This window comes from Leucogemmata humicola, assembly GCF_055379415.1.
Map to the genome: position 1 here is coordinate 3,391,822 of NZ_AP040875.1, position 115,343 is coordinate 3,507,164.

The 115,343-nt window shown below is 63.3% G+C and carries 106 protein-coding genes and 1 tRNA gene (2 of these 107 only partly in view); 19 read left to right on the forward strand and 88 right to left on the reverse strand.

Going from position 1 to position 115,343, the window contains the following annotated elements; genetic code table 11:
• The 5 genes from cobO (AC6H4Z_RS14335) to AC6H4Z_RS14355 form a co-directional block, all read left to right on the forward strand.
• Positions 1-228, forward strand: partial view of a cob(I)yrinic acid a,c-diamide adenosyltransferase gene (gene cobO, locus AC6H4Z_RS14335; RefSeq protein WP_497542637.1) — the final stretch only. 423 nt of this gene lie to the left of the window's left edge; 228 of the gene's 651 nt are visible here — the last part of the coding sequence; its start codon lies off the left edge, out of view; its stop codon occupies positions 226-228.
• The gene (cobO, locus tag AC6H4Z_RS14340) at positions 225-791 is read left to right on the forward strand and encodes a cob(I)yrinic acid a,c-diamide adenosyltransferase (protein ID WP_497542638.1); all 567 of its coding nucleotides are present in this window, start codon (positions 225-227) and stop codon (positions 789-791) included. The genes cobO (AC6H4Z_RS14335) and cobO (AC6H4Z_RS14340) overlap by 4 nt, the downstream gene beginning before the upstream one ends.
• Before the next feature lie 94 nt (positions 792-885).
• Positions 886-2,034 (forward strand): nicotinate-nucleotide--dimethylbenzimidazole phosphoribosyltransferase, encoded by a 1,149-nt coding sequence (gene cobT / locus AC6H4Z_RS14345; RefSeq protein WP_497542639.1) that lies wholly within the window; start codon positions 886-888, stop codon positions 2,032-2,034.
• A gap of 4 nt (positions 2,035-2,038) precedes the next feature.
• Positions 2,039-2,896 carry an adenosylcobinamide-GDP ribazoletransferase gene (locus tag AC6H4Z_RS14350; RefSeq protein WP_497542640.1) on the forward strand — a complete coding sequence of 286 codons (858 nt, stop codon included), beginning with the start codon at positions 2,039-2,041 and terminating at the stop codon, positions 2,894-2,896.
• A gap of 3 nt (positions 2,897-2,899) precedes the next feature.
• On the forward strand, positions 2,900-3,523 hold the full coding sequence (locus AC6H4Z_RS14355; protein ID WP_497542641.1) for a histidine phosphatase family protein: 624 nt from the start codon (positions 2,900-2,902) through the stop codon (positions 3,521-3,523).
• A gap of 22 nt (positions 3,524-3,545) precedes the next feature.
• Here AC6H4Z_RS14355 and AC6H4Z_RS14360 read toward each other — a convergent pair whose 3' ends face one another.
• Genes AC6H4Z_RS14360 through AC6H4Z_RS14465 form a run of 22 tightly spaced genes read right to left on the reverse strand, consistent with a single transcriptional unit; the run spans position 3,546 to position 23,457 of the window.
• Entirely contained in the window at positions 3,546-4,691 is a 1,146-nt protein-coding gene (locus AC6H4Z_RS14360; protein WP_497542642.1) for a hypothetical protein, read from the reverse strand.
• Positions 4,688-5,218: a bifunctional nuclease family protein gene (locus tag AC6H4Z_RS14365; RefSeq protein WP_497542643.1), complete on the reverse strand. Its 531-nt coding sequence runs from the start codon at positions 5,216-5,218 to the stop codon at positions 4,688-4,690. Before AC6H4Z_RS14365 ends, AC6H4Z_RS14360 begins: the two co-directional genes overlap by 4 nt.
• A gap of 12 nt (positions 5,219-5,230) precedes the next feature.
• Positions 5,231-6,403, reverse strand: a complete 1,173-nt coding sequence (gene metK / locus AC6H4Z_RS14370) for a methionine adenosyltransferase (protein WP_497542644.1) — start codon at positions 6,401-6,403, stop codon at positions 5,231-5,233.
• Between the two features lie 57 nt (positions 6,404-6,460).
• Positions 6,461-8,227, reverse strand: a complete 1,767-nt coding sequence (ptsP, locus tag AC6H4Z_RS14375) for a phosphoenolpyruvate--protein phosphotransferase (RefSeq protein ID WP_497542645.1) — start codon at positions 8,225-8,227, stop codon at positions 6,461-6,463.
• On the reverse strand, positions 8,228-8,494 hold the full coding sequence (locus AC6H4Z_RS14380) for an HPr family phosphocarrier protein (protein ID WP_497542646.1): 267 nt from the start codon (positions 8,492-8,494) through the stop codon (positions 8,228-8,230).
• On the reverse strand, positions 8,494-9,267 hold the full coding sequence (locus AC6H4Z_RS14385) for a PTS system mannose/fructose/sorbose family transporter subunit IID (RefSeq protein WP_497542647.1): 774 nt from the start codon (positions 9,265-9,267) through the stop codon (positions 8,494-8,496). The genes AC6H4Z_RS14380 and AC6H4Z_RS14385 overlap by 1 nt, the downstream gene beginning before the upstream one ends.
• Positions 9,264-9,947 carry a PTS sugar transporter subunit IIC gene (locus tag AC6H4Z_RS14390; protein ID WP_497542648.1) on the reverse strand — a complete coding sequence of 228 codons (684 nt, stop codon included), beginning with the start codon at positions 9,945-9,947 and terminating at the stop codon, positions 9,264-9,266. Before AC6H4Z_RS14390 ends, AC6H4Z_RS14385 begins: the two co-directional genes overlap by 4 nt.
• Entirely contained in the window at positions 9,944-10,429 is a 486-nt protein-coding gene (locus AC6H4Z_RS14395; protein ID WP_497542649.1) for a PTS sugar transporter subunit IIB, read from the reverse strand. The genes AC6H4Z_RS14390 and AC6H4Z_RS14395 overlap by 4 nt, the downstream gene beginning before the upstream one ends.
• On the reverse strand, positions 10,426-10,851 hold the full coding sequence (locus AC6H4Z_RS14400; protein WP_497542650.1) for a PTS sugar transporter subunit IIA: 426 nt from the start codon (positions 10,849-10,851) through the stop codon (positions 10,426-10,428). Before AC6H4Z_RS14400 ends, AC6H4Z_RS14395 begins: the two co-directional genes overlap by 4 nt.
• Positions 10,844-11,815, reverse strand: a complete 972-nt coding sequence (gene hprK / locus AC6H4Z_RS14405) for an HPr(Ser) kinase/phosphatase (protein WP_497542651.1) — start codon at positions 11,813-11,815, stop codon at positions 10,844-10,846. The genes AC6H4Z_RS14400 and hprK overlap by 8 nt, the downstream gene beginning before the upstream one ends.
• Positions 11,812-12,903, reverse strand: a complete 1,092-nt coding sequence (locus AC6H4Z_RS14410; RefSeq protein ID WP_497542652.1) for a glycosyltransferase family 4 protein — start codon at positions 12,901-12,903, stop codon at positions 11,812-11,814. Before AC6H4Z_RS14410 ends, hprK begins: the two co-directional genes overlap by 4 nt.
• Positions 12,904-12,917: 14 nt before the next feature.
• Positions 12,918-13,337 (reverse strand): transcription antitermination factor NusB, encoded by a 420-nt coding sequence (gene nusB / locus AC6H4Z_RS14415; protein ID WP_497542653.1) that lies wholly within the window; start codon positions 13,335-13,337, stop codon positions 12,918-12,920.
• Complete coding sequence (ribH, locus tag AC6H4Z_RS14420; RefSeq protein ID WP_497542654.1) at positions 13,318-13,797, reverse strand: 6,7-dimethyl-8-ribityllumazine synthase; 480 nt, start codon at positions 13,795-13,797, stop codon at positions 13,318-13,320. Before ribH ends, nusB begins: the two co-directional genes overlap by 20 nt.
• Positions 13,797-15,005 carry a bifunctional 3,4-dihydroxy-2-butanone-4-phosphate synthase/GTP cyclohydrolase II gene (locus AC6H4Z_RS14425; RefSeq protein ID WP_497547052.1) on the reverse strand — a complete coding sequence of 403 codons (1,209 nt, stop codon included), beginning with the start codon at positions 15,003-15,005 and terminating at the stop codon, positions 13,797-13,799. Before AC6H4Z_RS14425 ends, ribH begins: the two co-directional genes overlap by 1 nt.
• The gene (locus AC6H4Z_RS14430; RefSeq protein WP_497542655.1) at positions 14,984-15,553 is read right to left on the reverse strand and encodes a riboflavin synthase; all 570 of its coding nucleotides are present in this window, start codon (positions 15,551-15,553) and stop codon (positions 14,984-14,986) included. Before AC6H4Z_RS14430 ends, AC6H4Z_RS14425 begins: the two co-directional genes overlap by 22 nt.
• Before the next feature lie 20 nt (positions 15,554-15,573).
• Positions 15,574-16,710, reverse strand: a complete 1,137-nt coding sequence (gene ribD, locus AC6H4Z_RS14435) for a bifunctional diaminohydroxyphosphoribosylaminopyrimidine deaminase/5-amino-6-(5-phosphoribosylamino)uracil reductase RibD (RefSeq protein ID WP_497542656.1) — start codon at positions 16,708-16,710, stop codon at positions 15,574-15,576.
• Between the two features lie 4 nt (positions 16,711-16,714).
• Positions 16,715-17,749, reverse strand: coding sequence for a hypothetical protein (locus tag AC6H4Z_RS14440; protein WP_497542657.1), 1,035 nt, complete (start codon positions 17,747-17,749; stop codon positions 16,715-16,717).
• Positions 17,750-17,761: 12 nt separating this feature from the next.
• Positions 17,762-18,787 carry a phosphoribosylformylglycinamidine cyclo-ligase gene (gene purM / locus AC6H4Z_RS14445; RefSeq protein WP_497542658.1) on the reverse strand — a complete coding sequence of 342 codons (1,026 nt, stop codon included), beginning with the start codon at positions 18,785-18,787 and terminating at the stop codon, positions 17,762-17,764.
• A complete protein-coding gene (locus AC6H4Z_RS14450) occupies positions 18,784-19,701 on the reverse strand; it encodes a PfkB family carbohydrate kinase (protein WP_497542659.1) in 918 nt (305 codons plus the stop codon). Before AC6H4Z_RS14450 ends, purM begins: the two co-directional genes overlap by 4 nt.
• Positions 19,702-19,732: 31 nt before the next feature.
• On the reverse strand, positions 19,733-21,385 hold the full coding sequence (gene argS / locus AC6H4Z_RS14455; RefSeq protein ID WP_497542660.1) for an arginine--tRNA ligase: 1,653 nt from the start codon (positions 21,383-21,385) through the stop codon (positions 19,733-19,735).
• Positions 21,385-21,801 (reverse strand): FmdB family zinc ribbon protein, encoded by a 417-nt coding sequence (locus AC6H4Z_RS14460; RefSeq protein WP_497542661.1) that lies wholly within the window; start codon positions 21,799-21,801, stop codon positions 21,385-21,387. Before AC6H4Z_RS14460 ends, argS begins: the two co-directional genes overlap by 1 nt.
• A 60-nt stretch (positions 21,802-21,861) precedes the next feature.
• A complete protein-coding gene (locus tag AC6H4Z_RS14465) occupies positions 21,862-23,457 on the reverse strand; it encodes an acyl-CoA mutase large subunit family protein (RefSeq protein ID WP_497542662.1) in 1,596 nt (531 codons plus the stop codon).
• A gap of 134 nt (positions 23,458-23,591) precedes the next feature.
• On the opposite strand from AC6H4Z_RS14465, the gene AC6H4Z_RS14470 reads away from it, so the two are divergent.
• Positions 23,592-25,661, forward strand: coding sequence for a S9 family peptidase (locus AC6H4Z_RS14470; protein WP_497542663.1), 2,070 nt, complete (start codon positions 23,592-23,594; stop codon positions 25,659-25,661).
• A 48-nt stretch (positions 25,662-25,709) separates the two neighbouring features.
• Here the strand turns inward: AC6H4Z_RS14470 and fbp are convergent, their stop codons facing one another.
• The 11 genes from fbp to alr all read right to left on the reverse strand — a co-directional run bounded on the left by fbp (position 25,710) and on the right by alr (position 38,361).
• Complete coding sequence (fbp, locus tag AC6H4Z_RS14475; RefSeq protein WP_497542664.1) at positions 25,710-26,747, reverse strand: class 1 fructose-bisphosphatase; 1,038 nt, start codon at positions 26,745-26,747, stop codon at positions 25,710-25,712.
• Between the two features lie 3 nt (positions 26,748-26,750).
• Entirely contained in the window at positions 26,751-26,915 is a 165-nt protein-coding gene (locus AC6H4Z_RS14480) for a hypothetical protein (protein WP_497542665.1), read from the reverse strand.
• Positions 26,916-27,127: 212 nt separating this feature from the next.
• Positions 27,128-29,341, reverse strand: a complete 2,214-nt coding sequence (locus tag AC6H4Z_RS14485) for a DNA internalization-related competence protein ComEC/Rec2 (RefSeq protein ID WP_497542666.1) — start codon at positions 29,339-29,341, stop codon at positions 27,128-27,130.
• A gap of 70 nt (positions 29,342-29,411) precedes the next feature.
• Complete coding sequence (gene miaB, locus AC6H4Z_RS14490) at positions 29,412-30,752, reverse strand: tRNA (N6-isopentenyl adenosine(37)-C2)-methylthiotransferase MiaB (RefSeq protein WP_497542667.1); 1,341 nt, start codon at positions 30,750-30,752, stop codon at positions 29,412-29,414.
• Between the two features lies 1 nt (position 30,753).
• A complete protein-coding gene (locus AC6H4Z_RS14495; RefSeq protein WP_497542668.1) occupies positions 30,754-32,001 on the reverse strand; it encodes a MiaB/RimO family radical SAM methylthiotransferase in 1,248 nt (415 codons plus the stop codon).
• On the reverse strand, positions 31,998-33,200 hold the full coding sequence (locus AC6H4Z_RS14500) for a sensor histidine kinase (RefSeq protein ID WP_497542669.1): 1,203 nt from the start codon (positions 33,198-33,200) through the stop codon (positions 31,998-32,000). Before AC6H4Z_RS14500 ends, AC6H4Z_RS14495 begins: the two co-directional genes overlap by 4 nt.
• Positions 33,201-33,207: 7 nt before the next feature.
• On the reverse strand, positions 33,208-34,329 hold the full coding sequence (locus AC6H4Z_RS14505) for a hypothetical protein (RefSeq protein WP_497542670.1): 1,122 nt from the start codon (positions 34,327-34,329) through the stop codon (positions 33,208-33,210).
• Positions 34,330-34,385: 56 nt separating this feature from the next.
• The gene (locus AC6H4Z_RS14510) at positions 34,386-35,534 is read right to left on the reverse strand and encodes a hypothetical protein (protein WP_497542671.1); all 1,149 of its coding nucleotides are present in this window, start codon (positions 35,532-35,534) and stop codon (positions 34,386-34,388) included.
• Between the two features lie 138 nt (positions 35,535-35,672).
• Positions 35,673-36,116 (reverse strand): cytidine deaminase, encoded by a 444-nt coding sequence (locus AC6H4Z_RS14515; RefSeq protein WP_497542672.1) that lies wholly within the window; start codon positions 36,114-36,116, stop codon positions 35,673-35,675.
• Entirely contained in the window at positions 36,116-37,285 is a 1,170-nt protein-coding gene (locus AC6H4Z_RS14520) for a phosphopentomutase (protein ID WP_497542673.1), read from the reverse strand. Before AC6H4Z_RS14520 ends, AC6H4Z_RS14515 begins: the two co-directional genes overlap by 1 nt.
• A complete protein-coding gene (alr, locus tag AC6H4Z_RS14525; protein WP_497542674.1) occupies positions 37,282-38,361 on the reverse strand; it encodes an alanine racemase in 1,080 nt (359 codons plus the stop codon). The genes AC6H4Z_RS14520 and alr overlap by 4 nt, the downstream gene beginning before the upstream one ends.
• A gap of 47 nt (positions 38,362-38,408) precedes the next feature.
• Here alr and mazG point away from each other — a divergent pair, with 47 nt between their 5' ends.
• Entirely contained in the window at positions 38,409-39,188 is a 780-nt protein-coding gene (gene mazG, locus AC6H4Z_RS14530) for a nucleoside triphosphate pyrophosphohydrolase (protein ID WP_497542675.1), read from the forward strand.
• Here mazG and asnS read toward each other — a convergent pair.
• Positions 39,185-40,486, reverse strand: coding sequence for an asparagine--tRNA ligase (gene asnS / locus AC6H4Z_RS14535; protein WP_497542676.1), 1,302 nt, complete (start codon positions 40,484-40,486; stop codon positions 39,185-39,187). The two genes, mazG and asnS, sit on opposite strands and share 4 nt — an antisense overlap.
• 139 nt (positions 40,487-40,625) lie before the next feature.
• On the opposite strand from asnS, the gene AC6H4Z_RS14540 reads away from it, so the two are divergent.
• Both AC6H4Z_RS14540 and AC6H4Z_RS14545 read left to right on the forward strand, forming a co-directional pair.
• Entirely contained in the window at positions 40,626-42,113 is a 1,488-nt protein-coding gene (locus AC6H4Z_RS14540; RefSeq protein WP_497542677.1) for a sensor histidine kinase, read from the forward strand.
• Positions 42,114-42,120: 7 nt separating this feature from the next.
• The gene (locus tag AC6H4Z_RS14545) at positions 42,121-42,747 is read left to right on the forward strand and encodes a hypothetical protein (RefSeq protein ID WP_497542678.1); all 627 of its coding nucleotides are present in this window, start codon (positions 42,121-42,123) and stop codon (positions 42,745-42,747) included.
• 12 nt (positions 42,748-42,759) lie between these two features.
• Here AC6H4Z_RS14545 and recG read toward each other — a convergent pair whose 3' ends face one another.
• The 17 genes from recG to rsmH form a co-directional block, all read right to left on the reverse strand.
• Complete coding sequence (gene recG / locus AC6H4Z_RS14550; RefSeq protein WP_497542679.1) at positions 42,760-44,847, reverse strand: ATP-dependent DNA helicase RecG; 2,088 nt, start codon at positions 44,845-44,847, stop codon at positions 42,760-42,762.
• Positions 44,844-45,776 (reverse strand): signal recognition particle-docking protein FtsY, encoded by a 933-nt coding sequence (ftsY, locus tag AC6H4Z_RS14555; RefSeq protein ID WP_497542680.1) that lies wholly within the window; start codon positions 45,774-45,776, stop codon positions 44,844-44,846. The genes recG and ftsY overlap by 4 nt, the downstream gene beginning before the upstream one ends.
• A gap of 21 nt (positions 45,777-45,797) precedes the next feature.
• Positions 45,798-47,594 (reverse strand): hypothetical protein, encoded by a 1,797-nt coding sequence (locus AC6H4Z_RS14560; RefSeq protein WP_497542681.1) that lies wholly within the window; start codon positions 47,592-47,594, stop codon positions 45,798-45,800.
• A gap of 18 nt (positions 47,595-47,612) precedes the next feature.
• Positions 47,613-48,878, reverse strand: a complete 1,266-nt coding sequence (locus AC6H4Z_RS14565) for a M23 family metallopeptidase (protein ID WP_497542682.1) — start codon at positions 48,876-48,878, stop codon at positions 47,613-47,615.
• Positions 48,875-50,074, reverse strand: coding sequence for a cell division protein FtsZ (gene ftsZ, locus AC6H4Z_RS14570; protein WP_497542683.1), 1,200 nt, complete (start codon positions 50,072-50,074; stop codon positions 48,875-48,877). Before ftsZ ends, AC6H4Z_RS14565 begins: the two co-directional genes overlap by 4 nt.
• A 260-nt stretch (positions 50,075-50,334) precedes the next feature.
• Positions 50,335-51,597, reverse strand: coding sequence for a cell division protein FtsA (gene ftsA / locus AC6H4Z_RS14575; RefSeq protein ID WP_497542684.1), 1,263 nt, complete (start codon positions 51,595-51,597; stop codon positions 50,335-50,337).
• 58 nt (positions 51,598-51,655) lie between these two features.
• Positions 51,656-52,408, reverse strand: a complete 753-nt coding sequence (locus AC6H4Z_RS14580) for a cell division protein FtsQ/DivIB (RefSeq protein ID WP_497542685.1) — start codon at positions 52,406-52,408, stop codon at positions 51,656-51,658.
• Positions 52,401-53,798 carry a UDP-N-acetylmuramate--L-alanine ligase gene (gene murC / locus AC6H4Z_RS14585; protein ID WP_497542686.1) on the reverse strand — a complete coding sequence of 466 codons (1,398 nt, stop codon included), beginning with the start codon at positions 53,796-53,798 and terminating at the stop codon, positions 52,401-52,403. The genes AC6H4Z_RS14580 and murC overlap by 8 nt, the downstream gene beginning before the upstream one ends.
• Before the next feature lie 52 nt (positions 53,799-53,850).
• Positions 53,851-54,951, reverse strand: a complete 1,101-nt coding sequence (locus AC6H4Z_RS14590) for a UDP-N-acetylglucosamine--N-acetylmuramyl-(pentapeptide) pyrophosphoryl-undecaprenol N-acetylglucosamine transferase (RefSeq protein WP_497542687.1) — start codon at positions 54,949-54,951, stop codon at positions 53,851-53,853.
• 21 nt (positions 54,952-54,972) lie between these two features.
• On the reverse strand, positions 54,973-56,181 hold the full coding sequence (locus AC6H4Z_RS14595; protein WP_497542688.1) for an FtsW/RodA/SpoVE family cell cycle protein: 1,209 nt from the start codon (positions 56,179-56,181) through the stop codon (positions 54,973-54,975).
• Positions 56,178-57,554 carry a UDP-N-acetylmuramoyl-L-alanine--D-glutamate ligase gene (gene murD / locus AC6H4Z_RS14600; RefSeq protein ID WP_497542689.1) on the reverse strand — a complete coding sequence of 459 codons (1,377 nt, stop codon included), beginning with the start codon at positions 57,552-57,554 and terminating at the stop codon, positions 56,178-56,180. Before murD ends, AC6H4Z_RS14595 begins: the two co-directional genes overlap by 4 nt.
• 28 nt (positions 57,555-57,582) lie before the next feature.
• On the reverse strand, positions 57,583-58,731 hold the full coding sequence (mraY, locus tag AC6H4Z_RS14605; RefSeq protein WP_497542690.1) for a phospho-N-acetylmuramoyl-pentapeptide-transferase: 1,149 nt from the start codon (positions 58,729-58,731) through the stop codon (positions 57,583-57,585).
• Positions 58,732-58,743: 12 nt separating this feature from the next.
• The gene (locus AC6H4Z_RS14610) at positions 58,744-60,144 is read right to left on the reverse strand and encodes a UDP-N-acetylmuramoyl-tripeptide--D-alanyl-D-alanine ligase (protein ID WP_497542691.1); all 1,401 of its coding nucleotides are present in this window, start codon (positions 60,142-60,144) and stop codon (positions 58,744-58,746) included.
• Positions 60,141-61,628, reverse strand: a complete 1,488-nt coding sequence (locus tag AC6H4Z_RS14615; RefSeq protein WP_497542692.1) for a UDP-N-acetylmuramoyl-L-alanyl-D-glutamate--2,6-diaminopimelate ligase — start codon at positions 61,626-61,628, stop codon at positions 60,141-60,143. Before AC6H4Z_RS14615 ends, AC6H4Z_RS14610 begins: the two co-directional genes overlap by 4 nt.
• Positions 61,628-63,625: a penicillin-binding transpeptidase domain-containing protein gene (locus AC6H4Z_RS14620; RefSeq protein ID WP_497542693.1), complete on the reverse strand. Its 1,998-nt coding sequence runs from the start codon at positions 63,623-63,625 to the stop codon at positions 61,628-61,630. The genes AC6H4Z_RS14615 and AC6H4Z_RS14620 overlap by 1 nt, the downstream gene beginning before the upstream one ends.
• On the reverse strand, positions 63,612-63,941 hold the full coding sequence (locus AC6H4Z_RS14625) for an FtsB/FtsL family cell division protein (protein ID WP_497542694.1): 330 nt from the start codon (positions 63,939-63,941) through the stop codon (positions 63,612-63,614). The genes AC6H4Z_RS14620 and AC6H4Z_RS14625 overlap by 14 nt, the downstream gene beginning before the upstream one ends.
• Positions 63,923-64,879 carry a 16S rRNA (cytosine(1402)-N(4))-methyltransferase RsmH gene (rsmH, locus tag AC6H4Z_RS14630; protein ID WP_497542695.1) on the reverse strand — a complete coding sequence of 319 codons (957 nt, stop codon included), beginning with the start codon at positions 64,877-64,879 and terminating at the stop codon, positions 63,923-63,925. The genes AC6H4Z_RS14625 and rsmH overlap by 19 nt, the downstream gene beginning before the upstream one ends.
• On the opposite strand from rsmH, the gene AC6H4Z_RS14635 reads away from it, so the two are divergent.
• Positions 64,851-65,744, forward strand: a complete 894-nt coding sequence (locus AC6H4Z_RS14635) for a diacylglycerol/lipid kinase family protein (RefSeq protein ID WP_497542696.1) — start codon at positions 64,851-64,853, stop codon at positions 65,742-65,744. The two genes, rsmH and AC6H4Z_RS14635, sit on opposite strands and share 29 nt — an antisense overlap.
• A 62-nt stretch (positions 65,745-65,806) precedes the next feature.
• Here AC6H4Z_RS14635 and AC6H4Z_RS14640 read toward each other — a convergent pair whose 3' ends face one another.
• The 35 genes from AC6H4Z_RS14640 to tilS all read right to left on the reverse strand — a co-directional run bounded on the left by AC6H4Z_RS14640 (position 65,807) and on the right by tilS (position 101,706).
• Positions 65,807-67,513 (reverse strand): tetratricopeptide repeat protein, encoded by a 1,707-nt coding sequence (locus AC6H4Z_RS14640; RefSeq protein ID WP_497542697.1) that lies wholly within the window; start codon positions 67,511-67,513, stop codon positions 65,807-65,809.
• 128 nt (positions 67,514-67,641) lie between these two features.
• Positions 67,642-67,715: transfer RNA gene (locus AC6H4Z_RS14645), tRNA-Val, on the reverse strand.
• A 302-nt stretch (positions 67,716-68,017) separates the two neighbouring features.
• The gene (locus AC6H4Z_RS14650; protein WP_497542698.1) at positions 68,018-68,968 is read right to left on the reverse strand and encodes a peptidase MA family metallohydrolase; all 951 of its coding nucleotides are present in this window, start codon (positions 68,966-68,968) and stop codon (positions 68,018-68,020) included.
• Positions 68,969-69,027: 59 nt separating this feature from the next.
• The gene (locus AC6H4Z_RS14655; RefSeq protein ID WP_497542699.1) at positions 69,028-69,879 is read right to left on the reverse strand and encodes a tetratricopeptide repeat protein; all 852 of its coding nucleotides are present in this window, start codon (positions 69,877-69,879) and stop codon (positions 69,028-69,030) included.
• Positions 69,872-70,357 (reverse strand): chemotaxis protein CheW, encoded by a 486-nt coding sequence (locus tag AC6H4Z_RS14660; protein ID WP_497542700.1) that lies wholly within the window; start codon positions 70,355-70,357, stop codon positions 69,872-69,874. Before AC6H4Z_RS14660 ends, AC6H4Z_RS14655 begins: the two co-directional genes overlap by 8 nt.
• Positions 70,354-70,848: a chemotaxis protein CheW gene (locus AC6H4Z_RS14665; RefSeq protein WP_497542701.1), complete on the reverse strand. Its 495-nt coding sequence runs from the start codon at positions 70,846-70,848 to the stop codon at positions 70,354-70,356. The genes AC6H4Z_RS14660 and AC6H4Z_RS14665 overlap by 4 nt, the downstream gene beginning before the upstream one ends.
• Entirely contained in the window at positions 70,838-71,905 is a 1,068-nt protein-coding gene (locus AC6H4Z_RS14670; protein WP_497542702.1) for a protein-glutamate methylesterase/protein-glutamine glutaminase, read from the reverse strand. The genes AC6H4Z_RS14665 and AC6H4Z_RS14670 overlap by 11 nt, the downstream gene beginning before the upstream one ends.
• On the reverse strand, positions 71,895-72,386 hold the full coding sequence (locus tag AC6H4Z_RS14675) for a chemotaxis protein CheD (RefSeq protein WP_497542703.1): 492 nt from the start codon (positions 72,384-72,386) through the stop codon (positions 71,895-71,897). The genes AC6H4Z_RS14670 and AC6H4Z_RS14675 overlap by 11 nt, the downstream gene beginning before the upstream one ends.
• Positions 72,383-73,204 (reverse strand): CheR family methyltransferase, encoded by an 822-nt coding sequence (locus tag AC6H4Z_RS14680; RefSeq protein ID WP_497542704.1) that lies wholly within the window; start codon positions 73,202-73,204, stop codon positions 72,383-72,385. The genes AC6H4Z_RS14675 and AC6H4Z_RS14680 overlap by 4 nt, the downstream gene beginning before the upstream one ends.
• A complete protein-coding gene (locus AC6H4Z_RS14685; RefSeq protein WP_497542705.1) occupies positions 73,204-74,826 on the reverse strand; it encodes a DUF4388 domain-containing protein in 1,623 nt (540 codons plus the stop codon). Before AC6H4Z_RS14685 ends, AC6H4Z_RS14680 begins: the two co-directional genes overlap by 1 nt.
• Positions 74,826-76,754 carry a DnaA ATPase domain-containing protein gene (locus tag AC6H4Z_RS14690; protein ID WP_497542706.1) on the reverse strand — a complete coding sequence of 643 codons (1,929 nt, stop codon included), beginning with the start codon at positions 76,752-76,754 and terminating at the stop codon, positions 74,826-74,828. The genes AC6H4Z_RS14685 and AC6H4Z_RS14690 overlap by 1 nt, the downstream gene beginning before the upstream one ends.
• Before the next feature lie 2 nt (positions 76,755-76,756).
• On the reverse strand, positions 76,757-77,356 hold the full coding sequence (locus tag AC6H4Z_RS14695; RefSeq protein WP_497542707.1) for a GTP-binding protein: 600 nt from the start codon (positions 77,354-77,356) through the stop codon (positions 76,757-76,759).
• A gap of 122 nt (positions 77,357-77,478) precedes the next feature.
• A complete protein-coding gene (locus AC6H4Z_RS14700) occupies positions 77,479-77,991 on the reverse strand; it encodes a roadblock/LC7 domain-containing protein (RefSeq protein WP_497542708.1) in 513 nt (170 codons plus the stop codon).
• Positions 77,988-78,338, reverse strand: a complete 351-nt coding sequence (locus tag AC6H4Z_RS14705; protein WP_497542709.1) for a roadblock/LC7 domain-containing protein — start codon at positions 78,336-78,338, stop codon at positions 77,988-77,990. Before AC6H4Z_RS14705 ends, AC6H4Z_RS14700 begins: the two co-directional genes overlap by 4 nt.
• A complete protein-coding gene (locus tag AC6H4Z_RS14710; protein ID WP_497542710.1) occupies positions 78,335-79,183 on the reverse strand; it encodes a tetratricopeptide repeat protein in 849 nt (282 codons plus the stop codon). Before AC6H4Z_RS14710 ends, AC6H4Z_RS14705 begins: the two co-directional genes overlap by 4 nt.
• Positions 79,176-80,237 carry a DUF4388 domain-containing protein gene (locus tag AC6H4Z_RS14715; RefSeq protein WP_497542711.1) on the reverse strand — a complete coding sequence of 354 codons (1,062 nt, stop codon included), beginning with the start codon at positions 80,235-80,237 and terminating at the stop codon, positions 79,176-79,178. The genes AC6H4Z_RS14710 and AC6H4Z_RS14715 overlap by 8 nt, the downstream gene beginning before the upstream one ends.
• A gap of 3 nt (positions 80,238-80,240) precedes the next feature.
• Positions 80,241-82,964, reverse strand: a complete 2,724-nt coding sequence (locus AC6H4Z_RS14720) for a tetratricopeptide repeat protein (protein WP_497542712.1) — start codon at positions 82,962-82,964, stop codon at positions 80,241-80,243.
• Between the two features lie 17 nt (positions 82,965-82,981).
• Positions 82,982-83,599 (reverse strand): chemotaxis protein CheC, encoded by a 618-nt coding sequence (locus AC6H4Z_RS14725; protein ID WP_497542713.1) that lies wholly within the window; start codon positions 83,597-83,599, stop codon positions 82,982-82,984.
• A gap of 8 nt (positions 83,600-83,607) precedes the next feature.
• Complete coding sequence (locus tag AC6H4Z_RS14730; RefSeq protein ID WP_497542714.1) at positions 83,608-85,536, reverse strand: chemotaxis protein CheW; 1,929 nt, start codon at positions 85,534-85,536, stop codon at positions 83,608-83,610.
• 21 nt (positions 85,537-85,557) lie between these two features.
• Positions 85,558-85,920: a response regulator gene (locus AC6H4Z_RS14735; protein ID WP_497542715.1), complete on the reverse strand. Its 363-nt coding sequence runs from the start codon at positions 85,918-85,920 to the stop codon at positions 85,558-85,560.
• 12 nt (positions 85,921-85,932) lie between these two features.
• Positions 85,933-86,379: a chemotaxis protein CheW gene (locus AC6H4Z_RS14740; protein WP_497542716.1), complete on the reverse strand. Its 447-nt coding sequence runs from the start codon at positions 86,377-86,379 to the stop codon at positions 85,933-85,935.
• A complete protein-coding gene (locus tag AC6H4Z_RS14745; RefSeq protein WP_497542717.1) occupies positions 86,354-87,328 on the reverse strand; it encodes an RluA family pseudouridine synthase in 975 nt (324 codons plus the stop codon). Before AC6H4Z_RS14745 ends, AC6H4Z_RS14740 begins: the two co-directional genes overlap by 26 nt.
• A gap of 29 nt (positions 87,329-87,357) precedes the next feature.
• Positions 87,358-87,891 (reverse strand): signal peptidase II, encoded by a 534-nt coding sequence (gene lspA / locus AC6H4Z_RS14750; RefSeq protein WP_497542718.1) that lies wholly within the window; start codon positions 87,889-87,891, stop codon positions 87,358-87,360.
• A gap of 13 nt (positions 87,892-87,904) precedes the next feature.
• A complete protein-coding gene (gene lspA / locus AC6H4Z_RS14755; protein WP_497542719.1) occupies positions 87,905-88,423 on the reverse strand; it encodes a signal peptidase II in 519 nt (172 codons plus the stop codon).
• 19 nt (positions 88,424-88,442) lie between these two features.
• Entirely contained in the window at positions 88,443-88,859 is a 417-nt protein-coding gene (locus AC6H4Z_RS14760) for a TraR/DksA family transcriptional regulator (protein ID WP_497542720.1), read from the reverse strand.
• 2 nt (positions 88,860-88,861) lie between these two features.
• Positions 88,862-92,107: an isoleucine--tRNA ligase gene (gene ileS, locus AC6H4Z_RS14765; RefSeq protein WP_497542721.1), complete on the reverse strand. Its 3,246-nt coding sequence runs from the start codon at positions 92,105-92,107 to the stop codon at positions 88,862-88,864.
• A complete protein-coding gene (locus AC6H4Z_RS14770) occupies positions 92,104-92,976 on the reverse strand; it encodes a purine-nucleoside phosphorylase (RefSeq protein WP_497542722.1) in 873 nt (290 codons plus the stop codon). The genes ileS and AC6H4Z_RS14770 overlap by 4 nt, the downstream gene beginning before the upstream one ends.
• Complete coding sequence (locus AC6H4Z_RS14775) at positions 92,973-93,509, reverse strand: DivIVA domain-containing protein (RefSeq protein WP_497542723.1); 537 nt, start codon at positions 93,507-93,509, stop codon at positions 92,973-92,975. The genes AC6H4Z_RS14770 and AC6H4Z_RS14775 overlap by 4 nt, the downstream gene beginning before the upstream one ends.
• Positions 93,506-94,189 (reverse strand): YggS family pyridoxal phosphate-dependent enzyme, encoded by a 684-nt coding sequence (locus tag AC6H4Z_RS14780; protein ID WP_497542724.1) that lies wholly within the window; start codon positions 94,187-94,189, stop codon positions 93,506-93,508. Before AC6H4Z_RS14780 ends, AC6H4Z_RS14775 begins: the two co-directional genes overlap by 4 nt.
• A gap of 11 nt (positions 94,190-94,200) precedes the next feature.
• Positions 94,201-96,153, reverse strand: a complete 1,953-nt coding sequence (locus AC6H4Z_RS14785) for a protein O-mannosyl-transferase family (RefSeq protein WP_497542725.1) — start codon at positions 96,151-96,153, stop codon at positions 94,201-94,203.
• Complete coding sequence (gene cdaA, locus AC6H4Z_RS14790; RefSeq protein WP_497542726.1) at positions 96,150-96,950, reverse strand: diadenylate cyclase CdaA; 801 nt, start codon at positions 96,948-96,950, stop codon at positions 96,150-96,152. Before cdaA ends, AC6H4Z_RS14785 begins: the two co-directional genes overlap by 4 nt.
• Positions 96,947-97,801 carry a dihydropteroate synthase gene (gene folP, locus AC6H4Z_RS14795; protein WP_497542727.1) on the reverse strand — a complete coding sequence of 285 codons (855 nt, stop codon included), beginning with the start codon at positions 97,799-97,801 and terminating at the stop codon, positions 96,947-96,949. The genes cdaA and folP overlap by 4 nt, the downstream gene beginning before the upstream one ends.
• Before the next feature lie 86 nt (positions 97,802-97,887).
• Entirely contained in the window at positions 97,888-99,861 is a 1,974-nt protein-coding gene (gene ftsH / locus AC6H4Z_RS14800) for an ATP-dependent zinc metalloprotease FtsH (RefSeq protein ID WP_497542728.1), read from the reverse strand.
• Between the two features lie 11 nt (positions 99,862-99,872).
• On the reverse strand, positions 99,873-100,424 hold the full coding sequence (gene hpt, locus AC6H4Z_RS14805) for a hypoxanthine phosphoribosyltransferase (protein ID WP_497542729.1): 552 nt from the start codon (positions 100,422-100,424) through the stop codon (positions 99,873-99,875).
• Positions 100,405-101,706, reverse strand: coding sequence for a tRNA lysidine(34) synthetase TilS (tilS, locus tag AC6H4Z_RS14810; protein WP_497542730.1), 1,302 nt, complete (start codon positions 101,704-101,706; stop codon positions 100,405-100,407). Before tilS ends, hpt begins: the two co-directional genes overlap by 20 nt.
• Positions 101,707-101,819: 113 nt before the next feature.
• Here tilS and AC6H4Z_RS14815 point away from each other — a divergent pair, with 113 nt between their 5' ends.
• Together AC6H4Z_RS14815 and AC6H4Z_RS14820 are read left to right on the forward strand one after the other, a co-directional pair.
• The gene (locus tag AC6H4Z_RS14815) at positions 101,820-102,002 is read left to right on the forward strand and encodes a hypothetical protein (protein ID WP_497542731.1); all 183 of its coding nucleotides are present in this window, start codon (positions 101,820-101,822) and stop codon (positions 102,000-102,002) included.
• Positions 102,003-102,024: 22 nt separating this feature from the next.
• Positions 102,025-104,964 carry a TolB family protein gene (locus AC6H4Z_RS14820; protein ID WP_497542732.1) on the forward strand — a complete coding sequence of 980 codons (2,940 nt, stop codon included), beginning with the start codon at positions 102,025-102,027 and terminating at the stop codon, positions 104,962-104,964.
• Between the two features lie 3 nt (positions 104,965-104,967).
• Here the strand turns inward: AC6H4Z_RS14820 and aceA are convergent, their stop codons facing one another.
• Together aceA and aceB are read right to left on the reverse strand one after the other, a co-directional pair.
• Positions 104,968-106,359, reverse strand: coding sequence for an isocitrate lyase (gene aceA / locus AC6H4Z_RS14825; RefSeq protein ID WP_497542733.1), 1,392 nt, complete (start codon positions 106,357-106,359; stop codon positions 104,968-104,970).
• 46 nt (positions 106,360-106,405) lie between these two features.
• Positions 106,406-107,992, reverse strand: coding sequence for a malate synthase A (gene aceB, locus AC6H4Z_RS14830; RefSeq protein WP_497542734.1), 1,587 nt, complete (start codon positions 107,990-107,992; stop codon positions 106,406-106,408).
• Between the two features lie 127 nt (positions 107,993-108,119).
• On the opposite strand from aceB, the gene AC6H4Z_RS14835 reads away from it, so the two are divergent.
• The 7 genes from AC6H4Z_RS14835 to AC6H4Z_RS14865 all read left to right on the forward strand — a co-directional run.
• The gene (locus tag AC6H4Z_RS14835; protein ID WP_497542735.1) at positions 108,120-109,520 is read left to right on the forward strand and encodes an OmpP1/FadL family transporter; all 1,401 of its coding nucleotides are present in this window, start codon (positions 108,120-108,122) and stop codon (positions 109,518-109,520) included.
• An 18-nt stretch (positions 109,521-109,538) separates the two neighbouring features.
• Entirely contained in the window at positions 109,539-110,756 is a 1,218-nt protein-coding gene (locus AC6H4Z_RS14840; RefSeq protein WP_497542736.1) for an SGNH/GDSL hydrolase family protein, read from the forward strand.
• A 289-nt stretch (positions 110,757-111,045) separates the two neighbouring features.
• Positions 111,046-112,026: an NAD(P)H-dependent flavin oxidoreductase gene (locus AC6H4Z_RS14845; RefSeq protein WP_497542737.1), complete on the forward strand. Its 981-nt coding sequence runs from the start codon at positions 111,046-111,048 to the stop codon at positions 112,024-112,026.
• Between the two features lie 122 nt (positions 112,027-112,148).
• Complete coding sequence (locus AC6H4Z_RS14850; RefSeq protein ID WP_497542738.1) at positions 112,149-112,673, forward strand: RNA polymerase sigma factor; 525 nt, start codon at positions 112,149-112,151, stop codon at positions 112,671-112,673.
• A complete protein-coding gene (locus tag AC6H4Z_RS14855; protein WP_497542739.1) occupies positions 112,670-113,479 on the forward strand; it encodes a hypothetical protein in 810 nt (269 codons plus the stop codon). The genes AC6H4Z_RS14850 and AC6H4Z_RS14855 overlap by 4 nt, the downstream gene beginning before the upstream one ends.
• 9 nt (positions 113,480-113,488) lie before the next feature.
• The gene (locus tag AC6H4Z_RS14860; protein ID WP_497542740.1) at positions 113,489-114,865 is read left to right on the forward strand and encodes a HEAT repeat domain-containing protein; all 1,377 of its coding nucleotides are present in this window, start codon (positions 113,489-113,491) and stop codon (positions 114,863-114,865) included.
• On the forward strand, positions 114,862-115,343 hold the 5' portion of the coding sequence (locus AC6H4Z_RS14865; protein ID WP_497542741.1) for a HEAT repeat domain-containing protein. It continues 259 nt past the right edge of the window; 482 of the gene's 741 nt are visible here — the first part of the coding sequence; the start codon lies at positions 114,862-114,864; its stop codon lies beyond the right edge, outside the window. Before AC6H4Z_RS14860 ends, AC6H4Z_RS14865 begins: the two co-directional genes overlap by 4 nt.

A 115,343-nucleotide genomic window follows, 5' to 3' on the forward strand; every position in this document is an offset into this window, starting at 1 on the left:
GTGCTCATCCTGGACGAACTCACGCTGCCACTCGCGTGGGGCTGGCTGGGCACTACGGAGGTAATTCACGCTTTGACCAATCGCCCTCGCGGAACGCACGTCGTGGTTACGGGTCGGTACGCGCCTCAGGCACTGATCGATGCAGCCGATCTAGTCACGGATATGAAGGTTATTAAGCATCCACTCCGGGAGCAGGGCATCCTCGCTCAAGCGGGCATCGACGTATGACCAAGACATCGCCAAGGTCCTACGCGGTCATTCCGAGAGAAGAGCGCCGCGGTTTATTGCTCGTCCACACCGGCAACGGAAAGGGCAAGACAACAGCCGCACTCGGGCTTCTCGTTCGCGCATCCGGTTACGGAATGTCCGTCGGGATGTTCCAGTTCATCAAGAGCGCGGAGACGCGATACGGAGAACACATCGCAGCAGCGTCGCTCGATGTCGAGATCGTGCCGCTGGGAGATGGCTTCACCTGGCTGTCGGACAACATCGACGAAGATCGAGCGCTCGCCGCGCGCGGCTGGTCGCTCGTTCGCGGCGCGCTGCTCGACGGCGCGTTCGACGTACTGATTCTCGACGAGCTGACCTATTGCGTAACCTATGGTTGGCTCGATGAAGCGGATGTCATCGCGACGCTCAAGGCGCGCCCGCGGTGGATGCATGTGGTCGTCACCGGCCGCAATGCGTCGGCGGCACTCATGGATGCCGCCGATCTCGTCACCGAAATGAACGTCGTTAAGCATCCTTATCGCGATCGAGGGATTGCCGCACAACCCGGGATCGAGTTATGAGTAAATACTCGCTACAATACCCAGATTGCTCGAGCGGCGCCGCCAGTGCCGCTGTTGCCCACCGCCAACCCTTGACCGCCGAGCCTCCGCAGCAATGACGCGCCCCTCAACTCCATCACCTGCTACGCCGACCGCTTTCACGCCAACCGTCGAGGTCGACTGGACCTCGGCGCGACGCGCCATCGCGGCAAAGACGAAGCCGTTGGGTGCGCTCGGACGACTCGAGGATGCTGCCGCTCGTCTCGCCGTGTTGCAGGGCACGCTGCGTCCACACGTGGACAAGGCGCGTGTGTGTGTATTCGCGGCCGATCATGGCGTTGCTGAAGAAGGCGTGAGTGCCTATCCGCGCTCCGTCACCGGCGAAATGATGCGCAACTTCGATCGCGGCGGTGCGGCAATCAACGTGATTGCCGCCGCGAATGGCGTGGAAGTCGAGGTCATCGATGTCGGCGTCGATGCCGATTTGAGTGAGCTCACGCATATTCGCCACGAAAAGGTTCGCCGTTCGTCACGCAACTTCGTGCGCGAGCCGGCAATGAGCGTGGCTGAATTCAATGCTGCACTCGATGTGGGCAAAGCAGCCGCGCAACGCGCCGCGGATGACGGCGTTCAAGCACTCGGCCTGGGCGAGATGGGTATCGGAAACACCACGGCGGCAGCGGCGATTCTCAGCGCATTCACCGGAGAATCGTCGGCAGTCACGGTGGGTCGTGGAACCGGTGTCGATGGAAATGCGTTCGCTCGCAAACGCGTCGTCGTCGATCGCGCAGTGCGGTTGCACCTTGGCGCGGTTGACGGACTGGGACGCGGTGAAGAACTGCTCCGTCGCGTCGGCGGTCTCGAGTTGGCGGCAATGGCCGGGGCAGCTCGAGCGGCAGCGTCTCACGGTATCGCAGTCGTGGCCGACGGCTTCATTTCGACGGTCGCGATTCTCTGCGCCCTGAACATGTTCGGCGAAGCAGACAGGACGGGAACGTGTCCGCTGCGTACGGCGTTGTTCTTCTCTCACCGCTCGTCAGAGCGCGGCCATCGGCTCGCGCTGGAGATGTGCGGCGCATTGGGAGAGGTCGACCATCGTCCGCTGCTCGACCTCGAGATGCGGCTCGGTGAGGGGACTGGCGCAGCACTCGCGATGCCCATGCTCCGCGCCGCCGCCGCGATCATGCGTGACATGGCTACCTTTGCCTCCGCCGGCGTGTCGGCCGGTCCTCAGGCGGCCGAGCACTCCATGCGTCCGTCGTGATCGAATGACGACAGCCTCGGAAGCGCGCCCAGCGACAGCCAGCCCCTTGTACGCCGAATGGCGCGCGTGCGTCGCGGCGTTCACGTTCCTGACGCGCATTCCGGCGTATCACCTGGCGAAACACGACGCCTCTGATCTTCCGGCGTCGTCGGCGTATTTCCCGCTGGTCGGCGTCGTCGTAGCGGCACTGGGCGGGATCGCGTATCTCGCGGCCGCTGCACTCTGGACGCCGATGCTCGCGATCGTTTTGTCGGTCGCAACGACAGTGTGGATCACTGGTGCCTTTCATGAGGATGCCGTCGCCGATTCGTTCGACGGTTTCGGCGGAGGTTGGACGCGCGAGCAGATCCTCGGCATCATGAAGGACAGCCGGGTGGGGTCGTACGCCCTCGTCGGTGTCGCACTATTACTGTTTGCGAAAGTTGCCGCGCTGTCGGCAATCGCCTCGAGTGTCGGCGACCGTGGCTATGCCGGAGCCAGCGCCATCATACGTGCGCTCATCGCCGGGCATGTGCTTGGACGTTGGTCCGGTCTTCCGCTGATCCGGCGTTACTCGTACGCACGACCGGCCGAAGACGGCGGTCGTCCGAGCGCGGGAAAGCCATTCGTCGCAGGCGTGACCGTCACGAGGGTGCTCGTCGCAACGGTTGTGACGTTCGCCATCGTGGGAGCGGCAATTGGCTGGAAGGCACCTATCGTCATCGCCGTCGCAGCTGTGATCATGACCATCGGCGGCAGATACGCGGAGCGACGTATCGGCGGAATCACCGGTGACGTTCTTGGTGCAGTGAATCAATTCGTTGAGCTCGCAACGTATCTCGTGCTCGCGGCCCATCCAGTCGCCGAGCTGACCCGCACATAGAGTATGAATCTCGTCTTCGTTCGACACGGCCAAACGGTCGCCGACGCCGGCCGCTGCATCGGTTCCACCGACGTCGAGCTCTCCGCTGAGGGAATGACATCGATTCGCGCGCTCGCGACCGCGTGGCACACGGCCGGTCCGCGGAGTTTCGTCGGCGAGCCAACGCGCGTCATTGCCAGCGATCTTCGGCGCGCCACCGACTCGGCGCGCGTGTTCGGACTATTGTGGAATCGGGACGTCGAGCTCGATCGGCGTGTCCGCGAGATGGATTTCGGCGTGTGGGACGGCCAGCCCTGGTCCAGGATCGAAGCGAGCGATGCGCACCGCTTTCGCGAGTGGAGCGATCGGTGGGCCGAGCTTGCGCCGCCAGGCGGTGAACCGGTGAGCGCAGTCGCCGATCGAGCGAGCGATTGGCTCAGAGAGATGAAAGCGTCCAACGTGTCGGAATCTCAGACCGTCGTCGCGGTCACTCACGCCGGATGGATTCGCGTCGCCGTGGCGCAGCTACTCGGCCGATCGCTCACGAAGATGTTCGACATTCCGGTCGACTACGGCCACGCTACCGTGGTTCGTTTGGATTCGCGACGCAATCAGCTCATCGCGCTCAATACGTCGGCGATTCCGTAGACGACCGAGACCGATGGCGACGCTACGCGCGCTGTCGGTCTGCTTCGAGTGCGTCGGCTAGTTGGCGTTTGATGCGAGTTCGTTCGTGCTCATAGCGCTGGCGCGTTGCATCGTCGGCAGTTGAAGCGCGTTCGAACTCCTCGTCGAGCGACGCGAGCTCGCGAACCAGACCCTGCGTACGCGATTCGACGGGTGCCGGTGTTGGAACGACCGGCGGTCTGGATCGACGCGCAGCGAAGATGAGCGCACCAATCATCGACAACAGCACCACGCCGCCGACGGCAAAGTACACCTTGGTGCGCTGCGTTGTCGCAACCTCGGGAACGTCGATCGTCAGAACGACGTTCGCCGGAACGTCCTGCGCGAGAAAACGACGGAAGACGCGCCCCTCGGCGGTCTGTGGCGGCACCTCGCGAAGAGCGATTCCGCGTGCGCTCGCCGTCGGCTCCTGCACGAGCACTTCGAACACGCCAGCGTCCGTCTCCATGGGAATGCGCAGCGGGAAAGCATTTGCCGGAAGCTCGTACGTGAATGCGAGCTGGCGAATGCCCGGGCTGAGCGGGGCGAAGAGGCCGACCGAGGTTCCATTCCGCGCGATCGCTCCCGCGGCGAGGTCGCCGTTCGTATTGATCTGGAACGAGACCGCTGACGCCGGAATGTGCGCCGTCCACACCGGCGACACGCTGTCCTTTGCGATCGCCGTGACCGTGCTGTCGTTTTCGAGATCGAATACTTCGCCAATCGGACGACGGCCGTTCGCGTTCGGTGCGCCGACGATGATGTGCCGACCACCGAGCTTGATCTTCACCGGGCCGGAGGTCGTATCGAACACCGTGATCATCGCGTCGTCGCCAGAGACGATCGGCGCGCGGAACGGTGACGTCGGATATACGATGCCACCGAATTGCGTCGTCGCGAAGTAGATCGCGGCGGTGTCACCCGATGTGTGATAGCGAAAGCTGAATCGGCCATTCGCTCCGGTTCGCACGGAGTCGAGAGGCCCCGAACGATCGCGGCCGACGCGATGCAGCAAGACCCATTGCCCAACGAGCGGTTGCTGCGCCGTACGAAGTCCACGAATGACGCGGCCATCCACGCGACGCGCCGCGCCGGCTGAATCGGTCGTCTGCCCCAACAGTGCGAGAAGAAGGGAGAACGCCGCGATCACAGGTTGAATTTGCCGAAGTCCTCTGGACGCAAATGCTCGAGGTACGCCTTCAACTCCTCAGCGGACAGTTCGGCGCTCTCGTCGGCTACCGTCGGCGGCGTGAACGACGCTGTTTCGGTGTCATCCTCATCTGCATCGGCATCGGGCGTCGTGAGCAGAGCTTCTGCAGCGAAGATCGGCGCATCGAGGCGAACGGCGATCGCGATCGCGTCAGACGGACGCGAATCCACGCGAACCACTTCTCCGTCGCGCACGAGGTGCAACTCGGCGATGTAGGTGTTGTTCTCTACGTGCGTGATCTCGACGCGGCGAAGCGTCGCGCCAGTCGCCGAGATGATGCTCTTACAGAGATCGTGAGTGATCGGTCGTTCGCGCTTCACATTGTGCATGTGACGCACGATCGACTCGGCCTCGACCTGGCCGATCCAGATGGGCAGCAGACGTTCACCGCCCTTTTCTTGGAGCACGACCACGTACGATTGCGTGGCCGGATCCATTCCCAAACGAAACACAGCGACTTCGATCATGCGCTCCTTCCGTCAACGCACGGCGCGCTTGAGCGCCGCGGCGCGATCTGTTCGCTCCCACGAGAACTCGGTCATCGCGGAGCGGCCCTTCCCTACTTTCTTCGGCTCGCGGCCAAAGTGCCCGTACGCCGACGTCGCGCTGTAGATCGGCTTGCGCAGATCAAGCGCTTCGATGATGCCGCGCGGCGTGAGATCAAACTCCTCCGCCACCGCCTTCATGATCGCCGCCTCGGGTACGACGGACGTCCCGAACGTATCGACCATCACCGACACTGGTTCCGCGACGCCAATGGCGTACGCGAGCTGTACTTCGCATCGCCGAGCCAGCTTCGCAGCGACGATGTTCTTCGCGACCCAGCGGGCCGCGTAGCACGCCGAGCGATCGACCTTGGACGGATCCTTGCCGCTGAACGCACCACCACCGTGCCGACCCATCCCGCCGTATGTGTCGACGATGATTTTGCGACCCGTGAGTCCCGCATCGCCCTGAGGACCGCCGACGACGAATCGGCCGGTCGGGTTGATGTGATACTTGACCTTGCCCTTGCGCAGCTCAGCGGGAATGACCGCCTCGATCACCTCACCGATGATCGTGTCGCGGATCTTCTTGGCCGATGCATCTGGCGCGTGCTGCGTCGAAATGACGACCGTGTCGACCGCGACGGGCTGCTTGTCCTCGTACACCACAGTGACCTGCGCTTTCCCATCCGGACGCAGCCATTTGATGCTCCCGCTCTTTCGCTTCTGCGCGAGCATCTCCGTAAGGCGATGCGCCAACAGGATGGGCATAGGCATGAGCTCGCTCGTCTCGTCGGTCGCGTAGCCGAACATCATGCCCTGGTCGCCGGCGCCACCGGTATCCACGCCCATTGCGATGTCCGGCGACTGGCGGTCGATCGTGCTGATCACCGCGCATGTCTTGCTGTCGAAGCCGAACGACGGGTCGGTGTAGCCAATGCGCTCGATTGTCGCCCGAACGAGATCGGGAAAGGGCACGTACGTCGACGTCGTGATCTCGCCCGCAACGCATGCGAGGCCCGTCGTAACGAGCGTTTCGCAGGCGACGCGCGCCTTGGGATCGTCGGCAATGATCGCATCGAGAATGGCATCGGAGATCGCGTCGGCGACCTTGTCGGGATGCCCTTCGGTGACAGACTCGGACGTGAAGAGATGACGATCGTACATGAAATCGGAGAAAGAGGAGAGAGACGGTTCGCGCTGAAAGGTACAGGGCACTCGGCCCTAGTCTACAATTCCTTCACCAAAGAGCGATTCGCTTCCTAGCATTCCAGCAAGGCGGCGGCGCAGTGCGGCCTCCGCCTCGCCCGCCGTTGCCGCGGCCAGTGCAGCACTCGCAGCTTCTTCTGCCGCCGCTACCGAAATGCCGCGCACGATGCGCTTCACGAGCGGCACCGACCGCGGCGCAACGCTCAGCTGGCGCACCCCAAGACCAATCAGCGCGAACGCCATCAGTGGTTGCGACGCCATTTCACCGCACACTGCGACGTCGAGGTCATATTCGTTCGCCGTGTCCACAGTGCGGCGAATGAGCTTGAGGACCGCCGGATGCAGCGGCGTAAAACGCGTCGCCAGGTTTGCGTTGCCACGATCGACCGCGAGCGTGTACTGCACCAGATCGTTCGTCCCGATGCTGAAGAACGCAACGTCGTTGACGAAGGTATCGCACGACACCGCAGCGGCGGGCGTCTCGATCATCACGCCAAGCGGAACGTCGCGCCGAAATTCAGCGCCGCGCGCCTGTAGAACGCGAGCCGCCTCGTCGAGCATTTCACGCGCGAGCCTTACCTCGTCGAGCGTGACGACCAACGGCAGCATGATCCGAACATCGCCGTGCACCGCTGCGCGAAGCAGCGCGCGGAGCTGCACGCCGAAAAGTTCGGGCTGATCGAGGCACATTCGGATCGCGCGCCAACCAAGGAACGGATTGGCTTCGGTAGGAAACCCGCCGACCGGCAGCTTGTCGCCGCCGACATCGAACGTACGAATCACGACTGGTCGCTCGCCGAACGCCTTCACAACTCTCGTATACGCCTTGTACTGCTCTTCTTCGTCCGGCATGGAGGCGCGCCCGACGACAAGAAACTCCGTCCGCATGAGTCCGACCCCCTCGGCACCACTATGCGCCGCGAGCTCGGCCTCTTCGGGTAGATCGACGTTCGCGCGTAGCGTGACTCGAATGCCATCGGTCGTCACGGCATCGAGTGTCGCGAGGTGTTTGAGTTCCACCTCGGCCAGTTCTTCCTGGCGCGCGCGCTCGCGATACGATTCGATGTCGGAATGCGACGGATTGATCGCCAGCAGTCCCGTAGAACCGTCAAGGATCGCTGTCTCACGACCGGTAAGTTCCAGCGTCGCCGTGCGAAGTCCAACCACCGCTGGCAGACCGAGCGAACGTGCGAGAATCGCGACGTGCGACGTGCGCGTACCAGCGTCCGTCGCAATCGCCGCGATCGTGCTGCGATCGAGTTGCACGGTGAGGCTTGGCGTCAGGTCGTGCGTGACGAGAATCGCGTTCGCACCTGTGGGCAGATCGACCGGATCGTGATCCGGAAGATCGAGGAGTAGCGTGAGCACGCGAATCTCGACGTCCTTGAGATCGCCGACCTTCTCACGCAGCATGGGATTGGCCGCGCGACCAAAGCGCTGGCTCCACTCGAACATCACGATCTCGAATGCTTTTTCCGCACCGAGGTTCTGGCGAATCAGATCTTCGACGGCCTTGGTGAGCTCCGAATCGTCCAGGATCGATCGCTGCACGTCGAAAATAGCGGCTTCCTGGGGGCCGGCCGACTGTTCGACGCGATCGCGAATGTGGGCGAGTCGTTCCTGCGCGCGCTGGAGTGCTGAGTGAAAGCGTTCGATTTCCCCCGGCACGGCGTCATCGGAAATGATGCGATGACGCACCTCCGGCACTTCCCAGCGCAGCAGGTGCACGGGGCCAACAGCAATGCCAGGCGACGCGGGAATACCGATCAGCTTTCGATCCACTCAGCGCTCTCCAAATTTGTTGCTGACGAGTGTCGCGAGCGCGTCGAGCGCCGCGTCTGCGTCGGGGCCATCGGCGCGAAGCAAGATCGTCGACCCGTGTTCCGCGGCGAGCATCATGACACCCATGATACTCTTGCCGTTCACGTCGAGATCGTCCTTCACGATCGTGATCTCGCTCTGAAACTTCGCGGCGAGTTTGACGATCTCTGCCGCGGGGCGCGCGTGCAGGCCGTTCTTGTTTACAATCTGGACGGCTCGTTCGGGCATTAGCGAATCACCGAGAAAAGGACGAGGACGGCCAACACGATGAGGGACAGCCGCCACCCTTCGATGCGACTCTTCAGGCGGACGATGAGGAATGATCCGAGCGCAATGGCGACGAGCACACCGCCCAGGAGATTGCGTCCGGGTCCAATGATGCGGCCCAGCGCCAGCGGAATCGCAATTCCGGTCGCGAGTGCAGCCAGGCGACCGATCTGCTGCGGACCGCGTCGAAGCACCGGATTCCCCAGTGCCGACGCGACCCGCAGTCCGTGATTCCATCCTGTGTTCAGGCCCCAAATCCGGAGCCCGAAGTGTCCAATGTTGTACAGGATGAGAAAAAGCAAAACAACAAATGCAGGGCTCGCGCCCCATCCGAACACGGCCAGCGAGGCGAGTGAACAGAACGGGAGCCATCCCGCCCACACCAACCGGTCGCCCACGCTGCCGAGGGGTCCGCACAGCGCTGTACGAAAACGCTCAATTCGCACCGGATCTTCGCCGTCGAGCTCGGCCCGTGCGAGGGCGCCAACCGCCACTGACGCGAGATACGGATGCGCATTGAAGTACCGGCTCTCGCGCGCCAACGCCTGATGAAACGCCGGCGAATGAACCCCGCCAGGCAACAGGTGGAGCGCTGGCTCGATGCAAAAACCAATACCGTTGCCGAGCAGGATCTCGTAGTTCCACGATCCCTGAATCGCGAGGAGGCGAATGAAGATCGCCATGCGCGTTCTGAAGGGCAGCTGCACGCGTGGCGGCGTCGCGACTGCGGTCATCGGAGGAAGAGGAAGAAGAGTCCCGCCGCCAAGCCACCGACGAAAAACCACCGAGCGCCGGCCGTCGAGTGAAATAGCTTCCACGCCGCTCCGCCAGCAACGCTCGCCGCTGCCGCAACCACCGTCGCACGCGAAAGCCGCGCGTCCATCGACCAATGTCTGATGCACCAGTCGGCGAGCGGTGACAACGTCGCATACGCAATCGCGGTGAGCACCGTTCCGCGCAGCAAATCGGCCGTCATGCCCAAGAGCTGCAACGAAATCACGGTTCCGCGCGCACCGGCTTCGAGCCCTTCGCGTCGCTCGCCAGCCCACACCGCGTTTCGCTGTCGCAACTTCACCATCGTCCAGCCGCCCACCCACGTCGTCGCGAGGGCCGCGAGAACCGCGAGACTCATCGCGCCTGCGGGATGCGCCGGGTGCGACGCGAAAATGGCGCCGCCAACGACTGACGCAGAACCCCATTCTGGATAGCGCGACGCGCCGAAGGGCAGCGTCTCCAGCGCGATGAGCTCGAGCGCAGCACCAAGCAGCACGCCGCTCGCTCCCTCGCCAATCAGTGCACCAGCGAGCGTCGCGGCAACGAGCGGACGTGACACCATCGCCTGCGGAAAGCTCACGACGTCGAGACCGAGCACGCCGCCGAGCAGGGCGATTGGAATCAGATCCAGGAAACTCATGGCTCGTGACCGGCCAGCAAATCGGCCAGCGATACCGGGCGCGCGCCGGGCACATCCTGCGCGGTCACCGTAACGCCCTTGGCCGCGAGATCGCGGAGCGCTTGCTCTTCGTCGGGCGAGAGAAACACGTATCGCATGCGTTGGATGCGACCGGTGCGCGAATGAATGCCACCGACGTTGACGTCAGTCACGCGCGCGCCATCGGTCAACTGACGCATGGTCGCGATGTCGCCAGTCAGCAGAATCCCACGACGAATATCGGAGCGATACTTCGGAATCGCCGCGATCGCATCCTGCGCCGTGTGGAAGTAGACATCCATCTCGGGCGGAACGCCCATCCGATAGAGTTCTTGCTCCCAGTCGCTCGCGGCGACAGTGTCGTCCACGAGCACGATGAAATCGATGTCCAGCGGCTGCCCCCAACCGACAACGACCTGACCGTGAATCAGGCGATCGTCGATGCGATACAGCTCCAGCGTCACGCGCCGGCTCCGTGCACCGTGATCGCGGCGCGGCCGCGCTCCGCTGCGTGCCTTGCCGCTTCAGGCGCGGTGCGAGTCTCGGCGAATACGAAATCCAACAGCGTCGGCAAGTTGGTGCCGGCAATCAGCACGGCGTCATCCATGCCGCGCAGGATTCGACGCGATGCCATGGTGCAGCTGCCCGCCTGCAGATCGGTGAAAATGACGCGCACGTTCGCGTCCTGCATCCGCGAGCGAAGCAGTCCCTCGATGTCCTCGACGCTGAGCTTCATGACGGACACGGCAATCAACTGCCCGCCGCGTCCCGTGATCTGTTGCACGGCAGAGACAAGACCGGCGGCAAAGTCGCCGTGTCCCGCCACGATCGCGCGTGGCGTCACCGCGGCATCTGGCTGCGGCGTGGTAGGCTCGCTGCTACTCATTGTCTTCTTGGAGGTAACGGTTGACGTCCGTAGCTGGGCGCATCTGCTTCATCAAACGCTCATTGAAGCGCTCGGCCGGATCGACACCGCTGTATTTGAGAAGATGGTTCATCGCGATGACTTCCGCGACGACCGTGATGTTCTTGCCTGGATTGAGTGGAACGCGAACCTTGGGCAGCGGGACCTCGAGAATGGTCGTCACTTCCGCGTCGAGTCCCGTGCGATCGATCTGCGCATCGTGATTCCACTCTTCGAGCTGCACGACGACCTCGATGCGCTTTTGCTGGCGCACCGCGCGAATGCCGAAGATCGACGGGATGTCGACGAGTCCGACGCCACGAATTTCCATATGATGGCGCTGTAGCTCGTGCCCACGTCCGACCAACAGATCGCGCCCGCGACGCCGCGCGATCACGAGATCGTCAGCGACGAGCCGGTGGCCGCGTTCGACGAGATCGAGCACACACTCTGACTTGCCGATGCCACTCTTGCCGACGAACAGCAGCCCGACGCCGAACACGTCGGCGAGCGACCCATGCAGGTTGGTCGTCGGCGCAAACTCGTCCTCGAGCCACGTCTTGATCCGCGTGTAGAACTCGTTCGTCTTGAGACGCGTCGTGATGACGGCAACGCCAGCCGCGGCGGCGAGACTGATCAGATCATCGCCGGGCACCTGGCCCTTGGTGATGAACACGCACGGAATCGGATACGAGAAGAACGCCGAAAGATGCTTGCGCCGAATCTCGGCATCGATCGAGCGGAGATAGGTGATCTCCGTTTCGCCGAGTACCTGGAGGCGCCGCGCCGGAAAGCGTCCGACGTAGCCGGCAAGCACGAGGCCCGGACTCGACACATCGGGATTCTCGATCACGCGATCCAGGCCACCCGTGCGCTCGACGTGCACCAGTTGCAGCGCTTCGGTCATCCGCTCGACGAGTCGGCCGACAGTCAGCTTCGGGGTCATGAGCTCCGTACGTTGCTGACGTTGATCAAGTGCTGCTCCGTTTCATCCGCAGCTCGTTCCCAAGTGAACGTCTCCGCAAAAGCACGCGCGGCCACACCGAGCGACGCCACGAGCTCGGGCGACTCGGCGAGGCGCCGCATTGCGGCGCCCATCGCACGCACGTCGCCGTGCGGTACGAGAAATCCCGTGACGCCATCACGGACCGATTCGCGAATTCCCGGCGAGTTCGATGCGACGACGGGCGTGGCGCACGCTGCAGCCTCGAGATTCGTGATTCCCCACCCCTCTTTGGGTGACGCGAATACCAGCCCCCAAGCGCGGCGAAGCAGTGACAGCTTCTCCGCCTCCGACACTCGCCCAAGAAACCGCACCCTGGTTCCGAGGTCAAGCGATTTCGCCAGCGTCTCGAGTTCCGGCCGATAGTCTCCCGCGCCGGCAATCTCCAGCGTCGCACCGGGCACGTTCATCTCGGCGAAGGCTCGAATGACGAAGTGCACGCCCTTGTACTTCTTGAGCCGCCCGAGATATGCGAACACCGGGGCCGGTGCCCGTTCGGCGGCGTTCGGCGTGTACGAGACGTTGTCGATGCCCGGATAGATCACGGTGACCAACCGACGCTCGATCCCGCGGCGCGCGAGATCCTCGGCGGTACTCTCGCTGATCGCCTGAAACGGAATTCGCCGATACATGCGACCGAGCGGTCGCTCCGCGGCCCAAACGGCAGCGGCCATGGGCGCTGGAAATTCCTGAAACGCGGTCGTGCCGAAGAGGTGCGGAACCAGAGCGACAGTGGCCCTGGCGCCCCATCGCGGCGTGTACAGCGGAATTTTGTTGATGTCCTCGACCAGCACGTCGGCCCAGTCGGTCAGATGCTGGTTGTAGAACCGGCGAGCGAGGAACGGAAAGCTGTGTCGCGTTCCAACGCGATATACCTCGACGCCGTCGATACGCGCGCGCGCCGGACAGCCGGGCCAACCGCCACAGAGCAGACGCACATCGTGTCCCTTCGCTGCAAGGCGGCCAAAAATCTCGTGCAGGTGAATCTCGGCGCCACCGGCCTGAGGATTCTCCAGGTCTTGCCAATTCACGAGCAGGATCCGCACTACATCCGCCCCATGCGTCGGGCCAGCGCGTCGAGCACTCCGTTGACGAACTTCGCGCTTTTCACGGTTCCGTAGCGTTCTGCCAGGCGCACGGCTTCCTGAATCACGACGCGCGGCGGCGTCTCGCCACGCTGCAATTCCGCGGCTGCCATGCGAAGCACGCAACGATCGATCACGCCGAGTCGCTCGAGTCGCCAATTGGTAGTGACGTCTGCGAGTTCGTTGTCGAGTTCCTTACCGTGATCGATGATCGTGCGAACCAATTGGCTCGCGATCTTCCGTTCGTCCGGTGGAACGGAGAGATCGTCCCAGATCTGCGTCGCTACGCGTTCGAGACGTTCCTCTTCACGAAGGTCCCACGCATACAAGGCCTGGAGTACGCGCGCTCGCGCGCGGGTTTCAACTCTCGTCCGAGGCATCCAATCGCTCGAAGAGGTCGGCCATCTCGAGCGCTGCCAGCGCCGCATCCCATCCCTTGTTGCCATGCACGCCGCCGGCACGAGCTTCAGCCTGCGCATTGTCGTCACACGTCAGCAAACCAAAGCCGATGGGCGTGTCGAACTCGACGCTGGCCGAGGCAAGTCCGCGCGACGCTTCGCCCGCGACGTACTCGAAGTGCGGCGTACCGCCGCGAATCACGGCGCCTACGGCAACGAGTGCATTGTATCGCTCGGTGGCGAGCAGCCGCCGCGCGGCGATCGGGAGCTCCCACGCGCCGGGAACCCACACCACGTCGACGTCGTCGACCGCAGCGCCGTGGCGAACGAGAGCGTCGAGTGCCCCGTCTACCAGGCGCTCGACGATTTCGTGATTGAATCGGCTAGCCACAACCGCGAACCGCCGGTGCTCGCCGGTCGGTGTTCCGGAGAATTCAGCCATTACGATGCGAGCAGATGGCCGAGCTTGTCGCGCTTGGTGCGCAGATACTCGGCGTTCTCATCATGCGCTGGCTGGACGATCGGAACGCGCTCGCCAAGACGCAGACCATAGCCTTCGAGACCTACCATCTTGCGCGGATTGTTGGTGATTGGACGAATCGACTTGAGGCCAAGGTCGAGCAGGATCTGCGCCCCAATGCCGTAGTTGCGGAGGTCGGGTTTGAAGCCCAACTGCTCGTTGGCCTCGACGGTGTCGGCGCCTCGATCCTGGAGTTCATAGGCCTTGAGCTTGTTCAACAGCCCGATGCCCCGCCCTTCCTGATCGAGATACACGATCACGCCACGGCCCTCGGCGGCAATCATTTCCATTGCCTTGTCGAGCTGCCATCCGCAGTCGCAACGCAGCGAGTGAAATACGTCGCCGGTGAGACACTTCGAGTGCATGCGCGCGAGGACGTCTTCACCGTCGCCCACCTCGCCGTACACGAGTGCGACGTGCTCGCTCGCGTCGACATCGTTCTTGAAGCCGACGATCCGCCATGCGCCGTGATCCGTTGGCAAGCGCGCCTCCGCGACGCGGTGGACCAGACGCTCGGTCTTTAGACGGTAGGCAACGAGCTGCGCGACGGTGATGAAGGTGATGCCGTATTCCTTCGCGAAGGCTTCGAGGTTCTGGCGTCGTGACGACGAACCGTCCTCATTCAAGATCTCGCAAATCACGCCAGCCGGACGAAGGTCTGCCAGCCGCGCGAGGTCGACGGCTGTTTCCGTGTGGCCGACGCGCTGTAGCACGCCGCCTTCGCGCGCGCGAAGCGGAAAGACGTGCCCACCGTGGCGGAGGTCCGACGGCACGGCGGCCGGGTCGACGGCAACGCGAATAGTCGTCGCGCGATCCTGCGCGCTGATGCCCGTCGTGACGCCAAAGCGTGGGGAGGCATCGACGCTCACGGTGTACGCGGTGCGGTAGTCGTCGAGATTGGTCTCGGTCATTGGAGCCAAGCCGAGCGCGTCGACGCGGTCACCGCTGAGGGCCAGGCAGACCATGCCGCCAGCCTTCTTGATCATGAAATTCACCATCTCGGGCGTCACGAGCTGCGCCGCGCAGATGAGATCTCCCTCGTTCTCGCGATCCTCGTCGTCCGCGACGATGACGAACTTCCCCGCGCGGATGTCGGCGACCGCCTGCTCTATCGTTCCAAAGACCATGATGATTCCCTAAGCAAACGCTGAACGTATTTCCCGAGCATATCGGCTTCGACGTGCACCTCGTCGCCGACCGTGAGGTCGCCGAGTGTGGTGTGCCGCAACGTGTAGTCAATCAGCGACAATTGGAGCGCGCCCGGCGCCGGCAGATCGTTCACGGTGAGGCTCACGCCATCCACCGCGACCGACCCATGCTGTACCATAAGCTCGGCTAGGCCAGGGGGCAGAGCAAGGTCGATGAGCCTGGCATCGCCCTGTTGACGGACACTCACGACGCTGGCAACCCCGTCCACGTGCCCCTGCACGAAATGGCCGCCAAGGCGGTCGCCCACACGAAGGGCGCGCTCCAGGTTCACACGACGCCCGCTCTGCCAGCCGCCGATCGTCGTACGGCCCAGCGTGGTGACAACGGCGCGCACCGTAAACCACTGCTCACCATGCTCGACGACCGTCAAGCATGCGCCGTTGACCGCGATGCTCTCACCGTCGGCGAAGTCGCGGTAGCGGCACTCGATCCGAAACTCGCGTCCGGTATCAGTGTCGGCCACGCGCACAATCGATCCAACGTCGTCGATCAGTCCGGTAAACACGGGATTTCGTGAAGTACGTAGGTAGTCATGGTGTCTTCGCCAATCCGACGCGTGTCGGCTATTCGGAGTTGCGAAAGCGACGTGGAAAAACCGACAGGCGCGAACTCGAACGCCTTCGGGGCCCCGTCGCCCAACACCAGCGATGATCGAAAGATAGTGAGGCGATCCACGAGCGATTCGCGCAGAAATGCCCCCGACAATCGCGGCCCTGCCTCGACGAAAAGCGACCGAACGCCGGTGGCGCGAAGGCGCACCAACGCCTCTGGTAGCGACGCGCAGATCTCGATGTCGATGCCAGCGCGTCGAAGGGTCTCGAGTGCCTCGGTAGGCGCTCGGGCGCTGACGATCAGCGTCGTCGGGATCGCTGCCGCCGAGCGGACCAACTTCGACGTTGTGGGCGTACGCGCGTCCGAGTCGAACACGATTCGCCGTGGCGGAACTCGCGGCGCTGGCGCATCGCGAACGGTGAGTTCTGGATCGTCGGCGAGCAGCGTGCCAATCCCCACTGCGATCGCGTCGGCGTTCGCCCGCTGTCGATGAACCTCTCGGCGCGACTCGGGACCTGTGATCCAGCGGTGCACGCGGGTGGGATCGGCCACAGCCTCGTCGGCAGACAGCGCGAGCTTCAGCGTGACCCACGGCCGATCTGACGACTGCGCGTGGAAGAACGGCGCGTTGAGTTCGAGCGCCGCCGCTTCCTCGATCCCGACGTCGACGGGAATACCGGCGCGCCTCAGCTTTTCCGCACCGCCGTAGGCGACACGACTCGGATCGCGCGTGGCGATGACGACGCGACTAATCCCCGCGGCGATCACCGCGTCCGCGCAGGGGGGCGTTTTTCCGTGATGCGCACACGGCTCGAGCGACACGAACATCGTTGCTCCCCGTGCGCGATCGCCCGCCGCACGAAGCGCATTGATCTCGGCATGTGCTTCGCCGAAACGCTCGTGGAAACCTTCGCCCACGATGGCATCGCCGGCAACGATGACGGCGCCGACCATTGGGTTCGGCGCCGTCTGCCCCCACCCGCGCGCGGCAAGCGCCAGCGCGCGCTGCATGTACCGTCGATCGAGCCCCGTTCCGGGAGCAGCCGGCGAACCGGCGCCGGAGGGCTCGTTCATCGCGCTACCAGCCGAACCGGAGGCCGAGTGATGCGTACAGCCGCGAATCGTCCTGGGCGCCGCTCGAGAAGGTGTTCGTGGGCGTCGGGAATGAGCCGCCAGACACCTGTCCAATTTCGCCGACGAGTTTGACAACTGTCATGTTGATCGACACGTCGGCGAACATGTTGTTGCGCGTGACCGACTGCGACATCGCAACAGGCGCAAACGTGCTGCCCACGGTGCCAATTCCTGGGAGCGTGATTCCCTTCAGCGTTCCGGATACCGTCGCCGACTCATCGTACGTGTCACGTCCGTAGCCTGCAGCAAGGCCGAATCCGATGAAGTTCTTGTTGGCCACGACGCGCCAGGCCGATGTCTTCACGTCGGCCTGATCGATGCTGAGATCGACGAACGTCGACGTCCCGCGAATCGTCGTCGTCGGCAAGTCGCGACGAATGTACGTCACGCCGATGCCGGGCACGATTAGAGATTCCTGAAGTAGCCCGACACGCGCGCCAAAGCCGAATTTGAAATTCGTTTTCGGGTCGACCTGAACGTCGTTGTTCGCGCTGCCGAACTTCGGGATGTACGCCGCGTTCACGAGCAGATCGACTCCACCCACGTTGGTGAGCCCCAGCGGAATTCCGGAGAATAGACCAACCGCCAGATCGACCACTGGAAGCCCGGCCGCCTGACTCTTGCTCGGCAGCACCTGGCCCGATTGTGGTTGAGTGATTCGCGGCGCGGGGAACTTGTTCACCTGGGGGAGGTCACCGAAGAACGCGTTCGCGCGAACGCCGACCGCGAAATGTCCAATGCCGCCGAGCACGCCACCCTGGCCCATTGTGGCATTTCCGCCGGTGAGCGCGACTCCGAGCTGCGGCGCAAGGAACTGAAAAACGTCCACGGCCTGAATGCACGCATCGTGATTCGCGTTCTGCAGCGCCGCGCTGGCGCTGAACGCGCCGGTATTCACGGCTGGACAGCTATTCGCCTGCGCAAACAACACGTTGGCCGACAGCGAAGCGATGCCGGCCAACACGAGGTATTTCTTCATCGACTGCTCTCCCTAGGAAAGAATGACCTGACCAGTTCCCTGGGTGATGTGCCCCAGCCGCCAGGCGCTGACTCCGTGCGCCCGCGAAGCCTGTATCAGATCCGCGGCGTCCGATTCGGCGACAATCACCACCATTCCGACGCCCATGTTGAACGTTCGGAACATTTCGCGCCGATCGACGCCGCCGGCTCTTTCCAACTGCCGGTAGACGTTCGGGATTTCCCAGCTCGTCGTCTCTACAACTGCGTCCAACGTCGGTGGAAGCGCGCGGTTCAGATTACCCGGCAGCCCCCCGCCCGTGATGTGCGCCATCGCACGCACCTTCGACAGAACCGGCTTGAGCGCCGCCAGGTACGACCGATGGACCGCGAGGAAGATCTCCGCAACCGTCTTATCCTCACCTGGAAAGCGATCGTGAACGCTCAACTTCATGCGTTCACTCAAGATACGCCTCGCCAGTGAGTAACCGTTTGTGTGAAGACCACTGCTCTCCAGCCCCACTAGAACGTCACCCTCTCGCACCCGCTGCGCGCTCAGAATCGCGTCCTCGTCCACATACCCGACGATGAATCCCGCCAGGTCGTAGTCAGGCGGTGTGTACACGCCCGGCATCTCGGCAGTCTCCCCGCCAAGGAGCGCGCACCCGTTCTCCCGGCAGCCCGCCGCGACGCCGGCGACGACCGCTTCGACCACGTGCGGTTCGAGCGCGCCGAACGCGACATAGTCCAGGAAGAACAGCGGACTGGCACCCTGCACGAGAATGTCGTTCACGCAGTGGTTCACCAGGTCGTGGCCCACCGTGTCGTGCTGCCCCGCTTCGATAGCCAGTTTGAGCTTGGTGCCCACACCGTCAGCGCTCGATACGAGCACCGGCTTGGGGACGTCCGTCGGCACGCGGAACATTCCGCCGAAGCCGCCGAACTCACCGCGCGTTCCCGCCGTGAGGGTCGAAACGACGTGCGCTTTGATGCGCGCCTTGGCGTCATCGGCCGCATCGATGTCGACGCCGGCCGTGCGATAATCCAGCGGATTGCTCACTCGATATCCTGCTCGAAGCTGGTGAGTCGGTAGAAGTCAGCCACACGCGCGCGAATTTCCGCCGGCGTGATCTCGATCAGGCGGTTCACGGAGAAACGCTCGACGGCGAATGAACCCATCGCGGACCCGTGCACCACGGCGCGGCGTAAATTCGCTTCCGAGATGTCGCCACTGCGGGCGAGATAGCCCATGAATCCACCAGCGAACGAATCGCCCGCGCCGGTCGGGTCGAACACCGACTCGAGCGGATAGGCCGGCGCGAAGAAGATGTTCGACTCGGTGAACATGAATGCCCCATGCTCGCCCTTCTTGATCACGACCATCTTCGGGCCGCGCGCCATGATCCATCGCGCCGCCTTCACGAGGTTGAACTCCTCGGTGAGCTGACGCGCCTCGGCGTCATTCAGCGTGATGAGATCGACGCGCTTCAGCAACTCGAGCAAATCCTGACGGCGACTCTCGATCCAGAAATTCATCGTGTCGCACGCCACGAGCTTTGGCTTCGAGACCTGCGTCAGCACGTCGAGCTGCAGCCGCGGATCGATATTGCCGAGGAACACGAACGGCGCTGAGCGAAACTGCTCGGGAATTTTCGGCCGGAAATTCGAGAAGACACCGAGGTGCGTCTCCAGCGTCTCCGCCGCATTGAGATCGTGCCGGTACCGACCGCGCCAGCGGAACGACGATCCCTCTGCCCGCTCGAGGCCCGCGAGATCAACCGGCCGACCCTTGAACGCCGCTTCGAGCTTGTCGAGCGGATAGTCCGAGCCAATCACACCAACGAGTTGCACCGGGGCCAGGTGGCTCGCCGACGCGGAGAAGAACGTGCCGGAACCACCGAGCACGTTGTCTGCCTTGCCGAACGGCGTCTCCACTGAATCCAGCGCAACGGATCCTACGACGAGAACGGTCATGTGCGGGGATGCGGGAAGCAGTAAGCGAGGATCACATGCGCTCAGGCGCAGTGATTCCCAACAGTGCAAGTCCGTTGCGCAGCACCAACTGCGACGCGCGCGCCAGAACGAGTCGAGCGTTCATGATCGGCGCCGGCTCGTTGAGCACGTGCGCCTTGTGATACCAGAGGTGAATCTTCGACGCCGTGTCATGCAGGTACGTCGCGACGCGGTGCGGCTCGAGCGCCTCCGCAGCGCCCACGATGAGCGACGGGTAGTCGAGCAGAGCTTTCATGAGTTCCTGCTCTTCCGGCAACGTCAACACCGACAGATCGACGTCCACGCCCGTGATCGACTCCGCATCGATCTCACCGACGCGGAAGATTCCCGACACGCGCGCGTGCGCCATCTGGATGTAGTACACCGGATTCTCATCCGACTGCGCACGCGCGACGTCGACGTCGAACACGAGTTGCGAATCGCCCTTCCGCATCAGGAAGAAGTATCGCACCGCATCGCGGCCAACTTCGTCGATGAGGTCGCGCACGGTGACGTAACTGCCAGCGCGCTTCGAGATCTTCACCTCTTCGCCACCGCGCATCACCGTCACCATCTGGTGCAACACGTAGTCGGGATAGCCGACGGGAATCTCGATGCCAAGCGCCTGCAGTCCGACGCGAACCCGCGTCACAGTGCTGTGATGGTCGGCGCCCTGCACGTTGATGGCGCGCTTGAAGCCGCGCTCCCACTTCGTGATATGGTACGCGACGTCGGGCAAGAAGTACGTCGGCTCGCCGCCCTTCTCCGCGCTACGGCGCATGACGCGATCCTTGTCGTCGCCGAAGTCCGTGGTTTTGAGCCACAGCGCGCCATCTTTTTCGTACGTGTGCCCCGCCGCAACCAACCGATCGAGCGTGTCGTCGACGCGACCGTCGGCGTACAATGAGGATTCAAGAAAGTAGACGTCGAACTTCACGCCGAACGCCTGCAGATCGCGATCCTGTTCCTTGCGCAGCTCTCGCACCGCGAACTGCCGCACGAAGTCGAGATCGTCGGCATTCGGATCCGACGAATGCTCGTCGATGTAGCGCTGCGCGAGGTCGCGAATGTACTCGCCGTGATAGCCACCTTCGGGAAGCGCGACGTCGACGCCACCGAGTTGCCGAACGCGCGCCTGCACGCTCAGCGCGAGATTCATGATCTGTGCGCCAGCGTCGTTGTAGTAAAACTCTCGCGTGACGCGCCAACCGGTCACGCCCAACAGCGACGAGATCGCGTCGCCAAGCGCAGCCTGACGTCCGTGACCAACGTGCAGCGGTCCCGTCGGATTCGCGGACACGAACTCGACGTTCACGCTGCGCTGCTGCCCGGCGTTCGATCGTCCGTACTGATCGCCCGCGCCAATCAGCGCGCGCAGCCCCTCGGCGAAGACGTCAGCCGATACGCGAAAATTGATGAAGCCAGGGCCGGCAATATCCGCCGCGCTGATGCCTGCGCGCGCAAAGTCGATGCGTTCCACGAGCGCTTGCGCGAGATCGCGCGGCTTTTTGCCGAGCGGCTTGGCTAGCACCATGGCGAGACTCGTCGCCCAATCGCCGAACGACGGATCGCGCGGACGTTCGATGACAGGTTCGACAGAATCAGGCGCGCCGAGCGATTGCGCGGCGCGAACGAGTTCTGCGCGGAGCAGTTCAGTACCGTCCATTATTTGTCCGACTTTGGGCTCGAGGAGCTCGACGAACTCGTGCTCGACGTCGATGCGGGCTTTGACTCGCTCGGCTTCGATTCAGTGGATTTCGATTCGCTCGCTTTCGATTCGCTGGGCTTCGACTCCGAACTCTTCGACTCGCTCGGCTTGCTTTCACCCTTCGACTCGGACGACGATCCTCCCTCAGACGACTTCGACGAATCGCCACCGCCACTCCCACGGTGCGCGTTCTTGCCGTAGTCGGTCAGGTAGAAACCAGAGCCCTTGAACAGCAGGCCCGCACCCGCCGACATCTGCCGTTCTGCGATCTTCCCGCACGTCGGACATTCGACTTCGGCCCCGGCATCGCTGATCTTGCGATAGAACCGTTCGAACAGATGTCCATCGGGACAACGATACTCGTAAGTCGGCATTTGGCTAAGACTTAGGGGCGAGCGGGCAAACCTCAAAGCTAGCCGCAATCGGCAGTGCGTTCAAGCGGGCCGATAGGTCTGCCAACAGTCGCGAAACGTATCGGCAATTTCGCCAACGGATGCCCGTGCGCGAACCGCGTCGACAATCAACTCCATCAACGGCTCGCGGGCACCAGCGCTCGTCGTGTACGCCGGCGCAGCGGCGCGAAGGGCGTTGAGCGCTTGCTCCACCTGCGCAGGGTCACGCTTCGCACGCACCGCGCGGACGCGCTCGACCTGGCCGCGCTCGAGCGCCGAATAGTCGGGCGTCGGAATCTCCGGCGGCGGCGAATCATCCGTGAACTTGTTCACGCCAACGATTACCGTGTCGCCGCTCTCGACGCGCATCTGAAATTCGTATGCGCTCCGCGCAATCTCTTCCTGAAAGAACGACGCCGCGATGGCCTTTGCCGCGCCACCGAGTTCGTCGACCTTCGCCAGCAACTCCGTAGCACGACGCTCGAGTTCATCCGTGAGCGATTCGATGTAGTAGCTACCAGCCAGCGGATCGACTGTGAGTGCCGCGCCCGATTCGTGCGCGATGATCTGCTGCGTGCGAAGCGCGAGCGTCGCCGCTTCGGCGGTCGGCAGCGACAGCGCCTCGTCGTAGCCATTGGTATGCAACGACTGAGTGCCGCCAAGTACTGCGGATAGAGCCTGCATGGCGACGCGCACGACATTGTTCAGCGGTTGCTGCGCCTGAAGCGTCACGCCGCCCGTCTGCGTGTGAAAGCGCAAACGGCTGCTCGAGTCGTTGGCGCTGAAACGTTCGCGCATGATCCGCGCGTAGAGGCGGCGCGCCGCACGGAACTTCGCGACCTCCTCGAAAACGTCGTTGTGCGCCGCGAAAAAGAACGACAGTCGCGGTGCGAACGTGTCCACACTCAGCCCTGCCTCGAGTGCGCGCGTGGCGTACTCGATGGCATTGGCGAAGGTGAACGCCAACTCCTGAACCGCGGTCGCTCCCGCTTCGCGAATGTGATAGCCCGAAATGGATATCGGATTCCAGTTCGGAACATCGGCCGCGCAGAAGCGAAAGATTTCGGCGATGAGCGCCAGACTTGGCTCGGGCGGATAGATGTACGTTCCGCGCGCGATGTACTCCTTGAGGATGTCGTTCTGAATGGTGCCGCTCAACTTGTCGCGCGCGATTCCGCGTTCCTCCGCAACGACGATGTACATCGCGAGCAGCGTCGACGCGGTGGCGTTGATCGTCATCGACGTCGACACCTTGTCGAGCGGAATCGAGTCGAGCAGGACGTGCATGTCCTCGACCGTGTCGATCGCCACACCCACGCGGCCGACTTCGCCAAGCGCCCGCGGAGAGTCGGAATCGATCCCCATCTGCGTTGGAAGGTCGAACGCGACGCTCAGCCCGGTTTGACCCTTGTCGAGCAACAGCCGGAAACGGCGATTCGTCTCGGCCGCCGTTCCAAAGCCGGCGTACTGCCGCATGGTCCACAGACGGCCGCGGTACATCGTCGGCTGAACGCCGCGGGTGAACGGGAACTCACCGGGGTCGCCGAGATCGCGCCCATAATCGATGGGAGCGCTATCGGGACGGTAGACAGCTTCTACGGGAAGGCCCGAGGGAGAGGTCTTCGTGGGATCTGGCATGGCGAAGTGTGAGGCGCGTCTGCAAGATAATCGCTATGGTGAAACACGGGCGAACACCGGAGCGTTTGGATCGCTACCGGTGGAACCTGGTGCCATGTCCCTTCCCCTTCGACCGTGCCCGCGCGAGGAATTCGATGACGCGTTTTCATTTCACAACTCTCACGACGATCGCGCTCGCGGGCGCAACGACCGTGGGAGCACAGAGCAAGCGGCCGATGTCGTTCAACGACATCATGGAGCTGAAGAACGTCGGCTCGGTCGCGATGTCGCCAGACGGATCGACGATCGCCTACACGGTGAGCGCGTGGGAGCATCCGAACGCGCGCCCTGCTGATCCAACGAAGCCCGATACTTCGAAAGGCGATCGCCACGACGTGCGATCGCACGTCTGGCTGGTGTCTGCAAGTGGCGGTGCGCCACGCCAACTCACCTTCAGCGAGCGCGGGGAGTCCGGCCCAGCGTGGTCGCCCGACGGCAAGTCGCTGGCGTTCCTCTCGGCGCGCGGCACGGGCGAAGCCGTCAAAACGCAGATCTGGATTCTGCCGATGGGCGGCGGCGAAGCGTACCAACTGACGACATCGAAAGAAGCGATCACTGGTTTCGCCTGGTCCAAGGACGGGCGGCGCATCGCATTCCTCGCGGTCGACACCCTTCCCAAGATCGACGACGCCAAGCGCGCGCGTCGCGACGATCCACAGATATTCGAGGGCGGTCAGCGCCTGTCGCACGGGTGGGTCGTAGACGTCGCATCGAAAAGCGGGAGCGAAATCCTGCACGGCAATTACACCGTGAAGGGCGCACCGGCGTGGTCGCCCGATGGACAATCACTCGCCTTCGCGGCGTCGCCGTCGATTCTGCTGCGCGAAACGCGCACCGACGCGTATGTCGTGAACGTTGCGACGAAGGCGGTGCAAACGATCTCCACGAAGTCGGACGTTCAGGGTACGCCTGCCTGGTCGCCCGACGGAAAGACGCTCGCGTACGCAACGCTTCCGCAATCGCATTCGCCGCGCGCCGATAGCATCTCCGACGTGCAGATCGGCAACAACCATCTTCTGTTGTACGATGTTGCCGCGCGCACGACCAAGGATGTCTACGACGCAAAAGCCGACGTGTCGGCTGGCGCGCCGGTGTGGAGCGTCGACGGAAAGTCGATTCAGTTTTCGACCGGCGAGCGTGCGTTCAACGCGGTGTACTCGTACGACGTCGCGAGCGGCAAGCTCACGCGCGTCGTGGACAAGCTGCTGCTGCGCGGCATCTCGTCGTCGGCCGACGGTCGCACGGTTGCCTTTGCGATGGACACGCCGAATGCGCCCGCCGATGTATTCGTGAGCGATCCGACATTCGCATCACCGCGCAAACTCACCGACATCAATCCGCAGGTGCGCGATCTCGCCCTCGGCGAAACCGAGATCGTGACGTGGAAAAGCACCGACGGTACGCCGGTCGAAGGGATTCTCGTGAAGCCCGTGGGCTATCAGACTGGCAAGCGCTATCCGCTACTGGTCGAAGCGCACGGCGGTCCAACGGGAGCTACGAACGCGGGCTTCAAGGCGAATTGGGGTTCTCCGGGCCAAGTGTGGGCCGGCGAAGGGTGGGCCATTCTCTACCCGAATCCGCGCGGCAGCACTGGCTACGGCGAGAAGTTCACGCGCGCGAACATCATGGACTGGGGCGGCGGCGACTACCGCGACATCATGACGGGCGTCGACGACATGATCAAACGCGGCTTGGCCGATTCCACCAAGATGGCGTTCGAGGGCTGGAGCTACGGCGGCTATATGACCGCGTGGGTCGTGAGCCAGACCAGCCGCTTCAAGTCAGCTCGCATGGGGGCCGGTCTCTCCGATCTGCAGAGCATGTACGGCACGACTGACATTCCCGGATACATCGGCACGTTCTTCAGCGGCGCGCCGACGCAGAAGACGCTCGACTTCTATCGCGCGCGTTCGGCGATCACGTTCGTCGATCAGGTCACCACGCCGTTGCTGATCCTCCACGGCGGCAGTGACGAGCGCGTACCGGTCGGACAGTCGATGGAGTATTACCGCGCCATTAAGGATCGCGGCAAGCCCGTACAGCTCGTGTTCTATCCGCGCGAAGGACACGGCCTCGGCGAGTACTACCACCAGCTCGACAAGATGCAGCGCGAAAGCGACTGGATCACGAAGTACACGATCGGCACGGTGAAGCCGGTACCGTGATGCAGCGTCGGGCTGACGGCAGACTGCCGTCAGCCCGCGCCGTTGCTGCTAACTGACGGCCGCGAGTTCTCCAGCGGTCAACGTCTTTCTCGCCAACTCGACTTCACTCGCGCTGCCGATGTACAGCGGCGTGCGCTGGTGAAGTTCAGTCGGAATCACGTCGAGAACGCGCTGCGTTCCATCGGATGCCGCGCCGCCTGCCTGCTCAACGATGAACGCGAGCGGATTGGCTTCGTACAACAGCCGCAGCTTTCCCTTCGGGGACTTCGTGTTCGCCGGATAGGCGAAGATACCGCCGCCGAGCAGATTGCGATGGAAGTCGGCGACGAGCGAGCCGACGTACCGCGTGCTGAGCGCCTTATGATCTGCCTCGAGCCCGCGGAAGGTGCGCATGATTTTGCGAACGCCGTCATCCCACAACTGCTCATACGAATCGTTGACGGACAAATACCGTCCGGCGTCCGGAATACGAATGTTCGGATGCGAGAGCAGGAATTCGCCGATCGACGGATCGAGCGTGAAGCCATGCACACCCTGGCCGGTGGTGTACACGAGCATCGTGCTCGAGCCGTAGATCACGTAGCCCGCCGCGACCTGGCGTCGCCCCGGCTGCAGCATGTCTTCGAGCTCACCGTGACGACCGCGCGTGATTTTGCGAACAACGGAGAAGATCGTGCCGACGGGAACGTTGACGTCGATGTTCGATGAACCGTCGAGCGGATCGAATAGCAGGCAGTACTTGCCGCACTTGAAGGGTTCGGGAATCTGAATGATTCCGGGTTCTTCTTCCGACGCCATTGCGCACAACCGCCCGCCGTGATCCATCGCCTTGACGATGATCTCGTTGGCGAGGATGTCGAGCTTTTGCTGAACTTCGCCCTGGACATTCTCGCTGTCCGTGGCGCCGAGAATATCGGCCAGCCCGGCGCTACGAACCTTGTTGGCGATCATCTTGGCGGCGAGCGCCAGATCGTAGAGGATGCCGGAGAGCTCACCCGTTGCTTCTGGGTGATTGCGCTCCTCCTCGATGATGAAACGCTCGATCGTGACGACCGACGTTGCAGTGTGCTTGACCACGTTGCGCATCCTCTAGCCGTTGGACTTCGGCAACTCACCGAGGCGCGCCGCGGCATAGGCGCGCGCATCGACTTCAAAGCGATTCATGGTGTAACCGCGGCGTATTGATTCCCAAATGTAGAGCACCGGGAACGCCTTGCTCTCTTCAAACTGGTCAACGTGTCGCAACTCGTGCAAGAGCAATTCTGGAGCAGGTGGAGCACCAGGAGCCAACCAGATTGTTCGCCACAACGTAATCGCTGACACCGTGCTCTGACCCAAGCACCACCCACCAACGCGAACCGGCAAACCACCCCGTCGCCATCGAGCTCGCTCGAGCTCGGGGAAACGAGCCAACAAGTCGGCGGGTAGTTGCGTCCGCTGTCCGACAAGTGACCAGATGACTCGCTTTATTCCCTCGACGACACCGTCGACAATTCCCATCGCTCTCCCGCAGCCTCGACAGCGATTCGATGCCCGTCGGTTCGTACCACGATCGTTCCCAGATGATCCGTACGTAGCACCTGCGCGCCGTGTGCCGATAAAGCGCGCATGATCGCCGGCGTTGGAAGGTGATACGTATTTCCAGCACCGACCGACACGAGCGCAACGCGTGGGCTCACCGCATCTAGAAACGCGGGGCTGCTACTCGTCTTGCTCCCGTGATGGCCGACCTTGAGAATATCGGCACGCAGCGCGACGGAGTCATGCGCCAACAACCACTCTTCCTCAGGTCGCTCGGCGTCACCCATAAAGAGCATTCGCACGTCGCCGACGCGGACCGCGGCGACGACACTGGCGAGGTTAGGGTCGGTGAGCGACGCGGTCCAGGACGAATCTGGGGCGAGAAGGGTGATCACAACTCCGTCGACAACGAGACTGTCGCGGGGGTGGGCGCGGACCCATCGCACGTGTTCGTCTCGCGCCGCATCGAGCGACGCACGGTACGCGGGGGCGCCTCCCGGGAATCCTGCGTCGACGAATAACGGCGGCCGGAGTGCATGCAGGATCGTCGCGGCGCCGCCGACGTGATCAGTGTGCGGATGCGACAGCACGAACACGTCGAGCGAACCACCACGACGTCCGATGTAGGGCAAGACCGTCGAACGTCCCGCGTCTCCTCCGCGCCATGCGCCGCCGGCGTCGAACAGAATCCAGTGTCCATGCGCTGTTCGCAGCGCGATCGCATCGCCCTGCCCGACGTCGATCATGTGCAGTTCAACGTCGCCGGAGCGTTCAGGCGCCAGTGGCATCCACGCGAGAGTGACGACCGCGGCGAGTGCGATCGTTGCCGGCCGCACCCATTCGCGACTCGCACACGCGACGATCACCGCCGCGGAAAGCACGGAAGCCACGGCGGCTGCCGAAATCGTCGGTGCTACGGCGATCGCGCCGCCTGGCGCCGCAGCGCCGACCGACGCGACCGTGCTCAGCCCCACGAGCAGCGGATGTGCTGCGTCAGCGACGAAGCGCGCAAGCGGTCCAATCGGCGCGAGGACCATGCCGCAAAAGATCATCGGCTGCGCGAGTGCAATCAGCGGATTCGCCGCGAGATTCGTCAGCGGCGCGACGAGACTCACGCGACCGAACACCCACGCGACGATCGGACCTGACGCGATCGTCGCGATCGTGGTGCTGAGCAGCGTGACTGCGACCGCGCGCAGCGACCAGTGAAGCTTCTGCACGCCGATGCGTTTGCCGAGCATCGCTGCGGAGATCATCGCTGCAACGCCAACGACGCTGAGTTGGTAGCCGGCATCGAGGACAACGCCTGGGTCGAACACGGGCTGCATTGCGCCGACGGACACGATTGCCCACCGCGCGCTTGGCCGTTGCGCGAGCCGCGTCGCAACGAGCGTCGCCAGCATCGTCGCGGAACGCACGGCAGGAACTGGCGCGCCAATCATCGCGACATAGAGGATGACGACCACGATCGTCACGACGGAGGCGCGCCGACGAGGGACGCCGAATAGTTCGAGCGCGAGCTCGATTGCGGCCGCGATGATGCCGATGTGCAAGCCCGCGATGGCGAGGATGTGTGCGAGTCCGGCCGCAGCAAAGCGATCACGAATCTCTGGCGCCAGATCATGACGGTCGGCAATGAGCAGCGCTTTGACGAGTGGCGCGTCGTCGCGAAAGGTCCGCTCTATCCCTCGCGCCGCCGCATTGCGCATTCGGCGCAAGACGGTCGGCTGAGAGATGGTTCGCAACTGCGCGTGCTGAACCTGGAAGCCGCGGTCCGTGCGAATGATCGTTCCGCGAGCAATTACGACGCTCCCACCTGGCGCGTCGCCATCGTCGACTGAGATCGAGACGAACGCTTCGCACCGAATCAGACGCGCGCGAACGAACGCACCGGCAGACGCGCTATCGTCGATCACCACGCGCAGCGACGTTGCATGCTCGCTCGCGTCGATGCACGCTCGCTCGCCGCGTTCAACTTCGCGAGCGGCGACAACGCCCGCTGTCGTCAGCGCGGCAAACCCGACTCCCACCACCACAGCGCGACGACACCCGAGTCCGAACGCCGCGACGATTGCCGCGGCCGAGAGAACGAATACGTCGGAAAATCCCGCGAGCAGGCCCGCGGCGTACGCCGTGAGCGCAAACGCAATGAGCGGCATGCAGGAGTCTTCTCCCGCATGCCGCTCAGGCTCGCATCATTGCATTGCGTCGCGGACGTAAACGCTGCGTCTACCCGGCCATGGGTAAAGGTTGGCGTTCGCGCACGATCTGCCCCGTGAACGTCGAACCCGTCGTTCCGGTCAGCTCGACGTGCAGATACTGGCCCATCATGCTCGCGTCGCCCGGCACGAGCACGGTCTTGAAGTCGCGCGTCCGTGTTTGCACGAGTTCCGCGCCGCGTCGAGCTTCCTTCTCGACGAGCACTTCATAGCGCTTTCCAAGCTGCTGGAGATTTGCAGCGCGCGATCCACTGCGAATGGTTTCAACGAGCCGCGCCAATCGTTCGCTCGCCACCTCGTCCGGCACCGTGAGCTCGGGCGGCATACGCGTGGCCGGTGTTCCATCGCGCGGAGAGAACTTGAACGTGAAGCCGTCGGCGAATCCAATTTCGCGAACCACGCTCAGCGTGTCCTCGAAGTCCTCGTCTGTCTCACCAGGAAATCCGACGATGACGTCCGTCGTCACCGTCAGCCCTGGGATGGCTGCTCGCAGCTTCGCAACGCATTCCAGATAGCCTTCGCGCGTGTATCGGCGAAGCATGCGCTTCAGAATGCGAGTCGACCCGGACTGCATGGGCAGATGCACGTGTTCGCAGACGGCTTCCGTTTCTGCCATCGCCGCGATCACTCGATCGCTGAAGTCGTTCGGATGCGGGCTCGTGAAACGCAGTCGTCGCAAACCGTCGACGCTGCCGATTGCTCGCAGCAGATCGGCAAAGTCGCGCTCGCCGTCGTGATACGAGTTCACCGTCTGGCCGAGCAATACGACTTCGCTCATGCCGTCTGCGACGGCGGACTCTACTTCGCGTACGACGTCGTGAAGCTGCCGGCTGCGCTCAGGTCCGCGCGTGGTGGGCACGATGCAGTACGTGCACTTGTAGTCGCAGCCGCGCTGCACGGGGATCCACGCCTTGACCTTGTCGAAGCGTCGCGGCTGGAAGTCCTCGTAGTGCTCCTCGAGGTCGAACGTGGTTGCGATCGTGCGCTTGCCCCGTCGCGCGTCTTCGATCAACGCAGGGAGAGCGCGATACCCGTCGGGCCCGATCACCACGCTGACGTGCTTGGCCTTCTTGAGCAGCTGAGGCCCAAGTCGCTGCGCCATGCAGCCGGTCACGCCGACGATGGCGCCTGGCTTCATGTTGCGCTTCAGCTCGCCCAAGCGACCGATCACCCGCTGCTCGGCGTGGTCTCGAATCGCGCACGTGTTGACGAGAATGACGTCCGCCCCGTCGGGTCCGTCCACGGCATCATACCCATGCGCCGCGAGCTTGCCGAGCATCAGCTCGGAATCGCTCACGTTCATCTGGCAGCCGTACGTTTCGACGTAGACGGTGGGACGCGGTTCGGTCATCTCAAGCGGACAGCGCCACGAGGCGGTTGTCGTCCATGGTTAGGCGGGCCGCGACACGTGCGCCGCGGGGCAACGCCGGGTCGGCGATGCGAACCGAAAGGTAATCGCCGGTGATGCCCTCGCGATGACCCGCATTGCCCACTACGACGACGTCTGCCGGCCCTCCGGCCCGCGCTGCGGCATACGCCGCGGCCTTCCGCCCGGCAATCGCCCGCAACTGCGCCGCACGCTCCTGCGCGACGGTGGAGGCCACTGGCGACGGCAGGCGCTCCGCGGCCGTGCCCGGCCTGAGCGAAAAGGGAAAGACGTGCAGATAGGTAAACGGAAGCCGCTCCACCAGCGCCACCGTTTCAGCATGATCAGCGTCGGTTTCGCCAGGAAACCCGGAAATCACGTCGGCGCCAAGCCCCAAAATGTCCATATCAGCTGCCAGCCGCTCGAGGGCGTCTGAATAAGTATCACTTGTATACCAATTCCGCCCCATTCGCCGGAGCAACCGATCCGACCCCGACTGCAACGGCGCATGCACATGCGGCGCGAGATGACGCGGCGCCAACACGAGCATCTCAGCGAGCTCTGTGTCGATCTCCGTCGCTTCGATCGACGACAGGCGAAAGCGCGTGCCGGGCAACGCCGCGATCAAACGTGACACCAACGCCCCCAGCGACGTCCCGATATCTCGCCCATACGTGCCGATATGAATTCCCGTAATGACGATCTCGGAATGCGCGTTCGCGAGGACGGCCGCCTCGCGAACGAGTTCGTCGATCGCCCGACTCCGATTTGCGCCGCGCGCCATGGTTGTCGCGCAGAAGGTGCAGTGCTCGTCGCAGCCGTCCTGAACGCGAAGTAGTGCCCGCGTCGATGTCTGCGCCAGCGCAGCAAACCCGCCTGCGGGCAGCGAGAGCTGCAGCGCTTCGGCAATCTCCGGAAGATCGGCTCCCCCGACGACACGCTCGACACTCGGGAGATCACGAATCCGCAGCGAGGGGGCGCGCTGTTCATCCAGCGCCGCCGCACAGCCCATCACCACGCTGCGCAACGCCGGCCGTTCGCGCGCCGCGCGCCGCACCACTTTGCGCAACTCGGCTTCGGCATCCGCCGTGACCGCGCAGCTGTTGAACACCGCGACGTCAGCCTCAGACGCCGACGACACGATCTCGTGGCCAGCCGCCGACACGAGGCCGAGCACCTGCTCCGTGTCGTAGTGATTGGCGCGACACCCGAAGGTGCGCAGGTACACCTTCACGCCGGCACCGCTCCACTCGCCGTCACGCGGACCTCGCGATGCGCTGGCTTTGTCGGAAGAGAAAAGTGGAACGCGCTTCCCTTTCCTTCGCCGGCGCTTTGCACCCAGATCCGTCCGCCGTGCGCGTCGATCACCAGCTTGCAGAACGCGAGTCCGAGTCCGGAGCTCCGAGTGCGCGGAATGTTCTGATTCTTCACTCGCTCGAACTTCCGGAAAATCACTTCGTGATACTCCGGCGGAATGCCCGGACCGTTGTCGGCGATCGTGAACAGAATGCCGTCGTTATCGCGACGCGCCGACAGCTGCAAAGTGATCGCCGTTGCCGAGTGCGTGAGGGCATTCTGCACGAGATTGCCAATCACGCGCTTGAGTAGCGGCTTGTCCGCCTCGAACACCGGCGAGTCGTCGGCAACATCGATGGTGGCGGTGGCATTCTCCTGCTGAAAGCGAATCGACCATTCGTGCACGATCTCGTTCAACAGCGCCGCGGGCGCGATCGGCTGGAGATCGAGCATCATCGTCGCCTCCTCGATGCGCGAGACCTCGAGCAGATCGCCAATCAGCGCGAGCAGATCCTCCGCCTTTCCTTCGGCGTCGGTCAGCATCTTTCGCTGCTGATCATTCACCGCGCCGAAGTCGCCGTCGATGAGCATTTCCATCGTGGCCAGGACCGAGGTGAGCGGCGTCTTGAGATCGTGCACGATCATCTTCATCAGATCATCGCGCATCTTCTCGACTTCGCGCAGCTTGCGCAGCGTATCCTCGAGCGAGTCGGTCGTCGCCTTGAGCTTGAGCAGGCTGCGCACGCGCGCGCCGAGAACGAGCCGGTTGTGCGGCTTGGTCAGAAAATCATCGCCGCCGGCCTCGATCGCTTTGACGCGATCGGTGGTGTCGTTGAGCGCCGTGACGAAGATGACGGGAATGCCCTTGGTGCGCGGATCGCGCTTGATGCGACGGCAGACTTCGAAACCCGTCGACCGATCGTCTACGCCGAGATCACCGGCGGGCATCGAGACGTCGAGGATGCAGAGATCCGGCCGATGCTCGAAACACGCGGCCAGCGTCGACGGGCCGTCCGACGCGGCGATGGCGCGGAATCCCAACACGTGTAGTTGATCGAACAGCAACTCAACGTTCGCCGCGACGTCGTCGGCGACGAGAATTAGTGGCGCGTTGGCGGACGGTGGTGTGCTTTCCACGAGAGGTTCACGGGCGGACGCTAATCCCGAAACTGAGCGTCCACGCGTGCTCGGATGCCGGGATGTCGGCACTACGCGACGCGCGGATCAGTGCAAGATCGGCTAAAACGTGCCCGTTGGCGAATGACGTCCCCGCTCCGCCTGAATAGCTGTTCTCCGTGACCGTGCGGCTCGAGGCCTGGAATGGGAGCGTCCGATGGCGATAACCGCCCCGCAGGTAGACGATTCGCTCGCCGATTTTCGGGCCGGCAAAGTCACCACCGACGCTCGTATCCCACGCGTCGACTCCCGTGAGTCCAGGCGTTCCCAGGCCTCCAAGGGACGACCAATTCTCGCGCGACGTACGGACGGAAATGGCGGTATTCGCGATGCCGACGTAGGCGATCGAGGCACCGAACTGATTCGGCACATTCGCCGTCGACAGGAGCGTATCCTCCGCGGACAAGCGCAGACTGCCACCAAACCGGCCCGATGCAGACGCGACGACCTGGCTGGAAATGAGCTGAATGCCAAGCGAGCCAGCGGTGCCGTGATAGCCGAGAACGCGTTGCTGGGTGAACGCGGCAAACTGGACCGAATCGGCGAAGGACTGCGTGAGACTCACCAGGTTGCTGCCCGTAATCCCGTGAATGCCAGCACCGAGTCGGACCCATGTCGCGGGGCTCCACGCCGCAGCCAAGCGGACGTCTTCAAGACCGCCGTTGATCCGATAAGTGGTCGTCATCGGGACCGTCTGGCCACCGCTGATGATCTGCGTCGTGTTGAACGACGTGGTGGACGTGCGATCCAGAAGCGATGACGCCGACAAGCTCATGACGACGCCGCCGCCGATTGGGAGGGCGCCGAACACGACCGGATAGCGCGCGGTCGTCGTGCGTTCCGTTCCAGCCGGAGTGGTCACCGAGCGGTACTCGGGCTCCATCTGGAAGAACAGAATGCGCGACGTAAACGTGCCGATCGTCGCCGGATTGATTGGGCTGAACGGATCCATCTCGCCGATCGCCCCGCCTGTTCCCTGCGCGCGCGTGCTGAACTGACCGCTGGGAAAGCCAAAGCCTTGCCCGCTGAGGTTCGATTGCGCACCTGCGACGAACGCAGGAACGGCCAGCGCCGGCACCGCGAGGAGCATGCGGGCGCGCTTACTCCACCTGCGCGCGCCTCCGTTGGTCCGGCTGCCTCGCGTAATCATGGTATTCCGTAGCTCGTCTGCGGGACGTACGTAATTCGTAGCCTCGGCCTGAGCGCGGCGATCGCCGTCTTGGTCGAGAAGAAGTCGATCTGGGCTGGGAGCGATCCTTCGGCTCCGCTGCGGAGTGCAATCGTGCGCGGACTCACCGTGGTTGGCTGCGCCTTCCATGTTCGCACCAATCCGACGATCTCGAACGATCTGAGACCGCTGTCACCCGGAGCGAGCCGGAGTGAGTCGAGGCCGAATTGACCGTTGGTGCCGAGGAATTGGAGAGCGCTCGCCACGTCGGTGACCGCCGGACTCGATAGAATCGCGACCGGGTAAATGAACACCGAGTCACGCGGCGTCAGCACGCGGTTGGGCCGCTGGGTCAGCAGAAGCGACGCCCGGACCACCGTCGTCGAATCGACGATCTTGGATGGAACGTTGAATCGTATGAACACGCGTCGCGACGGAACGCCGCCCACGCCTAGCACCGTAGGCGGACTGGCAGTCCCGCCTTTGACGAAGATCGTGTAGTCAGCGAGTGGTCCCGCCAGGAAGGTTTGATCCTTTGGCGTGGACGACAGTGGCGACACCGATACGGGCGCGGCGGTGGTGTCGAGGGACGCCTTGATCCGCAACGTCACCGGCGTGGCCGACTGTGACGACCCAAGGCGAAGGTCAACGCTCTTGGAAGCCACGATGCGCAGTCCAACGCGGAGGCGCGTACCGTTCTTTACCCGATCGAGCACCGTATCGGTCGAAATCGGGATACGGATCGTGTCGAGCAGCGACTCCGGCGCAAACGTCTTGGAGCCGATCAGCCGACTCGGGCGAAAGAGAGGAGCGAGGATCGAGACGACCGTATCGGTCGCCGTCGTATCGACGTTGTACGCCTCGATCGTGACCGGCACGGTTGGCCGACGCAACGAGTCGCCAATCACGAGCGGCGTCACGAGCTGCGCGGTATCGATCTTCACGATCGTGCTGTCGATCGAATTCTTGGTGTACGTCTGCGGCAGGGTGTCGTACCGAATGATCACGCGCGCATCGAGCGTATCGCCGTGCGACGCGAGCATCGTGTACGTCTCGGTGCCAATCGGCGGCAGGCCCGTTACCGTCGTATCCGACACGATCGACGCATCGATCGTGGTGTCGGCCAACGTGATAGCGGTCTGCGGGCAGAGTAGCGGACAGGCCTTACCGGCTTCGGTTTTCTCGCTGCAGGCAGCGATTACTATGGTCGCGCCTACGGCGAGGACCCAGCCCAATTGCTTTCTATACAAAACGGCTTCTCCGGTTCATCGCCGGTCCAGTGAGTGCGGCGTAAATGCCTTCGGCATTAGTTCGTCGAGCGTCCACCGCGCCTCGCGCCCGTCGCGCGTAAAGGCCATCACGATCAGGTGCGGTGAAAACTCCTCGAGAACCTGTCTGCAAATGCCGCAAGGCGGGGTCGGCTCCTCGGCTTCGGTGGCGATGGCAATCGCTTCGAAGCTTCGAACCCCCCGTGCTACTGCCCCAGAGATCGCAGTTCGTTCCGCACACATCGTGGCGGGATACGACGCGTTCTCCACGTTGCACCCTTCGGTCAGACTTCCGTCCGATCCGAGCAGCGCGGCGCCGACCTTGAAGTTCGAGTACGGCGCGTACGCGCGTTCCATGGCGGCGAACGCACGTTCGCGCATCATGGTGATCGTTCTCGCGTCACCGAGCAGTTCGACTGTCACGTGGTCCCCTACGGGCATTAGCGACCGACCAGTTGCGGGAGGAAAGACGTCCCGCGGCCGCGGAACTCGGTTCCGAACCACTCGCCAATTGTGGCCCCAAGGTCGGAAAACGTTGCGCGGCGTCCGAGCGCGACGGGTTTGACGCGGCGCCCAAGCGCCAGCAACGGGACGCACTCACGTGCATGATCCGTTGATTTCGTCGTCGGGTCGTTCCCGTGATCGGCGGTAATGAACAGCAGATCGTCCTCGCGCAAAAGTGATCGAAGTGCAGGTAGGGCTGCGTCAAACTGAAGCAGCGCACCATAAAACCCCGAAGGGTCGTTCCGGTGCCCAAATGCCTGGTCGAAATCTACTAGATTCGAGAACAGTAACCCACTTGACGATTTAGCGAGCCATGCCAGGATCTCTTTTAGACCCTCCTGGTTGCTGGCCGTGTGGGTCGAGCTCAACGCTCGGCCGGCAAACAGGTCGTCCACCTTCCCCACCCCATCGCGCGGAATCCCGGCGCGCTCGAGCGCATCGAGCAGGGTGTCCGACGGGGGAGCGATGGATAGATCGCGCCGATTCTTGGTTCGTGAGTAGTTGCCAGGCTCGCCCACGAAGGGGCGAGCAATCACTCGCGAGACGTCATTGGGCGCCACGAGCATCTCACGCGCAACCGCGCAGCCACGATACAGGTCATCGAGCGAAATGACGCCCTCGTGAGCCGCGACCTGAAAAACCGAATCAGCGGATGTATACAGAATCCATGCACCCGTCCGCTGGTGCTCAGGTCCGAATTCATCGAGCACCGCCGTCCCGCTCCCGACGACGTTGCCAATCACGCGCCGTCCAGTGCGCCGTTCGAATTCCGCGACGATCTCCGGTGGAAAGCCATTCGGGTACGTCGGGAACGCCTTGGTGAGCTGAACGCCGGCAATCTCCCAATGCCCCGTCGTGCTGTCCTTGCCCGCCGAGTGCGGAACCATCAAACCCCAAGCTCCCTCGGCCGCGGTGTTGGGCGCGACACCCAGCAGCGGAGCGATGTTCCCCAATCCAATTCTCTCGAAGTTCGGCAGATGCATTCCGCCGAGTACGCGTGACAGATTGCCGAGCGTATCGCTGCCGACGTCGCCGTAGGTCGCCGCATCGGGCGCTTCACCAATACCAACGCCGTCGAGAACGATGATCACCGCGCGACGACTCATACCGTCGCCTCGATGTAGCGCCGCGGGAGTCGCCCGCGCAGCCCGGTGAGCACTTCGTAGGGACTCAGCTCTCCCATTCTCGCCACGTCGGAGACATCGATGCGCTCATCGCCGTCGACGCCGATGAGCGTTGCCGCATCTCCAATTGCGCACGGAGCCTCGGTGACGTCGATCATCGTCATGTCCATCGTGACGACACCAACGACGGGCGCGCGCAGTCCGTTCACCAGCACGTGTGCGCGATTGCTCAACGCGCGTCGATAACCGTCGGCGTAGCCGATCGCCAACGTCGCGATGCGTCGCTCACCCATGGCGCGCCAGGTGCCGCCGTAGCTGACGGTGTCGCCATCGGGAATCGTTCTCAGATCGACAACGCGCGCGCGAAGCGTGACGACGCCTTCAGGCACGATGTCCGCCGAGTTGTCACTCCCAACGCCATACAGAAATACGCCGGGCCGCGCGACGTGCCACGGCGACGGCCCACGATGTTCGACCGCGGCGCTGTTCTCCGCATGAATCACGGCGGGTCGAACCGGCAACGCCGCGAGCGCCGCGGCGAAGCGGCGCTCCTGTTCAACTCGCACTTCGTCATTTCGCTCCGCGGAGTGGAAGTGTGTGAACGCTCCCTGTGGTGCGCGGTGTGGAAGTAGATCGCGAATCTGTTCTACTTCGTCCCACTGAATTCCCGCGCGGCTCATGCCCGTGTCGATGGACAAGTGCCACGGGCGATCGATCAACTGCCAGCGTTCGATCGATTCGCGATTGCCGAGGCTCGGTGTGAGATCGGCGCGAATGGCTGCATCGAAGTCGCCAACGAGGAGTGGCGTGAAGACGACAATCGGCCGACGGATCGCGGCGTCGCGCAACTCTTCGCCCTCGGCGATGGTCGCGACGCCAAACCCCCAGGGATCGAGCCGCTCGAGCGTACGCGCAACACGAACCGCACCCAGCCCATACGCGTCAGCCTTGACCATTGGCAGCAGGCGCGTGTTGGACTGGGTGGCGATTGCAGTTGCGTTTCGTAACAACGCGCCGAGGTCGACATCGACCCAGGCGCGTCTATTCAAGCTGTGCATTGACCAAGGATTCCGAGGGCGGGTAGTATACCGGACCTGAGGAGGCTATGCAAGCAAAACCCACACTTGAAGATACGCTCGCGCTCATGCGCGATCTGCGCGCTCGCTGCGAATGGGATGCAGCACAGACGCACGAGTCGTTGCGACCATACCTGATCGAAGAAGCGTACGAGGTCGACGACGCGATTCGCTCCGGCGACGATGCGAAGTTGCGCGAAGAACTCGGCGATCTGCTGTTGCAAGTGCTCTTCCACTCTGTCGTTGCTGACGAACGCGGCGCGTTCTCGATGGACGACGTGGCGGAAGCATTCATCACGAAAATGAAAGCACGTCATCCGCATCTTTACGGCGACGGAGCAAAACAGCCGTGGGAGCAGATGAAAGCAAAGAAGCGTGCGAGCATCGTCGACGGTCTGCCGGTGGACCTGCCAGCGCTGCATCGCGCCTTTCGTTTGCAGGATCGCGCCGCCGGAGTCGGCTTTGATTGGCCCGACGTGGAGGGCCCGATTCAAAAAGTCGAAGAAGAGTTGTTAGAGGTGCGCGACGAGCTTGCGGCCAGCCCGCAATCGGCGGGCGCCCCGCCGACGCACGATGATCAACATGCGCGTCTCGAGCTCGAGCTCGGAGATCTGTTGTTCGCCGTCGTGAATCTGTGTCGCAAAGCGAGCGTGCACCCGGCGCTCGCGTTGGACAAAGCGAACATCAAGTTCGCGAATCGCTTCGGCGCCGTCGAACGCATCGCCGCCGAACGAGGCATCAAAGTCGGCCAAGCGTCACTCGAGCAGCTCGACGCGATCTGGGACGAGGTGAAGTCGGAAGAGCGTTAGGGTCTCAACCGACTCATCATCCGCGGGAACGCGATGACTTCCCTGATGTGCGGAAGTCCGCAAATCCACGCGACCGTGCGCTCGAGCCCGAGTCCAAAGCCCGAGTGCACGAACGTTCCGTACTTTCGCAGATCGAGGTACCAGCCGTAGGCGTCCATCGGCAGGCCTTCTTCCTGAATGCGGTGCACGAGTTTGTCGTAGTCGTCTTCGCGCTGCGACCCACCGATGATTTCGCCGTAGCCCTCGGGAGCGAGGCAGTCGTCGCACAACACAGTGCGAGGATCTTCCGGATTCTCCTTCATGTAGAAGGCCTTCGCTTCCTTCGGATAGTTCATCACGAATACCGGACGATCGTAGTCGGCCACGAGTAGTGCTTCGTCTTCGGCGCCGAGGTCGTCGCCCCATTTGACGTCGCTCCCCTTCCCCTGAAGGATGGTGATGGCGTCGGTGTAGTTCACGCGGTGGAACGGTGCCTTGACGCGTTCGAGCGGCGCGATGTCGCGTTCGAGCTCCTTGAGCTCAGCACTCCGACGCTCGAGACATCGCTGCACGAGGAACGACACGAAGTCTTCCTGCAATCGCATGTTGTCTGCGGAATCATTCCACGCGACTTCGGGTTCAATCATCCAGAATTCGGTCAGGTGGCGACGCGTCTTGGATTTTTCAGCGCGGAACGTTGGGCCGAACGTGTAGATCTTTCCGAATGCTGCCGCGGCGGCCTCGCCGTACAGCTGCCCTGTCTGCGCGAGGTACGCGTTGCCTTCGTCGAAATATTCCGTGGCGAACAGACCACTGCGCTCACCGATTGCCGCCGTGAGAATCGGCGTGTCGACGCGCAGGAAGCCGCGCTCGTAAAAGAAATCGTGAATCGCCTGTTCGATCTCGTTTCTGATCGCGAAGATCGCACGCACGCGATTGCTGCGCAGCCAGAAATGTCGATTGTCGAGCAGAAAATCGATTCCGTGCTCTTTCGGCTGAATCGGATAGTCCGCCGGACTGGCTCCGATGACAGTGAGCCCGGTCACACCCATCTCGTAGCCGCCCGGCGCGCGCGGCTCGGCGCGAACTCCGCCCGTGACGTGGATGGACGTTTCGAGCGACAGCTCCTTGAACCGCTCCCACACTTCGGGAGGCAGCTGCGTTTTTACGAAGACCGCCTGCATGATGCCTGTACCGTCGCGAACCACGGCGAACGCGACTTTACCCGACGACCGAACGTGCGTCACCCAACCGCGAACGGTGACCGTTTGGCCGGCGTGATCGTGCAACTCCGAAATGCGTGGCGTGGTGTCGGACATGGGAGACGGGCTAAGTTGCTGTCGAGGCGAGCCATAAGCCTACATACGACATTCCGGCGATGGTACCCCTTGAAGCGGTGTCTTCCTTGCGGCTTTTTCCTTGCATGAGTACGCAACGTCAGACGATCCGCGGACCCACATGACATTGCGCTCGAGGCTCGCGGCTGGCCTCGTCACTATCGCGATCATCCTCGTCGGCCCGTTGGTGTTCGCCATCCAGTCGTTGAATCGACTGCACGCGGACGCGGTGCAGCTGCGCGACCGGGAGTTTGCCGCATCGATGATGCTGGGCCGAATGCGCGACGGGCTCAATGAGCTTCGGCGGCAGGAACTCGCGCTCCTCTTCGCCAAAGACTCCGTCTCGGCGACGCGCGACTCGATCGAAGCCAATCTCACGCGGCTCGCCAAGGCGGCGGATTCACTCAATCACTTTCAGTTGCCGGAGTACGCAAAGTCGATCGGTACGTCGATCGATCAGATCGCTGACGCGGCGCGTGCAGAATATGGCGCGGCGCTGGCGAATCAGACCAAGTACGCCGATTCGCTGTCGTCGCGTCTCTTCGTGCCGGCGTTGAACCGCGCTGATTCGGCGGCGCTGATCGGTGAACACGAGTTGCTGCGTCGAACGTCGGTGCGCGTCGACAACGAAGCGGACACGATCGCGCGCGCGGCGACCGCATCGGGCGTCGCACTGTTGCTGGCCTTAGTCATCGCCAGCTGGATCGCCTTTCGTCTCACCCGCTCGCTCACGCGTCCGATTGGGGATCTCAAATCGGGAATGCGCGCCGTCGCCGATGGCGATCTCGAGTACCAGATCCAACAACCGGAAGATCGCGTCGACGAACTGGTAGAGTTGACCGACAGCTTTCGCCAGATGACGCGTCAACTCGCGGAGCTCGACAAGTTGAAGGCCGAGTTTGTGTCCGTGGCGTCGCACGAACTCAAGACGCCGATCAATGTAATGATCGGCTATTTGCAGTTACTGGAGGACGGTATCTACGGTCCGCTCACCCAGCAGCAGCTCGACATCCATAAAACCGTCGCCGTTCAGGCGAACACACTCCTTCGCCTCGTCAAACAGTTACTCGACGTCAGCCGATTCGACGCAGGCGGTGGTCGACTCGAACCACGAGAGATACGTCTCGACGATCTGCTCGGAGAGCTCGAACGCGCCTTTCACGTTCTCGCACTGCAACGCGAGATCGAGTTTCGTGTACAACGGCGGCACGGACTTCCGGACGAGGTGTACTGGGATCTCGACCGCATGAACGAAGTGCTTGGCAACCTGCTGTCCAACGCGTTCAAGTTCACGCCGCACGGCGGTGTGGTGGAGCTCACATTTCAGCCCTTCGATGGCGGCGTGGCGATGATCGTTCACGACACGGGTGCAGGAATTCCACCCGAGCAGTTGCCGCGCATCTTCGAAAAGTTTTACCAGGCCGACAATCAAGGTGCTGCGCGCGCAGCCGGAACGGGCTTGGGTCTTGCCATCGCCAAGCAAATTGTGGAAGCTCACGGAGGCACGATTTCGTGCGAAAGCATTGTCGGTGTTGGAACGACGATCACGATCAAAATGCCGGCCCGCGTCGTTCGGCGGTCGTCACCTCCAGCGCTTCAAGGGAGTTGAAATCGGCGTGATACAACGCGCGCGCGTGCTCGCGCTTGGAGTGATGGTCGTCGTATCGATGAGCACCGGATGTGTGACGTTCCACACACCCGCCTTTGCCACGCCTGCGCCCGAACGAAACTGGCCGAACACCTTGGCGGCAGCCAAGACCGAAGCCCTCGAAGGCCGCTTTGGTGGCGCCGATAGTCTGCTGGCGCAGTTCGCGAGCAACTACGAGGGCAGCAGCGAGGCTCTTGAAACAGCCTACTGGAGGGCAATCTTCCGGATGGACCCGACGAATCCGGACGCGTCACTTCCAAAGGCCCTCGCATCGCTCGACGCCTATCTCGGCGATCATCGTCCGCGGCAGCACGTCACCGAGGCGTCGGCGATCCGTCGCGTGGCGGCACAGCTCGATGCAGCCAACAGAGCGGCCGCAACCGCACTCGCGCAGGCCAAGGACGCCACGTCGACGGCGGCGAATGCAAAGGCCCAGGCGGCCGACGCGAACGCCCGCGCCGAAGCCAAGTCCGATGGGGCTCAGTCGGCGGACAACGAGATCAAGCGGCTGAAAGACGAGCTGGCAAAGGCCAACGCCGAACTCGAGAGAATTCGAAAGCGGCTGGCCGCGCCGCCGTCAAAACCACCGGGCTGACCGCGCCTTCGCCTAGCCGACTCGGAAGAGTTCGAGCGAGCGAGAGTAGCGTTCGCCGAGTACACGACGCAGGCCCGCGTGCTCGGCGCGCTCCAATCCAGAATCGCGCTCGAGCAGCTTCGCCGCGGCGTCACGCGCTCGATCGTTGAGCTCTTCGTCGCGCAGTGGATCGGCGATGCGGAACGTCGGCACGCCACTCTGCCGTTCGCCGAACAGATCGCCCATTCCGCGAATTCGTAAATCCTCGCGAGCGATCTCGAAGCCGTCTTCGGTTCGCGTAAAGACGCTGAGCCGATCGGCCGCCTCGGGACTCACGTCTCCAAGGAGAATGCAGTACGACTCGTCGGCACCGCGACCCACGCGTCCTCGCAGCTGATGAAGCTGCGACAGTCCGAAACGCTCGGGATGTTCGATCAGCATCACGGTCGCATTCGCGACATCGATCCCAACCTCGATCACCGTCGTGGCAACGAGCAGATCGATCTCGCGATCGCGGAAGCGACGCATGGTGTCGTCGCGCTCGTCCGATGGGATGCGTCCGTGTAGCAACGCAAGCCGCCGCGCAGCAAACGGTCCGGTCTTGAGCATCTCGAACATCGTCGTTGCCGCTTTGAGGTCGGTCTTTTCCGACTCCTCGATGACGGGATAGACGACATACGCCTGACGGCCGGCCTCGAGCTGACGATCGATGAATTCCATCACACGACCACGCCCCGATTCTTTGCGCAACGCAGTGGCGATCGGCTGGCGACCCGGCGGCCGTTCGTCGAGCATGCTCAGATCCAGATCGCCGTACAGAGTAAGCGCCAGCGATCGCGGAATGGGCGTGGCCGACATCAACAACACATCGGGCGATTCACCCTTTGCCGCGAGTGCCTTGCGCTGCTCGACGCCAAAGCGATGCTGTTCGTCGATCGCCACGAATCCGAGACGAGCAAACGATGTCGCCTCCTGCACGAGCGCATGCGTGCCGACGACCAGCACCGGCTCGCCCGTCGCGAGCCGCGCGGCAATGGCCTTTCGCTCGCGCGACGGCAAGCTTCCCGTGAGCAGAATCGGCTCGATGCCGAGCGGCGCAAGCAGGCCCTTCATCGTTCGCGTGTGCTGTTCCGCGAGGAGCTCCGTCGGCACCATGATAGCGGCCTGGTAGCCGTTCTCGATCGCGAGCAGCGCCGCAAACAGTGCGACAATGGTCTTGCCGCTGCCGACGTCTCCCTGCAGCAGACGTTGCATGCGCTTGTCGCTCGCCATGTCCGCCACGATCTCGCGCGTGGCGCGCACCTGCGCGCCCGTGAGCTGAAAGGGCAATGACTCGCGAAGCTTCGTCGTGAGCTCGCGCTTGTTGGTGAAGCGAATCCCCGCGCGCGGCGCTCGGGCGAGTTCCTTGGCTCGCTGGTGCAGCAGCTGAACGAAGAAGAGCTCCTCGAACGCAAGCCGCGACCGACCCGTCATCGCCTCGGCAATCGACGACGGTCGATGCACCATGCGAAGCGCAGCCGCGATTCCCGGCACGCCGGCGGTGCGCAACACGTCCGCCGGCAAGTACTCGACGAGCTGATCGAGCAGCGTATCGAGATGGCTGTCGATGATCGAGCGGATCAGCTTGAATGACAGCCCTTCCGTCGCCGGATAGACCGACAGCACCCGGCCCTGCGCTGTTCCGGTCTCGTCGTCGCCGAGATTGACGAACTCGCGCGGCTGCAGCTGTCGGCCGTGAAAGAAGCGCACGTTGCCCGTCACGAGCAGCACGTCGCCCTTCTCAATGGTGCGATCGAGGAACGGCTGGCCCGGCCATGATACTTCTATCATGCCAGTTTCGTCACGGAGCACGGCCTGGAAGATCCGCAGGCCTTTGCGCGTCGGGATCACGCCCTTCGAGATGACGGTCCCGATGACGGTGCCCTGCATGCCCGGCTCGAGCGACTTGATCGGCGCCACGGTGCTGGCGTCTTCGTATCGATGCGGGACGTGGAATAGCAGATCGCCCGCGGTGATGATCCCAAGCCGCCGCAACGCCTCGGCGCGAACCGGTCCGACGCCTTTGAGGTAGGTGACCGGGGTGTCGAGATACAGGCGCTGCGGGCGCGCGCGATCCGTCACTCGTCGCTCATCAGCTCCCGCGCGAACTCCGTCGGGTCGAAGGGAGCAAGATCGGCCGCGCTTTCGCCAGTGCCCAGGAACTTCACTGGAGCATCGATCGCCTCGTGGACCGCGACCACGACACCGCCGCGTGCGGTCCCATCGAGCTTCGTGACGACCAGTCCTGTGATCGGAACTGCCGCCGCGAACGTCTTGGCCTGCTGGACGGCGTTCTGCCCAATCGTGCCGTCGAGCACCAGCAGCGTTTCGTGCGGTGCGCCCGGCAATCGCTTGGTGATGACACGAGCGACTTTCTTCAACTCGTCCATCAGCCCTTCGCTTGTGTGCAGGCGTCCTGCCGTGTCGACAATGAGGACGTCGACCCTGCGGGCAACGGCTGCATCGATAGCATCAAAGGCTACAGACGCCGGATCGCCGCCCGCGGTGCCGCCGATAAACTCGGCCCCCGTTCGCTCTGCCCACACGCGAAGCTGATCGATCGCGCCGGCGCGGAACGTGTCACCGGCGGCGACCATCACGCGACGCTTCTCCGCGCGAAGTCGAGCACTCAGCTTGCCAATGAACGTCGTCTTGCCCGCTCCATTCACACCGATGACGAGGATCACCATCGGTGTGGTCGGCGCGGTATTGAGTCGAGGATTGCTGTTGCCGCCGCGCAACGCCGCGTCGATGCCCTCAGCGAGCGCACGCTGGAACTCTGGCTGCGTCTTGATCAGTCCACGCTGCGCACGGCGTTCCACTTCTTCGACAAGACGCAGCGTTACCGGAACTCCAAAGTCCGCCTCGAGCAGCACCTGCTCGAGATTTTCGAGCGAGCCCGCGGACACACCGCCGCGCGCCAACACCGCGACGTCCATGAGCGCGATGTCTTTGACACGCTGCCACAGCGACCGTTTCGGAACGTCGCCCGATTTACGCAGTAACCGCATTGCCCTCCCCCTTCAACCGAATCATCGCATTCCTTTTCTGCGCCGCAGAATCCATTCGGCGCACAGCATCAAGATCACCAACGCATATGCCCAACCGAAATTCCGCAGCAGCGGAACCGTATCGGCCGAGATTGCGCCGCGCACCGCACCCTTGGTGACGCGTGGAGCGCGAGGCAGCCACTCGCGCGACGCGTTCACCGCGAGGAGCGCCGTTCCGCCGCGCGTTGCCGCTTCGTAGATCCCCGGAGCGAGCGGCGGCGTTTCCACGATGTTGGCGCCGGGGCCGAAGTGGAGCGTCAGCGAATCCACGCGCGTTGCGCCACGCTGTTTCAACGCGACGGCAACGATGGAATCCGTCGCCGTGCCGCGACGCCAACGGACTGGGTCGCCGGCGCGCACTAGACGTTCGTCTGGGACAGCAGCGCGCCGATCGGCACGCTCGGCCGCCAACCAGTCAAAGATGCTACCCCACAGCGCCGTGAATGCGTCCGAGGCCACGCCACCGCGAAAGCGCCAGCGCCAGAGTCGAGACGCGCCGACGATCGCCACCCGGCGCGGTTCATCGCTCCCGACCACGATCGGTCGGCGCTCGTCGCTCCGGCCACGACGCGCTTCCAGCGCGGTCCACGTGCCCTTCGGGCTGTTCGTCGCAACCGCCACCGGCGGCAGGCTGTCCCAGATGAATCCAGAGAGCGCAGGCGACAGCGGCGACGGCGGCGCCGCAGATGCGTACCACTCTCCATCAGTCCCCGTCGTGACGATGAGCGCGAGCGGACCAAGCGTCACGGTGCGCGGCGCACCAAACGCCGCCGTGTCGCCGTGGATGATCGCAACCGGCGCGTCACGCACCGCCTGCCGGACTTCTGCCTCGGCTATGGGCGTGAGCGCTCCTTCGACCCGCCACTCCCCCGGAGCTACGCGAAAAAACCCGCGCGTTGGAATGCCGAGCGCGCCGCGAAGTACGGCGAGCGAATAGCGAGCGTCGAAATCGGGCGACGTCGACACGAAGACCGCGCTTGCAGCGCGCGACAGATCGAGCGCCGCGGACAGCGTGTCGTTGCGTGGTTCGGCGTCGTCGGCAGACGATACGACCGCGCGGAGCACAGCGGGGCCTGCAGCGCCTTCGAGCTTTGACCGAATCGCCACGGTGCGTTCACCGAACGGTGGCAGCGACTCGACCGGCGACGTCGCGACCGGCTTGCCGTCGAGCGTCAGCGTCAATGTTCCAGCGCGACCACCGCCATTGCCCGCCACGACCCCAACGCGAACTTCGACCGTGTCGCCGCTCACGACCGCGCGCGGCACGTCGATGGTGGATAGGGCTACATCACGGCGCGGAGGATGCGCCAGCACGACGATTCGAGATCCGGCGGGAAGATTTCGCGCCGCGTCCGGATCGTCGAGCTCACCGTCGGTGACGACCGTGAGCGGGTGTCCCGCGCCAAGCGCGCGCTCGACCACGGGTCGCAGCAGCGACGACAGATCGCGCGGGACTGTGACGGTATCGCCACGCCGCGCTGAATCGCCGAACACGAAGGTCGATTCGGCGTTCGTCGCGCGAACTGAATCGCGAGCGGCCTTCCAGAGAAGCGTGTCGCCGCGCGCCATGCTGGCCGACGCGTCGAGCGCCACCCAATTGGCCACAGGATGCGCACGCGCCGCAGGGGCGTCGAGGAGCAGTGCGACGATGAGAGTGATCGCACCAAAGCGCAGGAGCGCCGCGGGGAGAGCACCCCATCCGGTGCGCAGATCCCGCCAACCATACTGCACCAACGCGACGATTAAGCCCGCGAGGACCGCGAGGAGCCAGGGCGACATGCGCCGTAAGCTAGCCGGTCAGTGCTGCGCGAGCTTGGTCACGCCCGTCACCGGAGTGTCGAGCGACGCGAGCAGGCGATCGCGCAATTGTGTAAAGCTCGCCCGTTCCGAATCGGGCACCGGCTCGCCGCCCGTCTGCTTGAGTGCGACACGCGGGTCTCGCTGCTCGCCGTTGACCAGCACTTCGAAGTGAAGGTGCGGCCCGGTAGCCAGCCCAGTGCTGCCGACGAACGCAACCGTCTGACCGATCGTGACGTGTGAGCCAACGCGAACGCCCGAGCCGAAACGGCTGAGATGACCGTACCGCGTGACGAACCCGTTGCGATGGCGAATCTCGAGCACGTTGCCGTAGCCGCTTCCCCACCCAGCTCGGGTCACGACTCCGTCGCCAATCGCCCGAACCGGCGTGCCGGTCGCGGCCGCGTAGTCGGTTCCCTTGTGCTGCCGCCATCCGCCAAGGATGGGATGCTCGCGCTTGCCGAAGATGCTCGATATGCGACGAAACTCGAGCGGAGCGCGCAGGAACGACGCGCGCATCGACTTGCCGTTCTGATCGAAGTACTCGCCGCTCACGGCATCGCTGGCGAAGTGCACGACGTCGATCTTGCTCCCGGACAAGTTGAACGTCGCCGCGATGATCTTTCCGATTCGCATCGCGCCCGTGGGGGCCACGGACCGCTCAGCCACGACTTTGAATGCGTCACCGGCCTGAAGATCTCGGCTCATGTCGACGCGATACTCGTAGACGTCGGCAAGCGACCAGGCCAGCTGCTGACGAGCTCCAACCGGGAGTTGATCCTTGGCGCTGGCATCCATCGCGGCGTACAGATTCGATGCGATGGTTCCGCCGACGATGATCGTGTCGGTCGTCCACGGCAGTCGCTCTTCCTCGCCAGTCCACGCGTCGCCGGTTCGGCGAAGTCGCAGCAACCTGTCGATCGAGAGTTGGAGGGTTACCTCGGACGGCATCGAATCCGACGCCTGCGATCGAATCGTTACCGGCATCCCAGCAGGAATGCGTCGCTGATCGAGCGAGGTCGCGGCCTGAAGGGCGCGCGTCGCCGAGGTGTCGTCCAGTCCACCGCGGCGCAGCAATGAACGAAGCGACTCACCGCGGCCGAGCGTATCGAAATGCAGCTTCCACGTTGGCGTGGCGGCCTGCGCTACGAGGACCTCAGCGGGCTTACGATCTGGTTCGGGAAGCTGGGGGGTAAAGCGAAGCGCGCCGGCCAGGGCCAGCGCGACTAGGGAATACAGGGCAATTCGGACGAAGCCGACCTTCAATCCATCTGTCTCCGGATGAACGTCGGAATCTCCATGTCGCTCAGATCCTGCGATCCCTTCTCAGGGCCTGGGCGTGGAGTACGCGGCGCATCCGTACGCGCTGGCGTCGTTCCAGACACCCGCGTTGGGCGATTGCCAGGGAACGGGATGACGGGCGAGCCTTTGGGCAGCGCGACACCACCATGAGCATCCGAATTCGCGGCAGCGCTGTTCGACGACGATCCGCCGGTGGACAGCGCGCGATCGAAGCCAGTTGCGATGACGGTGACGCGAATCTCTCCCTGCATGGCCGGCTCGTGCACCGCGCCGAAGATGATTTCTGCGTCGTCGCCGACGGCGTCGTGGATGATCTCGTTGATCTGGTGCACTTCACCGAGCGTGAGGTCGGCACCGCCCGTGATGTTCACGAGCACGCCCGACGCGCCGGAAATGCTGACGTTGTCGAGCAGCGGCGACGCAATCGCCTGCTGGGCGGCTTCCATGGCGCGATTCTCACCGCGGCCGATGCCAGTGCCCATGAGCGCGGATCCGCCCGCCTGCATGACGGTGCGGACGTCGGCAAAGTCGACGTTCACGAGACCGGTCACGCTGATAAGCGACGAGATACCCTGCGTGGCGTGCAGCAGGACTTCGTCCGCCTTCTTGAGCGCGTCTTGGAACGGAATGCCCTTACCAACGACGGCAAGCAGGCGCTCGTTCGGCACGACGATCATCGTGTCGACGTTCTTGCGCATGGCGGCAATGCCCTCTTCCGCCTGACGCATACGCTTGCGGCCTTCGAACAGGAACGGCTTGGTGACGATGCCGACCGTGAGCGCACCGGCTTCGCGCGCGAGCTCGGCGATGACCGGCGCGGCTCCAGTGCCGGTGCCGCCGCCCATACCGCACGTGATGAAGACGAGGTCCGCCGTGACCAGCGCTCGGCTGACCTCATCGCGGTTCTCCTCGATCGCCTGACGCCCAATCTCCGGACGAGCTCCCGCGCCAAGTCCGCGAGTGAGCTTCTTTCCGATTTGCACCTTCACGTCCGACTTGGACGTCAGGAGCGCCTGCGCGTCAGTGTTGATCGAGATGAACTCGACCCCTTCGAGGTGCTCGTCGATCATGCGGTTGACGGCGTTACCGCCGCCACCACCGACGCCCACGACCTTCATGCGGGCGTTCTGGGTCGCGCTCTCTTCGAACTCGAAAATCATTGAGAACGGTCCGGACTTCGGAGTGATGTGATCGAACAGCGGGAAGGGATCCTACAGCGGCGCAAAACTCGATGGGAAGGTCAATGGGCGCCGGGCCAGCCTTCTCGAAAATGCTCGGGCAATATAACGCTTTCTGGCGTTGCCACTACCCCTTTTTCAGACGATGGAGACAAGGAAAAATCACGTCGTATTTTTCCACAATCTCTAGAGGCGTGAAAGAAAATTGATGCGAACTAAACCGCATCGACTGCGACCGCGGCCTAGAAGAAGTCTTGTAACCAGAACTTGATTCGCGCCACCATCTTCTCCATTCCACCGCCGCTGATCGAAACGCGGCGCCCAGCACTCACTGCCGCCCCGCCCAACGCCACGCGATTCGCCCCGTACTGGGCCAGGCCCACGACTGTCGCAAAGCGCGGCGCCTCCACGGAATCCACGAGACCGCCGATGTTCTCCGACGGGATACCGACCCGAACACCAGTACCGAAAACGTTGCTCGCAAGTTCCGCGGAGCCCTGCATCGCCGCCGCGCCGCCCGTGAGCACAACACCGGCGCTCAGCTTTCCCGCGAATCCCGCCGCCGACACGTCGCGCTGCACGAGATCGAATATCTCGTCCATCCGCTGATGGATGATGTGCGCCAGCAGTTCTCGAGGAATCTGACGATCCCCCTGGGCCACGGTGCTCGGTAGCTGAATCACGTCAGACGGATCGACCAGCGGTTCGTACGCGCATCCGTACCGCTCTTTCAGGCGTTCTGCGTCGGCCTGCGTCACGCCCAAGCCGTGAACGATGTCACTCGTGACATTGTTCCCACCGAAAGCAATTGTGCCGAGGTGGCGGATCTTTCCCTCGTGGAACACGGCGAGGTCCGTCGTGCCGGCGCCCATTTCCACGAGCGCGACGCCGAGCTCTTTCTCGTCTTCCGTGAGCGTCGCCAGGGCGCTCGCCAACGGCTCCAGCACGAGCTCGCGCACCTTGTACCCCGCGCGCTCGACTGACTTCCGCAGATTGATCGCCGGGGAGCTGCCGATCGTGACGAGGTACATCTCCGTCTCGAGGCGCGTACCGCTCATACCGATCGGATCGCGAATCCCCATGTTCTTGTCGACCGTGTACTCCTGCGGGATCGCATGCAGCAGCTCACGATCCTGAGGAATCGCCTGCGCACGCGCCACTTCGTTCGCACGGTCGACGTCGGACTTGTTGATCTCGTCGTGGCTCACCGCCACGATGCCCTTGCTGATCATCGCCTGCACGTGCTCGCCGGCAATGCCCGTATACACTTCCTGAACCTGCGCACCCGCCATGCGCTCGGCGTCCTGCATCGCCTTGCGGATCGAGCGCGTCGTTTCTTCGATGTCCGACACGACACCACGCCGCATTCCGGTGGTGCGTGCCTGGCCGACACCGAGAACTTTGATCGTCGGATGCTTCGGAAGATCGCCGTGGACCTCGGCGATGATGGCGGTCGTCTTCGCGGACCCGATGTCGAGCCCCGCGACGAGGCGTTCCGGATTCATAGGAGTTCTGATCGGCGGAATTCCGAGCGTAGGTGCGAAGCGCCGAAGCGAATAGCAATCATGGGAGTCTGGCGATCACTTGGTCACGATAGCGAAGATCGATCTCGGCAACGCGCACTTGCTTGCGCGCCAGATCGCCTTCTACGGGTTCGATTTCGGCGAGGCGTTCCAACGTTACGTCTTGCATGGCGCGCACGGGCAGCGTCTGCAACTGCAGCACGAGCTCATCTTTCCCAACACGACGAATCTCGCTGACGCGCGAGTAGAACGCAGGCATTCGATCACGCATCGCGCCGAGTAAACGAAGCAGCCGCGCGTCGGCTTGCATCAACACTGGTGCGTCGACTCCAGTGCGAGCCGGGTCGATTGGTAGCGACACGCCTCGTTGGTCGTAAACGCGAAAACCGCCCGCCGCCGGAACCAGCGCGACAGGCACTCGCTCCACGACCTCGATGACGAGAGTTCCGGGAAGCTTGCGACGAACGACTGCACTCTGAATTTCTGGATGGGTGGCGATGCGCGCGACCAGTGGTTTCGTCGGATCCCAGACCGAAGCCAACGTATCGACGTGCAAGCGGGTGAGAATGTCACCGGGCGCAACATAATGCGCTCCAAGAATCTCGACTCGATGAACTCGAAAGAACGCCATGCGTCGCATGACCGCCGGACCCCATAGCGGTGACGCGAGCACGACGAGCACGATTACGCCGGCAAGCCAGAACATCCACGGCGAGCGACGCGGCGGCCGGACGCCGACCTCCCCGCCGTCGCGCGCTTCGCCGTCATCGCCCCCGTCACGCTCTTCAGCCACTTCCCGTGTCCTTCTTCCCGCTTGCCGCGAGTCGATCGAGCAGCTCTGGCCCAGTCTTGGTAATGTCGCCAGCGCCAACCGTCAGCACGACGTCGCCCGCGCGCACCGACGACGCCAGCGCGTCGGCGAGTCGCCCGCGCTCTCCACGCCACGAGAGTGTACCGCCCGCGGCCACGAGGGCGTCCGCCACAAGCCCCGACGTAACGCCCGCGATCGGCTGCTCACGCGCCGGATAGATCTCGGCCAGAAAGACCGAATCGGCTTCGGCCAGCGATGCGCCGAACTCGCGCGCGAAGTCGCGTGTGCGGGTGAACAGATGCGGCTGAAACGCCACGACGAGCCTGCGGTCCGGATACGCGACGCGCGCCGTGGCCAACGCGGCGGCAACCTTGCCGGGGTTGTGGGCGTAGTCGTCGACCACCACGATGCCGCGCGCCTCGCCAAGTCGCTGAAAGCGTCGCTCCACGCCTGCGTACATCGCCAATCCGGCCGCCATATCTGACACCTTTGCGCCGAGCGCCAATCCGCTCGAGAGGGCCGCCAGTGCATTCAGCACGTTGTGGCGTCCCGGAATCTGCAGCCGAACCTCGCCGAGATCTTCGTCGTCGAACACGACTCGGAAGCGGGAGCCGCCTGGCGACAATTCGAGATTCTTCGCGACCACGCGCGCATCAGGCGACTCAATGCCGAAGCGAAGCACTTCCGTGCTGCTTGGCGTCAACAGACTGTTCGCGCCCGCGTCATCGGCGCAGAGCACGATGCTTCGTGCACCGCGAACGAACTGCGCGAACGCGCGCTTGATATCGGCGAGATCTGCGTAGATGTCGAGGTGGTCGGCTTCGATGTTGTTGACCACGGCGACAGTTGGCGACAGCGCGAGAAAGGAGCGGTCGTATTCGTCAGCTTCTACGACGTACAGGCGATCGCCGCCCGAGTGCAGATTCCCTTCCCACGCACTCACGCGCCCGCCAACGAGCGCCGTGGGATCGCGGCCCGCGGCAGCGAGGGCGATCGTCGTCATCACCGTCGTCGTCGTCTTACCGTGCGTGCCGGCAATGCCAATGAGTTCACGACCTGCGGTTACTTCACCCAGCGCCTCGGCGCGGCGAATCACCGGCACGCCGAGCTCTCGTGCGCGCACGAGCTCTGGGTGATCCTTTGGCATTGCCGACGTCACGACGAGTGCGCGCGCACTGTCCACGTGAATCGGATCGTGCGGCGTCACCACCACCCCGAGTCGCAAAAGATCCTGCGCCGACGACGGGTTCGCGTCGCAACCGGTGACCGGCACGCCGCGCCCGAGAAAGAGCTGCGCCAACGCGCTCATTCCAGCGCCAGCGATGCCTACGAAATGGACCGGGCGCGCGTCGCTCGAGTCGAGAAGGGCCATGCGTTAAACTAAAAGAATTGCGTGAGGTTTAGGGTTTTTGGTCTAACCCTACTCACACCGAATCGACCAGGGCCAGAATTCGTCGTGCGATGTCGGCGGCAGCATCAGGCCGCGCGCGCGCGGCGGCGCCCGCGCTCAGGCGCGTGAGCGCTGCGTCGTCGATGAGGAATTGCCGCAGGGTTGCGTCGAGACGGTCAACGGAGAATTGCGACTGCGGAATGTTCACCGCGGCACCGGCGCGCTCGAGCGTCACAGCGTTCGTCGTCTGATGATCCGCGGCGGCTGTTGGCAGCGGCACCAACACCGCCGGAATATTCCAGGCGAACAGCTCGGCGGTGGTCATCGCACCAGCTCGCGATAGGGCGAGGTCGGTCGCAGCGTACGCGTCTGCGATTGGCGACAGATACGCGCGCACACGAACGCCCGGCGCTTCGAGATGTTTGAACTGCTCGTAGGTAGATCGTCCGGTTCCCCAGATCACGTTCAAGCCACTGGGCAACCCGCGACCGATCCATTCGGCAACGACACGATTGATGGCTAGCGACCCCTGACTTCCGCCGTAGATCAGAAGAACGTGGCCACCGTCTTCGGCAAATCCCCAGGCACGCCGTGCAGCACGACGGTCCGGGCGCGGCGACGGCGGCGGCTCAATCGGCGCGCCTGTATCGACGAGCGATCCAGGGTGGTGCTCCTTCAGTGCTGCTGCTGCTTCGGGAAAGTTTAGATAAATCTCGCGAGACCAGCGGCTGAATCCGCGCGCCGTGAGGCCGGGAAAGCTGTCGCCCACCTGCTGCACGAGCGGAATGCGGTGTGCCACGGCGTACGCCTGCATCATCCCCGCAGCGTAGCCGCCGGTTCCCACAACGACTGACGGTCTCTCCTGGTGCACGAGTCGACCGATCTGTCGCCACGCACCCACTGCGCCGACAATCGTCTTCCAATTATTCCAGACGGCCGAGCGATACAGCGGATGCAAGTCGAGCAACACGTGCGGGAATTCCGTGGTCGGCAGCACGTCACGCTCGATACCTCGGCGGGCACCGACAAAAAACGGCTGGACCGACGGACGCGCGCGAACGAGCGCGCGTGCGATCGCAATGCCCGGATACAGGTGGCCACCCGTCCCGCCGCCCGCAAAGATGATTCGCGTCATGCTGAGCGAGCGCCCCGGCGCTCAGGCCGCGACCGCGAGGGGATCGGTGGCCGAACTCCCGACGACGCGTTCACGCTCACTACCGATGTTCACGAGAATTCCGGTGAACAGCATCGTAAGCACGAGGTTCGATCGGCCGTATGAAATGAACGGCAGCGTGAGACCCGTCGTGGGCAGCAGACCAATCACCACTCCGATGTGCAAGAAGGCCGTCAGCACGGTCGTGAAGGTGAGCCCCACAGCGACGAGTTGCAGAAAGGGCGTACGCGCCTGACGTGCGATGCGAAATCCGAGCAGCGCATACGCCGCAAAGGCGAGCGTCAGTCCCGCGATTCCGACGTAGCCCCACTCCTCCCCGATATTGCTGGCCACGAAGTCGCTGTACGGGAACGGAACGAAGTAGGCTTGCTGCATTCCCTTTCCGAAGCCTCGGCCGAACCATCCGCCCGACCCGACGGCGATGAGCGACTGACGCAGTTGATAGCTCACGGCGTCTGGCGCGCTTCCTGGATGCAAGAATGCAGTGAGGCGCGACAGTGCGTACCGCCACTTCTCGATCTTCGAAAACATTACCGGAAGGCACATTGCACCGAGCGCGATGAAGTGACTCATCCGCGCGCCGCCGGCGAACAGCAGCAGGGCCATGAGCAATGTGTAAAGCATGGCCACCGAGAGGTCGGGCTCCAGCGCGGCCAGCACATCTAGCAGGCCAATCACGACCAGGAATGGCACCAGGCCCTTGGTCAGTCGCCGCAGAGCGTCGCCCTTCTTGATGATCAGCATCGACACCCACACGACCACGCCCAGCTTTCCGAACTCCGACGGTTGGAAGGAGGCGCCGAACAGGAATCGCTTCGAGCCGTGAATGGTTGGCGCGATCGAGCCAGGCAATATGAGCACGGCGGCCATGGTCGCGATCGTGAACCACATGATGTGCCACGCCCATTTGTGCAGCTTTTCGGCATCGAACTTTGCCGCGACGGCGAAAGCGATCATCCCGGCGCCCACACCGCCGAGTTGCTTGACCAGGAAGTAGTAGCTCTGATGGTGATCGTGATCGGCCACGAACGCGCTGGCGCTGTACAACACTGCCAGCCCGAACGCCGTGAGCACAGCACTCACGAGCATGAGGCCGCGGGCCTCGGGGCCCATGCGCCAACGCTCTCGGACATCGGCCACGACGGCCGCGCCGCGATTCGTCGCCTTCCGTTCGTCGACGGCCATCTTCATTTACCGGCGTGCGCGCTGGACGCGAGCTGCTTGAACACGGCTCCCCGCTGTTCGTAGTTGTCGAACATGTCGTAACTCGAACACGCCGGCGAAAGCAAAACGACGTCGCCGTCGTGAGCGAGCTCGTGCGCCGTAGAAATGACTTCTTCGAACGACGATCCGAGTCGCGTGAGCGGAACGACTCCAGCCAGATCTTGCTCGATGAGCGGAGCCGCTTCCCCGTACGCGATTACCGCACGACCTGTCCGCTGAAGCTCCGGTCCAAGGTCGGTGTACGGTTCGCCTTTGTGCTTGCCACCTAGCAGGAGCACCGTCGGGCGAGTCATGCCCTTCAGCGCGACGAGCGTGGACGCGACGTTCGTCGACTTCGAATCGTTGATCCACGTGACGCCGTCGAACGTGCCCACGGTCTCGATGCGATGCTCGAGCGCCGAGAACGATGCCAGCCCTCGGCCGATCAACTCGACGCTTCGCGGCGTCGTGTGCTCGCGGTCGGAGACCATGACGGCGAGCGCCGCGGCGAGCGCGTTGGCCACGTTATGGTCGCCGAGCAAAGACAGTTGGTCTCGGTGAATCAGCGGTTTGCCGAGCACCGTGAGCATTCCTGAATCGCGGTCGAAAAACGCGTCGGAGCGCTGCTTCACCGAAAAACGGCAAGTCACTCCCGCGAGACCACGCGTCATGTCTTGAACGGCGTCGTCGTCGAGATTCGTGACCCAGTGCGATCCCGGTCCGGCGTTCTGAAAGAGGAGCGCCTTATCGCCGAAATACTCCTCGACGCTGTTGTATCGGTCCAGATGATTCGCCGACAGATTCGTCAGCACGCCTGTGCGCGGATTGATGCTCGGCGTGTCGTGCAGCTGAAACGACGACACCTCGAGAGCAACCCAGGCGGGCGGTGTCGCCGACAGCGCAAGCTCCGTGAGTGGCGTGCCGATGTTGCCCGCCGTCGATGCCAGGCGCCCGAGGCTCTTCAGCAGATGGCCGATCAGGGCGGTGGTGGTCGTTTTGCCGTTCGTGCCCGTGATGGCGATGTAGGCGAGCTCGGGCAAGAAACGCAGCCCGATCTCGATCTCGCTCACGATGTCCACGCCGGCCTTCCTCGCCGCAACGAAAGGCGGCGCGTCGGGCGGAACACCCGGACTCGCGACGACCAGCGACGCTCGGGCAATGCGCTCGAGGTCGTGTCCACCTAAATCCACCGCAATGTCGTCGGCCCTCAACTCGGCCGCGGTCGCCTCCAACTCCGGCGATGTGCCGAAGTCCGACGCGTAGATCCGCTCACCGGCGCGTGCGAGCAGCCGAGCGGCTGAACGTCCGCTTCGCGCCAACCCCACCACCGCTATTTCGCCTTCAAGCCACTCTGGTCGCATCGCCAATTCCGAAAAACGCGCCATGCTTCTAACGAAGCTTCAATGTGCTCAGCGCAAAGAACGCGCACAGAATTCCAATGATCCAGAACCGAACCACGACTTGCGACTCTTTCCACCCCAATTCCTCGAAGTGGTGATGGAGCGGCGCTCGGCGAAAGACACGGTTCGCTTCCGCAAACGGTCGCCCCCTTCGCTTCAGCCGGTACTTGAATACGGACCGCTGAAGGATCACGGAGAGCATTTCGGCCACGAACACGGCGCCCACAAATGCGAGAACGAATTCCGACTTGAGCAGAATCGCGACGACGCCCAACCCGCCGCCGAGCGCGAGTGCGCCGGTGTCGCCCATGAAGACCTGGGCGGGGTGCGTGTTGTACCAGAGAAATCCTATCAACGCGCCGACCATCGCCAGACAGAAGATGGTCAACTCACCCGAGTCCTGCAGATAGAAGATGCCGAGGTACTTACTGAGGTCGACGCGACCAATGATGTACGAGAAGATGGCAAACGTGCCAAACGCGATCGCCGACAATCCTGTCGCCAGTCCATCCAAGCCGTCGGTGATGTTCACCGCGTTGCTCGTACCGGTGAGAATGAATGTCCAGAAAATGATGAACACCCACGAGAAGCCGGCCATGGCCGTGACGACATAGTACTTGAAGAACGGAAGTGTGGTCGACGCGGCCGGCAGATTGGGCGACAGCGGATCACGAAGCAGATACCAGCCGAGCGCCAACCCCGCGGTCACCTGCCCAATCAACTTGTATCGCTCGACCAATCCGCGATTCTTTTCGCCGCGCGCTTTCTGTCGCAGCTTGAGCCAATCGTCGAGCAGGCCGATCACGCCCATCCATAACGTCACAAATATGGCTATCAACAAATAGGGATGACTGAGACTGAATCGTCCCCACAGAATGACCGAGATTAGCGAACTGTTGAGAATGATCAGCCCGCCCATCGTTGGCGTCGTGCCCTTGCCTGCGTGCGACGTCGGCGTGCCTTCGCGCACGACCTGGTTGACCGACTGATTCTTCAATGCGCGAAGAATGATCGGCCCCACGATGAACGACAGAAGGAGCGCCGTAACCGCCGCTCCCACCGCCCGAAACGAGATGTAGGTAAAGACGTTCAGGACGCGAAACTGCTTGGCGAGCGGAACGAGAAAATGATGAAGCACGAATTGTGAGGTTCAGGACTCGGCGTGTTCCTTTGCCCAGCGCGCGATCGGTTCGACGAGCCGTTCCAGACGCATCCCCCGCGATCCCTTCAGAAGGATGACAGCATCCGGGGCGAGGCGCGATGACAATGAATGCCAGAGCCCGTCGACATCGTCAGCCGTTATGACGCGCGGATCACCCGGAGCGATACGCCCAAGTGCAGCCGCGAATTCGCCGAGCGCGCCGACCAGCTCGATTCCGCCAGACATCGCGTCGCGCGCAACGTCGTCGTGCAGCTGCGGCGTGGTCGGCCCCAACTCGAGCATCGTGGCTAATACGGCGACTCGCTGACGTCCCACGCCTGCGTGACGAAGCAATTCGATCGCCGCGCGCGCCGAACCGGGATTGGAATTATAGGCATCGTTGATCAGCGTCGCTGCGCCGTGCTGCTCCCAATTCACGCGCATCGGCGGCGGAACCATTGCGTCGATTCCGCGCGCCGCATCGCCCGCTGACACACCAAGCTCCTGCGCTACCGCGAACGCGAGCATCGCATTGCGCAGATTGTGCGCGCCCCGAACCGGGAGATGTGCCTCGACGCCCTGCACCGTCAGCCGGCCGCGACCGTCAGCGTCGATCGACCAGGCGCTCGGCCGTACATCACCCGCGTCCACGCCCGCCGAGATCACGCGCGTCGCACGTGCGTTCGCCGCGTCGACCACTTCGGGCTGCGACGCCGGAACGATCGTCACCGGAACGCCATCGGCCGCCGAAAGCTCCTCGCGCATCACGCCAGCCAAATCGCCGAGCCCTTCGAGGTGCTCCTCGGCGATCGACGTCACGACCGTGATGTTCGGCTCGACGATGGCGCGCAACCGCGCGACTTCGCCGGGCTGGTTCGTTCCCATTTCGATCACGGCCACGTCAGCCGAATCGGGCATCGCGAGCAACGTGAGCGGAACGCCAATCAGGTTGTTCAGGTTCCCGCTCGTCGCATGAACCTCGAGGACGCTCGCGAGCGCGGCCTTGATCAACTCTTTGGTGCTCGTCTTTCCATTCGTGCCCACAACGCCGACAACCGGAATGTTCAGCGCGCGGCGACGGAAGGTCGCCAGCGCGCCGAGCGCCACGAGCGTGTCGTCGACCTCGAATACGGGAACGTCCAGGCGCTTTGCCGACTCGGCGCGCGATACGATAACTCCAGACGCACCCTTGGCCACGGCGTTGGCGAGAAAATCGTGGGCGTCGAATCGTTCGCCAACGAGCGCGAGAAAGAGATCGCCAGGTTCGATCGTACGCGTGTCGGTCCACACGCGGCCAAAGACGCGGTCGCCCCGCGGCAGATTGACAGGCGAAAGCGACGACAGCGCGGCCGCCACGCGATCCATCGTCCAGAAGTTCGTTTTCACGACGCTCGGATGCGCGGTGCTCATCGCGCGCCCTCCGACATCGCTTGGCGCTCGGCGATCATCTCGCCCACGATGATCTTCTCATCGAACGGCAGTTTGGTCGTTCCGCGAATCTGATAGTCCTCGTGACCCTTGCCCGCAAGAATCACGACATCCCGTGGCGTGGCAATCTCGAGCGCCCGGGCAATGGCAGCACGTCGATCTTCGATTCGTTCGTGATTGTCGCGCTTCATTCCAGCTTCGATGTCGTCGAGGATTCGCTCGGGATCTTCCGTACGCGGATTATCGCTGGTCATAATCGCAATATCCGCTCTCGATTCAGCGATCGCACCCATCTCGGGCCGCTTTCCTCGATCTCGATCGCCGCCGCAACCGAATACGACGATCAATCGCTCTGGCGTGAACGGACGCACTGCATCGAGCGCTCGCTCCAGCGCATCCGGAGTATGCGCGTAGTCGCGCAGAACGGCCGGGTTGTCGCTGAGTACCTCGAGCCGCCCTGGCACCTGCGGCATCGTCGAGAGTCGCTCGGCAATTCGCTGCGCAGGCAGGCCAAGTGCGTACGCCGCCGCGGCGGTGCCGAGCGCGTTGATCACGTTGAAGTCGCCGATCAGCGGCAAGCGCACTGCACTTCGCTCACTTCCGAGGCAAATCGTCCACTCACTCCCGCGGGGACTGAACCGCACATCCTCCGCGTGCACCTCGGCCGTCGGCACACGCTCACTGAACGCCACTCGGCGTCGCTCGGTGCGCAGGCCGTTCCACGCCGGATCGTCGAGGTTCGACACGACCGTGCCGTGCGGTACCAGATGGTCGATGAGCATCGCCTTTGCGGCGAAGTACTCCTCCATCGTCTTGTGATAGTCGAGATGGTCGCGCGTGAAGTTCGTGAACACCGCGACGTCGAAATTCACGCCCTCGACGCGCCGTTGATGCAACGAGTGCGACGACACTTCCATCGCAACCCGTCGCACGCCGTCGTCGCGTAGCGCGCGAAAGATCCGCTGCAATTCGATCGGGCCAGGCGTGGTGAGGCCACCGCCGCCGGCGAGCGGAGTGCCTTCACTTCCCACGAGAACGCCCAGCGTTCCAATCGAGGCGCTTCGAGCACCGACTTCGCCGAGCAGGTGGCGTAGAAGATTGACGGTGGTCGTCTTTCCGTTCGTGCCGGTGACGCCCACTAGTTGCAGTTCGCGCGCGGGGAAACCGTACGCCGCCGCCGCGGCGACGGCCGCCGCGCGACGACCGTCGTTGACGACGAGCGCTGGCAGCGTCGTGCGACTCGCGTCCTGAACGATCGCGGCGCTCGCACCAGACTTCGCGGCAGCGTCGAGATAGTCGTGGCCGTCACGCTCCGTTCCGCGCACGGCGACGAAGAGCGAGCCAGGGCGCACCGAACGACTATCGTCGGTGATGCCATCCACGGAGTTTGGAAGCGCGCCGCGGCGCTCGACGAGAAGTTTGGCCTCGTCGAGTGCGCGCGCGATCGTATCGATGTCGGCGTGCATCAATAGTCGAAATGCAATCGAATCAGAGTGCCAGTCGCGGCGAGTTCGCCTGCGGCGGGGCTCGTGGCCGGCGGTCCGCCGGCGCGAGCGAGTTGCACGCGGAAGCCGGCGCTGTGCAGTGAGCGAACTGCGCCACGCAGATCGAGGCCGCGAACATCGGGCACGGCGCGCGCCACGCGCGGTGGCGGCGCCGTTGGCTTCAACGGCAGTGTCACAACGTACGGCGCGCTCGCTTTCTCGACTGCCGAGTCGTCGCGCGTCGGGGCGACGGCAACCTGGCGCGGCTCACCTGCTTGCTGAACAGGCGGGCCTTGGGCGAGCTGCTTACGCGTAGGAACCACGCTCGTTGCAAGCCGCGAGCGATCGAGCGCTGCGTCGCGCGCCGCGATCGCCGCCTGCAGAATCACCTTGCTGACCGGCGCGGCCGTGTTCGCGGCGAAGATCGAGCTCTGTGGCGCGGTGAGCTTCACGACGATGACGTACTGCGGATTGTCGCCCGGAAAGAGCCCGACGAAGTTCGGGTTGTACCGGCCCTGAATGTACCGGCCTTTGACCGTGGCGCGCGGCGTTCCAGTCTTGCCGGCAAGTCGGTAGTTGTCGAGCGCTGCCTGCAGTGCCGTTCCTTCGTCGACGATGTCGAGCAGCATCCGGCGAACCTTGTCAGCCACAGGCTTCGCGACCACGCGGCGAACGACGCGACGCTCGTGTTTGAAGCGCACGGTGCCGTCCGGTCCGATGATCTCTTTCACCAGCGTTGGCTCGACAAGCTCGCCGCCGTTTGCCAGCGGCGCGTACGCCGCGGCGAGTTGCAGCGGCGTCACGGAAATCTCATAGCCCATCGCCAGCGAGTGACCCGACTGGTTCGACCAACTCACCGGCGCGCGTAGAATGCCCTGCGACTCGGTCGGGTACGGGATGCCCGTGGGAGTTCCGAATCCAAAGTCACGCAACGTCTCGAACTCTTCGCGCGCCGAGAGACGTTCGGCAAACTTCACGATGCCGATGTTACTCGACCACCGGAGCACTTCGGACAGCGGCGCGCGACCAACGAGATGCTCGTCGCGAATCGGATTCGCACGACCGGGGATCTGCAGTATCCCGTTCCCTGTGTCGACTGAATCGTGATCGCTGACGCGGCCACGATCCAGCAGCCCGGCAGCGATGAACGGCTTCATCGTCGATCCCGGCTCGAACGGCTCGGTGATCGCCGTGATCGACGTCTGGTTCGGATCGAGCCTACGGCTCGCCATCGCCAGAATCTCGCCGTCGTTCGGATCGAGAATGACGATGTCACCACCCTCGGCACCCATGCGCGAGATGGCGTCGGCCAACGATTTCTCGGCGATCTCCTGGAGATCGGCGTTGATCGTCAGGACCACGCTGCTTCCCTTGGTGGGAGCGGTGCCAGGAGCGATCGGCGACTCGTGGCTCTGACCTTTCGGATCCTTGTATATCGTCGTCGCGCCGGGAATGCCGTGCAGAATGGAATCGAGCGAGAGCTCGAGTCCGTCGATTGGCTTGTTGTCGGCGTCGACGTGCCCGACGATACCCTGCCCTCCGCGCGAGATTGCGTAGGAGCGCATGATCGTGGCGTACGAATGCACACCGCGAAGCGCCATCGCGGGCGCCGCTTCTACAGCGAGAAAACGACCCGGCAACACCAAGTACTTCGACGAAGTATCTACGGCGCGCCGAATCAACTGCGGATCGACCTCCAGCTTTGCCAACGCGCGACGGAGCTTGGCCGGCTCCTGTACCTCGCGCGGCGCAATCTCGAGCCGAACCATTTCCCGACTCTGCGCGAGCACGCGCCGGGTTGCGTCGAGGATCTCACCGCGCGGCGCCGGCACTTCGCGCTCGCTCGCCTGCTGCCGTTCGGCGCGTGCGCGCCAATCCTTTCCGTGCACCAACTGCACCATGCCCGCCTTCACCAGAATGGCGAGGGCGAACACCGCGAGCGTTGCGTGAGACAGGCCGATTCGCCTAGAGCGAATCATGCTTGGCACGAGGCGCTTCGCCGGCCGCGGGGCGCGGGAGAATGATCTGCTGTTCGGCTTTGGGGATGTGCATGTTCAATCGTTGTTCGGCAATCGGCTGCAGTCGTGCGCGACTCGATGCCTCGCGAATCGACGACTCCAGCCGAATACGCTCCGCCACGAGAGCATCGCGTTTGCGCTGGAGGGCACGAATCTCCCCCGCTTGGCGAACGCCCAAAACTCTCCGTGCAATGACGCCCGTCGTCACCAAGACGAAACCAACGAGCACCAGCGCGAAGACCGACCGCCGCCTGGCGGCTACTCGGCGTTTTGCCATGCGCGAAGTCGCGCGCTTCGTGCGCGCGGATTGCGGTGTACTTCGTCCTCGGACGCGGTGAGCGCCCGACGGGTGACCGTCGTTCCAAGGGGATGTCCGCGACAGGTACAGACCGGATGCTTCGGCGGGCACACGCAAGCCGCGCTCCAGTCGCGAAACATGTTCTTGACGATGCGATCCTCTCCCGAGTGATAGGCAATCACCGCGAGTGTGCCGCCCGGATTCAACCGGTCGCGCAACACAGGCAGCGCGTGGGTCAGTCCCATGAGCTCATTGTTCACGGCGATACGCAGCGCCTGAAAGAGACGAGCGAATTCGGGCGCGCCACTTCGCGGGCCAAGCACCGCTCGAATGGCGCCGACGAAATCGTCGCTCGTTTCGAACGGCTTGTTGGCACGACGCCGGACAACCTCCCGTGCAAGTCTCGCCCCGCGCGGTTCGTCGCCGAATTCCTTGAACACACCCGTGAGCGTCGCCTCGTTTTCCTGGTTCAACACATCCGCAGCCGTAGCATAGGCGTCGGAGCCCATGCGCATGTCGAGCGGCGCGCCGGGGCGGAAAGTAAAGCCGCGGCTGGCATCGTCCACCTGGTGCGACGACACGCCAAGGTCGAGCAAAATAGCATCGAAGCGCTGGCCGGCGAGCTCGGGCGCGTCCTCGACGGCTGCGTAATTCGACGCGACAGCCGTAAACCGGCCAGCCGCTACGAAATCCTTCAATCGGTCGGACGCTGCGGTTAGCGCGTTCGGGTCGCGGTCGACTCCAATGACGCGCTCGGCCCCAGCTTCGAGGAGCGCGATCGTGTGACCGCCCCCGCCGAGCGTGCCGTCGAGAATGCTCTTCGCCCCGCGAAACAGCTCGACGACCTCATTGGCGAGCACAGGCGCGTGATATGCGCTATCAGACGCCATGCCTTCCAAACACATCGTCTTGGTCATTCACGGGTCGCGCGCCGATCGCCCCGATCTGCGTCATCTCGTGAATTGGGTGCGCGACAAGGGGCACTTCGTCGAACCGCTCACGACGTTCGAGGCGGGCGAAGCGACGGCGATCGCGGCCAATGCGGCGCGACGCGGTGTCGATGTGGTCGTTGCAGTTGGTGGCGACGGGACGCTCAACGAAGTGGTGAACGGGCTCGACGGATACGACGTTCCGCTGGGGATTATTCCAGTGGGAACGGCGAACGATTTTGCCCGGCAGGTAGGCATTCCAGGAGATGCCGATCATGCCATGGATGTTATCCTACAACGCAAGCCTCGGCGACTGGATACTGCGTCGTTGAATGGCCGGCGTTTTCTCAACGTCTCAACGGGCGGTGTCGGTGCCGAGGCGACGGCGGAAACGCCCGCCGAAGCGAAGGAATCGCTCGGCCCGGTCGCCTACGCGATCAGCGGCATGCGCATGTTCGCCGAATTTCGGCCGTACCACGCGCGATTCGTCGGCGATGGGTTTGCGTACGAGGGCGAGTTCCTGATGTTCGCGGTGGGACTCACGCGCTCGACGGGAGGCGGAACGCTGGTCACGCCAATGGCGTCGGCCACCGACGGACTCCTGGACCTGTGCATCGTCGAAGGCATGTCGCGCGGCGAGTTCGCCCGGACGGTGCTCCGAGTAAAGCGCGGGGAACACATGGGCCATCCAGGCGTGCACTACGTCCAACTTCGCTCGGTGACGATCGAGGGTAACGACCCGATCTCGGTGAATGTGGACGGAGAGTACTCCAATTCCAAAAGACTCATGTACCGGGCGCGCGCGCGCGACCTGTGGGTCCACGTGGTCCGGTTGCCCGGCGAAGCGGAGTAGCATGAAACGAAAACCGCCCGCCGCGAAGTTCGCGGCGGGCGGTTTCGATCGTAAGAGTATCGCTACTTCCCGGTGCAGTACTGGGTCTTCATCTTCGGGATGAACTCGCTGTACTGCTGGATGACGCCCATGATCTGGCCAGCGCCTTCCTTGTTGAACGCCGCGCCGCGCGGGATGTTGATCTGCGACGTTGCCCACTGATCTTCGGCAACCTTCGCTTCAACGCAGGCCTTCGCTCTCGAATCCTTCGCGTCCTTGCCCTTCTCGCCGCCGAGCTTCTGCGCGTTCTGCAGCGCGTCGAGGCCAACCTGGAAGGACGTGAGACCGACGTAGAACTTCGTCGCTTCGGTCGGAATCGCCGCATCGACCGTCGTCGCCATTTTCAGCGCCGCTTCCCAATCGCCGCGATCCTTCGAATCGGTCGCCTTCTTGACCAGCGGATTCACGACGGCGAGTAGCGCCTGACCCAGCGCAGCCTTGTCAGCGCCCGCTGCGATCGCCTGCTGGGCAAAAGCCACTGCGCTGTCCGGCATGTTCAGATCGTTCGCCGTCACGACGGCAAACAACCAGGCATTTGAGTTCTTGGGATCGATCTGCGCCGCACGACGCGCCGCCGCCAGCGCCTGCTGCAGCTGTCCCGTCTTGCGATAGCTCTGGGCCAACAGCGTCGGGAAGCTCGCGTCGGTTGGGAACTTCGCCGCCGCCTTCGACGCCCATTCCTGAACCTTCACCGTGCTGCTGTCGCTCTGCGCCGCGCCGATCTGACGGTTGTAGAAGTCCAGGTTCGCCGCCGCCGTGTCGACCTTGATCAGTTCTTCGCCAGTTGCCAGCGCATTCTTGAACTGGCCGGCCTTGAGCTGAAGCAGCCACTTGGTACGAATCATCGGCGGATCCGACGGATTCTCCTTGAGCAGCGTATCGAGAATCTGTAGAGCCTTGTCCGGCGCACCTGACTGCGCGAGGTCCGTCACGATGCTCTGCGCGATCGACTGGTTCGTCGGATCGATGCGCCAGATGCGGATGTTAGCTTCGACCGCCTTTTCCTTGTCGCCCTTGGCCTTGTACGCCTCGACGACGTTGGCCAAAGCGAGAACGCTGGTCGGATCAACCGCGAGAATCGCGTTCGCCGTGCTGATGATCGAATCCGGCGATGCCTTCAGTCCCGTCTGTGCCTGCAGCAAGCAAATGCGCGACAACACCGAGTTGCTATACGCAGCGATACCTAGACGCGCATTCTTTTCGGCTTCGTCGAACTTGTTCGCGCGCAGGGCATTGATGCAGTCCTTGTAGGGCTTCATCCCCTTGAGCGCTTCAGTGATCGACTTCTCGACGATCTTCGCTGCATCTCCGGCGTCCTTTCCATCGGCCGGCGGAAGCGGCTGCGCGAGCGTGCTCTGACCAGTGCGGAGAAGAATGCGGGTGTCGAGGCGAACCCCATTGCCCGTGCCCTTCGACGCCTTGCCATCAATGACGTATTCGCCGTGGAGCTGCTTGGAGAGCTCCATGAGGTCCGACGCGTTCAGCGCCGAATCCGGACGATAGCCCGAAGCCTCTAGCGTGCCGTTGATGCTGTTCTTCGGCACCGCATACAGTTCCTTGGCCGAATGCTCGCCCTGAATGCGTTTACGTAGTTCATCGGCCACGTCGACACCGAGCTTCCGATCGGAGCTCTGGAACGTCGTGACGAGGATATACGGCGTATCCCCCGTCGGCGGTCCTCCGCGCTGCGCGGGCTGTTGCTGCTGTGCGAACGCGGGTGCTCCCGTCATTGAGAGCGCGAAAAAACCCACGGCCGCAGCCGCATGGCGTTGCGTTGCCTTCACGGTCTTAACCTCCCAAACGTTGATCAGAAGTACCCCGCCGCATGCGCTCGGGTTCGCAATTCAGTTTCCTACCATGGGCGAAGAGGGACTCGAACCCCCGACATCCTGCGTGTAAGGCAGGCGCTCTAACCAACTGAGCTATTCGCCCGATCCCGTTCTCGATCGGACGGTCCCCTCACCCGATCACTACGCCTTCAAAATGGCCATCGGTATCAACACGCAGTAGCCAACAGTCAACAAGATCGGAGCAATGGTTTCGCCGCCACGAGCTAAATCGGCAAACCCCGCAACGATCGCCAACAGGGCAATTCCCCACCACATCAGGCCCCGCGTGCGGGACGACGGATCATTCGCAGCCATAGGGGTTGTAGTGTAGACTTTCCCCGGAATGCTGTCAAGCAATGTGCTGGCGCGAAGTTACGTCACGATGAGCGCCACATTACGGTGCGATTAAGATGGCGGCGCCGGGGGCTGAGTGGGCGGCGACGCTGGCGGCGTCCCCCCACCAAACTGCGGCCAATCGTCCCCGCGCAACAGGGCCTCGATCACACTCTCCCTCGCGGCCCGTTCCGCCGCGTCGTCCGCCGCAACCATCGCCGCCAATCGTCGCTTGTCGCGCTGCCTGCGCGCCACGTATAGCGGGAATACGAGCACAATCAAGAATACCCCACTCAGCGCGACATCGCTGACCAAAGCGAGTGCCCCATAGCGACGACGAGTGCTCTGCCGCCAACGCAGCTCAAACCCCGCCAGCGTCAGTCCAAACTCCGATCGCAGCGCCACGTCCATCGACCCGGTCGTTCGCCACGCATTGAAGAATCGTGAAAGTCCCGTCGCCGTATCGATAGATGCGAGCTCGACGACCGCCCGGTACGCCAGGGCGTAAGCGTTCTGCGCCGTGCCGGAACCGGCCGAGAACTGACGGTCCAGTTCGTCAAAGGTCGGAGTTCCTCGAATGGCGAGCGCGACGTTCGTCGCCAATGCATCCTCGCGGGTCCACTCGCGCGCGGCATAGCTGGCGTAGCCCTCATCGAACCAACGCGGCGGCAAATCGCCCAGCGACTCGTGCAACGCCAGGTGTGCGACCTCATGCCGAAACACCTCGCGCGGATCGCCGGCGTCGCTGCCGCTGGCGCGACCGTGCATCACGATGCGCTGCGACTCGGGGAACGCAATACCAGCTCCCCACTCCGGCGCGCCCGGGCCAACCCACTCGCGAAAGCGACGCCGGTCGGGGGCAATGGCCAACAGGGCGCGCGCCTTGGGCCGCGGCAATCCCGGAAACGTGTCGTTCTTCACTGCCCCGTCGAGCAGCGACGTGGCCAGCGCGCGATCCTCGGGAAAAAACACCGCCGTAAATCGCCCGCGATCGATCCGCTCCGGCGCTTCCTGTGCTAGCAACCTCGAAGCTGTGACAGCGGACCACATCATCACGAGCACCGCGAGGACAAGCGACGCGCCTACGGCTCGCCGCCCTCTTCGACGGTTTTTAGAACTTCCGAACAACGCTTGCCCCACGGATTGAACTTGTTGGTCGCAAATCCCGACTTCCACGTGTCGACCGCCTCGTCGCGCTGCCCGTTGAACCAGTACGCTCGGCCCAACTCGTAGTACGCCTCGATCAGGTTCGGGCCCAGGGCAATCGTCTTCTGAAAGAACGTTTGCGCGTCCTCGAACATGTCCCGCTCGAGATACACGAGGCCCAGATAAAAGTGCGCGTACAGCGTCGCTTTCTTGTCGTTGTCGAGCCGGATCGCGCGAGACAGATGCTCGATCGCCTCGCCGAAGATCCGCTTCTTCAGACAAATGTAGCCGACGTTGATGCGAGCTAGCGCGTTCTGAGGCTCGCGGATCAACACTTTCTGGAAGTTGAGCAGCGCGTCGTCGAACTTGTCCTGCAGCATCAGCGCCCACCCCAGCAGCGATTCCGCTTGCGGGTCGTTGGGCGACAGCTGCAGGGCACGCATGAGGTCCTGCTCCGCGCCGCTGTGATCGCCTGATGAGATCTTGCTCCAGCCCTTCTCGATGAACGTCGACGCGCCGATGTGATCGGCATGCACGAGGGGCTTTTCCGGCACGAATTGCGGCGCGAGCGACGGCTGTTTTGCCTTCACCGCCTTCCACTTTTCGACGAGCTGCAGGACGTCGGCCTTCGCCGCGGTGAGTTCAGCGATCTCCGCTTCGACCGACTTGAACAGCGCGCCAATCTGGGCCTTGAGCGCGTCCAACTCCGCGCCCGCGCCAGGCTGGTCGAGTCGCGCGTCGAGCGCCTGACGTCGCGCCCGAAGCTCGTCGACCAGGCGCTCAGCCACGAAGCGCCGCGGCTCCGGCCTGAGCCGACGCGTCGAAGGTGATTCGGTCAGTGCTCGACAGCACGCGATCGACGTCGAGGACGACGACCAGTTGATCGCGAACCTTCGCGATCCCTCGAATGAATTCCGCGGAGAGGCCGCGGAAGAGCGCCGGCGGCGGCGACACGCTGGCTGACGAAATCATCGCCACCTCGTGCACCATGTCGACGATCACGCCAACACATCCCGTCGCCGTGTTCAGCACGAGAATTCGCGTTTCCGGTGTGATCGAATCGTCGGACAATTCCACGCGCCGACGGAGGTCGACGACCGGCACCACCATTCCGCGATGTTCGATCACACCTTCGATCCACGAGGGAACGTCGGGCACACAGTTGGGAGGCGAGTACCGCAGCACGCGGTCGACCGAGAGGACGTCGGCGCCAAAGAGATCGAGGCCGAGTTGGAACGTGACGAGCTTCACGACATCCGTCTTCATGTCCGTTCTCCGTGCATATCGCCCGCGGCTATTGCCGCATCGAGGAGTGCGGTGGCGTCGAGAATCGCGATCAACTCCTTCCCGCGTCGCACCACCCCAACTAGCACTCGATCGGAGGCATCAGCGCCCGGTGCCGATCGGACTTCTTCCGGCTCGATCACGACCGTGTCGTACACCTCGTCGATCGTCAAACCCACGCGGCGGCTCGTATCGCGTCCGTCCGCGTCTCTGGTTGTCGAACGCTCGAACAACAACGCTGCGTCCTGCGCCGTGCCGCTGCGAGTTCCTTCCACATTGAGGATCGGCCGCGGATCGTAGAACGTCACCAGCGCACCGCGAATTGACGTCACGCCCAGCACGGCCGGCGGCGCGTCGGGAAATCGCTGTACCGATGGCGTTTCGATTACTTCATCCACCGCTGTCAACGGCACCGCGAATCGCTCCGCCCCTATGCCGAAGACGAGAAAGCGCTCAGCGCCGTCACGGAACATGGCGCACCGCATCCACGAACTCGACGATCGACGCGCCAATTTCGGACAGCGGGGCCACGCGATCCGCGCCCGCCACCTGGAGCGCGGCCTGAGGCATACCGAAGATCGTCGCTGACTCACGATCCTGAACGATTGCCTTGCCGCCTGCCTGGCGGATCAAGTGCGTGCCCGCTGCCCCGTCGCGCCCCATCCCGGTGAGAACCACCGCCACGGTCGAACGCCCGAATACCTGCGCAGCCGATCGGAATAGCATGTCGGCCGCTGGACGCACGCCCCATACCGGCGGGGATCGATCAATCGCGATGTACGGACCGGCGCCGTCGTCCTTCACGATCATGTGAACGCCGCCTGGTGCGACGTACACCCGTCCGCCGACGACCGGTTCTCCCTCCTCGGCCTCGTCGATGGAGAGTGGGCTCACCGTGTCGAGCCGACGCGCCATGCTCTTGGTAAATCCCGCCGGCATGTGCTGAACGATTAGAACCGCCGCGGGCAGCGAGTGCACGAGTTGCGGCACGATCGCCGCGAGCGCGCGCGGACCACCCGTCGACGACGCGATGACAACGGCCTGCGTCGCTCGCGACAGGCCCGGCACGTCATCGCCAGCAACCGGGACTGCTCGCGGCAACATCCGTAGCCCGGCTGGATTCGCCGCGGCAGCGGCGCGCAACGCGCCGAGCAGACGATCGGTGATCCGCACCAGATCGAGACTGATCGAGCCAGATGGCTTGAGTACGAAATCCACCGCGCCCAACTCGAGCGCACGAAACGCCGCTTCGTGTCCACTGCTCGTCGTACCTGCGCTCAGCATCACGACTGGTCGCGGCGTCTCGCTCATGATGTACCCGAGGGCGCTCAACCCATCGAGCTCCGGCATGTCGACGTCGAGCGTCACGATGTCCGGTTCCAGTGCGTGCACCTGCTTGAGCGCATCATACCCATTTCGTGCCGTGCCCACGACGGTGAACTCGCCAGAACCCTCGATGATCTGCGACGTCAATCGTCGCATGAACGCGCTGTCGTCCACGACGAGGACGCGCGGCAGTTTAGAGGACACGCGAGCCTTTTCTCAGCGACCGAACCTCGACGCGCCCGTCGCAAGTATTCAGGTACACGCTTCGCCCGTAGTCGCTGCCGACGTCTTCTGCGACGATCGGCAGCTTGGCCTGGCTCAGGACATCGCGCACCGCGGCGATGTTCCGCTCGCCGATGTTGATCGTGCCGCTGGGGATCAGACTGGCGAACATGCTCGCCCCACCCACGATCTTTGCCGTTACCCGCTCGCGGCGCGCGCCGTGCTTTGCCATTTCGCTCAACAACAGTGGCAGCGCGGTTTCCGGGAACTTTGCCGGATTCGATTGATCGCGCGACATCGACGCGCTCGGCAGCAGCACGTGTGCGAGTCCGCCGACACGCGCCGCGGCGTCGTGCAGAACGATCGCAACACACGACCCGAGGCCGATCGTCGTGATCATTCCACCGGCCGACACAGCGTAGTCGGCAACGCCGACCCGAATCTCTGACGTCTCCGCGATCATAGTCGCCGGAAGATTCGGCTGCGCGAATCGACTGGCGCGAAACGCGAGCGGTATCGGCCCAGAATCGTCTCGACCTTGCCCAATACGAGAAAGCCGTCAGGAGCGAGGGCGTGATAAAAGGACTCGAACAGCCGTTCCTGCGTCTCGCGATCAAAATAGATCAGGACGTTGCGGCAGGTGATCAGATCGTGCGCCCCTGGCGGCGCGGATTCGCGGAGCAGGTCGCGCGACTGAAAGCGCACCAAGCCACGAATTGCCGGCGACACATCGAACGGCGGCGACGCAGCGAAGTACCGCTGCCGAAGTTCGGGCGGCGTCTCTGCAAAGTCCGCCTCTTCGAACTGCCCCAACGCCGCGGCATCGAGACACTGTCGATCGATGTCGGTGCCGAGCACGTCGACGCGACCGAGTTGCGAGAGCATCCCGTTCACCGAAGCGAATCGGTGGAAGAGAATCGCCAGCGAATACGGCTCGTCGCCCGACGAACACCCTGCGCTCCACACGCGAATTTTGGGTGTCTGCCGATGCCACAGAGCAGGAATGACGTTGGCCGCCATCGAGGCGTACACTTCCCAGTTCCGGAACAGCTTGGTGACGTTGATCGTAAGCGCGTCGAGCAGGCGATCGTATTCCGCCGCGTCCGTGTCCAGAACGTGGGCGTAGTCGCCGTACGTGTGTACGCCGCGCGCGCGCATGCGGACCGCGATGCGCCGTCGCAAGCACTTTTCCTTGTAGCTCGCACACCCAAAACCGCGCTCGACCGAGATCTTCTGCGTAAGCGCGGAAAAATCTCCGGCGTGCTCCTGCTGGTCGATCATCAAAAGACCTGACGAACCGACTCGAGGTTGGTTCGGACGATTGCGTTGTCGGGATCGAGTTCGAGCGCACGTTCCCAGCAGCGAACGGCGTCTTCGCGTTCCTGTCGGCGAAGCTTGATGTTGCCGAGCTTCAAATACATGTCGGCGCCAAGCTCGGGCTCCACTTTGCTGGCGCGCAAATAGGCTTCGAGCGCATCATCGTACCGCGCGCCGCGATAGTAGAGATCACCCAAATTCTTATGCAGTTGTGCCACGCCCGGGTCTTCCTGCACCCCGCGTTCGGCGATTGATCGTGCACCCTCGTAGTCGGCATCGCGTTCGAGGACGGCCGCGAGGTTATTGAGCAGCACCGCGGAGTGCGGATGTGCGACCACGCCCTCGTTGAGGATCGCCGCCGAACGCGCTCCCTCTCCGCGGAGCGCCGCGGTCAGCCCCATGTAGTGGAACCACGCCGGTGTTGGCGGACGTTTGCCAAAGAGCGGCCGCGCGGCCGCGAGCGATGCGTCGGCAGCGGCGAGGTCGCCGGCGAGCAGACTCAAGACGCCGAGAGAGGTGTGGACGCGCGGGTCATCCCCGCCGCCGCGTCGCACAGCTTCGTCGAGTGCGACGCGCGCTTCGTCGTAGCGATTGAGCTGTTCGAGCGCATACGCAAGGTTGTGAAAAACGGCAGCGTTCGCGCCTGGGTGCGCAGCGGCCTCGGAGAACGCCGTCAACGCGTCATCCCATTTGCGCTGGCGTGCTAGAACCAGGCCGACGTAGAAGCGCGCGAGCGCGTCGTCGCTACGCAACTCGAGCACGCGGCGAAATTCGCGGATCGCTTCGTCGAGCATCGCCGTCTTGTAGAACGCGATGCCGAGGTTGCGATGCTCTTCCACACGCCCCTCGCTCGCACCGCTGGCCACGGGCGGCGCCGTTTTGCCAATGCGATGAATGAACCCCGCATTCAGCAGACCGAACAATGCCTTTCCAACCTCGAACTCCACCTGCCCTGAATCGTCGATGATCCGCTGAACGTCGCGACTGCCATCGACCATCTCGAGCACCGAACGCCATTCGTCGTTCAACGTGATCTCGCTCTGCGCGATCTTCGCACGGTCGCGCTCGAACACGATGTCGAAGCTCGAGATCTTCTTCTCGATCAGGCCCCATTCGTCGACACGACGCGCGCCCTCGAGCAGCAGCGACTCCGGATTGATCGACACGACGAAGTCGTGTTGATCCGGAGCGACATCCGCCTCGAAGTTGAACGTGCCCTGATTCCAGGTGAACAGGAAATACACGGCTTCCTGGATCTGCACGTTGATCGCGTCGTGCAACTGCTGCTGCGTGAGCGAACCCAACTCGACGAGCAACTCGCCCAGTCGTTTGTCGCGCCGACGATCCTGCAGGTCGATCGCCGCCTCGAGCTGCGCCTGTGCAATCACGCCCGTTTTCACGAGCATGTCGCCCAGTCGGTCGCGTCGGTTCACGATCGACGCGTAGCAGATGCGACCCTTGTTGAAGTAGATGTACCCGAAGCTGTTTCGGTGCGTGACGCTCAAGCATCCCGTCTTCTTTCCCATCGACAGGAGTTGAAGCACGTCCGGAAGACTCGCTTCTCGAAGACTACCGCGAATGGCCATTATCGCGTCTCCTCGATCAAGCGAACCGCCGCGTCGGGCCAACGCCACACAACTTTCTCACGATCGAGAAAGAACGGATCGGCAGCGGTCCGCATCGCGGCGGCACGCGACGCCTCGGATTGATCCGGCTCCATCTCGGCGCGAATGAAACCGATCGTGACCGGAACGCCCGCGACCTCGGCCGACGCTGAGATTCGGTTCGCCGTTCCAATGATCTCGCGAACACTCGCTACCTGACGTTCGGCGAGATACGAAAGCATCTCGCTCGTCGGTTCGATGCTGAGGTCCTTGAGAAAGCGCGAGAACAGACGTTCGCGAAGCGATCGATCTGGCGCCTGCATCTGCACCACCAGACCACCCTCGAAGCGCGACCGCAGGCGCTCTTCGAGGCCGGTGAGTTCGCGCGGAGGACGATCACTCGCAATGACGAGCTGCTTGCCTTCGGCGTAGAGCGCGTTGAACACGTGGAACAGCTCTTCCTGCGTGCGCTCCTTGCCGGCGACGAATTGCACGTCGTCGAGCAGCAGCGCGTTCGCCTCGCGATAACGCGCGCGCCAGCGATCGACCGTGCCCTCCTGCAGAGCACCGATCAGCTCGTCGACGAATAGCTGCGCCGGAACACACGCCACGCGGCCGCCGCCAGTCGTCGCAGTGAGATCTATCAACCCATTGCCGATCGCGTTCAGCAGGTGTGTCTTCCCCACGCCGCTCGGCCCGTGCACGAACAGCGGGTTATAGCGGCTTCCCGGAACGCTCACGATCGCGTCTGCCGCACGCACCGCGAGCTGATTGCTGCCACCGACTTCAAAGCCCGCGCGCGTAAACGCCGCCGAGGGACCCGGAGGGGGCGCCGACGTGCGGAGGGCGCGCTCGAGTAACTGCTCGGCTTCGAGAAGGCGATCGGGATCGTGAAACGCGTCGTGGCCAGAGAGCGCGCGGTCGAGTCGGACGATTTGCTTTTCGAGATCGCGCAATCGCGACACGCGCCCTTCGAATTCTCTCAGCAGCGTTTCGACGCTCGTGGGCGGCGTGGGATCCTGGAGCACGCGATCCAACGCGCCGGTGCGGTAGCCTTCGCTCGTCCAGTAGGCGATCGCTTCGATGAGGCGCGACTTCCACTGTTCCACATGTTGCGCGACGGCAACGGAGATATCAGAGATGAAGCTCTGAAACTCACCGGCCAACGGCGGTGTTGCGACACGCGACCGCTGCTCGGCGAGGTCGCCGAGGATGCCGAGCACCGCGGCAGCATCGACCTGTTCGCCGCCGAGCGTTTGATAGGCGATGAGGCGATTGAGTGCGCCCTGTAGTTCGCGGACGTTCTTGAAATCGAGCCGCCCGATTTCTTCGGCAACACCGGCGCGGAAGCGAACGCCGCGCTCTTCGCACTTGGCCTTGAGAATCGCCATGCGCGTTTCGTAATCGGGCGTTCCCATGTCGACGATGAGGCCACCCGACAGTCGCGTGATGAGACGTTCGTCGACATCGGCGATTTCCGAGGGCGGCCGATCGCTCGTCATGACGATCTGTCGGCCGTCGGCTTGGAGCGCGTTGAAGATGCGAAGCAGTTCGGTCTGCGTCTCGCGGTGGCCCGTGAGGAACTGCATGTCGTCGATGAGCAGCAGCCCGACTTTCAGGTGGCGCTCTTTGAACGACTCGATGGCACCGGCAGCCATGGCCTTGTGCAGTTCTTCGACGAAGTCATCGAGCGTCACGAGTGCAACGCCAAGACCCTTGTGGCGCTGGGCGACCTGGTTGCCGATCGCGCTCATGAGGTGCGTCTTGCCCAGCCCAGAGCTGCTGTAGACGAACAGCGGGTTGTACACTGCGCCCGGCGTTTCGGCGACGGCGCGCGCCGCGGCGACGGCGAGGCGATTCGCCGAGCCGACGATGAAGTTGTCGAAGCGGAGACGCGTATCGATGTGCATGGCTACCGGTTCGCTCCGGCGCTCAGGCGTTTGAGTACGAGCTCCGCGATGCCCCGGAGCGTTTCGAACACACCGGGGCCATGCAGCGCGTCAGCCTGGAATTCCGGGACGCCGCGGAAATTGAGCGCGTCGGAGAGTTCGGAGCCGCTGAGGATGAGATCGCGCGGGAGGTCTTGCTTGTTGTATTGCAGCACGAGCGGAACGGTCCGCGCGTCGACACTGTGTTCGGCGAGATTGGCGTGCAGATCCTGAAAGCTTTCGACATTCTCTTCGAGCTGGCGCGCCTGGCTATCGGCAACGAACACGACGCCATCCGCGCCCTGGAGCACGAGCTTTCGAGTTGTCTGATAGTAGATCTGCCCCGGCACCGTATAGAGCTGAAACTTCGTGGTGAAACCGGAGATCGTGCCGAGATCGAGCGGAAGAAAATCGAAAAACAGCGTGCGGTCGGTCTGCGTCGCGAGCGACACCATCTTGCCTTTGCGGTCGTCGGGAACCTGGCCGTAGATGTAGTGCAAATTCGTCGTCTTTCCGGACCGACCTGGCCCGTAGTAGACGATCTTGCACGTAATCTCGCGGGTGGCGTAGTTGACGAGAGACAAAAGCTAAAAGACCAATGATTAAAGTAGAATATACAGATCGAAATGAGCGTATCAGCAGTAGCGTCTTATGGCTTAAAAACACTCATTGAATAACATCAATCAATAAATACGCATAACAGCAGTCACAACATCAAACCGGAAGCACCAGCCGGCGTCGGCTTGCTGCCGCCGGCGAAGAGAGCCGTCAGGTTCGCATGGAGTTCCTGTTCGAAATTCACGTCGAGCGCCGGACCACGAGCCACCGGCGCCGCCGGAGCCGCATCCGCGAGCTCACGGCAGAGCTCGGCGAAAAACAACCGAACCAACCCAAACGAACTCTCCTGGTCGAACACCGTCAGACACACAAACGCCCCACGCCCGGTATCGATGGGCGCGAGATACAACTGCTTCTCCGCTCCGGCATGATGCAGCCCTGTGAACGGCCGGCCGTCGATCCGACGACCGAGTTCGCCCGCCGTCGCATGAACCGCCGACGCCAGCGCGCACGCCGTCATCACGTCTACCGCACGCGTGAAACCCGCCTGAGCGACCACCTGCCCCGACGGATGCAGCACCAGCGCCAACCGCGCACGCGCGTCGTCGACGTACCGCCGCAGCGGTGCCTCGACCCACGGTTCCACGGTTGCGATGATCATTCGAGAGACTCCAGGGCCTTGAGTAGTTCCACGCGGATCAAGCCGACGTTCGCTGACGGATCGGCGACGACGACGATCACCAGATCGCCGCGACCACCGACCGCACAAATCCGCCCGCGTTCGGCATCGAGCTGCAGAAACGACACGGACCCCAACCGCGCGGCCACCGCCGACATCCGCGCCTTTCGATACAACGACGCCGCCAGGGCGGCGACACGATCGCCGTCCTGACCGAACCGAAGACTCGAATCGACGACGAGGCCGTCGTTCTCCGAGACGATCAAGCTCGCCCGCACGCCACGTTGACGCGTGAGACTCTCGAGCAGGGCGCCAAACTGTGTACTCATGGCGTCGTTCCTCCGCCGCCGGCACCGCCCTTCCCGCCCCGCCCAATCTCGCTCGCGAGCCACTGCGCCGACCGCTCGGCGCACCGCTCCAGTAGTCGTCGCAGCAGACCGAGAGGCGTAGATCGCGAGGCAGCAACGACGAGCAGCGCCCGATCCGGTGCCGGCGCCATCGCAACCACCGCTACCTGTGTCTCGAACGTGATGGACCGCCATTCTCCCACGTCCAAATGCCGCGTCGACCGAACCACTTCGTCGGATATACCACTCAACTGTGCGCCGATCTCGACGCCGAGGTCGTTACCCTGGTCGTCGACGTACAGGCCCCCGAGCACGAACCCATTCCCGTCGAGCAGCAATGCGGTCTGACCATCATCGACCAGAAGGTCGGCAAAGAGCCACTGAGGGTCGCTCGGACCAGGCTCCGAGACAGCCGCCGGCGCCGTGAATCCGCCCGACCGCCTGACCGTTTCGAGAGCCGACGTCACGTCTGAACCGCCGCCCCGCGCCGCCGCTTGACCGAGGTAGCGCTCCGCCTCGGTGAAGCGGCCGTACTGGAAGCACACGTACCCCAGTCCCTTCATCGCCCCAACGTGATGCGGGTCGAGTCGAAGGACCGCCTCCCAGCATTCGAAGGCGCGCGCAAAATCGCGCCGATCGACGGCAATGCGCGCCACGAGATCGTGCGCCTCGACATTTTTGGGGTGCCGCTCGAGCCCGCGCAACGCAATCTTGAGCGCCACGTCGAGCTGACTCTGCCGACGAAGCGCTTCGCCAAGCTGCAGGAACACGAGGCTCGACGGATCGCTCGCGAGCTCGTCGCTCCAACGTCTGATATCGTCAGCCATTGGCCTCCTCCTCGAGGAGTCGCGTGAACCGTTCCAACGCCGCAATCGCGTCGCGCGCACGCACGGCCGCTTGATCGTCGGGCGCAACTCGAAGGAAATGCTCCCAACCGGCGCGCGCGGCCGCGTAGTCGCCAAGTCGCGCCGAAGCGAACGCAAAATCGAGATGAATCCCCGGGGTGAGCGGATCTTCCTGCATTGCTCGGCGGAGTTCGTCCGCCGCATCGCTGTGCCGCCCCGAACGCGTCAGCGTGCGTGCCGTCGCGAGACGTGAGGCGATCGCGCTGCCGTCGAATTCCTGCGTCGTACGGGTTGGCGCGCGCAGGCAGATGATGCCTGTCGTGGCGAGACCGTACGCGATCTTCGCAATCTCGAACTCATCGCGCGACAGCGAGGCTGCAATCGCGCGAAGGTCGCGGCCCCCGTCGATCATTGTCAGCACCTGCCACTCGTGCGGTAGCAGATCCAACATCGAGCCACCCGCGCTGCCGTCGCCGTCGCGATCGTCGCCAACCGGCGCCAACTCCGGAATCACGCCAGGGTTGGGAACGAGATCGGCGATGCGCGACCATTCATCGATCCGGCGCGCACCCTCCATGAGAAGCGACTCGGTCGAGACACTGATGCGCGAATCGGTCGGCATGTCGCCGCGCGCACGCTCTTCGAACGAGAAGAAGCCCTCGCGCCACGACATCAATTCGAACACCACGCTCTCGATGTGCAGGCGTAGCTGGCGTTCGAGTTCCTTCTGCGTGATCGCGCCAATCTCGACGAGGAGATCGACAATGTCCGCCGATGCGTGCGCGCCCGTGCGTCGGGCTCTGGCACGTTCGAGATCCGCCTCGCTCACGCGACCGGCCTGAACGAGCGCCTGCTCCGTTGGCATCGCCTTGCTGCGAATCGTTGCCTGCACGACGCGCCCACCGTCGAACACGACGAGTCCTTCATCTTCGCGAAGCTCTGATGAGACGCGAAGCACACCCGTCTTTCGGCTCAGGTCGAGCAGCTGAAAGACGTCGTGAATTCCCAGTTCGCGAAGCGGTCCCTCGATCGCCATGGGCTACCGGCCTCTCGCCGCGGCTGGCGCACGTCGGGGACGCGCGCCAAGGATTCGCTGCAGATCGGACGCCGTTCGAATCTCTCGACGCGCGCGACGGGCATACTCGGTCGTCGGTCCGAGATCGAGTACGCGATTCCACCGCTCGATGGCATCGCGATACCGTCGCTGCTCGAACAGAATCGAACCCTCGTGGAACAGCGCACCCACATGCGACGGGTCGAAGCGCAGCACGCGTGAGAACGCGTGGACGGCGTCCCGCTTGCGGCCAAGCGCCAACAGTGTCTCTCCGAGAGCAATGAGCGCGTCGAAGTGATACGGGTCGCGCTGGAGCAGCTCGATCAACAACGTGAGTGCTTCACCCGGTCGAGCCAGTTTGCGGCGCAACGTCGCCAGTTCGAGCGCCGCTTCTGCGTAAGTCGGAACAGCGTCCAGCGCCGCGACCAGTTCCTGCTCCGCCTCGCGATTCTGACCTTTTCCTTGTAGCAAGCGGGCGAGCTGAAAGCGCACGATTGCAAAATCCTGATCGAGCTCGAGCGCGTGACGATAGGCCACGATCGCACTCTCGTTGTCGCCGAGTGATCGCGCGATGTCGCCCATCTTCTGCTGAATGTCGGCGCGCATCGGCGCCGCACGTCGCGCGACGTCGAGCACCGCAAGCGCAGCGCCTGGATCACCCGACTCGGCGCACGCGGTCGCGGTCAGCATCAGCACTTCGACGTCGCCGTGATCATCGTCGAGGAGACGTTCAGCGATTGGACGCGCTTCCGGCGCGCGGCCCAAGCGCACCAGGGACCACGCTTCGCCAATCGTGGCACGTCGAATATTCGGATCGAGGCGAAGCGCCTCTCGATACCGATCGAGCGCTTCGCCGTAGAGCCCTTGTCGGGCATACACGTCGCCGAGTAGTGCAAGACCGTCGGCTCGCGCGCTGCCACGCGCCATGGCGCGGCTGATCTCGGCCGAAGCTCGATCGTACAAGCCCTTCGATAGAAAATCCGTCGCCATCGCAAACGGCGATGAATCCGTATTCCGAACCGATGCGATCGCCTGCGCGGGCGTAGGCGCCGGAGCGAGACCGGTGAACAGGGTGTCGAGCGTTTGCGGGTCGAAGCTGAAATCAGTAATCGCGGAATCAGCCGGACGCTCACCACCCAGATCAGGCTGAATCGAGATATCCGGATCTTCGTACTCCACGTCCATCGCGAGTTCGAACTTCTGCGCGACGTAATACGGATCGAGCTCGAGTGCGCGCTTGGTCTCGCGGAGGGCTCCTTCGAAATCGCCGAGATTCGAAAGAGTGAAGCTCATGTTGTAGTGCGCTTCGGCAAAGTCAGGACGGGCCTGAATAGCACGAGCGAGCGCGTTGCGCGCATCGTCGAACTTGCGCAACTCCGACAGCACCAGCCCGATGCCGTTCCACGCCACCGGATGTTCGGGCTGCGTGTTCAGCACCTGACGGAACGCATCGAGCGCCAGCGGCAGCCGCTTTCGTCGCGTGAGCAGCAGCGCAAGGTTGAGACGCGCCTTCACGAACTCGGGTCGGACACTCAGCGCCGAGCGAAAGGCGCTGAGCGCCTCGTCGACCGCACCGCGATGATACAACGACACACCGAGGTTGTTCTGCGCAATCGCGTATGACGGCTCCGCCGCCAACGCGCGACGATAGCTCTCCTCGGCATCGGCGAAGCGGCCTTCCTGGTGTAACGCGACGCCGCGTTCGTTCCAGAGCTTGGGGCTCGCGGGGTCGCGCTCGAGCAGTTCGTCGTACAGCCGTAATGCTTCGTGGTACTGGCGCATCAGCAGCTGCATCTCAGCCATCGCCTGCAGCACGAGATCGCGCTCTTCACCTCGCTCGAGCGCAATCTGGTATTCGCGAAGCGCTTCGGCGTAGTAACCTTTGCTGCGGAATGCGAGACCGAGATTGTACCGCGCGAGTTGGCCTTCGCCGCTCACTTGGAGTTCGCGCTTGGTCGCGGCCTCCGGCTCCGGACGCGAGACACGCTGCGAGTCGATCGCGAGATTGGCGTGCGCGCGCGACAGCGCAGGGTTGAGCTGAATGGCGCGTCGAGTCACGGCGCGCGCGTCTTCATGCCGACCCATATCGCCAAGCACGAAGCCCATGAGGTACAGAGCGTCGTGGTTTTCGGGATTCAGTTCGATGGCGCGCTCGAGTTCTGTGAGCGCCTCTTCGCTGAGTCCGCGATGATAGAGAACTTCGCCGAGTGCGACATGCAGCAGCGAGCTTGCAGGATCGAGCTCGAGTGCGCGCTCGAGACTGTCCTGCGCCCGCTCGATATCACCCGACTGTTTCTCCGCGAGCGCGAGCTGCAGCAAGGCGCTGACGTCGCTCGGATTGTACTGGAGCAGCGCGCGAAAGTGCTCGGCGGCCTCTGGCTGCTGGCCGAGCAGCGAGAAGGTTCGACCGAGCTCCCAGCGCGCGTCGCGATCCTCGGGACGGAGGCGCAGTTTTTCCTTCAACTCCGGAACGCGTGTGTCGTAGTAGCCGGTATTGAAGTATGCGATCTCGAGATTGCGCTGCGCGACCTCCATCTTGGGGTCGAGCTCGAGGGCCTTCATCAGAGCAGTAACAGCCTCTTCGTACAACCCCTTGTTGTAGTACAACACACCGAGGTTGTTGTGCGCGCCCGCGTCCGACGGATCGATCCGTCGGGCGAACGACCGCAGCACTTCGCGATCGCGATCGGACGTGAGAAGAGTGGGCACGAAGGAATCCGCGAGGACTAAGCGACTCGTACGGCTTTGAGAATCGCGTGCAGCGATGCGGGATCAGGCAGCAGCAGGAAGAAGCCGCGCAGATGCTCGTCGAGATTGTCCATGAGGAACTCGCTCTCGACGCAGAAGACGTAGTCCTTATCGCCGCCGAACTGCAGGTAGGCAGTCGTCAGGACGGCGCTGGACATATCGATCGCGAGGCTCGGCGGCGACGGAATGAGCATCATGCCCATGAAATCGCTCAACGCGTTCATGTAGGCCGAGCTCAGAATGTTGCCGGCTTCCTTGATTGCCGACTGCGCCATCTCCGAGAAATCGTCACCGGGCAGCGGCTTGTGCAGCAGCAGGGACGCAATGCGCCGGGCGGTGCGACGCGGGAACACGAGCAGCGTGCGCCCCGTGAGGTCGCCGAGAATGTGCATGAGCACTGCGGCAACCGGCTCGTCGGGTCCACTGAGCTGCGGTGGGATCTCCTCGAGGCGCGCGACGTTGATCGTGGGAACGCTGATCATGATCGTTTCACCGATCATTTGCGACAGCGCGGTGGCGGCGTGGCCGGCACCGATGTTCGCAACTTCACGGAGCGCGTCGATCTGAAGGGCCTTCAGGGAACGGAGATCTTCCATGCTCGTCCTCAGAGGAGACTGCTGACGTCGACAATGAGCGACGGGCGTCCGTCGCTCAGGAGTGTGGCGCCGCCGAAGATCGGCAGCCCGTCGCGTACTGCGTCGTACTGTTTGACTACGATTTCTTCCTGCCCCGTCAGCTCGTCGATCACGAGACCCGCGCGGCGATCACCGAGGTCGATCACGACGACCTGTTCGAGATCGATTTCGGTTGGCGCGACATAGCCCGGCAAGCCAACGAGATCACGCAGCCGAAGCAGCGGGAGTACCTCGTCGCGAGTGAGCAGCACCTCGCGACCTTTGATTGTGCGAACGATGTCCGGCGCCAACTCGATCGTTTCGCTCACGTGCGCGAGCGGAATCGCGTAGGTCTCGTCGCCGACGCGAGCCAGCAACGCGCGCATGATCGCAAGGGTCAACGGCAAACGAAGCATCATCGTCGTGCCCTGCCCCGGCACGGAGCGAATGTCCATCGCGCCGCCCAATGCGCGCACGCGCGTGTACACCGCGTCCACGCCAACACCACGGCCGGACAGGTTCGTCACCTTGTCGACCGTCGAAAAGCCAGGACGCGCGAGCAATCGAAGGAGCTCGTCTTCGCTCAGGTCCGTCTTGTCGTCGTCGACCAATCCATCGCGCTTGGCGCGCTGCAGCACGCGCTCGCGGTCGATGCCTTTGCCGTCGTCACTCACACGAATCACGACGGCTGAACGATCGCGGGCGGCGCTGAGGACGAGGCGGCCATCAGCAGGCTTTCCCGCCGCAATGCGCGCCTCTGGTAGCTCGAGGCCGTGGTCGATCGCATTGCGCAGCAGGTGTACGATCGAATCGCCAATTTCGTCGAGCATGGAACGATCGAGTTCGATCTCCTTGCCTTCGACGACAAAGTTCACCTGCTTGCCGACCGTGCGCGCGGCGTCGCGAACGACGCGCGGAAACCGGTCGAACACCTGCGCCATCGGCACCATGCGGCTCGCGGTGATCTCATCGCGCAACTCGGTGATGAGCCGCGACGATGCACTGACCGTTTCGTCGAGCGACACATCGCCAAGCTCGCCGGCGAGCTGTGTCAGTCGCCCGCGCGCGATCACCAGTTCACCAACGAGATTCATGAGCGCATCGAGACGACGAACGTCGATGCGCACGGAACGCGTTCCCCGGCGTTCCGACGTCGACACGCTGACCGGCACTGGTATCTCGACCGGCACGGGCATTGGCACCGACGCACGACGCGGCGCCGGCGTGGCCGGATCGTCGCCAATCTGCACCTCGGCGATATCGCCGGATTTGCGGATCGTCGCTTCGATCTGTGCCGCGGTGGACGTCGTGACGATGCGTAGCGCGAAGTCGGTCTCGAAGCCCTCGGCCTCGATCTGATCGAGGGCCGGCTCGATGATCGGCACGTCGCCGAGTTTTCGCAGCGCCTGCACGATGATGAACGCGCGAACGCCGCGCAGCGGGGTGTCCGGCGCGAGGCGAATGCGTACCAGCGTTCCAGCGCCGCGTGGTGCGACAACGGACCAGGTGCCCTGCTGCGGCGAGATCGACTCGCCGACGCCGAGTGCGTGGAGCGTCGCGACGAGATCGGCGGCGAGGACTTCGCCATCGCGTCCCGCAACCGCCGCTTCCACCGCTTGTTCAAGTACGTCGGCGGATCGGAACAGCACGTCCATGACGTCGGCGTCGATCGCGAGATCGTTGCGCCGCACGCGATCGAGCACGGTCTCAAGCTCGTGCGCGAGCTCGGCGACGATGGCGTAGCCCATCGTCGCGCCCATGCCCTTGATCGTGTGGACGGCGCGAAAAATCGAGCCAACGTGTCCCGCGGCAGCGGGCGCGTTGGCGTCGCGTTCGAGCTCGAGCAGCGCGTGATTCACCGCCGAGACGTGTTCGCGGCTCTCGGTGAGAAACAGCTCGGCGTACTGAAGATTGTCCACGGCGATGGCCGAGGTGTCGGGCTACCCGAGCACCCGTTGGACAGCCTCGAGCACGCGGCTTGGCTGGAACGGTTTGACGACGAAATCCTTGGCGCCGGCCTGGATGGCTTCGACGACAAGCGCTTGCTGTCCCATCGCGCTGCACATGAGAATTCTCGCATGCGGGTCGAGCTTGCAGATCTCGCGCACCGCATCGATTCCGCCCATGTCGGGCATCACGATGTCCATTGTCACCAGGTCGGGTCGAAGCTGCGTGTACTTCTCGACCGCCTGGACGCCGGTCTCCGCTTCACCAACGATCTCGAATCCCGCCTGCGTCAGGATATCGCCGACCATGGTGCGCATGAAGATCGCGTCGTCACAGATGAGAACCGTCTGGCTCAAGAAACGCCTCCGTTATGCAAGCAGGACTTGCGTGATGAGTGCATCGAGATCGAGCACGACAATCGCGGCATCGTCGATCATCGCTACGCCTTTGGTGATGATGCCGCCGGTGCTCGACGCATCGCGCGCATCGTCGATCGCGAGACCGCGAACGTCGACCACTTCGTCCACCACCACTCCGACCAGACGATCGCGATGGCGGATGAGCAGGATGCTGCCCTCCTCCGCCGGCGCTCGTGAGGCGTCGAGACGGACGCCGAGATCGAGGACGGTGACGATGATGCCGCGAACGTTGATCAGGCCGCGGACATGCGCCGGCGCGCCCGGAAGCCGGGTGGTCGGGCGAAGCGGGATGATTTCTTGGGGTTCACTGATGTCGCACCCGTACAAGACGTCGCCCACGCGAAACAGCAGCGTGGACGAAAGAATCGCCTCAGGGGTCGACGTCGTAGAATCCAAAGAATTCGAGCGGGTTGGTATCGGCGAGAGGAACGTCGGGGCCAGCGGCGACCACGATCGCGCGGTGCAGATCGTCAGGCAGAGGCGAGCGCAGGTCTATCGTCGCTCCGGAAACCGGATGACGAAAAACCAGCCAAGCCGCGTGCAGGAAATGACGACGCGCAGCGAGCCCCATCAGCTTGCGGCCTCCACCCCCACCGTAGGTATCGTCACCAACGACCGGATGGCCAATCGAGGCGAGATGTACCCGGATCTGATGTGTGCGTCCCGTAAAGAGATGCGCCCGCAACAGGTCGGCGGAGTCGAAGCGCGCGAGCCGCGTGAGATCTGTCCTCGCTGCCCGTCCGGTACTGACGATTGCCATGCGCTTTCGGTCTCGCGGATCGCGAGCAATCGGGCGTTCTACTGTGATGCGATCGTCGGTCAGGTGTCCCCAGGAGAGGACTGCGTAGCGGCGAGTGACTGCTCGGGCCTGGATCGCGGCCCCCAGCACCCGGTGCGCCCGATCCGTTTTGGCGACTAGCAGTAGACCGGATGTTTCCTTGTCCAGACGATGGACGATGCCTTCCCGACCCTCTTCAGCTGCCGGGGACAGGTCGCCACCGCGGCCTTTGAGGGCGTTGACCAGCGTTCCCGTCCAGTTGCCAGGCGCGGGATGCACGACCATCCCGGCCGGCTTGTCGACGACCAGGACGTCCTCGTCCTCGTAGGCGATGGAGAGCGGAATGTCTTCGGGCAGCACGTCGCGGCCAACCGGGGGCGGAATGTCGACGACGATCCGCTCCCCTTCGCGGGCCTTGTAGCTCGCACGTTCGTGCCGACCCTCGACCAGCACTCGCCCTTCGGCGATGAGCGTCGCGGCTTGATTTCTCGAAAGCTCCAGCTGCCCAGCGACAAAGAGGTCGAGGCGCGGTGCGTCGTCTGGCGCAACCAGGTCGTGCGTAGGCATGTGAGTACGGACAGCGGGCAACAGCCCGATCAGCCGATAACCTCGTCCCGGGCCGCCGCTTCCGCTGCGGCGATGGCAAGCGTGCGCCGATCCTCGCGCCACAGGACCCAGGCCAGCATCAATGCGCCCACGGTGACGGCTGAGTCGGCGACGTTGAACGTCCAGAAGCGGACGTCGCCAACACCGATGTCGAGGAAATCGACGACGCCCTGCGACCGGTGAAAGCGGTCGATGAGATTGCCCGCGGCCCCGCCCCACGCCAGACCGAGCGCGAACACGCGCGACGTGTCGCCCGGCAGCGTGCTGCGGTACAGCCGCCAGAGAATGAAGAGCGCGCAGACAGCAAACGCGCCGAAGATGTATCGCGAGTTTTCGCCGAGTGACATGCTGAACGCCGCGCCAGGATTATAGGCGAGCGTAAAGCGCACGAAGTTCCCGATGATTTCCTGCGGCACGTGCATCGTCAGATGCGCCACCGCAAGCATCTTCGTGACGACGTCGAGAAGGACGACGCTGACGGCCGCAGTCCAGAATAGCGGGCCGTTCTTGTTGATCGAACTCATGTCGTGCGTGTGATTACGAGAGTTCTCGCGGGTCGACCGACACGGTCGCCGGCGATGGAACGCCGACGGCATCGGCAGCTGGCTGCGCTTCGTTGTCCTCGCCCCACAATACCCAGGCAAGGAGGAACGCGCCAAAGCTGACCGCCATGTCGGCGATGTTGAACGTGGGCCACCGTGAATCGCGGAATCCAATGTCGATGAAATCCACCACGCCCTCGGCCGACCGAACGCGGTCGACGAGATTGCCAAGCGCACCGCCGCACACCAGTGCGAGCGACAGCGTTCGAATGGCGTCGCCGGCTCGCGTGGCCGCATACAGGCGGCCAAGAATCACGAGCGCAACGAGCGTGAGGACCATGAAAATCCAGCGGGAATACTGCCCGACGTGCAGACCGAATGCAGCGCCGGGGTTGTACACGAGCGTGAAACGCATCCACTCGCCGTAGACGTCGTGCGGCACGTGCTGCGGGAGCAACCGACTCACGGCGAGCGCTTTCGTACAGAAATCGACCGTCGCGACCAACACCAGCACGGGCCAAAATAGCCCCGAGTTACTTCTTTGCATCTTCCTCACGCTGCTTGCAATCGATGCAGTAGCGCGCGTGAGGTAGCGCATCCAGCCGATCGAAAGCGATCTCGTTCCCGCACTGATGGCACTTACCGAAGTTTTCCGGCTGTCGGTACAGGCGACGCAACGCTTCGTCGATGTGCCAGAGGAATCGACCTTCCTGACTCGCGAACAGGAACGCCTTTTCACGTTCCATGGCGTCGGTGCCTTGATCTGCCATGTGGAACGAGTAGCTGCTGAGGTCACCGTCGGCTGACTGCGGCGTCGCACCAAACGCTTCGTCGGCGCGTCCGAGCTCTTTGAGAACGCGCTTCCGCTCGTCGAGCAGGCGCTTCTCGAAGTGCGTCAGCGTCTTCTTGTTCAGGCCTTTCGGCTTCTTGGCGCTGTTCGTCGTTGGCATTGCTACTGAATCCTGGTGATGGCCACCTGGGCCGTGATCCCGTCGAGATCGATGGATTGCCTGTCCTGACCCTGCTCCGACTCCCCTTGCCCGACGAACACGAGCTCGGTTGCCAACACTTCCTCGGCGATCCACGCACCATGGGCGTCGATCACGTCCTTCACCTCCGGCCCGCCTTCGACCGTGAGCGAAATGCGGTCACTCACAGCGAACCCCGACTCTTTTCGCATACGTTGTACCCGGCTAATCAACTCTCGGGCATACCCTTCGAGTTTCAATTCCGGCGTTACCGTGGGGTCGATCGCCGCAAAGAAACCAGCGTCTTCCTGCACGACAAGACTTCCCGACGCCCGCCGAACGATGGTCAGATCGTCGGGTCCGAGCTCGTGCGATTCCCCCTCAACGCTAACTACGAGCGGCTCCCCGCGCAGGAAGAGACGTAGCGCCTCGCTGTCGAAGGCAGCAACGGCCTGCGCCGCCAGCGGGGTGTTCTTACCAAATTTCTTACCCAGCGACCGGAAATTCGGCTTGCACTCGAGGGTGACCAGGCCTTCCCCGGATGTAGCCAGGTCGACTTGCTTGACGTTCAGCTCCGCGGCCAGCAACGGCAGCAGCGGTTCCAAGGCGGCCTCGGGCACATTCGGGGCAACACAGACCATCCGCTGCAGCGGCTGTCGAACCTTGATCCCGGCGTCCTCGCGGGCCGCGCGGCCAAGCCGAGCAATGGCTCGGATGGCCTGCATAGCCGTGTCTAGCGTCGCATCGACCGGTTCCGTGCGCGACGCGACAAATGGCGCGAGGTGAACGGAATCGCCCGTGAGCTCGCGATGGATCCAGTCGCTCACGAACGGCGCAAACGGCGCCAACAGCCGGCTCACCGACACGAGCACTTCGTGCAACGTCGCGAAGGCGGCACGGTTGTCGTCCGTATCCGTGTCGTAGAAGCGGCCGCGATTCAGACGCACATACCAGTTCGCAAGATCGTCGTCGACGAACTCGATGATGGCGCGTGCTGCCGTTGTCGCATCGAACTCTTGGAGCGATTCATCGACTGCGCGCTCGAGTCGCGCGAGCCGACTGATCATCCAACGATCGATGATCGGGCGCGCCGAAAGCGGCGGGTCCTGCTCCGACGGTGCCCATCCGAAATTCGCGTACTGCGCAAAAATTCCGCTGTATACGTTCTTGAATGTCCGGAGAAAACGCCCGGCCTGCTCGGCGAGCAAACGCTCGTCGAAACTTCGCGGCAACCAGACGTTGCTGGATCCGACGAGAAATAGACGCACCGCGTCGATTCCGTGTCGCTCGATCACCGCCCACGGGTCCACCGTGTTGCCGAGTCGCTTCGACATCTTGCGACCGTCAGCATCGAGCACGAGATCGTTGACCACGACGGCCCGGTACGGCGAAGCAGACGCCGAATCCGAATTGTTCGGCAGCGCCTCACCAAGCCCCGCGGCAATCGCGAGCAGCGAGTAGAACCAACCGCGCGTCTGATCGACGCCCTCGGCGATGAAATCCGCCGGGAACTGGTCGGCGACGATGTCGCGGTTCTCGAACGGATAGTGCCACTGCGCGAACGACATCGCTCCCGAATCGTACCAGGTGTCGATGACCTCGGGGGCGCGTCGCATCGTGCCGGTACAGCCGGCCGAACGACACTTCCACGTGTACTTGTCGACGTGATGCTTGTGTGGATCGAAGTCGGGCGGTAGCGGATGGCCAACGCGCTCGCTGAGTTCCTGATAGCTGCCGATGCAGTCGACGTGCGATGGCTCGCGCTCACAGGTCCACACCGGGAGCGGAGTGCCCCAGAAGCGGTCGCGCGAGATCGTCCAATCGACGTTGTTCTTGAGCCACTCACCGAAGCGTCCTTCGCCCACCGACGCCGGGTTCCAGTTCACGCGCGCGTTGCGCGCGAGCATGCTGTCCTTGAACGCCGTCGTACGGACGAACCAGGACGAGCGCGCGTAGTACAGCAAGGGGGTGCCGCAGCGCCAGCAATGCGGATACGAGTGCGTCATGCGGCCGGACTTCCACAGCACGCCACGCCGCTGCAGCTCTTCGATCAGCAGCGGGTCGGCGTCCTTGAAGAATTCGCCGCCCACGAGCGGCATCGCCGACGGGAACCGTCCGCGCGCGTCGATCGGTTGCAGGAACGCGAGGTTGTGGCGCAGGCCCGCCTGATAGTCGTCCTGCCCAAACGCCGGTGACATGTGCACAACGCCGCTACCGTCGTCGGCGGACACGAACTCCTCGCCGACGATGATCTCGTGCTCGGTGCCCTCTGGGTAGTCGAGGAAATCGAGCGGCCGTGAATACCGTCGGCCAACGAGCTCCGCGCCCTTGAATCGGTTGACGATTTCCCAGCGCTTCTCATAATCCTGACCGAATACCGCGGCAAGCCGCGACTCGGCGAGGATGAGCAATCTCTGATCCTTGTCAGACTCGCGTCGCACCACTTCGACGTAGTCCAAGTCAGGATGAACGGCGAGCGCCGTGTTGGACACGAGCGTCCAGGGCGTCGTCGTCCAAACGAGGATGCGCCGTTCGACTGCGTGCTTGGCCCCACCCTCCGGCTCGTGGAGCGTCAGCGCGATGTAGACGCTCGGATCTTCCACGTCCTGGTAAGCGCCGGGCTGGCCGAGCTCGTGGCTCGACAGCGCGGTGCCGCAGCGCGTGCAGTATGGAAGGATCTTGTGACCACGATAGAGCAGCTGCTTGTCGAACATCGTCTTCAGCGACCACCACACACTCTCGACATAGTCGTTCGTGTAGGTGACGTACGGATGCTCGTAGTCGAGCCAGTACGCCATGCGCGCGCTGAGCTTTTCCCAATCACTGCGATACCTGAACACGCTCTCGCGGCAGAGTCGGTTGAACTCTTCCACTCCGAGCGCCTCGATCTGCTGCTTACCGCTGATACCGAGCTGCTTCTCGACTTCGATTTCGACCGGCAGACCGTGCGTGTCCCAACCGGCCTTCCGCGCCACGCGAAAGCCCTTCATGGCTCGATGCCGGCAGAACAGATCCTTGATCGTTCGCGCGAAGACGTGGTGAATGCCCGGCTTGCCGTTGGCCGTTGGCGGGCCTTCAAAGAACACGAAACTCGGCGCGCCTTCGCGCGCGGCTAACGTCTGCGCGAAAAGATCCTCCTCGTCCCACTTGGCGAGGAGTTCGCGTTCGACCTCATCGGCCGAACGATCAGCCGACAGCAATTGATAGCGGGTCACACTCGGTGCAGTCACAGACGCTCCAGCACACCGCGGACGAGTCGCGTGAGCGGCGGCTCGGCGCGGTTCGCCACGGCAATGATGCGCTCGACCGTCGCCGGTTCGAGCGACTCGGGAAGACACATGTCGGTAATGATCGAAAGCCCGAGAACTCGTAGTCCAGCATGGACGGCTACGAGCACCTCGGGGACCGTCGACATTCCAACGACGTCGGCCCCGATGGCGCGCAGAAAACGGTACTCTGCCCGCGTCTCGAGGTTCGGCCCTGCTACAGAAACGTACACACCCTCGCGAAGGGTGATCCCTAGATCGGCGGCAACCCTACGGGCGAGGCCCCGAAGGCCAGCATCGTACGGAGCCGAGAGATCGGGAAAGCGGGGTCCCAGGCGGTCATCGTTGGGTCCGATCAGCGGGCTATCGCCGAGCAGGTTGATGTGGTCCGCAATGAGCATCAGGTCGCCGGCAGCCCAGCCGGGATTCATTCCCCCGCAGGCGTTCGACACGATCAGCGTCTTCACGCCGAGCGCGCGAAGAACCCGCACCGGAAAGGTGACCTGCTGAAGCGAATACCCCTCGTACCGGTGAAACCGCCCCTGCATCGCGACAACGGTCTTTCCCCCGAGCGTGCCACACAACAGCCGCCCGCGATGAGACTCGACCGTCGAAAGCGGAAAGTCGGGAATATCTCCGTATTCGATCACGGCTTTCGCGTCGATCTCCGAAGCCAGGCCGCCGAGTCCCGTGCCGAGGATGATCGCGACGTCCGGGGTGTCGTCGAACCGCGCGCGAATGACCGCCGCAGCGCGCTCCGCTGCGTCGAACACTGAGCCAGATGGCGCGTCGACGCGCGCAGGCGAGGTTAACGCTGCGCTCGTAGCGGTCATTCCTTGACGAGCGATCCCATCCACGCGGGTGAACCGTCCGCTCCATCGCGCGCCGTTGCAGGCTCCGGCGTGGACTGCTCTGCCGCTGTAACATCCGACAGCTGCCGTTCGATCAACAGGCGAAGCTGCGAGAGATACGCGCGTCGCGACCGATCCAGCTGCGCGATCTGATCTTCAATTCGACGGACCTCACCGCGCGCCTCGTCGAGCAAGCGCTCGGCGTCGGCCTTGGCTTCGCGAATGATGAGCTGCCCTTCCTTCTCCGCCTGCTCACGGATTTCGCCGCGGAGCTGCTGCGCGGAGACCAACGCGTCGTTGATTGCCTTGTCGCGCTCGCGAAATGCGCGAAGCTGCTCGTGAAAGCCGCGCGCCTTTGCGTCAAGATCCTGATTGACGCGCGACAGGCGCTCCAGCTCCTCGGCGACCTGCTCGCGGAACTGATTGACGCGCTCGGGATCGAAGCCACGCAGGGCTTTCCCGAACTCGTATCGCCGAACGTCGAGGGGCGTGAGATGGAAGGTTTCGTCAATCATGCGGGTCTCGCTCCAAAGAGAATCGTGCCGAGGCGAACGAGGGTTGCGCCCTCCTCGACCGCGATCTCGTAATCGTTCGACATTCCCATTGAAAGTTCAGTTGCGTCGTGACCGGCGGCGCGGAACACATCGAGCGCAGATCGTGCTCCGCCAAATACGGTCCGAAGCGTTCGCTCGTCGACATCGAAAGGCGCCATCGTCATCACGCCGCGCACATGAATACCACTCAAGCCGCGGAGTCGATCCGCTTCGCGCGCCCATTCGTCGCGTCCGAACCCGCCTTTGGTTTCCTCCGCAACGACGTTGACCTGAACGAGTGCCTCGATCGGCCGACCATTCGCCACGCCGACTTCGTGTGCGGCGTCTGCGAGGCGAGCGCTATCGAGCGAATGGAGGAGATCGAACCGAGGAAGGGCCTTCACCTTGTTCCGCTGCAGATGCCCGATGAGGTGCCACCGCACCGGTGCCGTAACGGCGTCCATCTTTGGAAGCGCCTCCTGCACCCGGTTCTCGCCCACGTCGCCCAGGCCCGCGTCCCATGCTGCGGTGACGGCGTCGGGTCCGTGCGTCTTGGTTACCGCGACGATCTGTACCTTCTGGCCATGACCGGAACGCTGCACTGCGGCATCGATTCGGTCACGCACTTCGCGCAGCCGATCCGGCAGGTCAGGAAACGGCATAACGCAGCAACTTACCGGAGGTTACAGAGTGAATCAAGGGAAACGAGTTGTGCGTGAGACGGTGTCGGAACGAGCGCGAGTTGCGGACAGGAAAGCACGTTAAAAAAGTACTCGTGCACAGGGTCGAGCGACGGATGGACCACCCGCCCACGCTGCCACTTGTCGATCGTGATCGACCACGCGCGGGTCGTAGTCGAATCGATTTGAATTGCCTGCGACGTGTCCGCAGACGACGGCACACCGAGCAGCGTCATCCCGATGACCTTCCACGATCTACCAATTCGATTGCGATCATCCTTTGGAACGGTCATCGCAACGGCAACCGGACGGCCGCGCTGCTCCGCACTCGTCGCGATCTCGCTCAACGACACGCGTCCAGTCGCTGCGCGCGCCGGCGTTAACAAGCTATCGCGACGCGCCAACTCGTTCACGTACCACCCTGCAGCGAGTAGCGGCAGTGTAACCAAGGTCACGTCGCGACGCATTCGCTCGACCTGCTGCGCATACCACAGCGGGTACGTGTCGTTGTCGCCGGCAACGAACAACACGGCGCGCGGCGGAAGACCGGCGAGCAATGCCGTCGCCACCTCGCGAGGCAGACTCGCCTCGGGCTCCGAACGCCGATTCACCGCAGTCCAATTGAGCGCGATCGGAAGCGCGGCCACCGCGACACCAAGCGCGGTCGGAACACGAAGACGCTTCGCTAAGGCGATGGCGCCCATTCCCGCCCAGATGCCCCACGCCCAGAAACCCAGCACGAAGAAGTAGTCGCGCTCTCTCGCCTCGTGACGCGCATCGCTCGGCACGAACTTCCAGCCGAACGATGGTCCGGCCTTGAGGTTCAAATAGACGAGGACCCCCAGCGACCCGCAGATGAGAAGCAGAAGGACCGCAGACCAGCCACGGCGGTCGGTCCGTCGATGCCAGCGAGATCCACCGAGACCAAGCGCCGCAAACGCAATTGTGATGGCGACACGGGCCGTCGTTGGAACTACGGTAGGACCAAGGGAAAGTCCGAACTGCCAATCGGCATACTGGAACCAATTCGCGATCTGCAGCCAGATCGGCGCCTCCCGCGGCCACAAGCCTTGTACGTCGTATTGGCGACGTCCGATCACCGCCGCGAGCGTCTGCCACGTCGACGGGTTCCCCTGATTGATCCCCGGATCATGACGTGCCCGCAGTAGCATGAAGATCAGCAGCGAGAACGCCGCGGCAGTCGCGACGAGCATCGCCGCCACAGTTCCAAAGCCCACGGCTCGGTCGCCGCGCGCGGGGATGAATGCGCTCACCAGCACGAGCGCGACACCAACGCCCATCATTGGAATCGACAGCCGGCTCAAACCGATTGAGCAAACGGCAACACCCGTGATCGCGCTTCCCGCGCGCCAGTCATACGCACGAAAGCTCGGCTGTGCTCCCGCACGCACCGTCGCGAGATAGATGACGACGGGCGCAGCAACCAACGCGCTCGCGTGAAGCGGGATCGCTAGCGCGAGGAGGTACGAGGTGAACACGAGCCATCGCGCTTCCGACGATCGGCCGAATTGGTCGGCGCAGACGATGGTCGCAATCGCCAGTGCCAAGGCCGCCGCGTACACCTCTGTTTCGGTCGCGTTCTGCCATACTGACGACATCGCGCCGGCACAGAGCGCAGCGAATGCGGCGGTCCACGGTCCACGCATCTGCCCGATCCACGCAGCCGTGAGTCCGACCGCGAGCGCCGTGCACATCGCTGAGAGGAGGTTGGTGGCGACGGCGTATGGGAGAAATGCGAAGACGCGACCCCACGTATTCAGCAGCAGCACGAACAACGGCGTACCCGGCGGGTGCGGTATGCCGAGCGTTCGCGCTGACGCAATGAATTCGCCGGAGTCCCAGAACGTCACGCCGGGTGCCGACGTGGCGATGTAGACCGCCAACATCACCAGGCCCGCGCACCAGGCGGATTGGCGCGGGCTCACGAGGTGATTGCGATCGTCGCCTCTTTCGAGATCTCGCGGATGGTGCGACCGGCGACGACCTCGCGCACCTGGAGCGGCGTCACGTCCCGCAACAGCTGGCCGTTGGTTGCAATCGTGATCGTCGCAGTCTCCTCCGACACGACGACCACCAGCGCATCGGTCTCTTCGCTCAAGCCGAGCGCGGCGCGATGCCGCGTGCCCAACGAGCGATCGACGATTGCCATTTGCGCGAGCGGAAGAATGCACCCCGCGCCAATGATCGTATCACCACGAATGATCACCGACCCGTCGTGTAACGGCGAATACGGAGTGAAGATCGTCGCGAGGAGATCCGACGACACCTTGGCCTGCATCTTTGAACCCGAGGCGATGTACTCCTCGAGCGACACTTCACGTTCGATGGTAATGATCGCGCCAATCCCGGAACGACTCAGCCGCTCGACTGCCTCGGCGATTTCGTCGGCGATCTCCGTTTCGCCCATGTGCGTGAAAAAGCGCGACATCGGCGAACGGCCGATCTGCGCCAGCGCCGCACGAAGCTCGGGGGCGAAGACGACGAGCAACGCGATGGCGCCGTAGCTGAAGATCAACTTCAAGAGATAGACGATCATCGACAGCTGCAGCAGGTACGCCAGACCAAACGCTAGTGCGAGCACGATGATCCCGGCGAGCACCTGCATGGCGCGCGTGCGATGGATGAGCAGGAGCGCGCGATAGAGCGCGACGCTGACAATCGCGATCTCCAGCGCGTCTCTCCATCCTGGATGCAGCAACCGCAGCTGTTCTAGAATGCTCATGACACCGTTCGCAAGATGGACCAGGCCACATCGAGCGCATGTCGATGCGGCTTCACATCGTGCACGCGAAATAGCCGTGCTCCGTTCGCCAGCGCCGCGACGTTCGCGCCGATCGACCCGTCGACGCGATCCGCGGGCACCGTCACTCCGGTAATCTCGCCGATAAAGCGTTTGCGGGACACACCAACGAGCACCGGAGCGCCGAGTGCCACCACACGAGCCAGCTCTCGCAGAACCGCGATCGACATCTCGCCGCGCTTTGCAAAGCCAACTCCGGGATCGATCACAATGCTGTCTCGCGCAATTCCCGCCTCCACCGCGCGATCGATCGCCCCGTGCAGTTCGTTCACGACGTCGCCCACCGGATCATCGCCGTACGTGGCGTGCGTGAACGTCGCCATGTCGGCAACGTCGCCGCGCGAGTGCATGAGCACAACCCCGGCGCGCGACGAAGCGCACACCGAGCCCATTCGCGAATCGAGCCGCAGGCCAGAGACGTCGTTTACAATCACAGCGCCGGCCGCGAGCGCCTCACTGGCGACGCGCGCTTTCACGGTATCGACGGAGATCGGCAGCCCAGGATGGTCAGCGGCCGTCGCGACGATAACCGGAATGACCCGACGAAGCTCTTCGTCCGCCTCGACCGGCTCGGCCCCCTGCGGCCGCGTCGATTCCCCGCCGATGTCGACTGCGTCCGCACCCTCCGCGACGAGTTGATCGATGTGTCGCCGCGCAGCGTCGACGGACCGAAACAGACCGCCATCACTGAAGCTGTCCGGTGTCACGTTGACGATGCCCAGAATGCGCGGGCTCAGCAGTGAAATCGACGAGTTCGCAAGGCGCCATTCCATCGTCACAAACTACGCGGACATGGCCGTGAGTAGAAAAAGAAACGGGAGCCTCTCGGCTCCCGCTTCACTCTTCTAGCGTTCGTCAATCAGGCCGGGCTCGGCTCTGGACCACCGAGGAGCGGCGGATTGACGCGACGCGGCTCGATGACCGGCGGTGCCGTAGGAATCGGCGCGTTCGGCGGCATGTTGCCCGGCGTTCTGGGCGGCAGCGAATCGCCACGCGACAGAATCTCGATGTCGTCACGCGTGAGCGTTTCACGCTCGAGCAGCGCGGCGGCCACCTTGTGGAGCAACTCGATGTTCGCGCGCAGCGTCTCCGTTGCCCGGTTGTACGAGCGATCGATCACCTTCTTGACCTCGGCGTCGACGAGCTGAGCCGTCTGCTCCGAGACTTCACGACGGTGCTGTATCTCGCGACCGAGGAAGAGCTCCTGCTCGTTGTCGCCCACGAGGATCGGACCGATGGCGTCGGACAGACCCCACTGCGTCACGTAGCGACGAGCGATCGACGTCGCCTTCTGAATGTCGCTCGCGGCACCCGTGGTCACGCGATCGTGTCCGAAGATCAACTCTTCGGCAACGCGACCACCGTACGACATCACGAGGTTGGCCTCGAGCTGTTCGCGCGTGATCGACACGCGATCGTCTTCCGGCAGCGTGAACGCCAGTCCAAGCGCGCGACCACGCGGAACGATCGTGACCTTGTGCAGCGGATCATTGCCCTTCACGCGCATCGCGCAGATGGCGTGACCGGCTTCGTGATACGCAGTCAGTCGGCGCTCATCTTCCTTCATGACCATCGACTTGCGCTCGGCGCCGAGCATGACCTTGTCCTTCGCGTCCTCGAGATCTGCCATGTAGATCTTCTCGTGGCTGCGACGAACGGCCAGCAATGCGGCTTCGTTGACGAGGTTCGCAAGGTCAGCGCCCGCCATTCCCGGCGTGCCGCGCGCCAACGTCGTGATGTCGACGTCGTCGGCGATCGGCTTGTTACGCAGGTGGACCTTGAGGATGCCTTCGCGACCCTTGAGGTCCGGAGCATCGACAACGATCTGGCGATCGAAACGACCCGGGCGCAGAAGCGCCGGATCGAGCACGTCAGGGCGGTTCGTGGCGGCAATCAGGATGACGCCATCGTTGGACTCGAAGCCGTCCATCTCAACGAGCAGTTGGTTGAGCGTCTGCTCGCGCTCGTCGTGACCGCCGCCGAGTCCGGCGCCACGATGGCGTCCGACGGCGTCGATTTCGTCGATGAAGATGATGCACGGCGCGTGTGCCTTGCCCTGCTCGAACAGATCACGAACGCGGCTGGCACCGACGCCCACGAACATCTCGACGAAGTCTGAACCAGACATCGAGAAGAACGGACGAGCGGCCTCGCCAGCGACTGCCTTGGCGAGCAGCGTCTTGCCGGTACCCGGAGGTCCGACGAGGAGCGCGCCCTTGGGCAGACGTCCGCCGAGCTTGGTGAATTTCTGCGGGTCGCGCAGGAATTCGATGATTTCTTGGAGTTCCTGCTTGGCTTCGTCGGCGCCTGCAACGTCCGCAAAGGTGATCTTGGGCGTGTCGCCCGTGAGCAGCTTTGCCTTGGACTTGCCGAACGAGAACGCCTTGGCTCCGCCCGCCTGCATCTGCTTGAACAGAAACAGGTAGAAGCCGATGAGCAGCAACCACGGAACAAAGTTGAGAATCCAGGCCGTGACGGAGACGCCGGCGTCCTTGGCGTCGATCTGAACGCCCTTGGCGTTCAGCTTCTCCACCTCGGCGAACGAATTCTCCATGGGAAGTCGGACCGTGAAGGTCTTGACCTCTTTTCCGCCGATGTTCTCACGGGCCTTGAAGGCGCCGTTCACCGTTTTTCCAGCAACGATCTGCGCGGACGCGATGTTGTCACGCTCGAGCGCGTCTCGGTACTGGGTATAGGTGATGGTTTGTGCTGCTTCCGATTTCGCGCCCGTAAGCCGAATGAGCACGACCGGGATCAGCAAAATGAGGATCCAGAACGAGAGGGTCTTGGAGAACCGTCCCCAGCTGAATTCCTTCTTGTTTTTGGGAGGCATTGGCACTGGCATTACTGCAAGCTCGCTATGTACGGAATGTGACGGAAGTTTTCCGCGTGATCTAATCCATACCCCACTAAGAACTCATTTGGTGCATCGAAGCCGATGAAGCGTGTCGGATAGCGGAGTTCGGTTGCTATGTGCTTGTGCAGCAACGCGCAAATCTCAACCGAACGCGGTTTCCGTGCCTGAAGCAAGTCGATCAACCGGCTCAAGGTACGCCCCGTGTCGACGATGTCTTCGACCAACAGAATGTGCTTTCCTTCGAGCGCCGTTTCCGGATCGTACAGCAGCCGAACGTTGCCGCTCGACGTCGTTCCGTCTCCGTAACTCGATGCCACGAGGAAATCGACCTGAAGTGGGCGACCAATGTCGCGCACGAGGTCACTCAGGAATATAAAACTCCCTTTCAGGAGTCCTAGAACCAGCAATTCGCCCTCGGGGTAGAATTTCGTGACTTCGTCCCCGAGCTCGCGAACTCGCGCCGCGATTTGTTCCCTCGTATACGCGATGCGTCGAACAGACCGACCAAGCAGCCGCGGATCAGGAAGTGTGGTGTTCACAAACAAAAGGTAACCCCGGCCGACCGGACCGTGCGGTTGCCGCGTCGCTGCGGCGTACTCCGGGGATCCAGACGATCTGGTCTCCTACCAATACTACGGGCCACTGTCCCCGTTCGTGTCCTGTGACACCGGCTTTTGAAAGAAAGTGCTTTACCGGCCTCGAAGGCCCGCCCATTCGCGCCGACATGCGGTCGCCGGCGCGCCAGGTTCGCACGGTGAACCGACCGTCGGCGGGGAGCGTGGCCGACCAGGTATCGTCATGAGTTGTTGTCGCCGCCGGCCGAAAGTGCCAATTCCCCCATTGGCCGCCCGTCGCGGGAATCGCCAGCGCCGACGAGTCCGTGTCAGTCGACGTCCGAAATTGGAACGCGTCACGCGACCGAACGACTTCCCAACCACCCGACAGCTGAATGCGTGCACCGACGCGCCCGGTCGTCGCAAAATGCACGAGGCGCGCGATCCCGCGACGGTCGAGGGTGACGCCAGCACGCGCCGCGATCGCCGGCCAGAGGATCGCAAGCTCGACAGACGTGTGGTCAGCGACGGTCGCTACAGCGATGTCCGCACCACGGGGCCCCTGCCTCACGTCCACGGTTCGATCGACGAAGCTATCTACGTCGTCACGCCAACGAGCCGCTTTGCGCGCCGTCGCCAACAGCTCGGCGTCGATGTTGGCGTTCACTCGACGCATCGCGGGAAGCAGATCGTGGCGCACGCGGTTCCGCGCAAAACGCGGAGATTCGTTGCTCGGATCCTCTACCCACTCCAAGCTCCGCGCGTGTGCGTACGCAAGAATCTCCCGACGCCACACACCGATCAACGGTCGTGCGATCGCGCTGCGCGCATACAAACCAGCAAGACCCCGCGCGCCCGTGTCACGCATGACGCGCAGACAGACCGTCTCGACCTGATCGTCGGCCGTATGCGCGGTGACGATCGACGAATTGCTTCCCGTTCTGTCTAGACAGTCGCGGAAAAACTGCCAGCGCGCCGCTCGAAATTCGGCTTCCGACGTGAGCGTTGCCGTCGCGCGGCCACGGTCGCACTCCACGCCGAGTTCAGCGCACCGTCGCTCGACGAGGTCCGCAGCACGAGTCGCCGCCGGTCCCGTCCCGTGATCGAACGTGGCAACGCGAAGCCGAGCGGCGTCGAGCTGGGCCGCCGCATCGAGCAGCACCATCGAGTCGACCCCACCGGACACGGCGAGGACGGCCCCGGCGTGCTGGGCCAACTCGCGCTCGACTGCCCGGAGAATCTGCCTCGTCGCATCGCGTGGGCTCACCCCGAAAAGATAGCCCCCAAGAAGGCCACCTGTTTCGCGCAACGCCCCTGGAACGTCGAATTGGGGACGGCTATACTTCCGTCGTTCGGTTCACCTCTCAGGAGCGCTCGACATTGGAAACTCACGGTCCGCTGGGCACACTCTGGGTTAGCATTGCGCTCGGCTGCTTTTACATCGCCTTGATCTGGCTGAACACGCTCCTCGGCTTCTTCCTCACGCCGCTGTTCATCATCCCAGGCACGTGGTTGATGGATCAGATGGGCGTCAAGCGTGGTACGTCGTCGTCGCAGCCCTGACGCGACTTCGATTTACTAACAGGTGTTCACATTTCGGCGTTCGAGGACGGGGATTTTCCCCGTCCTTTTTTTTCGTTCTATCGCCGAGCTAGCCTGCGCACTTTGCCTCACCCTTGGCACCAGGCTCGGCGCCCAGTTTCCAACCAGAACCGCGCTGCCGTGGCGGACGATAGAGACGCAACGCTTCGCGTTTCACTATCCGCTCGAGCTCGAAGCCTGGACGCGAGCCGCTGCGTCGCACGCTGAGGCGATCGACTCCGCCGTCTCACAGATTGTCGGATTTACTGTCGAGGGAAAGACCGACGTTCTCGTCGACGATCCCTTTCAGCGCCCGAACGGATCCGCGTGGCCGTACATCAAACGCCCGCTGATCAACCTGTGGGCGAGCCCGCCGAATCCCCGCGACGACATCGGTGACTATCGAACGTGGGGGCAGATGCTAATCGCCCACGAGTTCGGCCATATCGTCCATCTGTCGCGGCCATCGCGAAACACCTTCACGCGTCGCCTCTGGGAGACGATGCCGGCGGACATCGGCCCTGTCGCGCTTCGCGCGCCACGTTGGGTCGTGGAGGGATATGCAACCTTCATTGAAGGTCGCGTTACCGGATCCGGTCGTCCGCACGGTGCGTGGCGCGCCGCGTTTCTGCGTCAGTGGGCGATCGAAGGACAGCTTCCCCGCTACGAATATCTCGACGACTGGGGGGCGTACGAAGGCGGCTCGTTCGCATACCTCGCTGGCTCCGCATTCATAGAGTGGCTGGCCGAGCAGCACGGCGATTCGAGTCTCGTATTTGTGTGGCGGCGGCTGAGCGCTCGGCAAAACCGAACGTTCGATGAAGCCTTCTCTGGAGTGTACGGGGAGAGTGCAGCGGCATTGTATGGTCGGTTCACGGCGCAGCTGACGATGCAGTCGCTCGACATCGCGCACACGATGGCTGCGGCGTCGAATGATACCGGAACGATCGTGCAGCGCCTGTCGCGGAGCACAGGCGACCCTGCGATCTCGGCCGACGGCAAGCGCATCGCAATCGTCGTGCGCTCGGCAGTCGCACCGTCACGCGTGGTGATCTGGAAGACCGCGCCGGAGCCTGACACCCTGCGTCGCCATCGTGATTCGCTACTCTTGCAGTCCGACCCCGAAGACGTTCCTGCGCGATCGATCTATCCTCCGCCAAAGACTGCGCTGTTCACGCTTCGCGCGCGCGGCGGTGCATCGTACGACTCGCCGCGCTTTTTGCGCGACGGCCGCGTCATTCTTTCTCGCAGCACGCCGCGCGGCGACGGAACATTCGTCGACGATCTGTATTTATGGAATCCTGAATCCCGTACCGTCCGCCGGCTGACGCGCGGCGCCTCACTTCGCGAACCAGATCCGTCGGCCGACGCTCGCACCGCGGTTGCGTCGAAGTGTAGCGGCGGCTGGTGTTCGCTCGTGATCGTGAAGCTCGACGACGGCAGCGTATCGACGTTGCTCAGCGCGAACGAAGAGCGATCGTTTTTTCGGCCGCGGTTTTCACCCGACGGGAAGACGGTGCTAGTAAGCGTTCATCGCAATGGAACGTGGCGTCTCGCGACGGTCGACGTCGCGGCGCGCGAACTCACGCTCATTGACCCGGACGACGGCGCCAATCGCTACGATGCCGCGTGGTCCGGCGCCGACAACGTCGTTGCGGTGTCAGACCGGGGCGGCATTGCCAACATCATCCATCTGAACTTGGCGAGCCGAGAGATACAAACCCTCTCCGGCGTGACAGGCGCGGCGGTCGCGCCAGAGCCAAATTCGAGCGACGGAAGCGTGTGGTTCCTGTCATTGTATTCGCGCGGCTACGACCTTCGCCGATTGACGCCGACTCCATCGACGAACGTTCCGCACGTTGTAGCAACCGCACGATTGGTTCCCGCATTGCCGATTCCGCCGGCGGTCAGAGTGCTGTCGACCAACGCGGTGTCGGAGCCGCGGGGCTTCGGATTTGCGCCACGATTCTTTCGCTGGATTCCGCAGCCGAGCGTCGATGCGGACGGCGCGAGCGCAGCGCTGGCACTCGTGAGTCGTGACGTCATTGGCCGAAGCGAGGTGTTACTCGCGGGCGCCTATGGCGATGCCGCTTCGTGGCGCGGCGGCACGTTGAGCGGCATGTGGGCCGGTTGGGGAGCGCCGGTGCGCTTGACGCTGTTCGACGCCAAACAACTACTCAGCGAAAGTCGCGTTTCGTTTTATCCGCGAGCGAATCTGGACGCCACCCTCGCCGGGGTGCAGCTCGGCGCAGACATGAGTGCGCAATACGACACGTGGTCGTGGCGAGCGCGCTTTGGAGGCAGTGTCGGACACGCGAGAAATTCCTTCGTTGCACTCGACACGCTCACCAGGACGGGTTCGCGCGCATTCTCGTTTGCCGACCTCGGCATCGCGGCGTCTCAGCGTGGAACGTCGGCGAGTGTGACTGAATCGCTATCGGCGCTCACCGTGGACGGCCGATCATTCGCGTCGAACGTGCACCGTCAGATAGTGACGGCCGGACTGAGCGCCAGAGGATTCGGCCTGTTGCCCATCGCACTCAACGCGCTGTGGGGTCAGGTCAACAGCAATGCCGCTCCGTTCGAGCAATTCTCCATTGGCGGCGGACCGTCGACGATTCTCGATCGTGCGCAGTTGACGCAGCGCATTTCCATGCCCGTGCTTCCCTCCGGACTCAGCACGGGTTCGTCGGTCGTGACGCTTCGAGGCGCCATCGGCGGCGCACCCATGTCGTTGTATTACTGGGCGGGAAGCACGAGCAACCACAATGATCGATACGACGACTGGCACCGCGTCGTCGGCATCAACTGGTCGATGTCTGTCGGCGCAATCGCGCCCGCTGGAACACCCGCAGCGCGCGCGCAGTTTGGCGTGGGCGAGTCGCTCGATGAGCCTTTTCGAAAGCGACTGCGCGCCTACGCCAGTCTCGTGCTGAATCCGTAGCGTTTACGCCGCGGGCGGTGGATCGATTTCGTCACGTGACGCGGACACGCGCAGCGACACGACGTCATCATCCGCCGGTGCGGCGTCGCCAACGACGGGCGATACGGGCGAACGGAATTGCTCTGCTTCCGTCGATCCACGCAGTGCTTCGGTCGATGCGGTTCCGCCGGTGATCGTCGTCAGCACTTGATCGAAGTACCCGGTTCCCGATTCCCGCTGATGCTGCGTTCCAGTGTAGCCGTCGCGCTCGCGGGCAAACTCCTTCGCCTGCAATCGTACGTACGCCGGCATGCCGTCGGCGGCATATGCTTTCGCTAATTCAAATGTGTGTAAATTGATCAGGTGCCAACCAGCCAACGTGATGAACTGGAAAGCGTAACCCATCGCGGCAAGCTCGCGCTGGAACTTCGCGATCGTATGGGCATCGAGATTCTTTTCCCAATTGAACGACGGCGAACAGTTGTACGCGAGCAGTTTTCCCGGCACTTCATCATGGATCGCCTCGGCGAAATGTTTCGCTTCCTCGAGGCTCGGCGTCGATGTCTCGCACCACAGGACATCGGCGTAGCGCGCATAGGCGCGGGCTCGTGACACAGCCGACTCCATTCCGCCCGTCACACGATAGTAGCCTTCGACCGTTCGCTCGCCGGTCACGAACGGTTGGTCTCGTTCATCGATGTCGCTCGTGAGCAAGTTCGCCCCCAGCGCGTCGGTGCGCGCGACGATCACGCTGGGAACATCGAGTACGTCGGCGGCAAGTCGCGCGGCCGTGAGCGTTCGCTCAAACTGCGCCGTTGGAACGAGCACCTTTCCGCCCATGTGGCCACACTTCTTTTCTGCGGCCAACTGATCTTCGAAGTGGACTCCCGCAGCGCCAGCCTCGATCATCGCCTTCATAAGTTCGAAGGCGTGCAAAGGTCCACCAAAGCCCGCCTCGGCGTCGGCGACGATCGGCACGAGCCAGTCGCGCTCTACCTTTCCTTCCGCCCATTCCACCTGATCGGCGCGGAGGAGCGCGTTGTTGAGACGACGAACGAGCGACGGAACCGAGTTGCTTGGATATAGACTCTGATCGGGATACGTCTGACCAGCGAGATTCGCATCGGCCGCCACCTGCCAGCCGCTCAGATAGATGGCTTCGAGTCCACCGCGCACCATTTCGACAGCCTGAGCCCCGGTCATCGCGCCAAAGGTCCGGACAAATGATCCGGAGTTCAGCTGCTCCCAGAGGTGTTCGGCGCCGCGACGCGCGATCGTCTGTTCAATGCGAACCGACCCACGCAGACGCACGACGTCATCAGCGTTGTACTCGCGATCGATCTGCTCCCAGCGCGGATCGCTCTTCCATTGTTGCGTCAGCGCGCGTGCTTCCGAGTTGATGTTCGTCACGGCCATACGTCTCCTCAATCACCACGCGGATGACGCAGCGACCGCAGCGAGATTACGCGATTAGTCGATACGCCGGGATCGTTAGAAATTCCTCGAATTCGCCGAGCACGAGTGCGTCGAGCAGCGCCGCGGCTTCGCCCCATCGTGATTCGGGGTGAGCGTCGGCGCGTAGCCGCGACAGCACGCGCTCGCGTACGTCTGTGTATCCCTGCGCACTCATCGTGCCGTCATCGGCGATCGGCGACTCGTTCCGAACCCACTGCCAGAGCTGCGATCGAGAGATCTCGGCCGTCGCCGCGTCTTCCATAAGGTTGTGGATCGCGACCGCGCCCTGACCACGCAGCCACGCTTCGATGTACTCGAGCGCGACCTCGACGTTCGTCTCGATACCCGCCAGCGTCACGGCGCCGTTCGGAACGTCGAGGTCGACGAGCTGCGCGGCGTCCACGCGCACGTCGTCTCGCTTCTGATTCTTCTGATTCGGCCGATCACCCAGTACACGACTGAAGATTTCTGCCGCGACCGGCACGAGGTCGGGGTGAGCGACCCAGGTTCCGTCGCATCCATCCTTCGACTCGCGCTCCTTGTCGTCGCGAACTTTCGCGAGCGCTCGCTCGTTGACCTCGGGATCGCGCCGACTCGGAATGAACGCCGCCATCCCGCCAATCGCATGCGCGCCGCGCTTGTGGCAGGTGCGGATGAGCAACTGCGTGTACGCGCGCATGAACGGCACCGTCATCGTGAGCTGCGCGCGGTCAGGCAGCACACAGCCCGGCCGAGTTCGGAACGCCTTGATGATGCTGAAGAGATAGTCCCAGCGTCCGGCGTTCAGTCCGGCAGCGTGATCGCGGAGCTCGTAAAGGATTTCCTCCATCTCGAACGCCGCGAAGATCGTTTCGATCAGGACCGTCGCGCGAATCGTCCCCTGCGGAATGCCAAGCGCGTCCTGGGCGAAGCGAAAGACATCGTTCCAGAGACGAATCTCGAGATGGCTTTCCGTCTTGGGTAAATAGAAGTACGGTCCCGTTCCGCGCGTAACGAGCTCGTGCGCATTGTGAAAGAAATAGAGGCCGAAATCGAACAGGCTCGCTGACATCGGAACACCGTCAATCGACGCGTGCGACTCGACCAGGTGCCATCCGCGCGGCCGCACCACGAGCGTTGCCGTTTGCTGGTTGAGCTCGTAGTGCTTTCCCTCGGCGGAATCGAGCGTCAGCGTGCGACGCACAGCATCCATGAGGTTGGCCTGTCCCTCGACGACGTTCTCCCACGTGGGCGACAGCGCGTCCTCGAGGTCCGCCATGAACACTTTCGCTCCTGAGTTGAGCGCGTTGATCATCATCTTTCGGTCGACCGGACCAGTGATCTCAACTCGCCTGTCGTCGAGATCGGCGGGGGCGCTCGCAACCCGCCAATCGCCCTTTCGGACCGACTCGGTGTCTGACAAAAAGTCGAGTCGTTCACCGTTCTGAATTCGTTCGTGCCGATCGACACGCGCCGCAAGGAGTCGCGAACGCGTCGGTTCAAACTCGTCGTGGAGACGACGTAAGAACTCCAGGGCCTCCGGCGTGAGCACGCGCGCGGAGTGTTCCGTCGAGCTTCCGGTGATGTTGAGCGCGCTGGCGGCGAGATCAGTCATGACGAGTTGAGGTCTACTAGGAGTTGATCTATCTGACTGGGGTGGTCGGCCAATTGCATGCCACCCGCGGATCGCTCTACGACACGAGGGTGGTGTTGCCCCTCGCGCTACTACCAGGAGGGAGAAGATGCAGCGCTACCGTTCGCCGCGGTTGTTTCTCGCTTCCCTTGCCCTCGTTGTTCCGAGTGCGCTGGCTGCTCAGGCATTCGGACTCAACGAGATTGGCTCGTGCGCCGTCGCGCGAGGATTTGCGACAACCGCGTCACCCTGCCGTGATGCGTCGACAATCTTCTGGAATCCGGCCGCAGCCACGTGGCTGACCGGATGGAACGCCACGGTGGGCGTGGCGTCGATCTCCGTGAAGGGGAACTTCGATCAGGACACGACCTTTCGTCGTTTCGACTCGAACGTTCCGACGTCGTGGGTGCCACACTTTTTCGTCAACTACCATGGCGACAAGAGCAAGTTTGCCTACGGTCTTGGCGTCTACGTCCCGTACGGACTGACGTCGCAGTGGCACGATGACTTTCCGGGCCGCTTCTCCGCGCTCAAGGCAACGCTGTCCACGGTCTATTTCCAACCGAACATCGCCTGGCAACTGAACTCAAAGTGGTCAGTCGGCGGTGGGCCAATCGTCGGCTACTCGAGCGTCGAACTCATTCAAGCCGTCGATCTCTCCGCGCAACCGACGTCCGCCGGCGGCCCAACTTTCGGCGCACTGGGCATTGCTCAAGGGACCGAATTCGCGCGAGCCAAGCTGAAAGGAAATGCTACCGCCTACGGCGCGCAGATTGGCGTCTGGGGACATCCGTCAGAGAAATGGAGCGTCGGCGCGCGTGCCATGTCGACGCTGCAGTTCCGCTACAACAACGCCGACGCAACGTTCGAGCAAGTCAATACGAACCTCATCGTTGGCGGAACGATTCCTGGCACGCCATTCCAGGCCGGAACAAAGATCGACGCCCTCGTCGCTCCGCAGTTCGTAACGGGCGGCGCACTCGTCTCGCAGTCGGCGTCCACGAACATCAAGCATCCCGCCCAGTTCCAGGCGGGTGTTGCGTATTCAGGATTCAAGAACTGGCTGCTCGAGAGCGACTACTCGTGGGTTGGCTGGAGCAGCTTCAAGTATCTGCCGGTCGCGTTCGCCGGGCCTGCCAGCGCGTCGAGTCGCGTGCTCATCGAGGACTACAACAACTCCTCGGCAATTCGCCTCGGCGTCGAGTACACCATCCCGCGCGATATGTGGAAGCTGCGTGCTGGATTCGTTGGAGCGCAGAGCGCGGCGCCAGCCGAAACAGTCACGCCGCTGCTGCCGGAACAGGACAGGAACTACTACACCCTCGGCGTCGGCATTCCGTTCGCCAAAAAGTGGGCAGTCGACGCGTCGTATGCCCACGTATCGACCCCCGGAGCGCGCGGTCGCATCGCCGAACGAACATTGGAAAGTCAGACCGCCGCGCAGCTCAATACCGGCGTTTTCCACCTGTCGGCGAACATTTTTTCGCTGACTCTCAAGGCCAACTACTAGCCAGTCGGGAGACTAAAGATGCCCCGCACACATCTCGTGATCCGCGGCGCCCTCCTGGTTGGTGCGACCGCTGTCGTATACGCCTGCAACGGCGACGCGGACGTTCTCGGCCCTGGGCTCGTCAATCCGCTCTTCAATAACTATGTCGCCATCGGCAATAGCATCACAGCCGGCTTCCAGTCCGACGGCATCAACGATTCGACACAACGGCAATCGTACGCATTCCTGATCGCCAAGCAGATGGGGACACGGTACGGATACGCATCGCTCAGCATGCCGGGATGCGCGCCGCCGCTGAACAACTTTCAGACGCAGACCCGCGTGACGCTCGCCGGCTCTCCAGCTTCCACCGCGTCCACGTGTCTTTTGCGGGCTCCCAGCAGCGTCACCAGCTTTCTGAACAACGTGGCCGTTCCGGGCACCAAGTCCGCCGACCCGACGGCGTCGGTAGGCCCGAGCGCGAACGTGCTGACCGAACTGATCCTCGGCGGAAAGACGCAGGTCGCGAAGGCCCTCGACGCCCAGCCGACCTTCGCGACAATCTGGATCGGCAACAACGATGTGCTGGCGCCGGCGATCAGTGGTCAACCCAGCACGGCCACGCCGCAGGCGACCTTCGTGACGAACTATGCGGGAATGATCAGTCAACTCATCGCGGGCGCGCCGAGGTTGAAAGGCGTGCTCATCGGTGTGGTTCAAGTCACGAACGCGCCGGTGCTCATTGCCGGTCAAGCGTTCCTGAGTCCCGTGTTCCAAGCGGCAATCAATGCGTCGACCGGAAAGACGGTGACGGTCGACGTCGCATCATGCGCCGGCACGACGTCGTTCATCGGCTTTCCGATCGTTGCGGCGATCAAGGCAGGCACACACCCGCCGACGATTTTCTGCTCCAAGACCGGCACTCCAGTCGGCGACATCTTCGTTCTCGACGCGGCTGAACAGGTCCAAACGAAAGCCATCATCGACGGCTACAACGCCTACATCAAAGCGAAGGCGGACAGCATCGGCTTTGGCTACTACGACCCGAATGTCACGCTCGCGCGACTCACCACGACCGATGTCGTTCTCCAAACGCACGTACCAAATCTCGCAAGTCCGACCGCGACATTCGGGCAGTTCGTGAGTTTGGACGGCATCCATCCCACGGCCGCAACGCACATCCAGATCGCCAACGATTTGATCGCGGTGATCAACACGAAGTACGGAACACACCTCGTGGCGATCCCAACGTCCTGAGCAGCGACCGACGGGACTGGAGCACGAAGTGGGGCGGACCAGCACGGGGGTCCGCCCCACCTTTAGTTTTCGGATTGCGGATGTGGGACGCGATCATTCGTGCGGGGTAGTGTACTCCATCGACGGTATGCCGAGTTCGGTGAGCGCTAGAAGAACAGAAATGTGATATAGTTGCAGCCCGGTGATTTTCAGCAACTTAGATAGCTGGATATCATGTACTTGAGCATATCGTTATCAACATCAATTCGATCGTCGATCTCCCCCAGTTCTTGAGCCCGCCGCTCTCAGCGTGACTATCCCCAAGACCGCGTTCACCCGTCAAGTCGGCATCGACATACCGATCATTTGCGGCGCGATGTATCCGTGCACCAACCCGGAACTCGTCGCCGCCGTGTCCGACGCTGGAGCCATCGGCGTCGTTCAGCCGGTGTCGATGACCTACGTCTACGGCCACGATTTCCGAACTGGATTGCGGATGATCAAGGCCGCGACGACGCGCCCTTTTGGCATGAACGCCCTGATCGAGCAGTCGTCGAAATCCTATCGCGACCGCGTCGAAAAGTGGGTCGATATCGCACTCGAAGAGGGCGTCCGCTTCTTCGTCACGTCGCTCGGGAATCCCCGCTGGGTAGTCGACAAAGCGGCCCAAGTGGGCGGGATCGTCTATCACGACGTCACCGAAAAGAAGTGGGCGGCCAAGGCCATTCAGGGCGGGGTTCATGGCCTGATCGCGGTCAACAATGTCGCTGGCGGCCACGCCGGCCGGCTGTCGCCGGAGGCACTTCTCAACGACCTCAAGAGCCTTGGCCTTCCCGTAATTTGCGCCGGCGGCGTCGGCGATCCGGCCACCTTCCGTCGCATGATGGACCTCGGCTACGCCGGTGTTCAGATGGGCACGCGGTTCATCGCCACGGCCGAATGTCAGGCCCACGCCGACTATAAACAGGCCATCGTCGACGCCGAACCGAAGGACATCGTCTTGACCGAACGGCTCACCGGCCTACCGGTCGCCGTCATCAACAACGACTACATCCGGCGTCTCGGAACCCGCGCCGGCCCGATTGCCCGATACATGCTCCGCCACCGCAAAATGAAGTATTGGATGCGGAGCCTGTACGCCCTCCGTTCCACCCAGCGCCTCAAGAAGACCTCCCTCAGCTCGGCCGGAGCCAATGACTACTGGCAGGCGGGCAAGAGCGTCGTAGGCATCCATTCCGTGGAGTCGGCAGGCCAGGTCGTTCGTGAGTTCGCCGCGGCCCTGGAAACCTGACCCAACCCTCCGCCGCCCAGCCGTGTCTATGGGGTGGTTCTGAACCGCCCTGAGCTCAAGGCTTTGCTGTGTCAGCTGTCTCTGCTGTGACTGACGACCCTCGATTTCTCGACCGCCAACTGGTGTCTCGATGCCTCGCCGGCGATGCCCTCGCCGAGCGGGCGTTGTACGACGCGCACGTCGATCGGATCTATCGACTCATGCATCGCATGGCCGGTGATTCGGACCTCGCGGCGGATCTCACTCAGGAAACCTTCATCCGGGCGTTCGATCGCCTGAGCCAATATCGTGGCGATTCGTCGCTCGGAACCTGGCTGCACACGATCGGCGTTTCGGTCGCTCTCAACGGAATGCGCAAGGTGAAACGAATTCACGGACGCACGGAAAACATCGAGGACTCGCCGCTACTCGCGGTGAATCCAACCGGGCTCACACCGGACCTCAAAACCCGGCTGCACTCGGCGATCGACGCGCTGTCCGAAAAGCTTCGCCCCGTCTTCCTGATGCACGACGTCGAAGGCTACACGCACGTTGAAATCGCCGGGTCGCTCGGCATCCCGGTCGGCACGTCGAAGGCTCGGTTGTTCGACGCGCGGGCCAAACTCCGGTTGGCGCTCGCGGCATTCGCTGGGGATCACATCGCATGAATGACGATCAGATGGACGACCTGTTGATTCAGGGCGCGAAGGACTACAACGAACCCGGTTCGATCCCGCGCGAGCAAATGTGGGCCCGCGTGAGCGAAGCGCGCCGAGCGGCGCGGTCGGCTCCTGTGGTCGAGGCGAAGCCCAAGCGCGGCATGCGAACCTGGGCTGGCGCTGGCGTCGCCGCGGCGGCGGTGTTGGTCCTCGGTATCGCCATCGGTCGACGACTCGAGAATCCATCGAGCGGTCAGGCTCCAGCAGTCGGGACGTCCGCGGCTTTGCCCGCGGTGAAGCCCGAGTCCAATACGACGGTACCGCCAAACACGGTCGCCAGCGTTGGATCGAAAGACTCGTTGATCAAGCAGTTGCACACGGCAACACAGAACACGCAGCGCCAGGCGCAAGAACTGGCCGCAACGCCGCACGGCACGTCGCCCGACGACGCCGCCAGCACTAACCTCGCGTACCGGCTCGTGGTGCTGCAGCACCTGGCCGGAACAGAAGCCATGATCACCGCCTTTCGCTCGTCCGCCGAGCGCGGCGAGGTCGATGCGCAGATCGCGAACTGGTCGCGTGAACTGCTCAGCACGACCCGTATGCTCGAAGCGTCGCCGGTCACGCAGGACCCAACGATGAAGCGTCTGCTCGGCGATCTCGATCTCGTGATCGTGCAGATCTCTCGATACGTGACGCGCGGGACGAAGAATCCCGAAGACCTCGATCTCATCGAACAATCGATCAACAAGCGCGGCGTGATCAATCAGCTGCGCAGCACCCTTCCCGCCCGGAATGCTCCGGTGGGCACCTGAGGAATGACAATGCGGAAGACCCTGCTCTTCATCTTCGCTCTGACGACGTTCGGCGCTGTTGCCGGCGCGCAGAAGTTCTCGGCGGCGCCGCGCCCTGGTGGCGCGGCCACGGCACTCTCTGGTCCGTTCGCCGATCCGGCTGATTCGCTCTACAAGCTCGGTCGCGAGGCGATCACCGCCGGTGACTACCGGAAAGCCGCCGGCCTGCTCAAACAAGTCGTGGACAAGTATCCGAAGTCCACGCAGGCGGGCGACGCGCTCTACTGGCGCGCCTGGTCACTCAACCGACTCGGCTCCGACCGCGGCAATCGAGCGGACCTCGATGATGCACTCGAGGCGGTAGATCGCCTTCGGGAGGAGTACTCGAAGAGCGCAACGGCAACGGACGCGGTGTCGCTCCGCGCCCAGATTCGCTCCGCCCAGGCCAAACTCGGCGACGCTCGCGCTGCCGTGGACGTGACCACCGAAGCCAAAGGGGCGAGTCAGGCTCGAGGCTGCAATGGCTCGAAGATGGATGAGGAAGTTCGCCTCGCCGCGCTCGACGGTCTCATGAACATGAACGCCGACGACGCGGTCCCGATTCTCAAGGACGTGCTGAAGCAGAAGGATCCGTGTCGCGTGGAGATGCGTAAAAAGGCGGTGTGGCTCATCTCGCAGAAGCGCGGAGCCGACGTCGCCTCGACGCTGCTCGACGTCGCTCGTACCGATCCCAGTTCGGATGTTCAAGGCGATGCGATCTTCTGGCTCGCCCAGACCCGGGTCGAAGTTGCGGCTTCGATGCTCGATTCGATTCTGTTCACCGCCGGTAACGAAGAGATTCGAAAGAAGGCCGTCGGCGCACTAGCGCAGCTCTCGAAGGACGAGCGTGCTCGTGCGTCGCTGAAGCGCGCGGCCGACGACGAGAAGATGTCCGAGGAAATTCGCAGCGAGGCGATCTTCTGGCTTGGCCAGTCGAACATGGCCGACCTCGAGTTCTTCCGCACGCTCTTCCGCAAGACGAAGAACGTCGAGATCCGAAAGAGAATCGTCTTCGCCGTGAGTCAGACCTCGCGCCCGGAAGCGGCGGCCTGGTTGCTCGACTTGGCTCGCGACAAATCATTCGACGTCGAAGTGCGCAAGGACGCGATCTTCCAACTGTCACAGCGAAGTAAGATCGATCTCGAACAACTCTCGACGCTGTACGATCAGGCCAAGGGCGAGTCCGAGATTCAAGATCAGATTCTGTTCGTCTACTCGCAGCGCCGCGAGCCAGCGGCAGTAGACAAACTGATGTCGGTCGCCAAGACCGACTCTGACATCGAACGTCGCAAGCAGGCGCTGTTCTGGCTCGGCCAGAAGAACGATCCGCGCGTCAAGCAGTTTCTCCGCGACCTGATCAAGGGATGAAACACTCACTGCTGCTGGCGGCGGCTGCTCTGATGGCCGCCGCTCCGGGCTCGGCCCAATCGGTGGCTGACCGTATTGCGGCCGTGCGTGATGGTGTAGTTCAAATGAGTTTCGCGTCGCGCCCCGACGTGTGCAGCGACGGCAATGGCAGCACGTGGACGCGCGGGTCGTACAGCAATGGCTATCGCGCCTGCATTCATGGGCCGGTGCGCGTGTCGCTTGGCCGAGCCGACGGTCACACGATCAGTGTGCGTACGCGAATCGGTGGGAAATGGAGCGCCGCGTCGTCAGAGGTGGATCTCGGCGACGTTCCTTCGAAGGACGCTGCGCGCTACCTCGCGTCGCTTGTGCGCTCGATGGCCGGACGCAATGCGGATGAGGCGCTGACCGCCGCGGTATTCGCCGACGATTTCGATCTCGCGCCCGCACTCCGCGAGATCGTCCTCGATGAAAACGCGCCCGTCGAGTCACGAAAACA

Bases quoted from the DNA above. Each gene is read 5' to 3' on its own strand.
- AC6H4Z_RS14485 (WP_497542666.1), bottom strand. From the start codon at position 29,341: ATGCCGCTCATTGCGTTTGCGCTCACGGCGTACGCCGCGGGCCTGCTC.
- AC6H4Z_RS14715 (WP_497542711.1), bottom strand. From the start codon at position 80,237: ATGGCGATCGAGGGACCGCTTCGCGAACTGGGAATTCACGACGTCTTT.
- lspA (WP_497542718.1), bottom strand. From the start codon at position 87,891: ATGAGTTCGATCAACAAGAACGGCCCGCTATTCTGGACTGCGGCCGTC.
- rsmH (WP_497542695.1), bottom strand. From the start codon at position 64,879: ATGACCAAGACGATGTGTTTGGAAGGCATGGCGTCTGATAGCGCATAT.
- AC6H4Z_RS14440 (WP_497542657.1), bottom strand. From the start codon at position 17,749: ATGAAGAAATACCTCGTGTTGGCCGGCATCGCTTCGCTGTCGGCCAAC.
- AC6H4Z_RS14595 (WP_497542688.1), bottom strand. From the start codon at position 56,181: ATGAAGATGGCCGTCGACGAACGGAAGGCGACGAATCGCGGCGCGGCC.
- murC (WP_497542686.1), bottom strand. From the start codon at position 53,798: ATGGCCCTTCTCGACTCGAGCGACGCGCGCCCGGTCCATTTCGTAGGC.
- AC6H4Z_RS14675 (WP_497542703.1), bottom strand. From the start codon at position 72,386: ATGATCGCGGAGACGTCAGAGATTCGGGTCGGCGTTGCCGACTACGCT.
- AC6H4Z_RS14635 (WP_497542696.1), top strand. From the start codon at position 64,851: ATGCCTTCCAAACACATCGTCTTGGTCATTCACGGGTCGCGCGCCGAT.
- aceA (WP_497542733.1), bottom strand. From the start codon at position 106,359: ATGGCCGTGACGAACATCAACTCGGAAGCACGCGCGCTGACGCAACAA.
- AC6H4Z_RS14855 (WP_497542739.1), top strand. From the start codon at position 112,670: ATGAATGACGATCAGATGGACGACCTGTTGATTCAGGGCGCGAAGGAC.
- AC6H4Z_RS14540 (WP_497542677.1), top strand. From the start codon at position 40,626: ATGACATTGCGCTCGAGGCTCGCGGCTGGCCTCGTCACTATCGCGATC.
- AC6H4Z_RS14560 (WP_497542681.1), bottom strand. From the start codon at position 47,594: ATGTCGCCCTGGCTCCTCGCGGTCCTCGCGGGCTTAATCGTCGCGTTG.
- nusB (WP_497542653.1), bottom strand. From the start codon at position 13,337: ATGCCTCGGACGAGAGTTGAAACCCGCGCGCGAGCGCGCGTACTCCAG.
- metK (WP_497542644.1), bottom strand. From the start codon at position 6,403: ATGTACGATCGTCATCTCTTCACGTCCGAGTCTGTCACCGAAGGGCAT.
- AC6H4Z_RS14380 (WP_497542646.1), bottom strand. From the start codon at position 8,494: ATGCCCGAACGAGCCGTCCAGATTGTAAACAAGAACGGCCTGCACGCG.
- AC6H4Z_RS14725 (WP_497542713.1), bottom strand. From the start codon at position 83,599: ATGGAAGATCTCCGTTCCCTGAAGGCCCTTCAGATCGACGCGCTCCGT.
- mazG (WP_497542675.1), top strand. From the start codon at position 38,409: ATGCAAGCAAAACCCACACTTGAAGATACGCTCGCGCTCATGCGCGAT.
- AC6H4Z_RS14860 (WP_497542740.1), top strand. From the start codon at position 113,489: ATGCGGAAGACCCTGCTCTTCATCTTCGCTCTGACGACGTTCGGCGCT.
- AC6H4Z_RS14385 (WP_497542647.1), bottom strand. From the start codon at position 9,267: ATGACCGCAGTCGCGACGCCGCCACGCGTGCAGCTGCCCTTCAGAACG.
- murD (WP_497542689.1), bottom strand. From the start codon at position 57,554: ATGCGACCAGAGTGGCTTGAAGGCGAAATAGCGGTGGTGGGGTTGGCG.
- AC6H4Z_RS14705 (WP_497542709.1), bottom strand. From the start codon at position 78,338: ATGAGTACACAGTTTGGCGCCCTGCTCGAGAGTCTCACGCGTCAACGT.
- cobO (WP_497542638.1), top strand. From the start codon at position 225: ATGACCAAGACATCGCCAAGGTCCTACGCGGTCATTCCGAGAGAAGAG.
- AC6H4Z_RS14640 (WP_497542697.1), bottom strand. From the start codon at position 67,513: ATGACGGGAGCACCCGCGTTCGCACAGCAGCAACAGCCCGCGCAGCGC.
- aceB (WP_497542734.1), bottom strand. From the start codon at position 107,992: ATGACTGATCTCGCCGCCAGCGCGCTCAACATCACCGGAAGCTCGACG.
- AC6H4Z_RS14620 (WP_497542693.1), bottom strand. From the start codon at position 63,625: ATGATTCGCTCTAGGCGAATCGGCCTGTCTCACGCAACGCTCGCGGTG.
- ftsZ (WP_497542683.1), bottom strand. From the start codon at position 50,074: ATGATTTTCGAGTTCGAAGAGAGCGCGACCCAGAACGCCCGCATGAAG.
- AC6H4Z_RS14615 (WP_497542692.1), bottom strand. From the start codon at position 61,628: ATGCACGCCGACATCGATACGATCGCGCGCGCACTCGACGAGGCCAAA.
- asnS (WP_497542676.1), bottom strand. From the start codon at position 40,486: ATGTCCGACACCACGCCACGCATTTCGGAGTTGCACGATCACGCCGGC.
- AC6H4Z_RS14520 (WP_497542673.1), bottom strand. From the start codon at position 37,285: ATGAGTCGTCGCGCGGTGATCATCGTTCTCGACGGCGTTGGTATTGGT.
- AC6H4Z_RS14390 (WP_497542648.1), bottom strand. From the start codon at position 9,947: ATGAGTTTCCTGGATCTGATTCCAATCGCCCTGCTCGGCGGCGTGCTC.
- AC6H4Z_RS14700 (WP_497542708.1), bottom strand. From the start codon at position 77,991: ATGATCATCGCAACCGTGGAACCGTGGGTCGAGGCACCGCTGCGGCGG.
- AC6H4Z_RS14350 (WP_497542640.1), top strand. From the start codon at position 2,039: ATGACGACAGCCTCGGAAGCGCGCCCAGCGACAGCCAGCCCCTTGTAC.
- AC6H4Z_RS14470 (WP_497542663.1), top strand. From the start codon at position 23,592: ATGACGCGTTTTCATTTCACAACTCTCACGACGATCGCGCTCGCGGGC.
- AC6H4Z_RS14505 (WP_497542670.1), bottom strand. From the start codon at position 34,329: ATGCTCCTCGCGGTGCCGGCGCTGGCCGTTCCTGCGTTCGTCGCAGGT.
- AC6H4Z_RS14710 (WP_497542710.1), bottom strand. From the start codon at position 79,183: ATGGCTGACGATATCAGACGTTGGAGCGACGAGCTCGCGAGCGATCCG.
- ftsH (WP_497542728.1), bottom strand. From the start codon at position 99,861: ATGCCTCCCAAAAACAAGAAGGAATTCAGCTGGGGACGGTTCTCCAAG.
- AC6H4Z_RS14775 (WP_497542723.1), bottom strand. From the start codon at position 93,509: ATGATTGACGAAACCTTCCATCTCACGCCCCTCGACGTTCGGCGATAC.
- AC6H4Z_RS14840 (WP_497542736.1), top strand. From the start codon at position 109,539: ATGCCCCGCACACATCTCGTGATCCGCGGCGCCCTCCTGGTTGGTGCG.
- ftsY (WP_497542680.1), bottom strand. From the start codon at position 45,776: ATGCGGTTACTGCGTAAATCGGGCGACGTTCCGAAACGGTCGCTGTGG.
- AC6H4Z_RS14355 (WP_497542641.1), top strand. From the start codon at position 2,900: ATGAATCTCGTCTTCGTTCGACACGGCCAAACGGTCGCCGACGCCGGC.
- AC6H4Z_RS14450 (WP_497542659.1), bottom strand. From the start codon at position 19,701: ATGACCGTTCTCGTCGTAGGATCCGTTGCGCTGGATTCAGTGGAGACG.
- ftsA (WP_497542684.1), bottom strand. From the start codon at position 51,597: ATGAATCCGGAACGCCTCGTCGCGGGGCTCGACATCGGGTCCGCGAAG.
- AC6H4Z_RS14590 (WP_497542687.1), bottom strand. From the start codon at position 54,951: ATGACGCGAATCATCTTTGCGGGCGGCGGGACGGGTGGCCACCTGTAT.
- fbp (WP_497542664.1), bottom strand. From the start codon at position 26,747: ATGCGCAACGTGGTCAAGCACACTGCAACGTCGGTCGTCACGATCGAG.
- cdaA (WP_497542726.1), bottom strand. From the start codon at position 96,950: ATGAGCATTCTAGAACAGCTGCGGTTGCTGCATCCAGGATGGAGAGAC.
- AC6H4Z_RS14660 (WP_497542700.1), bottom strand. From the start codon at position 70,357: ATGAAGACGGATGTCGTGAAGCTCGTCACGTTCCAACTCGGCCTCGAT.
- AC6H4Z_RS14515 (WP_497542672.1), bottom strand. From the start codon at position 36,116: ATGCCCGTAGGGGACCACGTGACAGTCGAACTGCTCGGTGACGCGAGA.
- AC6H4Z_RS14465 (WP_497542662.1), bottom strand. From the start codon at position 23,457: ATGCCAGATCCCACGAAGACCTCTCCCTCGGGCCTTCCCGTAGAAGCT.
- hprK (WP_497542651.1), bottom strand. From the start codon at position 11,815: ATGACCCCGAAGCTGACTGTCGGCCGACTCGTCGAGCGGATGACCGAA.
- AC6H4Z_RS14835 (WP_497542735.1), top strand. From the start codon at position 108,120: ATGCAGCGCTACCGTTCGCCGCGGTTGTTTCTCGCTTCCCTTGCCCTC.
- AC6H4Z_RS14680 (WP_497542704.1), bottom strand. From the start codon at position 73,204: ATGATCGACCAGCAGGAGCACGCCGGAGATTTTTCCGCGCTTACGCAG.
- AC6H4Z_RS14400 (WP_497542650.1), bottom strand. From the start codon at position 10,851: ATGAGTAGCAGCGAGCCTACCACGCCGCAGCCAGATGCCGCGGTGACG.
- AC6H4Z_RS14690 (WP_497542706.1), bottom strand. From the start codon at position 76,754: ATGCACATCGATACGCGTCTCCGCTTCGACAACTTCATCGTCGGCTCG.
- AC6H4Z_RS14780 (WP_497542724.1), bottom strand. From the start codon at position 94,189: ATGCCGTTTCCTGACCTGCCGGATCGGCTGCGCGAAGTGCGTGACCGA.
- AC6H4Z_RS14770 (WP_497542722.1), bottom strand. From the start codon at position 92,976: ATGACCGCTACGAGCGCAGCGTTAACCTCGCCTGCGCGCGTCGACGCG.
- miaB (WP_497542667.1), bottom strand. From the start codon at position 30,752: ATGACCGAACCGCGTCCCACCGTCTACGTCGAAACGTACGGCTGCCAG.
- AC6H4Z_RS14625 (WP_497542694.1), bottom strand. From the start codon at position 63,941: ATGGCAAAACGCCGAGTAGCCGCCAGGCGGCGGTCGGTCTTCGCGCTG.
- AC6H4Z_RS14365 (WP_497542643.1), bottom strand. From the start codon at position 5,218: ATGATCGAAGTCGCTGTGTTTCGTTTGGGAATGGATCCGGCCACGCAA.
- cobT (WP_497542639.1), top strand. From the start codon at position 886: ATGACGCGCCCCTCAACTCCATCACCTGCTACGCCGACCGCTTTCACG.
- AC6H4Z_RS14745 (WP_497542717.1), bottom strand. From the start codon at position 87,328: ATGCCTACGCACGACCTGGTTGCGCCAGACGACGCACCGCGCCTCGAC.
- folP (WP_497542727.1), bottom strand. From the start codon at position 97,801: ATGGAATGGCGCCTTGCGAACTCGTCGATTTCACTGCTGAGCCCGCGC.
- alr (WP_497542674.1), bottom strand. From the start codon at position 38,361: ATGCACAGCTTGAATAGACGCGCCTGGGTCGATGTCGACCTCGGCGCG.
- AC6H4Z_RS14685 (WP_497542705.1), bottom strand. From the start codon at position 74,826: ATGGCCATTCGCGGTAGTCTTCGAGAAGCGAGTCTTCCGGACGTGCTT.
- AC6H4Z_RS14665 (WP_497542701.1), bottom strand. From the start codon at position 70,848: ATGTTCCGTGACGGCGCTGAGCGCTTTCTCGTCTTCGGCATAGGGGCG.
- argS (WP_497542660.1), bottom strand. From the start codon at position 21,385: ATGGACGGTACTGAACTGCTCCGCGCAGAACTCGTTCGCGCCGCGCAA.
- AC6H4Z_RS14610 (WP_497542691.1), bottom strand. From the start codon at position 60,144: ATGAGCACCGCGCATCCGAGCGTCGTGAAAACGAACTTCTGGACGATG.
- ribD (WP_497542656.1), bottom strand. From the start codon at position 16,710: ATGAACGAGCCCTCCGGCGCCGGTTCGCCGGCTGCTCCCGGAACGGGG.
- ribH (WP_497542654.1), bottom strand. From the start codon at position 13,797: ATGGCTGAATTCTCCGGAACACCGACCGGCGAGCACCGGCGGTTCGCG.
- AC6H4Z_RS14760 (WP_497542720.1), bottom strand. From the start codon at position 88,859: ATGCCAACGACGAACAGCGCCAAGAAGCCGAAAGGCCTGAACAAGAAG.
- AC6H4Z_RS14460 (WP_497542661.1), bottom strand. From the start codon at position 21,801: ATGCCGACTTACGAGTATCGTTGTCCCGATGGACATCTGTTCGAACGG.